112 protein-coding genes and 1 pseudogene (2 of these 113 running past the window's edge) are annotated in these 114,192 nt (G+C 67.1%); 63 read left to right on the forward strand and 50 right to left on the reverse strand.

The window, feature by feature from the left end; genetic code table 11:
• The 10 genes and pseudogenes from EV650_RS41450 to EV650_RS00315 form a co-directional block, all read right to left on the reverse strand.
• A pseudogene (locus EV650_RS41450) lies at positions 1–362 on the reverse strand (DUF6879 family protein) (it extends 180 nt beyond the left edge of the window).
• A 57-nt stretch (positions 363–419) separates the two neighbouring features.
• Entirely contained in the window at positions 420–833 is a 414-nt protein-coding gene (locus EV650_RS00265; RefSeq protein ID WP_134114109.1) for an immunity protein YezG family protein, read from the reverse strand.
• Position 834: 1 nt separating this feature from the next.
• Positions 835–1,683 (reverse strand): DNA/RNA non-specific endonuclease, encoded by an 849-nt coding sequence (locus EV650_RS00270; protein ID WP_134114111.1) that lies wholly within the window; start codon positions 1,681–1,683, stop codon positions 835–837.
• A 12-nt stretch (positions 1,684–1,695) separates the two neighbouring features.
• On the reverse strand, positions 1,696–1,956 hold the full coding sequence (locus EV650_RS00275; RefSeq protein WP_134114113.1) for a hypothetical protein: 261 nt from the start codon (positions 1,954–1,956) through the stop codon (positions 1,696–1,698).
• Positions 1,957–2,168: 212 nt separating this feature from the next.
• The gene (locus tag EV650_RS00280) at positions 2,169–2,501 is read right to left on the reverse strand and encodes a hypothetical protein (RefSeq protein ID WP_134114115.1); all 333 of its coding nucleotides are present in this window, start codon (positions 2,499–2,501) and stop codon (positions 2,169–2,171) included.
• A 33-nt stretch (positions 2,502–2,534) separates the two neighbouring features.
• Positions 2,535–3,377 (reverse strand): helix-turn-helix domain-containing protein, encoded by an 843-nt coding sequence (locus EV650_RS00285; protein WP_134114117.1) that lies wholly within the window; start codon positions 3,375–3,377, stop codon positions 2,535–2,537.
• Positions 3,374–3,877 (reverse strand): DUF6879 family protein, encoded by a 504-nt coding sequence (locus EV650_RS00290; RefSeq protein WP_134114119.1) that lies wholly within the window; start codon positions 3,875–3,877, stop codon positions 3,374–3,376. Before EV650_RS00290 ends, EV650_RS00285 begins: the two co-directional genes overlap by 4 nt.
• 842 nt (positions 3,878–4,719) lie before the next feature.
• Complete coding sequence (locus EV650_RS00305) at positions 4,720–7,824, reverse strand: DEAD/DEAH box helicase (protein WP_134114123.1); 3,105 nt, start codon at positions 7,822–7,824, stop codon at positions 4,720–4,722.
• 158 nt (positions 7,825–7,982) lie between these two features.
• A complete protein-coding gene (locus tag EV650_RS00310; protein ID WP_166677964.1) occupies positions 7,983–9,410 on the reverse strand; it encodes a DNA sulfur modification protein DndB in 1,428 nt (475 codons plus the stop codon).
• A gap of 328 nt (positions 9,411–9,738) precedes the next feature.
• Positions 9,739–10,785 (reverse strand): PDDEXK family nuclease, encoded by a 1,047-nt coding sequence (locus tag EV650_RS00315; RefSeq protein WP_134114127.1) that lies wholly within the window; start codon positions 10,783–10,785, stop codon positions 9,739–9,741.
• Positions 10,786–11,263: 478 nt separating this feature from the next.
• On the opposite strand from EV650_RS00315, the gene EV650_RS00320 reads away from it, so the two are divergent.
• On the forward strand, positions 11,264–11,575 hold the full coding sequence (locus tag EV650_RS00320) for a hypothetical protein (protein ID WP_238173944.1): 312 nt from the start codon (positions 11,264–11,266) through the stop codon (positions 11,573–11,575).
• Positions 11,576–11,863: 288 nt separating this feature from the next.
• On the opposite strand, the gene EV650_RS00325 is transcribed toward EV650_RS00320, so the two are convergent.
• Positions 11,864–12,217, reverse strand: a complete 354-nt coding sequence (locus tag EV650_RS00325; protein WP_134114129.1) for a hypothetical protein — start codon at positions 12,215–12,217, stop codon at positions 11,864–11,866.
• Positions 12,218–12,290: 73 nt separating this feature from the next.
• Positions 12,291–12,689, reverse strand: a complete 399-nt coding sequence (locus tag EV650_RS00330) for a type II toxin-antitoxin system Phd/YefM family antitoxin (protein WP_134114131.1) — start codon at positions 12,687–12,689, stop codon at positions 12,291–12,293.
• A gap of 154 nt (positions 12,690–12,843) precedes the next feature.
• Between EV650_RS00330 and EV650_RS00335 the strand changes: the two genes are divergently transcribed.
• Positions 12,844–13,380: a class IV adenylate cyclase gene (locus tag EV650_RS00335; RefSeq protein WP_134114133.1), complete on the forward strand. Its 537-nt coding sequence runs from the start codon at positions 12,844–12,846 to the stop codon at positions 13,378–13,380.
• Between the two features lie 392 nt (positions 13,381–13,772).
• Positions 13,773–13,973 (forward strand): hypothetical protein, encoded by a 201-nt coding sequence (locus EV650_RS00340; protein ID WP_134114135.1) that lies wholly within the window; start codon positions 13,773–13,775, stop codon positions 13,971–13,973.
• A gap of 71 nt (positions 13,974–14,044) precedes the next feature.
• On the opposite strand, the gene EV650_RS00345 is transcribed toward EV650_RS00340, so the two are convergent.
• Positions 14,045–14,401, reverse strand: a complete 357-nt coding sequence (locus EV650_RS00345) for a hypothetical protein (RefSeq protein WP_134114137.1) — start codon at positions 14,399–14,401, stop codon at positions 14,045–14,047.
• 43 nt (positions 14,402–14,444) lie between these two features.
• Positions 14,445–14,660, reverse strand: coding sequence for a hypothetical protein (locus EV650_RS00350; RefSeq protein ID WP_134114139.1), 216 nt, complete (start codon positions 14,658–14,660; stop codon positions 14,445–14,447).
• Between the two features lie 231 nt (positions 14,661–14,891).
• On the opposite strand from EV650_RS00350, the gene EV650_RS00355 reads away from it, so the two are divergent.
• From EV650_RS00355 to EV650_RS00360, 3 genes are all read left to right on the forward strand, one after another.
• Positions 14,892–15,128 (forward strand): effector-associated constant component EACC1, encoded by a 237-nt coding sequence (locus EV650_RS00355; protein WP_134114141.1) that lies wholly within the window; start codon positions 14,892–14,894, stop codon positions 15,126–15,128.
• 466 nt (positions 15,129–15,594) lie between these two features.
• Positions 15,595–15,957 (forward strand): effector-associated constant component EACC1, encoded by a 363-nt coding sequence (locus EV650_RS40180; protein WP_166677965.1) that lies wholly within the window; start codon positions 15,595–15,597, stop codon positions 15,955–15,957.
• Positions 15,958–15,959: 2 nt separating this feature from the next.
• A complete protein-coding gene (locus EV650_RS00360; protein WP_166677966.1) occupies positions 15,960–18,695 on the forward strand; it encodes a caspase, EACC1-associated type in 2,736 nt (911 codons plus the stop codon).
• A 32-nt stretch (positions 18,696–18,727) separates the two neighbouring features.
• On the opposite strand, the gene EV650_RS00365 is transcribed toward EV650_RS00360, so the two are convergent.
• Entirely contained in the window at positions 18,728–19,858 is a 1,131-nt protein-coding gene (locus EV650_RS00365) for an epoxide hydrolase family protein (RefSeq protein WP_134114145.1), read from the reverse strand.
• A 55-nt stretch (positions 19,859–19,913) separates the two neighbouring features.
• Here EV650_RS00365 and EV650_RS00370 point away from each other — a divergent pair, with 55 nt between their 5' ends.
• Positions 19,914–20,909 carry a helix-turn-helix transcriptional regulator gene (locus tag EV650_RS00370; RefSeq protein WP_134114147.1) on the forward strand — a complete coding sequence of 332 codons (996 nt, stop codon included), beginning with the start codon at positions 19,914–19,916 and terminating at the stop codon, positions 20,907–20,909.
• 73 nt (positions 20,910–20,982) lie between these two features.
• On the opposite strand, the gene EV650_RS00375 is transcribed toward EV650_RS00370, so the two are convergent.
• Together EV650_RS00375 and EV650_RS00380 are read right to left on the reverse strand one after the other, a co-directional pair.
• Positions 20,983–21,645: a response regulator transcription factor gene (locus tag EV650_RS00375; protein ID WP_134114149.1), complete on the reverse strand. Its 663-nt coding sequence runs from the start codon at positions 21,643–21,645 to the stop codon at positions 20,983–20,985.
• Positions 21,642–23,717: a histidine kinase gene (locus tag EV650_RS00380; RefSeq protein WP_134114151.1), complete on the reverse strand. Its 2,076-nt coding sequence runs from the start codon at positions 23,715–23,717 to the stop codon at positions 21,642–21,644. The genes EV650_RS00375 and EV650_RS00380 overlap by 4 nt, the downstream gene beginning before the upstream one ends.
• 160 nt (positions 23,718–23,877) lie before the next feature.
• Here EV650_RS00380 and EV650_RS00385 point away from each other — a divergent pair, with 160 nt between their 5' ends.
• Both EV650_RS00385 and EV650_RS00390 read left to right on the forward strand, forming a co-directional pair.
• Positions 23,878–24,222 carry a hypothetical protein gene (locus EV650_RS00385; protein ID WP_134114153.1) on the forward strand — a complete coding sequence of 115 codons (345 nt, stop codon included), beginning with the start codon at positions 23,878–23,880 and terminating at the stop codon, positions 24,220–24,222.
• Complete coding sequence (locus EV650_RS00390) at positions 24,219–24,905, forward strand: hypothetical protein (protein WP_134114155.1); 687 nt, start codon at positions 24,219–24,221, stop codon at positions 24,903–24,905. The genes EV650_RS00385 and EV650_RS00390 overlap by 4 nt, the downstream gene beginning before the upstream one ends.
• 41 nt (positions 24,906–24,946) lie before the next feature.
• Here EV650_RS00390 and EV650_RS00395 read toward each other — a convergent pair whose 3' ends face one another.
• Entirely contained in the window at positions 24,947–25,861 is a 915-nt protein-coding gene (locus EV650_RS00395) for a DMT family transporter (RefSeq protein WP_134114157.1), read from the reverse strand.
• A gap of 78 nt (positions 25,862–25,939) precedes the next feature.
• Between EV650_RS00395 and EV650_RS00400 the strand changes: the two genes are divergently transcribed.
• Together EV650_RS00400 and EV650_RS00405 are read left to right on the forward strand one after the other, a co-directional pair.
• Entirely contained in the window at positions 25,940–26,860 is a 921-nt protein-coding gene (locus EV650_RS00400) for a LysR family transcriptional regulator (protein WP_134114159.1), read from the forward strand.
• Between the two features lies 1 nt (position 26,861).
• Positions 26,862–27,779, forward strand: a complete 918-nt coding sequence (locus tag EV650_RS00405) for a D-2-hydroxyacid dehydrogenase (protein WP_166677967.1) — start codon at positions 26,862–26,864, stop codon at positions 27,777–27,779.
• Here the strand turns inward: EV650_RS00405 and EV650_RS00410 are convergent.
• Positions 27,776–28,327, reverse strand: a complete 552-nt coding sequence (locus tag EV650_RS00410) for a dihydrofolate reductase family protein (protein WP_134114161.1) — start codon at positions 28,325–28,327, stop codon at positions 27,776–27,778. The two genes, EV650_RS00405 and EV650_RS00410, sit on opposite strands and share 4 nt — an antisense overlap.
• A gap of 271 nt (positions 28,328–28,598) precedes the next feature.
• Between EV650_RS00410 and EV650_RS00415 the strand changes: the two genes are divergently transcribed.
• A complete protein-coding gene (locus EV650_RS00415) occupies positions 28,599–29,963 on the forward strand; it encodes an FAD-binding oxidoreductase (RefSeq protein ID WP_134114163.1) in 1,365 nt (454 codons plus the stop codon).
• A 50-nt stretch (positions 29,964–30,013) separates the two neighbouring features.
• Here EV650_RS00415 and EV650_RS00420 read toward each other — a convergent pair whose 3' ends face one another.
• From EV650_RS00420 to EV650_RS00435, 4 genes are all read right to left on the reverse strand, one after another.
• Complete coding sequence (locus tag EV650_RS00420; protein ID WP_134114165.1) at positions 30,014–30,436, reverse strand: hypothetical protein; 423 nt, start codon at positions 30,434–30,436, stop codon at positions 30,014–30,016.
• Complete coding sequence (locus EV650_RS00425; protein ID WP_134114167.1) at positions 30,433–31,002, reverse strand: hypothetical protein; 570 nt, start codon at positions 31,000–31,002, stop codon at positions 30,433–30,435. Before EV650_RS00425 ends, EV650_RS00420 begins: the two co-directional genes overlap by 4 nt.
• Before the next feature lie 204 nt (positions 31,003–31,206).
• The gene (locus EV650_RS00430; protein WP_134114168.1) at positions 31,207–31,746 is read right to left on the reverse strand and encodes a dihydrofolate reductase family protein; all 540 of its coding nucleotides are present in this window, start codon (positions 31,744–31,746) and stop codon (positions 31,207–31,209) included.
• A gap of 11 nt (positions 31,747–31,757) precedes the next feature.
• Positions 31,758–32,321, reverse strand: coding sequence for an NADPH-dependent FMN reductase (locus EV650_RS00435; protein ID WP_134114170.1), 564 nt, complete (start codon positions 32,319–32,321; stop codon positions 31,758–31,760).
• A gap of 82 nt (positions 32,322–32,403) precedes the next feature.
• Here EV650_RS00435 and EV650_RS00440 point away from each other — a divergent pair, with 82 nt between their 5' ends.
• Together EV650_RS00440 and EV650_RS00445 are read left to right on the forward strand one after the other, a co-directional pair.
• Positions 32,404–35,403: an ATP-binding protein gene (locus tag EV650_RS00440; protein ID WP_134114172.1), complete on the forward strand. Its 3,000-nt coding sequence runs from the start codon at positions 32,404–32,406 to the stop codon at positions 35,401–35,403.
• 76 nt (positions 35,404–35,479) lie between these two features.
• Positions 35,480–36,994 carry an LLM class flavin-dependent oxidoreductase gene (locus tag EV650_RS00445; RefSeq protein ID WP_134114174.1) on the forward strand — a complete coding sequence of 505 codons (1,515 nt, stop codon included), beginning with the start codon at positions 35,480–35,482 and terminating at the stop codon, positions 36,992–36,994.
• Between the two features lie 3 nt (positions 36,995–36,997).
• Here the strand turns inward: EV650_RS00445 and EV650_RS00450 are convergent, their stop codons facing one another.
• A complete protein-coding gene (locus tag EV650_RS00450; protein WP_134114176.1) occupies positions 36,998–37,624 on the reverse strand; it encodes a DUF6308 family protein in 627 nt (208 codons plus the stop codon).
• A gap of 330 nt (positions 37,625–37,954) precedes the next feature.
• Here EV650_RS00450 and EV650_RS00455 point away from each other — a divergent pair, with 330 nt between their 5' ends.
• A complete protein-coding gene (locus EV650_RS00455) occupies positions 37,955–38,596 on the forward strand; it encodes a LysE family transporter (protein ID WP_238173945.1) in 642 nt (213 codons plus the stop codon).
• A gap of 18 nt (positions 38,597–38,614) precedes the next feature.
• Positions 38,615–39,403, forward strand: coding sequence for an alpha/beta fold hydrolase (locus tag EV650_RS00460; RefSeq protein WP_166677968.1), 789 nt, complete (start codon positions 38,615–38,617; stop codon positions 39,401–39,403).
• Here EV650_RS00460 and EV650_RS00465 read toward each other — a convergent pair.
• Both EV650_RS00465 and EV650_RS00470 read right to left on the reverse strand, forming a co-directional pair.
• Positions 39,400–42,906 carry a UvrD-helicase domain-containing protein gene (locus tag EV650_RS00465; RefSeq protein ID WP_134114180.1) on the reverse strand — a complete coding sequence of 1,169 codons (3,507 nt, stop codon included), beginning with the start codon at positions 42,904–42,906 and terminating at the stop codon, positions 39,400–39,402. The two genes, EV650_RS00460 and EV650_RS00465, sit on opposite strands and share 4 nt — an antisense overlap.
• Positions 42,899–46,006, reverse strand: a complete 3,108-nt coding sequence (locus tag EV650_RS00470; protein ID WP_134114182.1) for a PD-(D/E)XK nuclease family protein — start codon at positions 46,004–46,006, stop codon at positions 42,899–42,901. Before EV650_RS00470 ends, EV650_RS00465 begins: the two co-directional genes overlap by 8 nt.
• A 121-nt stretch (positions 46,007–46,127) precedes the next feature.
• Here EV650_RS00470 and EV650_RS00475 point away from each other — a divergent pair, with 121 nt between their 5' ends.
• The 10 genes from EV650_RS00475 (at position 46,128) to EV650_RS40185 (ending at position 53,372) form a co-directional block, all read left to right on the forward strand.
• Positions 46,128–46,325: a hypothetical protein gene (locus tag EV650_RS00475; RefSeq protein ID WP_134114184.1), complete on the forward strand. Its 198-nt coding sequence runs from the start codon at positions 46,128–46,130 to the stop codon at positions 46,323–46,325.
• A 7-nt stretch (positions 46,326–46,332) separates the two neighbouring features.
• Positions 46,333–46,728 carry a VOC family protein gene (locus EV650_RS00480; RefSeq protein WP_134114186.1) on the forward strand — a complete coding sequence of 132 codons (396 nt, stop codon included), beginning with the start codon at positions 46,333–46,335 and terminating at the stop codon, positions 46,726–46,728.
• Positions 46,729–46,832: 104 nt separating this feature from the next.
• Positions 46,833–49,604, forward strand: coding sequence for an FtsK/SpoIIIE domain-containing protein (locus EV650_RS00485; RefSeq protein WP_238173946.1), 2,772 nt, complete (start codon positions 46,833–46,835; stop codon positions 49,602–49,604).
• Positions 49,601–50,278: an AAA family ATPase gene (locus EV650_RS00490; protein ID WP_134114188.1), complete on the forward strand. Its 678-nt coding sequence runs from the start codon at positions 49,601–49,603 to the stop codon at positions 50,276–50,278. Before EV650_RS00485 ends, EV650_RS00490 begins: the two co-directional genes overlap by 4 nt.
• Before the next feature lie 17 nt (positions 50,279–50,295).
• Entirely contained in the window at positions 50,296–50,556 is a 261-nt protein-coding gene (locus tag EV650_RS00495) for a hypothetical protein (protein ID WP_134114190.1), read from the forward strand.
• A 5-nt stretch (positions 50,557–50,561) separates the two neighbouring features.
• The gene (locus EV650_RS00500; RefSeq protein WP_134114192.1) at positions 50,562–51,815 is read left to right on the forward strand and encodes a hypothetical protein; all 1,254 of its coding nucleotides are present in this window, start codon (positions 50,562–50,564) and stop codon (positions 51,813–51,815) included.
• Positions 51,815–52,291: a hypothetical protein gene (locus tag EV650_RS00505; RefSeq protein WP_134114194.1), complete on the forward strand. Its 477-nt coding sequence runs from the start codon at positions 51,815–51,817 to the stop codon at positions 52,289–52,291. Before EV650_RS00500 ends, EV650_RS00505 begins: the two co-directional genes overlap by 1 nt.
• 236 nt (positions 52,292–52,527) lie before the next feature.
• Entirely contained in the window at positions 52,528–52,773 is a 246-nt protein-coding gene (locus tag EV650_RS00510) for a hypothetical protein (protein ID WP_134114196.1), read from the forward strand.
• Positions 52,770–53,165, forward strand: coding sequence for a hypothetical protein (locus tag EV650_RS00515; protein ID WP_238173947.1), 396 nt, complete (start codon positions 52,770–52,772; stop codon positions 53,163–53,165). Before EV650_RS00510 ends, EV650_RS00515 begins: the two co-directional genes overlap by 4 nt.
• 45 nt (positions 53,166–53,210) lie before the next feature.
• The gene (locus EV650_RS40185) at positions 53,211–53,372 is read left to right on the forward strand and encodes a hypothetical protein (RefSeq protein ID WP_166677969.1); all 162 of its coding nucleotides are present in this window, start codon (positions 53,211–53,213) and stop codon (positions 53,370–53,372) included.
• A gap of 9 nt (positions 53,373–53,381) precedes the next feature.
• Here EV650_RS40185 and EV650_RS00520 read toward each other — a convergent pair whose 3' ends face one another.
• Positions 53,382–53,693 (reverse strand): hypothetical protein, encoded by a 312-nt coding sequence (locus EV650_RS00520; RefSeq protein ID WP_134114198.1) that lies wholly within the window; start codon positions 53,691–53,693, stop codon positions 53,382–53,384.
• A gap of 185 nt (positions 53,694–53,878) precedes the next feature.
• On the opposite strand from EV650_RS00520, the gene EV650_RS00525 reads away from it, so the two are divergent.
• Positions 53,879–54,868 carry a Rossmann-fold NAD(P)-binding domain-containing protein gene (locus tag EV650_RS00525; protein ID WP_134114200.1) on the forward strand — a complete coding sequence of 330 codons (990 nt, stop codon included), beginning with the start codon at positions 53,879–53,881 and terminating at the stop codon, positions 54,866–54,868.
• A 38-nt stretch (positions 54,869–54,906) separates the two neighbouring features.
• Positions 54,907–55,398, forward strand: coding sequence for a metallophosphoesterase family protein (locus EV650_RS00530; protein ID WP_134114202.1), 492 nt, complete (start codon positions 54,907–54,909; stop codon positions 55,396–55,398).
• 102 nt (positions 55,399–55,500) lie between these two features.
• On the opposite strand, the gene EV650_RS40190 is transcribed toward EV650_RS00530, so the two are convergent.
• Positions 55,501–55,656 carry a hypothetical protein gene (locus tag EV650_RS40190; RefSeq protein ID WP_166677970.1) on the reverse strand — a complete coding sequence of 52 codons (156 nt, stop codon included), beginning with the start codon at positions 55,654–55,656 and terminating at the stop codon, positions 55,501–55,503.
• Between the two features lie 18 nt (positions 55,657–55,674).
• On the opposite strand from EV650_RS40190, the gene EV650_RS00535 reads away from it, so the two are divergent.
• Together EV650_RS00535 and EV650_RS00540 are read left to right on the forward strand one after the other, a co-directional pair.
• Positions 55,675–56,307, forward strand: a complete 633-nt coding sequence (locus EV650_RS00535) for a hypothetical protein (RefSeq protein WP_134114204.1) — start codon at positions 55,675–55,677, stop codon at positions 56,305–56,307.
• Positions 56,308–56,376: 69 nt separating this feature from the next.
• Positions 56,377–57,606, forward strand: coding sequence for an exonuclease domain-containing protein (locus EV650_RS00540; protein WP_134114206.1), 1,230 nt, complete (start codon positions 56,377–56,379; stop codon positions 57,604–57,606).
• A gap of 69 nt (positions 57,607–57,675) precedes the next feature.
• On the opposite strand, the gene EV650_RS00545 is transcribed toward EV650_RS00540, so the two are convergent.
• The 4 genes from EV650_RS00545 to EV650_RS00560 form a co-directional block, all read right to left on the reverse strand.
• The gene (locus EV650_RS00545) at positions 57,676–58,194 is read right to left on the reverse strand and encodes an orotate phosphoribosyltransferase (RefSeq protein WP_134114208.1); all 519 of its coding nucleotides are present in this window, start codon (positions 58,192–58,194) and stop codon (positions 57,676–57,678) included.
• A 361-nt stretch (positions 58,195–58,555) separates the two neighbouring features.
• Complete coding sequence (locus EV650_RS00550; protein ID WP_134114210.1) at positions 58,556–58,810, reverse strand: hypothetical protein; 255 nt, start codon at positions 58,808–58,810, stop codon at positions 58,556–58,558.
• A gap of 98 nt (positions 58,811–58,908) precedes the next feature.
• Positions 58,909–59,397 (reverse strand): FBP domain-containing protein, encoded by a 489-nt coding sequence (locus tag EV650_RS00555; protein WP_134114212.1) that lies wholly within the window; start codon positions 59,395–59,397, stop codon positions 58,909–58,911.
• 87 nt (positions 59,398–59,484) lie between these two features.
• Positions 59,485–59,874 carry a hypothetical protein gene (locus EV650_RS00560; protein WP_134114214.1) on the reverse strand — a complete coding sequence of 130 codons (390 nt, stop codon included), beginning with the start codon at positions 59,872–59,874 and terminating at the stop codon, positions 59,485–59,487.
• Positions 59,875–60,032: 158 nt separating this feature from the next.
• Here EV650_RS00560 and EV650_RS00565 point away from each other — a divergent pair, with 158 nt between their 5' ends.
• Entirely contained in the window at positions 60,033–60,584 is a 552-nt protein-coding gene (locus EV650_RS00565; protein WP_134114216.1) for a YceI family protein, read from the forward strand.
• Between the two features lie 60 nt (positions 60,585–60,644).
• Here EV650_RS00565 and EV650_RS00570 read toward each other — a convergent pair whose 3' ends face one another.
• A complete protein-coding gene (locus EV650_RS00570) occupies positions 60,645–61,148 on the reverse strand; it encodes a hypothetical protein (RefSeq protein ID WP_134114218.1) in 504 nt (167 codons plus the stop codon).
• A 99-nt stretch (positions 61,149–61,247) separates the two neighbouring features.
• On the reverse strand, positions 61,248–61,781 hold the full coding sequence (locus EV650_RS00575; protein WP_134114220.1) for a hypothetical protein: 534 nt from the start codon (positions 61,779–61,781) through the stop codon (positions 61,248–61,250).
• A 240-nt stretch (positions 61,782–62,021) separates the two neighbouring features.
• Between EV650_RS00575 and EV650_RS00580 the strand changes: the two genes are divergently transcribed.
• The 4 genes from EV650_RS00580 to EV650_RS00595 are packed head-to-tail and all read left to right on the forward strand — an operon-like array spanning position 62,022 to position 64,814.
• Entirely contained in the window at positions 62,022–62,612 is a 591-nt protein-coding gene (locus tag EV650_RS00580; protein ID WP_134114222.1) for a hypothetical protein, read from the forward strand.
• 13 nt (positions 62,613–62,625) lie between these two features.
• A complete protein-coding gene (locus tag EV650_RS00585; protein ID WP_134114224.1) occupies positions 62,626–63,813 on the forward strand; it encodes a sensor histidine kinase in 1,188 nt (395 codons plus the stop codon).
• Positions 63,788–64,453: a response regulator gene (locus EV650_RS00590; RefSeq protein ID WP_134114226.1), complete on the forward strand. Its 666-nt coding sequence runs from the start codon at positions 63,788–63,790 to the stop codon at positions 64,451–64,453. The genes EV650_RS00585 and EV650_RS00590 overlap by 26 nt, the downstream gene beginning before the upstream one ends.
• Positions 64,454–64,457: 4 nt before the next feature.
• The gene (locus EV650_RS00595; RefSeq protein ID WP_134114228.1) at positions 64,458–64,814 is read left to right on the forward strand and encodes an MmcQ/YjbR family DNA-binding protein; all 357 of its coding nucleotides are present in this window, start codon (positions 64,458–64,460) and stop codon (positions 64,812–64,814) included.
• Here EV650_RS00595 and EV650_RS00600 read toward each other — a convergent pair.
• Positions 64,811–65,473, reverse strand: coding sequence for a maleylpyruvate isomerase family mycothiol-dependent enzyme (locus EV650_RS00600; RefSeq protein ID WP_166677971.1), 663 nt, complete (start codon positions 65,471–65,473; stop codon positions 64,811–64,813). The genes EV650_RS00595 and EV650_RS00600 overlap by 4 nt on opposite strands.
• 28 nt (positions 65,474–65,501) lie before the next feature.
• On the opposite strand from EV650_RS00600, the gene EV650_RS00605 reads away from it, so the two are divergent.
• Together EV650_RS00605 and pgm are read left to right on the forward strand one after the other, a co-directional pair.
• Entirely contained in the window at positions 65,502–66,977 is a 1,476-nt protein-coding gene (locus EV650_RS00605; RefSeq protein ID WP_134114232.1) for a fused MFS/spermidine synthase, read from the forward strand.
• 23 nt (positions 66,978–67,000) lie between these two features.
• A complete protein-coding gene (gene pgm / locus EV650_RS00610) occupies positions 67,001–68,623 on the forward strand; it encodes a phosphoglucomutase (alpha-D-glucose-1,6-bisphosphate-dependent) (RefSeq protein ID WP_134114234.1) in 1,623 nt (540 codons plus the stop codon).
• Here pgm and EV650_RS00615 read toward each other — a convergent pair.
• Positions 68,620–68,994, reverse strand: a complete 375-nt coding sequence (locus EV650_RS00615) for a DUF3037 domain-containing protein (RefSeq protein WP_238173948.1) — start codon at positions 68,992–68,994, stop codon at positions 68,620–68,622. The genes pgm and EV650_RS00615 overlap by 4 nt on opposite strands.
• The gene (locus EV650_RS00620; protein WP_134114238.1) at positions 68,994–69,731 is read right to left on the reverse strand and encodes a HipA family kinase; all 738 of its coding nucleotides are present in this window, start codon (positions 69,729–69,731) and stop codon (positions 68,994–68,996) included. The genes EV650_RS00615 and EV650_RS00620 overlap by 1 nt, the downstream gene beginning before the upstream one ends.
• A gap of 34 nt (positions 69,732–69,765) precedes the next feature.
• Between EV650_RS00620 and EV650_RS00625 the strand changes: the two genes are divergently transcribed.
• Positions 69,766–70,848, forward strand: coding sequence for a carboxylate-amine ligase (locus EV650_RS00625; RefSeq protein WP_134114240.1), 1,083 nt, complete (start codon positions 69,766–69,768; stop codon positions 70,846–70,848).
• Here the strand turns inward: EV650_RS00625 and EV650_RS00630 are convergent.
• The 4 genes from EV650_RS00630 to EV650_RS00645 all read right to left on the reverse strand — a co-directional run bounded on the left by EV650_RS00630 (position 70,805) and on the right by EV650_RS00645 (position 77,450).
• Positions 70,805–72,580 (reverse strand): glycerophosphodiester phosphodiesterase family protein, encoded by a 1,776-nt coding sequence (locus tag EV650_RS00630; protein ID WP_134114242.1) that lies wholly within the window; start codon positions 72,578–72,580, stop codon positions 70,805–70,807. The genes EV650_RS00625 and EV650_RS00630 overlap by 44 nt on opposite strands.
• A 368-nt stretch (positions 72,581–72,948) precedes the next feature.
• Complete coding sequence (locus tag EV650_RS00635) at positions 72,949–75,606, reverse strand: ABC transporter permease (protein WP_134114244.1); 2,658 nt, start codon at positions 75,604–75,606, stop codon at positions 72,949–72,951.
• A complete protein-coding gene (locus tag EV650_RS00640; RefSeq protein ID WP_134114246.1) occupies positions 75,603–76,352 on the reverse strand; it encodes an ABC transporter ATP-binding protein in 750 nt (249 codons plus the stop codon). The genes EV650_RS00635 and EV650_RS00640 overlap by 4 nt, the downstream gene beginning before the upstream one ends.
• 123 nt (positions 76,353–76,475) lie before the next feature.
• A complete protein-coding gene (locus tag EV650_RS00645; RefSeq protein WP_202874277.1) occupies positions 76,476–77,450 on the reverse strand; it encodes a helix-turn-helix domain-containing protein in 975 nt (324 codons plus the stop codon).
• A gap of 117 nt (positions 77,451–77,567) precedes the next feature.
• Between EV650_RS00645 and EV650_RS00650 the strand changes: the two genes are divergently transcribed.
• A complete protein-coding gene (locus tag EV650_RS00650) occupies positions 77,568–80,885 on the forward strand; it encodes a S8 family serine peptidase (RefSeq protein WP_166677972.1) in 3,318 nt (1,105 codons plus the stop codon).
• A gap of 186 nt (positions 80,886–81,071) precedes the next feature.
• Here the strand turns inward: EV650_RS00650 and EV650_RS00655 are convergent, their stop codons facing one another.
• A complete protein-coding gene (locus EV650_RS00655) occupies positions 81,072–81,677 on the reverse strand; it encodes a hypothetical protein (protein WP_134114252.1) in 606 nt (201 codons plus the stop codon).
• 79 nt (positions 81,678–81,756) lie between these two features.
• Here EV650_RS00655 and EV650_RS00660 point away from each other — a divergent pair, with 79 nt between their 5' ends.
• From EV650_RS00660 to EV650_RS00750, 19 genes are all read left to right on the forward strand, one after another.
• Positions 81,757–82,551: a GNAT family N-acetyltransferase gene (locus EV650_RS00660; protein WP_134114254.1), complete on the forward strand. Its 795-nt coding sequence runs from the start codon at positions 81,757–81,759 to the stop codon at positions 82,549–82,551.
• Between the two features lie 28 nt (positions 82,552–82,579).
• Positions 82,580–83,638: an alpha/beta fold hydrolase gene (locus tag EV650_RS00665; RefSeq protein ID WP_134114256.1), complete on the forward strand. Its 1,059-nt coding sequence runs from the start codon at positions 82,580–82,582 to the stop codon at positions 83,636–83,638.
• 139 nt (positions 83,639–83,777) lie between these two features.
• Positions 83,778–84,653, forward strand: coding sequence for an alpha/beta fold hydrolase (locus EV650_RS00670; protein ID WP_134114258.1), 876 nt, complete (start codon positions 83,778–83,780; stop codon positions 84,651–84,653).
• Positions 84,654–84,690: 37 nt separating this feature from the next.
• Positions 84,691–85,092, forward strand: a complete 402-nt coding sequence (locus EV650_RS00675; RefSeq protein ID WP_238173949.1) for a hypothetical protein — start codon at positions 84,691–84,693, stop codon at positions 85,090–85,092.
• An 82-nt stretch (positions 85,093–85,174) separates the two neighbouring features.
• Complete coding sequence (locus EV650_RS00680) at positions 85,175–86,284, forward strand: GNAT family N-acetyltransferase (RefSeq protein ID WP_134114260.1); 1,110 nt, start codon at positions 85,175–85,177, stop codon at positions 86,282–86,284.
• Positions 86,256–87,206: a potassium channel family protein gene (locus EV650_RS00685; protein WP_134119806.1), complete on the forward strand. Its 951-nt coding sequence runs from the start codon at positions 86,256–86,258 to the stop codon at positions 87,204–87,206. Before EV650_RS00680 ends, EV650_RS00685 begins: the two co-directional genes overlap by 29 nt.
• A gap of 102 nt (positions 87,207–87,308) precedes the next feature.
• Positions 87,309–88,310: a LacI family DNA-binding transcriptional regulator gene (locus EV650_RS00690; RefSeq protein ID WP_134114262.1), complete on the forward strand. Its 1,002-nt coding sequence runs from the start codon at positions 87,309–87,311 to the stop codon at positions 88,308–88,310.
• Positions 88,307–89,224, forward strand: coding sequence for a carbohydrate ABC transporter permease (locus EV650_RS00695; protein ID WP_134114264.1), 918 nt, complete (start codon positions 88,307–88,309; stop codon positions 89,222–89,224). Before EV650_RS00690 ends, EV650_RS00695 begins: the two co-directional genes overlap by 4 nt.
• Positions 89,221–90,054 carry a carbohydrate ABC transporter permease gene (locus EV650_RS00700; protein WP_134114266.1) on the forward strand — a complete coding sequence of 278 codons (834 nt, stop codon included), beginning with the start codon at positions 89,221–89,223 and terminating at the stop codon, positions 90,052–90,054. Before EV650_RS00695 ends, EV650_RS00700 begins: the two co-directional genes overlap by 4 nt.
• Positions 90,055–90,063: 9 nt before the next feature.
• A complete protein-coding gene (locus tag EV650_RS00705; protein WP_134114268.1) occupies positions 90,064–91,344 on the forward strand; it encodes an ABC transporter substrate-binding protein in 1,281 nt (426 codons plus the stop codon).
• A complete protein-coding gene (locus tag EV650_RS00710) occupies positions 91,344–92,495 on the forward strand; it encodes an ADP-ribosylglycohydrolase family protein (protein WP_134114270.1) in 1,152 nt (383 codons plus the stop codon). The genes EV650_RS00705 and EV650_RS00710 overlap by 1 nt, the downstream gene beginning before the upstream one ends.
• Positions 92,492–93,790 (forward strand): ADP-ribosylglycohydrolase family protein, encoded by a 1,299-nt coding sequence (locus EV650_RS00715; RefSeq protein ID WP_134114272.1) that lies wholly within the window; start codon positions 92,492–92,494, stop codon positions 93,788–93,790. Before EV650_RS00710 ends, EV650_RS00715 begins: the two co-directional genes overlap by 4 nt.
• Positions 93,780–94,679, forward strand: a complete 900-nt coding sequence (locus EV650_RS00720) for a ribokinase (protein ID WP_134114274.1) — start codon at positions 93,780–93,782, stop codon at positions 94,677–94,679. The genes EV650_RS00715 and EV650_RS00720 overlap by 11 nt, the downstream gene beginning before the upstream one ends.
• Positions 94,676–96,664, forward strand: coding sequence for an SUMF1/EgtB/PvdO family nonheme iron enzyme (locus EV650_RS00725; RefSeq protein WP_134114276.1), 1,989 nt, complete (start codon positions 94,676–94,678; stop codon positions 96,662–96,664). Before EV650_RS00720 ends, EV650_RS00725 begins: the two co-directional genes overlap by 4 nt.
• Entirely contained in the window at positions 96,661–97,848 is a 1,188-nt protein-coding gene (locus tag EV650_RS00730; RefSeq protein ID WP_134114278.1) for a CaiB/BaiF CoA transferase family protein, read from the forward strand. Before EV650_RS00725 ends, EV650_RS00730 begins: the two co-directional genes overlap by 4 nt.
• Positions 97,849–97,857: 9 nt before the next feature.
• Positions 97,858–98,685, forward strand: a complete 828-nt coding sequence (locus tag EV650_RS00735) for an HpcH/HpaI aldolase/citrate lyase family protein (RefSeq protein WP_134114280.1) — start codon at positions 97,858–97,860, stop codon at positions 98,683–98,685.
• A gap of 9 nt (positions 98,686–98,694) precedes the next feature.
• Complete coding sequence (locus EV650_RS00740) at positions 98,695–100,287, forward strand: phytoene desaturase family protein (RefSeq protein WP_134114282.1); 1,593 nt, start codon at positions 98,695–98,697, stop codon at positions 100,285–100,287.
• A 246-nt stretch (positions 100,288–100,533) separates the two neighbouring features.
• Positions 100,534–100,941, forward strand: a complete 408-nt coding sequence (locus EV650_RS00745; RefSeq protein WP_134114284.1) for a TIGR03668 family PPOX class F420-dependent oxidoreductase — start codon at positions 100,534–100,536, stop codon at positions 100,939–100,941.
• 120 nt (positions 100,942–101,061) lie between these two features.
• Complete coding sequence (locus EV650_RS00750) at positions 101,062–102,294, forward strand: RNA polymerase sigma factor (protein WP_134114286.1); 1,233 nt, start codon at positions 101,062–101,064, stop codon at positions 102,292–102,294.
• Here EV650_RS00750 and EV650_RS00755 read toward each other — a convergent pair.
• The 4 genes from EV650_RS00755 to EV650_RS00770 are packed head-to-tail and all read right to left on the reverse strand — an operon-like array spanning position 102,284 to position 106,378.
• On the reverse strand, positions 102,284–103,348 hold the full coding sequence (locus EV650_RS00755) for a class I SAM-dependent methyltransferase (RefSeq protein WP_134114288.1): 1,065 nt from the start codon (positions 103,346–103,348) through the stop codon (positions 102,284–102,286). The two genes, EV650_RS00750 and EV650_RS00755, sit on opposite strands and share 11 nt — an antisense overlap.
• A 19-nt stretch (positions 103,349–103,367) precedes the next feature.
• Entirely contained in the window at positions 103,368–104,333 is a 966-nt protein-coding gene (locus EV650_RS00760) for a Gfo/Idh/MocA family protein (RefSeq protein ID WP_134114290.1), read from the reverse strand.
• On the reverse strand, positions 104,330–105,337 hold the full coding sequence (locus EV650_RS00765) for an alcohol dehydrogenase catalytic domain-containing protein (RefSeq protein WP_134114292.1): 1,008 nt from the start codon (positions 105,335–105,337) through the stop codon (positions 104,330–104,332). The genes EV650_RS00760 and EV650_RS00765 overlap by 4 nt, the downstream gene beginning before the upstream one ends.
• A 57-nt stretch (positions 105,338–105,394) precedes the next feature.
• Positions 105,395–106,378 (reverse strand): LacI family DNA-binding transcriptional regulator, encoded by a 984-nt coding sequence (locus tag EV650_RS00770; protein WP_134114294.1) that lies wholly within the window; start codon positions 106,376–106,378, stop codon positions 105,395–105,397.
• An 82-nt stretch (positions 106,379–106,460) separates the two neighbouring features.
• Between EV650_RS00770 and EV650_RS00775 the strand changes: the two genes are divergently transcribed.
• Both EV650_RS00775 and EV650_RS00780 read left to right on the forward strand, forming a co-directional pair.
• Positions 106,461–107,765, forward strand: a complete 1,305-nt coding sequence (locus tag EV650_RS00775; RefSeq protein ID WP_134114296.1) for an acyl-CoA dehydrogenase family protein — start codon at positions 106,461–106,463, stop codon at positions 107,763–107,765.
• Positions 107,765–108,967 carry an acyl-CoA dehydrogenase family protein gene (locus tag EV650_RS00780; protein ID WP_134114298.1) on the forward strand — a complete coding sequence of 401 codons (1,203 nt, stop codon included), beginning with the start codon at positions 107,765–107,767 and terminating at the stop codon, positions 108,965–108,967. The genes EV650_RS00775 and EV650_RS00780 overlap by 1 nt, the downstream gene beginning before the upstream one ends.
• Positions 108,968–109,104: 137 nt before the next feature.
• On the opposite strand, the gene EV650_RS00785 is transcribed toward EV650_RS00780, so the two are convergent.
• Entirely contained in the window at positions 109,105–109,485 is a 381-nt protein-coding gene (locus EV650_RS00785) for a hypothetical protein (protein WP_134114300.1), read from the reverse strand.
• Positions 109,486–109,534: 49 nt separating this feature from the next.
• On the opposite strand from EV650_RS00785, the gene EV650_RS00790 reads away from it, so the two are divergent.
• Positions 109,535–110,035 (forward strand): MarR family winged helix-turn-helix transcriptional regulator, encoded by a 501-nt coding sequence (locus EV650_RS00790; RefSeq protein WP_134114302.1) that lies wholly within the window; start codon positions 109,535–109,537, stop codon positions 110,033–110,035.
• Here the strand turns inward: EV650_RS00790 and EV650_RS00795 are convergent.
• The 3 genes from EV650_RS00795 to EV650_RS00805 are packed head-to-tail and all read right to left on the reverse strand — an operon-like array spanning position 110,032 to position 111,874.
• Positions 110,032–110,481, reverse strand: a complete 450-nt coding sequence (locus tag EV650_RS00795; RefSeq protein WP_134114304.1) for a DUF1931 family protein — start codon at positions 110,479–110,481, stop codon at positions 110,032–110,034. The genes EV650_RS00790 and EV650_RS00795 overlap by 4 nt on opposite strands.
• Complete coding sequence (locus EV650_RS00800) at positions 110,478–111,437, reverse strand: PrsW family intramembrane metalloprotease (protein WP_202874284.1); 960 nt, start codon at positions 111,435–111,437, stop codon at positions 110,478–110,480. The genes EV650_RS00795 and EV650_RS00800 overlap by 4 nt, the downstream gene beginning before the upstream one ends.
• 5 nt (positions 111,438–111,442) lie before the next feature.
• Positions 111,443–111,874, reverse strand: coding sequence for a hypothetical protein (locus EV650_RS00805; RefSeq protein ID WP_238173950.1), 432 nt, complete (start codon positions 111,872–111,874; stop codon positions 111,443–111,445).
• Positions 111,875–112,160: 286 nt separating this feature from the next.
• On the opposite strand from EV650_RS00805, the gene EV650_RS00810 reads away from it, so the two are divergent.
• Together EV650_RS00810 and EV650_RS00815 are read left to right on the forward strand one after the other, a co-directional pair.
• Entirely contained in the window at positions 112,161–112,826 is a 666-nt protein-coding gene (locus EV650_RS00810) for a response regulator (RefSeq protein ID WP_166677973.1), read from the forward strand.
• Positions 112,823–114,192, forward strand: partial view of a DUF7125 family protein gene (locus EV650_RS00815; RefSeq protein ID WP_134114310.1) — the 5' portion only. It continues 58 nt past the right edge of the window; the window shows 1,370 of its 1,428 coding nt (coding positions 1–1,370); the start codon lies at positions 112,823–112,825; its stop codon lies off the right edge, out of view. The genes EV650_RS00810 and EV650_RS00815 overlap by 4 nt, the downstream gene beginning before the upstream one ends.

Below are 114,192 nucleotides of genomic sequence, written 5' to 3' on the forward strand. Positions count from 1 at the left end.
CACGAAGTGCCCATCGCCGCCGAAGAGGCAGAACTGCAGGACGCTGTCATCAAAGACCCAGACGTCGTTACCAGGCAGCGCGATGTCCGATACCCGTTGTCGGGGGACCATCGGATCAGCCCACCGGCCGCGACAGTGGCCCTCGATGTCACAGCATGCTCAAAGGTGATGCACTCCGAGACAGGTTCGCTGACGATCCGGGCCCGCTTGATCTCGCTCCCGCGCTGAACCGCGGCGCGAGCAGTCGCGGCCCAGCCGGCGTACTCCCCACAGCCCGATCGAGATCGCCTGCCTGCCACGCGACGTACCTGGGGGTCGTCGGTCATGTACTGATCGCGGAACTCCAGCTTGAGAGCGGTCATGTTGCACTTGGCAAGCAACTCATCGAACGACTCCGACACGACACGCCTGCCCGACGATCAAGGGCTCTCGCGTGCGGGGTGCCAGGCAGGAAGCGCTTCGGCGTCGCGCGGAAACAGCCGCTGGTCTTCGATCAGGAGCCGACGATCTGCGTCACCGTCAAACGGCGCGTTGTCGTAGTCAAAGTCGGCGCCAAGCTGCCCAGACCTGTCGAGCGTCAACCGCGCGTTGTACCAGGTCCCCTTCCCCGCCTCATACATCGCCTCCCGAAGCCCGGCCGCAGTGTCCTCGCCGTCGTCATCAAGCTCGCACTCCCGATCGATACTGCCATCCTCACGCGTCGCCGTCACGATCGTCCGGGTCATCCCGCCCGCCGCGGAAATGTTCAGCTCGAGCTCACGCCAGCCCCGCGGCCCTGAACGCGCTAGCGACTGGCCGACGGCCTTGAGCTGCTCCTGTGCTTCACCAATCATGTCAGCTCTTCCCTCGCTCCGGTTTGTTGTCGATAGCAACGCGCACGACACCACCAGCATGCTTGTACCGAACTCGAATCGTATCCGGTCGTGTGCTGTCGTCGGAGTACTTGAAACCGACCGTAACGTCGATCGACTCGCCTTGCTCAATGAGGCGACGCCAGTGATTCTCCAACGTCTTGTACTGGCTGAGATTGACGCCCGATCCACGCATTGGCAGCAGATTCAAAGTCCCTATCGGCCCTCGGAAGATGCGGGCGAAGATGTGCCCAGCATGGTCGCCGGGGAGCTTGCCAACCAGCTTTCGCTGCGCAGCCGAGTCTCGTGGATGCCCCAGATCGATCAGGTCAAGCACCGCCCTCGCGCTGATTACTCGTCCGGCGTCGTCGGTGTCGTACTCGAACTTCCCATCAACGCGGATAGTCGCATCAGGAGGCGGCGCGCTGAGTTGTGGGACGTCGTCAGGATCGGTCGTGGACAGTTCGATGACCTGACGATCGGTTGCTGAGCCGGTGTCAGGTTCGCCCGAGTCGAGCTCAATGCGCACCTGCTGCCGTTCAGTTGGTGCGGCTCGCCCGGCGACCCGCACTCCAGTGACCATCTCCTCGGCCCAGGCGCGTGCCCGCTGCGGCGCCAGGCTTGCGTGGTGCGCAGCTTCTTCACACCGCCTGGCTGCTTCATCAAGCTGTACGGCAGCCATCCTCGCGGCTGGATTGCTGGACATGGAGCCAACCAGCGCGGCGTTCTCTCGACACACCTGTGCCGTCCGCTGAAGATACGCAACCACTCTCGGCACTTCATCGAGTACGTCGACCAGACTCTGCGCAACCCGCTGCAGTTCGGAGGGCATCGGTGGATGGCATCAGATCTGGTTTGCGTAGCTGCGGCATCCCGCTTCGGCGATCTGTAGTGCTTGCACCGCCTGCTCGACCGATTTGCCTGCGGCATCCAGCACTGCAGCGATGTCCCGATCAGCGCCGGTCGCCGACCCCGAGATCAAGGCGTGAACATGTTGGCTCGCCTGCTCGAACCGTTGTTTGAACCCGGCAAGGCTCCCCGCGCCCTGACGGGACTGGTCGGCCAAGCCGTGCAACTGAAACTTGAGTTGTTCGATCTGCGACATAGCGGCCTCACTTGGGCTCGAGCATCGGGTTGCAGTTGGAACGGCTGGCGCAGTGCGGGTCTCGTCACCACACCGCGCCAGCCGGCAGTGGTCCCTGCCCGAGCCGCCATTGGATGCAGGGTCGGGGCGCAGTTCGGACAGGGACGTTTTTGGGTGGCCCCGCTACCTGAGTGCGGAAGGGCACCGTGCGACAGGCGAGATCTGCTGATTAGTCAAGGCGATGGCCGCGTGACCACGACGCGGGCGCCAGTAGTGCGCTCGAAGGCGTCTTTGACATCCGTCGAAGGGTCCAGCGCTTGGAAATGCAGCAAGCTAGGCACCAGCACCGTCGCGCTTCCTTGGTGCTCGTTGACAGCCTGGATCAGGCCTGTGAAAGCCGTAAGCGTCCTCACCGATTCCTCGAGGTAGACGGCGCCCAGTGAGTAACCGTTTCCCTCGGCAAATCGCTTCATGCACGCCTCGGCCTCGGCTAGTTCGTCTTCCGCCGTCAGGAGATGCTTCAGCACGAACCCGAGTAGAAGCGGGTCAGCCGATTTCGTCTGCATGTCCTCAGCGTCACCCGAGGTTGGTGCGCCGGACTAGGTGCTTTCCCGTGTCCGAAAGAACCCATCACGGATGTGACTCAAGAGCTCGCGCATCTCGTCCCCCTGGAGAGCCACACGAGCAAATCGGTCGTGCGTCGAGAGGTACAGCGAGACGTCTCTCGGGTCGCGGGTCGTGAGCTCCGAATGGAAGGTCTCGACGATCACGAGTCGATCGTCGTGCGCGCTGAAGCATGTCATCGGGAAGTCCGGCATCTGTCGATCCAGCGGCAGGACATCGATCTGGACGTTCGGAAGACGAGACAGGGACAAGAGTCGGTCAATCTGAACGGCCATGATCGATGGAGCACAGATCCGCCACCGAAGTACGTGTTCGCAGATGACGAAGTGGAAGGAGCGGTGAAGCTCGTAGAGCACAGATTGCCGATCCATCCGAGCCGCGATCGTCTTCGCTCTTGTTTCCTCCGGCAGCGTCGGTGGCAATGCAAACACGGCTGATGCATATTCAGCCGTTTGGAGAAGACCCGGGATCAACTGACCCTGGAAGAGACGAAGCGTCGTCGTCTGTGCCTCGACGGCTTGGATAGCTTGCTGATGCTTCCACTGACCCATCCGGCGGAGCTCCCGCCAGGCCGTCTCCTCGGTCGCCGCCAACCGCGCAGCGCTGACGAACTCCGCCTTGGCGTCTTCGGACACCTGCAGCGCGGTCAGGATCAAATCGACGTCCTGGGCCGACGGAAGAACCCTGCCATTCTCGATCTTGGATAGCTTCCCCGCAGACATGGCCGCCCTGCGCGCAATGGCGTCTCCGGTCTGACCGGAGACGACCCGCAGTGCACGCAGGGCTTTCCCAAGGTCCTTCTGCCGATCGCTGTTCAATCGGGCCGGTACTCCTCCAGCGGCGCAGCGTTCGCCTGTGCGATTTCTCGATACCGCCGGTACTCAGGCAGTCGGTCCGCGGGCAACAGCTCCGCTCCCTCGAACTTGCCATCGGGCGTGTAGAACATCCGGTAGATCTCTGAGTCGTCGAACAGCCAGAAATCGTGGTCGGGGAGTCCTGACACATCCTTATGCGATAGGTCGATGATCCCGATGCTCTCGCCGGCCGCGACGTTGCCAGGGTAGGCCGCTAGCTCGTAGCGAAGGTAGTCGGTGAGCGGGGAGCGCAGGACGTGAACTCTGGAGATCGACTTACCTCGACCCGTGATCGCTCGCACCCATGGGTTGTCCGACCATTCCGGCGGCATCGGCTCACCCGCGAGGAATCTCTCGAACTCCTCCTTCTCCTCCTCGACGTCGTACGCCGCCAGGGTCTCGAAGCGGAACGCGTCGCGTTCGAACGACTCGAAAAGGCGGCCGAATTCGTCACCCTTGAGCACGAAAGTACGTCTCCAAGACCGCAGCTGGTACGACGACGGCAGACTCACCCGCCGGCAGGTCGAGCTGGGCGAGTCGCTCTGGATCTGACTCAACATAGCCCTGAACCACGTAGTGAGCACCGTCCTCCGTTGCCCACAACGTCGGACAGGTTCCGTTCTTGCACGCTGGATCACCTGACAGCTTCCGCAGCATGGTCTGCCTCCTCGTCCGCATTGTTCGTTCGATGCTCCCCGGCGTCGCCCAGGCAGGTCAAGGACCGCCACTTTCCAAGACGGGAAAGGTCACTCGCGGCCGACCTGCAAGACAACTGTCCGCGCGTGCTGCTAGAGATGCGACGCGGGCAGTCGCGCTGATGACACCACCGACCGAGACACAGCAGGGACCGTCGCGTTCGCCTACGAGATGGGCGTCCTCAAGCGGATGCGCAGGGCCGACTGGTGGCATGTCGGCGTACGCGATCCGGAATCCGTTGCCGAGCACAGCCTCAGGGTGCGCAGCTCGCGGCTCTGATCGCCAGCGAGGAAGGCGGCGACCCGCCGCCTACCTCGGTTTGCGGCACGACTCTCAAGAGACACGCATCGGCGACCTTCCACACAGCGCGCCAACGACGCCGACCGCTCGAATGCCTCATGCAAGCAGTCGAGTACGGCAAAGCCGGCTACAAGCGTGTCGATGGCTGGATCGAATCCTCCCCGAGCCCGACTCCAGACCCCCTTCGCCCACCGCCTAGCCGAGGCAGCCCTCCACACCTCCCCACTCACCTGGCGCAACCGCTTACGGAGCTCGTCAGGCGTGAATCATTGCCGCTTCGCGATTCGTTCATGCCATGGGGGACCTGGTGTCAAGCTACAACTGAAGCGGCTTGGAAGACCTCTGTGGGCATTGGGTGGGTTAGTTGCCACGTGATGGCTATGGGGCGGTCGCCGGTGTGGGTGGTGTAGGTGGCTGGGCCTAGGAAGAGGTAAGGGGCGGTGCCTAGGTCGGTGAGTTTGTGTTGGCGGGCGAAGATGAGGATGTTGGTGTCTAGCTCGCGGTGATTGAGGTAGCGCTGGCCCGTGGGTGAACTCACGGAGGTGCTGCTCTGGGATTCCCAGTGGAAGAGCGTTGGGCTGATCGCGTAGTCCCGGTACATCGTCGTGGGGGAGTAGTCCGCTTCGGACTTCGTCAGGGTGACAAGGAAGGCGTCGACGTTGCGTTCCTGGGAGTACATGACGCCGGATTGGAACGTGCTCGGGCGACGCTGCAGATTGGCGTAGTCGAGCGCGGCGAGGAGCTCTTCGCGTTGGTATTGGGCATGCACGCGGAGGGGGAGGTCGCTGAGTCGGCCGGTGAGTCGGATCCCGCGGTGACGAGCGTGGTCCATCGCGAAGTCAGCGACCTCGAGCAATTCATCCCGCAGGGCGCGCTCTTGGCGGAGCGCATCGAAGCCGTCGGAGTAGGACGCGAAGCCGCCGCCATTTGGCCACAGCGAGAAGAAGAGCATGCGGGCGTATGCACGTTGTGTCGGCGCCAGTTCGTCGTACGACGGCCGGTCGTCCTGGACCAGACGGCGATACGTTTGAGCCCGCTCGTGGTCGTCCACGTGCGCAAGAGCGCGTACACGTCGTAGAAGACCTGATTCATGGACTGAGCCCGCGCGAGTATGCAGTCCGGCCTCGCGGCGGAGAGCAGTCCAGCTATGGCCGGTCCGCAGTACGTCGCTGAGCTCGGCTCCTGATTCGTGAAGGAAGGTTGGCAGACTCTGCTCGCCGTGTGCCTTCAGTTCCTTGACCATGTCCTGCCAACGTCCAGTGACCTGGCCACGGAGATTGGACAGGATCACTTCCTGCGCCACCTTGTCCAGAACGATCTGGCACCCAGCCGGCAAGAGCGGAAAACCCTGCTCGACCTGTCGTTCCAAGCCTCTGCGGGTGTTGCCGGTGAGAGCGCGGAAACGCAGGTCGAAACGGAACTCTTTGCGTTGGTGTCCGACAAAGTCGAGGGCTGTGAGGACTGGCTTCCCGTCAGCCTGGCGCAGGCCACGGCCGAGTTGCTGGAGAAAGACGGTTGGACTCTCAGTAGGACGAAGGAAGAGCACGGTGTTGACCTCAGGGAGGTCGAGTCCTTCATTGAAGAGGTCGGCGGCAAACAGGGCGTTGACACGGCGGTCTTTCAGATCGCGCAAGGCCTGATCCCGCTCGGATGTTGGGGTCGTGCCCGAGACAGCCCGTGCAGGGATACCTGCGGTGTTGAAGACCTCGGCCATGTACTCGGCGTGGGCGACCGAGACGCAGAAGCCGAGCGCTCTCATTTCGTGTACGTCGGAGAGTTTGTCCCGCACCTCGCGCAGGACGATGGCTGCGCGATCCTTGTTGCCGGTGTACAGCTCCTCGAGTTGCCGCTCGTCGTACCGGCCGCGCTTCCACTGGAGATCGGCGAGTTGGGTGCCGTCTGCGATCCCGAAGTAGTGGAACGGGCACAGGAGGTCGGCCGAGAGAGCGTCCCAGAGACGAAGTTCGACTGCTGTTCTGCCGCCGAAGAAGCTCAGCAGGTCAAAGCCGTCGGTGCGTTCTGGCGTCGCCGTCAGGCCAAGCAGTTCGTGAGGCTCAAGGTGGTTGAGCAGCCGGCGATACGTGGGCGCTGCGGCGTGGTGGAACTCGTCGACAACGACGATCTCGAAGGCGTTCGCTGGCATCGTCGTCACGTCGTATGCGGTGAGGGCTTGCACAGAGGCGAACACGTGCCGCCAGCGTTCGGGGCGCGCGCCTGAGTGATACTCCTCCCCGAAAGTGGCGTCTGCCAGGACCTCGCGGTAAGTGCGCAACGACTGCTGCAAGATCTCTCGGCGATGGGCCACGAAGAGGAGTGATGGCGCCGGCTCACCGCGCCCAAGGGCAGCATCGCGGAGGCGTCGATAATCCAGTGCTGCAATGACGGTCTTGCCGGTGCCAGTCGCCGCCACTACGAGGTTGCGATGCCTGTTATGGACGTCGCGTTCGACCTCGATCTCCTCAAGCATCTCGGCCTGATAGGGCCGCGGACGTACTTCGAGACCTGCGAGGGAAATCGTGACCCGATCCGATGAGGTGCGCCCGCCGGCTTCCGCCAGGGCATCGTCGAGGCGGTCACGGTCGCGCTCTGGATCGTAGGACTCGAAGGTCGAGTTGTTCCAATAGGTGTCGAACGTCGCACCGAACTTGTTCAGCAGACCCGGCGTGGCGATCCGCGAGAGGCGGACGTTCCACTCGACACCATCGAGCAGAGCAGCGCGCGAGAGATTTGAGGATCCGACGTACGCCGTGTCAAAGCCGGTGTTTCGTCGGAACAGCCAGGCTTTGGCATGGAGACGGGTTCGGAGTACGTCGTACTGGATCTTCACTTCCGCACCGAAGTCGTTGACTAGTCGGTCAAGCGCCTTCCGATCGGTTGCGCCGAGATATGTGGTGGTGATGACGCGGAACGGGGCATTGCGAAGTCGGAGGCGGCGCAGTTCTGGCTCGAGCAGGCGGAGGCCATACCACTTCACGAACGCGCAGATCAGGTCGACTTCATCGGAGGTGTCGATCTCGGCGCGCAGTTCCGGTCCAAGTGACGGCTCACCGACGGCGTTGGTGAGTAGGGCCGCGTCGGATAACGGAGTACTCGGACGGGACTCGCCGTAGCTGTTGACGCCTGGCCGAGCGGGCAAGCTCAGGGCGTGTAGCTGACGAGGTTTCCCATCTGGCAGTGCGTCAGCGTGCTCTGCCATTCGCTGCAGGAGGTCGTTGACTAGAGCAACTCGCTTCCCCTCATCGCGAGTACTTGCGAGCACACGTCGTACGGCATCTCCTACATGCCTGGCGAGGACGTCCGCCTGATCGGCCTCGTCTACATCGTGGAGCACGGCAACTTGCCCGTCAGTCTGACCGATCGTTATCGCCTCGAGCAGGCCGTTCGTGATCAGTGCGTCGTAGATCCCAGACTTCATCCGGCTATCACCCCTCGCAGAGGAGCTTGCCAGACGGCACCGACAGCCATGCAGTTTGAGATCCACGCAGCGTGTCCTGCGCATTCGGGTGGATCTCTACGACGAATCAGCCAGCCTCCCCCGTCGACCGCGACGAGGGAGGCTCAGTGCTGTCTCAGTTAGGCGATCTTTTTGGGTCGGCCCGGGCCCGGCTTAGCGCTAATAAGGCCAATCGCCACGGCCGCGGCGCGCTCCGCAAGCGGCTTCAGTGCAGCATCCTCTGACGCGAGGTGTCGGAGCACCTTGTCGATCGCCGGCTCGTAGTTGGAACGAGTAGCACCTCCGGTGCCGGCACGCCACGAGCCAGCCTTGGTATCAAACGAGGTAGCGGCGAGAGTGCCCTCGAAGAACTCGTGGACCTCGATGTCTTCGCCCGCGTCATTCCTGGCCTCGCGAAGCGCCGCCCTGTCCCATGGAAGCTTGGCCAGGCCGTCGACCACGGCGCGAGGATTCAGCCCCTGCGCACGTCCAGCAGCGATGACGTTCGCGATGACGTGAAGGCCCGCCGCAGATGAGTGCACGTACTTCCTCTTGAACTCGGCCACCGTCAGGGTGCCAGTGCTCAGTTGCTTCCAGCCCGGGATTCGCCTGTAAGCGTAGTCCAGCGACGAGATGATGTCCTTGCCGATCGAGTCAATTGCAGCATCTTCAGTCATCCCACCTCCTTTTGCCTTGGCATCAACGATCGATTTGAGGAGGTTCTCACGCTGCTCGGGTGTCCGATCGCGAACGCCAACTCCGGCCATTGAGGCAGCGGCTGATCGAACCGCGGCCGCCGGGTAGAGGTCCTCGAACTTCCGCCCCTTTTTCTCGGCCAGCCGTCGGGATGCCGTCGTCGACAGGTAGGACACCCGGTCGGAGAGAAGCTTGGAATTACGCGTGACGTACAGCCCTAGTCGGTTCTGCACGGTACTGCGGTCCATAACCGCAATCAGGTTCGGTGAGATGGGTTTGGTTGAGCCCATCCGCACGAAGATCGTGCCGAGCACGTCGGCGTCGTCCTCAAGAAGGATCGTCATCTCAATAGAGGTCTTTTCCAAGAATTCGCGAATCTCTGCGTCGTGGCCCTCAGTAGCATCTTTGACCTGCGGCCAGAGATGCGTCGCCATCATGATGCGGTGTTGGCCATCCTCAATAATCGGATTGGGTGCGTCTTCGTAGACGGTGAGGACGACGAGTGACACGTGCTCGGATACCGACCTGACGTCCTCGATGTGACAATGTTTCTCGTCGAGCGCAACAGTGAGCGTCCCGAGGTACGGTCGATCCGTACTCTTCACGCCCTCGATGATCTTCTTCCAGTGAGACTCGGTAACATCGCGATTGCCCGCCAGGTTCGTGTTGTCGATGTCGTAGTCGTGACGGTTTAGCAGCCGATTGAAAGTGAATCGCTCGGCGATCTCTGCGAAGGTCACCGGGAATGTGATCTTCTTCATCACGCCGGCGTACGTAAGGAATCCCAGCTTCTTGAACTTGATTCCGGATGGGATGTCCATCTCGCGCAGCTCGGAGACGTCGAGCTGCGAATCGCCATCGATTTCGGACATGAGATAATCCCCCCAATGTGGTGCGAACGGTACATTCGCATGTGAACCGGCCGGTGCTCCCCCACGAGTTCTACCTTGCCGGTGATGTCCTCGGACGGTAGCACCAATATTCGCTAGAAAATAGGCCTGGCCGATTTTCCCTGGCTGGCTGGCGCAGCGGCGGGCCATGGACTGCTTCGGCACGCGCTCGCGCCAGCCACGAGGCGGTCGCCATGAGACATCCGCGCAATCTCGGCGTCCGGTGCCGGGCGGAGTGCCGAAGATGGGTCTTGTGGCCTATCATCCGTACGCCGATCGACGTTCGATCGATCGGTTGGGGTATGGCCCGTCAGGCCAGGTTTCCGCGGTCGTTGATTGAGGCAACAGTATTGGTGATCAACGCGATCAGCTCGTCTTGTTGGCCTACGACTGACGACGGGCTGAAGGTGGCGGCGACCATGGGCTTCGCCTTGGCTCGAGTTGCCGCCGGCCGCAGGCTGAGTGCTGCCTCGGCGTACCGCTCGATCTGGTCCTTGACGGAAGGTCTTGTTGCGAGGCTGCCTGAGTCGTAGCCGAGTGTGAGGTCGGAGAGCCCGGACCAGTTGTTACCGTCGGATGGAAAGATCCATGCGATTGACAACGGCTCGGCTCGGTCTTGTGTAGCGATCCGGATCGAGGCACCGCGGATACCCCAACTAAACGTCAGGCCGCTCACGCGGCAGGCATCGAAGAACCGTTGGAGGGCCTGGCGGTAGTTGGCGTCGGCGATCGTGTCGAGGAATTGCGACTCGTCGGTCCGAGCAGCTGGATCTGACTTCTGGGACTCGGGTCGAGCGATCATCTGGCCGGCGTACGCGCTGAGAACCTGTCCGTCGGTCTCGACGGGCGTTGACTGGTACCTGATCATCTCGACGAGATAGAACTTGCCTCGCTTCATGGACTGGTTCAGGTAGCGGACCGTGTTCGCCATCGACTGGGTGAACCGTTGTGCCACGGCGACGAAGTGGAAGTCGCCAGTAGTGAGCACCTCACCGAGGCGGATCTGGAACTGATCGATCTCCGACTCCTGCATGTCGGGCCAGATCGCATGCCTGGCATGAGCCAGTGAACGTGCGTCGCGCATCAGGCGATCAGTGCAGTACTGGCTGGTCAGATAGCGCCGTACGACCGTGTTGTCGAACTCGTCGAGTGATTGCCCCCACAGGTCGCTGCCGTAGTCGACGAGTTGGGCAAGCACGTGGCGGAAGTCGGGGTTCTGAGGACCGGTCTTGAACTCCACGAGGAGCAGATCACCGCTCCGAGCCAGACCTACGAGGTCGATCCGACCGGACGCGAGGCCGACCTCTTGCCCGATGACCAACAACGGGCCGTCGAGGTCCATGTCTTCGATCGGCAACAGGCCAGGCGACCGGCGAAAGCGGTCATGGAGGTGCTGTTCGTCCGGTGCTACAACCTCCTCGAGAACGACCTCAGACCCGTCTTCTCGAACTACGACGAACTTCCGGCCCATTGTTCCTTCCCCCCGCTGGATCCTGGTCAGACGCTACCGCTTCGCCGTGCGCAGCGGCAGTTGTCGCCACCTAGGCAGCCGCGGGGTTGAGACGTTTGCTGGAGCTCTCGACTAGGGAGATTGTTGCTTCGCCGTTGAGCGGGTCGTCCAGGCGATGGTTGGGGTTGACAGGGCTGCGTGCAGGGGCTAGGTCGGTGGCTGCGGCGACGGGCGGGCAGTTCGAAGGATCGGACGTGCCCGAGATGGTCAACGCCGTCTGAGATCTGCAATCGGTGGTCCGGAGCCACCGGCGGGTGAAGGGCGTTGACCGGTTCATGGTCCACTGAACTGGTTGCAGGCTGAAGGTGCCGTGAAGGGAGTGCGGATGATTGCGCGGATCTGGCGGACTGGGATTGATGAGAGTCGGGCCGACGAGTACGAGGCGTTTGCGGCGGAGCGGTCGTTGCCGATGTTTCGGAGGCAGGCGGGGGTGCGGGGCGTGTTCTTCGTTCGGACCGCGGATGGGCGGGCGGCGATCACTTTGTGGCAGGACCTGGCGGCTGCCGAGGAGTTGATGACTTCGAAGGACTACTTGGACACCGTCGAGGCCATCAAGGCGGCTGGCTTTCTTCGCTCACCTCAGTCGGTGGAGTTCCTGCCGGTCGAGCAGGCCTGGCTTGCACCTGACTTGATCTGAACAATCGGTCACAGCTGACGACCAGGTGGTGCGGTACGGGTTCATACCGGCTGGCTTCTGCGCGGCCGGCGCGGATGTCTGCTGAGAGCGCCTGGCGGATCGGGGCGTTGACTTGGCGGCACGGCGGTCCGCCGTCTTTGGTTTCGAACTCGCGGCAGATGGGGCGGTGGGAGGAACCGAGTTCGTGGTCGCGAGTCCGGAGTAGCTGCGAGCTTGATCTCGGCGCAATCGGGGAGGTTATGGGCGGCCAAGCCGAGGCGCTTGCCGGAGAAGTCTTCCTCTTGGCCGTCATCGGGGTGGCGCGGGCGGCTCGGCGTCGGTGTCGAGGTTCCATCCGAACTCTGCGGCGAGTTCGTCGGCGGAGACGTAGTCCTCAGCGTGGTTCGTCGCGAGACGCCGCTCAGTGACGTCGCGAATCTTCGCGGCCTGCTCGGCGTCTTCGGCGAGCTCCTCGAGTTGCTCCCAGCGGTCGAAGGGGACGACCACGCCTTCTGGTTGGCCGTCGTCGCCGAAGATCAGCGGCTTGGCCTGGCCTGCGCGGAACCGTTGCAACATCTTAGGAAGGTTGTACGCCGCAGTCGCAGTATCGATCACGGTGGCCCGGTCGCCGGTCGGGCGATCCCGCGGTGTCGCCGTCGACATCTGACCTCCTTCGCTGACTGTCGTTCCAGCCTAGATGAGTCAGGCGCCGGCGAGTCGTATCGATCCGCGGAGCTCAGCCGCGGGGCTCAAGTTTTGAATTCGGAGTCGTCGACGGCTTGTCCAGATCCCAACCGAACTCGGCTGCCACTTCCTCGATCGGAATTGATGATCCGCCGGCGTTCCTGAGGCGGTGGCGGACGACGGAGTAGGCGGAGTCGAAACCTTCCTCATCGGTGGCGGTCTCGATGAGCGCGCGCCAGACCTCGAAGGGGATGACCACGCCTTCGGGCTCGCCGGCGTCACCGAAGATCAGCGGTTCGGCCGCGCCAGAACGGAACATGCCGAGGAGCTTCGAGAGGTTCGTCGATGCTGCGGAGGTCGACAGCACCCAGACGGTGGTGCCGTCAGACAACAGGCACTGCGTTTCGTCGGGTTCCATGCGTGGTCCTTCAGGTTGGTCCAGCATCGTCATCAGGATAGAAGTTCAGCGCTGGTGGAAGGCGGAGTTATCCACAGGCTTGGCGCGAGGGGCCGAGATCGTGGCGACCTGTGCGCGGAGATTCTCGCGTTGCGGGAGACTGAGCTCTCGAAACTGGCGGCGAAGTACGGTGCCGAGGGACGGCGAGATGCCGATCGAGTTCGAGGCCAAGGTGCTGGACGTCGAGGCGGATGAAATGGCGGACAAGATCCTCTCGCTCGGTGGGCGTCGTGTTGGGTCCGGCTTGATGAGGCGGTATGTCTACGACATCGAGGCCGGGGACGAGTCGCGGTGGATTCGGCTGCGCGATACCGGGACTGTTGTGACGTTGACGGTGAAGGAGATCGCGCACGACGGGATCGACGGTACGACGGAGACCGAGGTGGTAGTCGGGGACTTCGAGACCACCAACGAGTTGCTGCGACGCATCGGGCTCGAGCCGAAGTCCTATCAGGAGAACCGGCGGATCAGTTTCGAGCTTGCAGGCGCTCAGTTGGAGCTTGACCAGTGGCCGCTGATTCCGCCGTACCTCGAGATCGAGGGGCGTTCTCGGGAACATGTCGTTGATGTTGGTCGCATGTTGGGTGCGTCCGAAGACGAACTCACTGGTGAGAACACGACCAAGGTGTACGCCCGCTATGGGATCGATCTGAGCGCGATCGGTGAGCTCCGATTCGCGGAGTGACCTGGCTCTACGCGCAGCGATCGTTGGGCGGTTGATTACCGCTCTCTGCCGGGCGGGATGCCGCGGCGTGCGGTGGTTGAAGGTGGCTGGGCGGATCGTTGGGCGGTGACAGCACCGCTGGCAGGGGACACGTCGGAGGCCACGGCGAGGGCTTTGCGGAGGTCGGGTGGGAGTGGGAGGCGGGGTGGGCCAGTCGGTTCGGCGGCGCCCCGTCGGAAGGTGGGACGGTGGTTGGGCAGGTGGGCAAGCTCGGGAACGGGCCGCCCGATCTCGCGGCCGAGGCGGGCGCCGGCGATGTGGAACGGCAGATCTGAACCACGTGGCGCGAAGCAAACGGCCTCCCGGTAGGGCGCACCGCCGTCGTCGGCTTCGAACTCGCGATAGATCAAGCGATGCGATGGGCCGAGGTCGTGACCGTGACGCGCCTCTGGGACGACCGGCACCTTGAGTTCGGCGCAGTCGCGGAGGTCGTGGTGACCTGGCGAGTAGCCGAGCCGCTTGCCGTCGTACTCGTCTTCACGTCCCTCGGCCAACGCTTGGAGGCCGAGCTTCAGGGCACGGAACTCTCGACCGCGAAGGCTGCCCGATTGTGAGGCGGCGGCGTGTTCCAGCATGGCGAGCTCCCGTCGAAGCCTCGGCCTGACGAGGAGTCGGAACCTCGCGGTCATCTTTTCGGTGGCAGGTCGGAATCGTCGATCGGCTCGTTGAGATCCCAGCCGATCTCGGCCGCGACATCTTCGAGCGGGACAGACGGCCCGTCGTCGGCGAGGGATTCACGTGCGATGTCGTAGACGTGATCGAACTCTTGGGTTTCGGCTGAGAGTACGGCGAGGCGTTGCCAGAGGTCCCAGGATATGAAGACGCCCTCGGGCTGGCCGGCGTCGCCGACGATGAAGGGGCCGGCTTCGCCGGAGCGGAAGCGTTCGAGCATCTGCGGAAGATGCTCTGCTGCGGCAGAAGGACCGATCACCCAGATCCGTTCGCCACTGGCGAGGATGTGCGGTGTTTCTTCGGAGTTCATGGTCGTCCTTCCGGTGTCCAGGGCTCCTCATCAGGATAGGAGTTCAGTGTTGGTGGGGATCGGAGTTATCCACAGGGGCTGCGGTGGAGGTCAGGGATTGCCAGAGTTTGTAGGGGATTACTACGGCTTCGGGGGTCGTGGCGGTGCCGAAGATCAGGGGGTCTTGGTAGCCGAGGTGGAAGCGGTGGAGCATTTGGGGGAGGAGTTCGGCGGCGGTGGAGGTGTTGATGATCCAGACGGGGTCTTCGTGAGGGTCCATCGCGGAGTCCTTTCGGGGTGCGGTTTTTCAGAGTAGGTGTGACGGGGTGGGTGGTGGGGGAGTTATCCACAGGGGGCCTGGGGCAACGATGGGAGTGGCGGATGGGTGAGGGGCGTTGGGTTGAGGTTCGGGTGGTTGGGGAGCCCGGGATGGATGAGGCGCGGTTTGTGAAGGCTGTTCGGCAGCTGCGGAAGGAGTTGGCTGGGGGAGGGGCTGCCTACGCAGGACGTGGTGGTGGAGGCCGATGGGCTGGCGCAGGATGACGGGTCGATTGCGATCGCGGTGGCGTTGGTTGGTGCTGGTGGGGCGGTGCCGACGTTGGTCGCCGTACTGCGGGACTGGATTCAGCGGCGGAAGAGTCCGGGGAAGATCGTGGTGACGCTGGGGGAGGACTCGATCGAGATGGAGCGGCCTACGTTCGACGAGCGGGCGGAGCTGCTTGCAAAGTTTCTCGACAGGCATCCGTAGTCAGACGTTTGAATAGGATTTCAGCCGTTGTCCGGTGCAGGGGGTGGGCGTAGCGTCGGCGTTCGAGGGGCGGGGATGGGGATCTCCGAGGGGGAAGACGATGAGGTATTCGTGGGGGCGCCGGTCCGCGGGCCGGTGCAGGATTCGGGAACGCGGGGCGCACCGGACAGTTCACGGCGTCGATCGATGGCGGTACGGCGCTCGGCTGCACCGGACCTGGTGGCAGCAACACGACCGCGCCTGAGGCGGACCCGGAAAGGAAGCTCTGCCCCGACGTCCCTCCAGACGGGCGGAGCCCAAAGGAACCCGGGGTGCGCAAGCACCCCGGGCTCCCTCACGTGCAAGACGAGCGGGTACGACGACAGCGACATCGGGCCGCCCGTCGTACCGGAGGCGGGTGGCTACAGACCGTTGCGGGATGGAGCGTGGACCGGGATCATGGAGCGCGATCCTGGGAGGGGTGGGCGTGGGGGTTTGGGTGGACGTCGTACTGCTGGAGGACGATCCGGAGATCGCGGATCGGGGGATCAGGCAGCTGCGGCGAGAACTGCGCGCGTACGAGTTGGAGATGCGCGCCGTCGAAGTGACCGATCCTGAAGGCAGCAAGGGCGACGCGACCGCGTTCAACGCCGTCGCGATCGCGCTGGGTGGGGCCGGCGGGACGGTGCCGTACCTGATTTCGGTCCTGCGGGATTGGATCGGCCGACGGTCGACGAGTCAGCGGGTGCAGCTGACGATCGGTGCGGATTCGATCGAGGTCGACGCGGCGTCGGCCGAGGAGCAACAGCAATTGATCGAGGCGTTTCTGCGCAAGCACGAAGCGAGCTGAGGGTGGGTCGTCGGCGGGCCTTGCTGGTGGCCACGTACGAATATGAGGACACCGGGCTACGCCAGCTGATCAGCCCGGCGCAGGACGCGGAGGCCCTGGCCGAGGTGCTCGAGGATCCGGCCATCGCCGGGTTCGAGGTGCAGGTGCTGATCAACGAGCCGACGAGTCGGGTCGGGGAGGCGATCGACGAGTTCTACGCGTCCGCCGAGCGTGACGATCTGACCCTGTTGTACTTCAGCGGTCATGGGCTGAAGGACGACAACGGCCGGCTGTACCTGGCGATGAAGAACACCCGGCGCGAGCGGTTGCGGTTCACCGCACTCCCGACCCACATGGTCAACGAGGCGGTGGAGGAGAGTTCGGCGCGGCAGAAGATCCTGATGCTGGATTGTTGCTACGGCGGCGCGTACGCCGTTCAGCAGTTCGCGAAGGCTGACTCGGCGGTGCACACCAAGACCGAGCTCGGCGGTCGCGGCCGGATCGTGCTGACGGCAACGGACTCGACGCAGTACGCGTTCGAAGGCAGCACGATTCACGGCGAGGTAGCGCAGTCGGTGTTCACCCGGCACGTTGTTGAGGGTTTGCGCAGCGGTACCGCGGACCTTGACGGGGACGGCGACATCACGGCCGACGAGCTCTACAGATACGTGTACGACGCGGTGGTCGCCGAGCAGCCGAGTCAGCGGCCGAAGCAGTTCGCCGACGTCGAGGGCCGTACCGTCATCGCCTCCAACGTCCAATGGACCCTGCCGACCCGAATCACCGCCAGCCTGGACAGTCCATTGCAGCCCCTTCGAGAGTCCGGCCTCCAAGAACTCGGACAGTTGCTCCAGGCAAGCAACGAGAAGGTCCGGCAGACCGCGAGGGCCAAACTGGAAGAGCTGACGAACGACGACAGCAGGACGATCTCCGCCACCGCACAGGCGTACCTCGACACCCCGCTGCCACCACCACGCCCGCAGCCAGTGACGTCGCCGACGGGACGGCGTCCTGTCACGCCGACGGTACGGCGGCCTGTCGGTCCGACGTTCGGCGCCGCGGCGAAGGCGTCGGTGAGACGCTGGCGCGATCGCGTGCACCTTCCGGCGATGGACTGGCCAACCTTCCTCTTGATGTTGCCGGCCGCCGGTCTCGCGATCACGGCCGCGACCCTCGACACCACGTGGTACTCGATCGCCCTCGCTGCCGTTCTGACCTGCGCCGTACTGGCACTGCTGAGACTCCGTGATGCCAGCACAGCGTTCGTAGCCGGCCTCTCGGCGCCGGGAGTCGTGAGCGCCGTCATCCTGACCAGTGGGCTGACGAGTCTGGTCGCCATGCCTTTCCACAGCCTCCCTGCAGCACTGATTGCGGCGGCCCACGTGCTGTGGCTGGGGGCAGGATTCGCCGCGTGGATCAGGTGGCGTCCTGCTAGACCGCACCCTCAGTTGCGGCTCGTGTTGCTGGGCGCGGTCGCAGCAGCCCTCGTCCTCGTCATCATCGTTCAGGCGTACCGCTCCCCGGCACATCTTCTGTACCCGGCCATCCTCGCCATCCTCGGCGCCGAGCTCGCGATCGCCGGTCCGCTGCTGGACCTCGGCAGACCATTCGTCGCAGGCTGGGTGCTTGGCGGGTTCGCGGTCTGGATCGCTCTCTTCCATCGGTTCGCCGAATTCAGCGAACCTTGGCAGGCGGTCGTCGGGCTGTTCGTGGTGTGGATGCTGCTCGGAGTCGCCGTCGTCAGACCGGTGAGCATCGGCTTCCCCACCCACCGTTGGTTGATGGCGGCAACCTTGCTGGCTCCCGCCGTAATGGGTGGTGTCGCGGCTGCCGTCCTGCCACCCGCTGCCCGGGCGCCGACCGCGATCGGTTTGGCCGTCAGCCCGGACAGCCAGTTCCTCTATGCGGCCGACATCGGCAACAACCGGGTCGTGAAGATCAATACGACGACTCGCGAACAGGTCGGCGACGCACTCCGGGTCGGTGACCATCCCAGCCGGCTCGTGCTGTCGCCCGACGGTACGACGCTGTACGTCGCGAACTCCGGTTCGGACTCGATCTCGGTCATCACGGCCGGCGACTGGGAGGTGATCGGCGCACCGATCGCGGTCGCGGACGAGCCGACCGAACTGTCGCTGAACAGTGCCACCCACCGCCTCTATGTCCTCAGCAAGAAGAGCGAGACGATCACGGTGGTGAACACGCAGACGAGGCAAACGGTCGGCGGTCCAATGGCCAGCGGGCCGAGCCCTACGGACCTCGCGATCGACTCGAAGGGCGAGCGGCTCTACGTGGCCGGCAGGGACTCGGACGAGGTCACGGTTATCGATGCGAAGACTCGTCAGCAGGCGCGGAGTCCGATCAAGGTGGGCGACGAACCACGTGACCTGGCACCCGGCCCGGACGGATCGCTGTATGTCATCGGGGTCAAGACGTTTGCCGTCATCAACACGAACGTCGAGACGACAAGGCCGACGCCGAAGGATCTGCCGGATGAATCAGAGGCCGCGGCGGTCAGCTCCGACGGCAAGAAGGTCTACATCCTCGGGTCTTCGGGGACGGCTGACACTGTGCGGATCATCGACGCGGGCAGTCGCCAGGTCGTCGCGTCGTTGACCGACGATCTGGGAGTGGCGGTCGAACTGGTTGTCAGCGGCGACGATCAGCGGATCTACCTCAGCAACTTCTTCCAGGACGGGATTCTGGTGCTCGATACCGTTGGGCCGAAGGTGATCGGCAAGATCGAGCTGAAGAGCTGAGCCGGCTCGCAGGTGCGAGCCGGCTCGTTGTCCTACAGGTTGCGGAAGAACTTGCGGAGGTCTTCGGTCACGTCGCCGGGGCGTTCCAGGGAGGCGAAGTGGCCGCCGTCCTTGAACATCGACCAGTGGACGATGTTGGTGTTGTCGCGTTCGGCCAGCGGGCGGATGGTCTTGAAGTCGTCCGCGAAGACCGCGACGCCGGTGGGGGCGTGGTTGACTTGCGGTTCGGCGTCGGCGTGGGCCTCTTCGTAGTGGTAGCGGCCGGCGGCGGCTGAGGTGTTGGTGAACCAGTAGAGCGAGACCTCGGTGAGGATCTGCTCGGGCGTGACCAGGCTGGTCCCGTTGCCGAAGTTGTTGAAGAGTTCGTTCCAGGCGAGCTGTCCGGCCGGCGAGTCGGAGATGCCGACGGCAACGGTCTGCGGACGGGTGGAGTTGATCGCGTTGTACCCGCCGACGTCCTGGAACCACTTCAGGTGCTCCAGCGCCGCGTAGTCCTCCGGCGTGAACTTCTCGAACTCGGTCGGGTCGCCCGACGGGAACGAGAACAGCTGCAGCACGTGCAGACCGAGGAAGCCGTCAGGATTCAGTACGCCGAGCTCCCGGGAGATCATCGCGCCGCCGTCGGACCCGTGCGCGCCGTACGACTCGTACCCGAGCCGCCGCATCAACGTGTCGTAGGTCCGCGCCACCCGGGCCATCGTCCAGCCTCGGTCGACCAGCGGCGTACTGAAGGCGAAGCCCGGCATCGACGGTACGACGACCGAGAAGGCGTCCGAGGAAGATCCGCCGTACGCCGCGGGGTCGGTCAGCGGGCCGATCATGTCGAGGAAGTCGACGAACGAACCGGGGTAGGTGTGCAGCAGGAGCAGCGGCGTCGCACCCTCGACCGCGGACGGGACGTGGATGAAGTGGACGTTCTGGCCGTCGATCTCGGTGAGGTAGTGCGGGAACTGGTTCATCCGCGCCTCCTGCTCGCGCCAGTCGAACTTGTTCTGCCACTGGTCGACCATGTCGCGGAGGTAGTGGTTCGGGGTGCCGAGGTCCCAGTCGTCGCCGGGAGCGGCCTCGGGCAGCCGGGTCCGCGCGAGGCGGGCCTGCAGATCGTCCAGGTCGGCCTGGTCGATGTTGACGGTGAAGGACTGGATGCTCTCGTTTGTGCTCATGGGTTTACCGTAGAATCCGTATAGGAACATTAGATTCCTAATTGGGAGATTGATTTTGCTCGAGACTTCGCAGCGCCTCCTCAGCCTGCTCGCTCTGCTGCAGACCCGCCCGGCCTGGACCGGCACCGAGTTGGCCGAGCGGCTCGACGTGACGACGCGGACGATCCGCAACGACGTCGATCGGCTCCGCGAACTCGGGTACCCGGTCGATGCGACCCGCGGTCCGGCCGGCAATTACCAGCTCGGCGTCGGCGCGAAGCTTCCGCCGCTACTGCTCGACGACGAGGAGGCGGTCGCCGTCGCAGTCGGTCTGCGGACGGGCGGCAGCGTGACCGGGATGGTGGAGAGCAGTGCGCGGGCGCTGGCGAAACTCGAGCAGGTCCTCCCGCATCGACTCCGGCGTCAGGTGAACGCGATCCACAAGGCGATGGAGACCGGCCCGGAGAACACCGGCTCGAACGTCGAGGCGCCCGAGATCGATCCCGGCGTACTGTCGACGATCGCGGCGTGCATCCGCGACGAGCACTACCTCCGGTTCGAGTACGTCGTACCTGAAGGTGTCTCGCTGCGTAGTGCAGGGTCGGGGGTCGCGCACGAGCTGCCGATCTTGGTCGAGCCTTATCGGCTAGTGAGCTGGCATGGGTACTGGCACCTCGTCGCGCGGGACGAGCAGGCGGTCTGGCGGACGTACCGGGTCGACTGGATGTCGTTGCGGATGGCAACAGGTCGCCGGTTTCAACCGAGCCCGTTGCCCGACGAGGAGTACACCGACTTCGTACTGCGGGATGTCGCGTCGACCGGCTGGAAGGTGCACGCCCGGATCACCGTCCACGCCCCCGCCCAGGAGGTCCTGTCCCGCATCCACGCCGCCGTCGGCATCGTCGAGTCCGTCGACGACCACACCAGCATCCTCGTCACCGGCGCTGATTCCCTCGAGATCATCGCCGTTTATATCGGCATGCTCGGCCTCGACTTCCACCTCGACGGCCCACCAGAGCTACTGGACCACCTGCGGACCGTCGGCACCCGCTACCTGAACGCGATCGGGTGACGCGTACCGAAGGACGGGTAGTAGTGGGCGAATTGGGCCTATTCAGGCCTCGGGAGGCGGGATATCGCGACTACTACCCGTTCTTCGGTACGCGGTCGGTGCCGAGGCCGGCGTTGCGGGCTTGGATTATGGCGGTGGCTCGGTCGGCGATGCCTAGTTTGGTGAAGATGGTGGAGACGTTGTTGGCGACGGTTTTGGAGGCGAGGTCGAGGCGGTCGCCGATGGCGGGGTTGGACAGGCCGGCGGCGATCAGGTCGAGGATCTGGCGTTCGCGGGTGGTGAGTTCGGGGAACGGTTCGGCGGCGGCTGGTGGGGCGGAGAAGAAGGTGAGCATGCGGCGGGCTACGCCGGGGCCGAAGATGGCTTCGCCGGCGGCGACGGCGCGGATGGCTCGGGCGATCTCTTCTTGTTCGGCGCCTTTGACCAGGTAGCCGCGGGCGCCGGCGCGCATGGCGGCGAAGACCGAGTCGTCGTCCTCGAACATGGTGAGGACGAGTACGGCGGTGTCCGGTGCCGAGCGGGCCAGTTCGCGGGTGGCGGCGAAGCCGTCGAGGTCGGGCATCTGGAGGTCGAGTACGGCGACGTCAGGGCGGGAGGTGATGACCTCGCGGACCGCTTCCCGGCCGTTCGAGGCGACGCCTACTACCTCGATGCCGGGGAGTGAGGACAGGAGTGCGGCCAGGCCGGCTCGGACGACGGGATGGTCGTCGGCCAGGACTACGCGGATGTCCGTCATCGTTGCGCCAAGGGGAAGCGGGCGCGGACGAGGCCGCCCGAGGGTGTGGGGCCGGCTTCGAAGTTGCCGCCTAGTTCGGCGGCGCGTTCGCGCATGGCTTGGAGGCCGACGCCGGGGTGCCAGGTGCCGTTCGGTGGGCCGTCGTCGCTGACTTCGATCTCCAGGTCGCCGTCGCAGCGCAACGCCAGTACGGCGGTGGTTGCGCGGGAGTGCCGTACGACGTTCGTGAGGGCCTCGGTCGCGATGCGGTAGGCGGCGACCTCGAGTGCAGCTGGCAAGGTGGGCAAGCCGTTGGCGGCGACCGAGACCTGGATGGTGGCGCCGTCGGCGCGGAACGACAGTTGGTCGGCGCGTTGCCGCAAGGCCCCGATCAGGCCGAGTTCGTCGAGCGCCGGCGGGCGCAGGTCGTCCACCAGACGCCGTACGTCGGAGATCGCCGCGCGAGTGTCGGCACGCAACCGAGTCAGCAGCTCAACCGCCCGGGAGGCATCCGCCGAGAGCCCCGCCGAGGCGTCGGCGCCGGGAGCCCGCGATCCGTTGGCGGTGGGAGCCGGCGTGCCGTCGGCACTCACGGCCGGCGTGAGGGCTCGGGCTGCGTCGTTGGTGATGAGGTTGGCGACGGCGTCTGCGGAGAAGGCGACGCCCGTCAGTGTCGGGCCGAGGCCGTCGTGCAGATCGCGTCGCAATCGCCGGCGTTCCTCCTCTCGCGCAGAGACCAGCTTCTCCCGCGACGACTGCAGTTCGGCCGACAACCGCGTCGCGTGCACCGCAACGGCCAGCGGTACGGCGACCAGCCCGAGCACACTGCGGTCGGCCGACGACAACGTGGACTCGCCCGACCGCACCCCGACGTCGAGCGTCCCGACAACCTCCCCGCCGTACGAAAGCTCCAGCGGTACGACGGACATCGGCGGCGTACCGTCCATCGCGATCACCTGCCCGTCGACCATCAACGCGGCGTACGGCAGCCGTAGCGCGGATCGGATCGCGGCGATGACCCCGGGCAGACCGGCGGACAGCTGCTCGCCGACCCGAGACGCAACCCGGGCCGGGTCATGGCGGTCGCCGTACAGCGCCCGATCGACCAGCTTCTGCAGTCGGGGGAGGACCGGCGCGATGATCAGCGCGACGAAGACCGTGACCGCGGCGGACCGGCCGACCTGGGACGCGATGAACGAGTCGAGCAACGTCACCAGCGCCACGTAGATGCCGATAGCAACCAACGACAGCAAGGCCCAGGTCAAAGCTCGGGAGATCACGAGCCGGATGTCGAGCAATTGGTACCGGACGATCGCGACCGCCACCGCGATCGGAACCAGCGGAATCGCCAGTAATACAAGGATCGGCGTACCCGCGACGAACGCCCACGGCGTGACGAACAGGACCACGATGACGGATGCCAGCAGCAACCACAGGAGTTGCCGGCGGCCCGCTTCGTCGGCGCGGCGGTAGCGCATCGTGAGGCAGACGATGGCGAGCAGGATCGCGACGAGGTTGCGGAGCTCAGTCACTGTCCAGAGCGGCCCGAGGGCGTCGTACGACGCGATGGCGAGGTAGCCACCGGGGAGGCCGGGCGTGATCGAGTCGCCGCTGCCGACCATCTCGATGACGAAGAGTGGTGAGGTGACGATGATGCCGATCGCCGCCCAGCGCCAGCGGGGCGACAGCAGGTGACCGTTCGGGAAGAGCAGTAAGGCCAACGGAAGGAACAGGCCGATCGACCACGGCCAGGCGGCGACAGCGATGGTCATGAAGACGCGCTGGGCGGCGATCGAGGCGCCGTGGTCGGCGAGGAACTGGGCCATCGCGCCGGCCAGCGGCGTGGTCGCGTGGCCGATCCCGTCGGCGAGGAAGAGCCAGCCGATCGGGTTGGCCGGCCGGTGCCAGGCGATGACCGCGCCGCAGAGACCGAACGTGAGTCCCATCAGACCGTTGGTCACCATGAAGGAGTCGACCAGCTCGTGCCAGCCCCACCCGATCGCGAGGGTGTAGCCGAGTGCGACCACGACCTCGGCGACCACGAACGCGGCCAGTACGCCGGCCAGGCCCCGACGGCTCGCTGTGGTGGTCATATCCGCAGTGTGCGCCCTAAGTGTTCCCGGCGTCTCGGGATCGGAGTCCCGGTCTGGGCGGGGAACTGCCTGAGCACCAGGGACCCGGACCCCAGGCACCGGTGCCACCTGGCGAGCGACGGTTGAGCAGTCGGAAACGCTCAACAAGGGGGTAAGGGAAATGAAGAGGTTCGGGTTGGTTGTGCTCGGGCTGCTCGCGGTGGCAGATCTGTTCACGCCGCTCATGACGGATGGGGACCACCCGCCGATGAGTATCGCGATCGGTAGCTCGGCGCTGGGACTACTGAGCCTGGTGCTGGTGGGCCTCGCCTGGCGGGGGAAGCGGTGGCCGTTGATCCCGCTGCTCACGCTGCGGATCGCGTCGGCGCTGCTGTCGGTGCCAGCGTTCTTCGTGTCCGACGTACCCGCGGCCGCCGTCATCGCGGCCGGTGTCAGCGTCGTTGCGACGATCATCGGTGCGGTGGCAGTACTTCTGCCGTCGCGTGAGCTGGCAGGTGCGCGATGACTCAGACGATGACGAGTACGACGCGCCGCGACATCCGACCCGTCTGGCGATGGACGGCGGCGCTGATCCTGCCGATCGGCCCGGCGGCGATCGCGTTGCTTCGGTACTTTCTGCCGTACAACACGACGGACGACGTGCCGACAATCGTCAACAAGATTGTCGACAATCTGGATCGTAGTTCGATGGTCATCTGGCTGGCCTACATCGGCTTCCTCACGCTGGTGCCCGGTGCGTACTTCGTCGGCCGGCTGACCCGTCGTGGTGCGCCGTGGCTGACCGCGATCGCGCTGCTCATCCTGATTCCGGGGTACTTGTCGTTGCCCTGGGCCTCGGCGAGCGACCTGTTCACCTGGCAGGCCGGTACGGCGGGACTCGACCCGGCGACGATCGCGAAGGCGGTCGACGTCACGCACGGCTCGATGAACCTGTCCGGGTTCGTGTTCGTGCTCGGTCATGTCCTCGGCACGATCCTGCTCGGCTTCGCGATGTGGCGTTCACACGTCGGGCCGCGCTGGGCCGCGATCGCGGTCGGCATCTCGCAGCCGATCCACTTCGTGGCCGCGATCATCATCAGCAGCCACACGCTCGACCTGATCGGCTGGGGTCTGCAGGCAGCCGGGTTCGCCGCGGTGGGGTGGGCGATCCTCCGGATGCGTGACGACGAGTGGCAGCCGTTGGGGTGACCGAAGGCGGCATGAGCAATCTCGACAGGATGTGTCCGCAACTAGCACGCGGGCGTACGCTCACGGGTCCGGCCCGGCGCGTTCAGCGGACGTATACGTCCTGTCGAGCTGCTCGGCCATTGCACGATCAGTACGGCGGACAGGACCAGTGCACCGCCGATCCACTGGGTCGGGGTGAGCTGTTCGCCGAACACGATGGCCGCTGAGGCCACCGTCACCACCGGCTCGAAGATCGACAGGATCGACGCGACCGACGGACCGACGCGGGCCATGCCGGCGAAGAAGAACAGGATCGCGGCGACCGTGCTGATCAACGCCACCGCGGCTAGCCACAGCCAGCCGATCGGCGCGAAGTTCAGGTCGGTGCCGCGGAAGAGCCCAAGCACGAGAAAGGTGCCGAAGGCCCCTATACAGACCAGCGCCGTCAACGCCAGCGGCGGTACGTCGGTAGTCAGCGAATCGCCCACCAGGATGTACCCGGTGTAGACGATTGGTGCACCCAACGCCAGCAGCAAGCCCAGCCAGTCGAACCGGCCGGCCAGAGCTCCGCTGAGGACCAACCCGATCCCCAGCAGCGCGATCGCCAACGCCCACACCCGCCGCCGCGATGCCCGCTCCCGGCGCAGCGCGATCGCTGTCACCATCACCAGGATCGGATACAGGTACAGGATCAGCGCGACCAGCGACGCATCGATTCGGGCCAGTGCGGAGAAGTACAGGCCGGACTGGGCGGCGTAGCCGAACACACCCATGCCGAGCCCGGTCAGCACGGCCCGCCTCGGCAGGTTACGCAGCGCACCGCGGGCCAGGGCGATTGTCAACAATAGGCCGCCCGACAATCCGAAGCGGACGAGCAACAACGCGTCGACGGACACACCCGCGTCGTACGCGAGCTTGCCGAACACGGCCATCACTCCGAAGGCCGCGGCGGACAGAAGGCAGAAGAGGCGTCCCACGTCATCGATGGTCGGACCAGTAGACCGTTCACGTCCATCACGGCTTCACGGATAGCATCGTGAAGCTAAGCTGAACGAATGATGGATCTGCATCGCCTGCGATTGCTGCGCGAGGTCCATGGCCGCGGCACCGTCCACGGCGCGGCCCGCGCCCTCGGTTACTCGCCCAGCGCCATCTCCCAACAGCTGGCCGTCCTGGAGCGCGAAGCCGGTACGCCGCTACTCGAGCGGATCGGCCGCAATGTCCGGCTGACCGCTGCCGGCGAGGTCCTCGTGCGGCACGCGACCACGCTGCTGGACGGAGTCGAAGCAGCCGAGGCCGAGCTGGCCGCGGTCGCCGCGGGACGAGTCGCCGGCGTGGTCCGGATCGGAGCGTTCCAGTCCGCCTTCATCCGCGTCGTCGCGCCGGCCATTCGCAGCCTCGCAGCCGCACACCCCGACATCCGCGTCGAGGCCGCCGAACTCGAGGTCGAACAGGCCGCGCCGGCGCTCCGGTTGCAACAGCTGGACGTGATGGTCGGCGATGAGTACGACGGCCAACCGCGGGCCGTCCACACTGACCTCCGTCGCGAACGTCTGCTCCGCGAGCACATCCGCGTCGTACTCCCGGAAGACCATCCCGCGGCCGCGGCCGAGCGGGTCCCGGTCGCCAACCTCGCCGACCTCGCCTGGGCAGCCTGCCAACCGGGCACCGGACATCGCGAGATGCACGTCCGCGTCTGCCGCGAGCTCGGCGGCTTCGAACCCGATCTCCGCTACAGCTCCGACGACTTCCTGATCCTGCTCGAACTCGTCCGTACGACGGGCGCCGGCGCACTCCTGCCAGACCTCGTCCTCGGCCAGGGCGCACCCGGTGTCGCCGTACGACTGCCGGCCGAAGGAGACGTCGGACGGGTGGTCTTCCTGCTGACCCGGCGTACCAGAACCCCTGCAGTAGCAGCGGTTGCGGACGCATTGAAGACAGCTGCCAACCGAGCCGTGCCAGACCTATGGGAGTGAAATGTTGATTGTTGTCATTGGCAAGGAGTCTCCGGCGTACGTCGAGGCGGCGGACGGCAGCGAGTTGCGGTTCGTGGACTCGCTGGACGACGCGGCCGACGTGTTCGGCGAGATGGACGCGGTGATCGGCCATCTGCGGCCGGAAGTGCTGGCGAAGGCGCCGAAGTTGCGCTGGGTGCACAGTCCGTCGGCCGGTGTGGATGCCGACCTCAGCCCCGAGATGCTGGCCTCGTCGGTGGTCCTCACGTCGAGCGCGGGGAACGGCGGGATCTCGCTGGCCGAGCACTCGATCCTGCTGATGCTCATGCTGAGTCGCGACGTACCGCGGTGGATGCGGGCGCAGGCCGAGCACCGCTGGGACCACTACCGGCACGGCGAACTCGCCGGGCGCACCGTCGGCATCTACGGCCTGGGCAACTCCGGAATCGATCTCGCTCTGAAGGCCAAGGCGTTCCACATGCGCACCCTCGGCGTACGGCGGCGTCCCGACCAGCCGTCACCGAACGTCGACGAGCTGTGCGATCTCGACCAGCTGCTGGCGGAGTCGGACTTCGTCGTGGTCACGACACCGCGGACGCCGTCGACGGCCGGCGTCTTCGACCGGAACGCGTTCGCGCGGATGAAGTCGTCGGCGTACTTCATCTGCATCTCGCGCGGCGGGATCGCGGACGACGACGCGCTGCTGGAGGCGTTGCAGTCCGGGCAGATCGCGGGCGCCGGTCTGGACGCGCACGGCGTGGAGCCGTTGCCGCCGGAGAGTCCGTTCTGGTCATTGCCGAACGTCGTCGTCACGCCCCACAACGGAGCCACCAGCGACGGCACTCTTCGCCGTTCGGGCGAGATCGTGTCCGAGAACATCCGCCGGTTCGTGGCCGGTGAACCTTTGCACAACGTCGTCGACAAGTCTGCTGGTTACTAGGCCAGGTCGTGGCGCAGTAGGACGGTGCGGCCGTCGAAGGAGCGGGTGTCCGCGAGGCGGAGCTTGCGGCGGTCGGTGGGTTGGTAGACGGGCTTGCCGCCGCCGAGGATCACGGGGTGGACGATCACGTGGTACTCGTCGAGCAGCCCGAGCTCGGTCAGCGCACCGGCCACGCTGGCGCTCCCGGTGAGCAGGATGTCCTTGCCCGGCGCCTCCTTGATCGCCCGGATGTCCTCGGCGTTCCGGACGATCCGGGTGTCCCAGTCGGCGCTCTCCAGCGTCGTCGACAGCACGACCTTGGGGGTACGCCGCCATACCGGAGCGAACTGGATCGCGTGCTCGTCCGGGTCCATCGACTCAGCGTTCGGCCAGTACGACGACATCATGTTCCAGACTGTCCGTCCGTACAGGAAGAGGTCGGCGCGCTCAGTCAGGCTCATCGAGTAGTCGCCGAGCTCCGGACCGAGCTCGGCCCAGTCGAACTCGCCGTTCGGGCCCTCGATGAAGCCGTCGAGCGACTGGTGCACGTAGTACATGATCTTCCGCATGATGTCCTCCGAGTGATGGTTTACCTCCTGGTCGGAGCCGATCGGCCGGCTTTGACAAGGGGATTGACAAGGGGATTGACGAAACCGGTCCGGCTTGCGAAGGTCGGGGGTGAACGGGCGGGGTCTGGGGGAGGGCCGGCAGCCCGTCGGGGGTTCAAGCGCTTTCTGGGGTGAAGTTATCGCGCTGCGCTCGACGGCGACGACCGGTCTGCACACGGTGTGCGTGAATACGCGCGCCGATCTGGGACAGGCGACAGTTCGGGGAGCGGACATGAGCACGATCGACGACCTGCGGGAACGCACCAGGGGACAGGTCATCACGGCAGGTGACGAGGGGTACGACGCGGCGCGCCGCGTCAACAACGCGATGCACGACAAGCGGCCGCAGGTGATCGTCCGCTGCGAGAACGCCGGCGACGTGATGGCTGCCGTCGAGTACGCGCGAACGCAGCAGCTCGAGCTGGCGGTCCGCGGCGGCGGCCACAGCGTGCCCGGGTTCGGGACGGTCGACGACGGTGTCGTCATCGACCTGGGCGCGATGAGCAACGTCCGGGTCGATCCGGTGAACCGGACCGCGCGAGCCGGCGGCGGTGCGACCTGGGGCGACTTCAACGCGGCCACGCACGCGTTCGGGCTGGCCACCACCGGCGGGATCATCTCGACCACAGGTGTCGGCGGGCTGACGCTCGGCGGCGGGATCGGGTACCTGGCCCGCGGACTCGGGCTGTCCTGCGACAACCTGATCTCGGCCGACGTGGTGACCGCGGACGGGAAGTTCCTGATCGCGAGCGAGAAGGAGAACGACGACCTGTTCTGGGCGCTGCGCGGCGGTGGCGGCAACTTCGGCGTCGTGACCGCGCTCGAGTTCCGACTGGCTCCGGTGTCGACGATCTACGGCGGCCCGATGTTCTTCGAGCTGTCCGACGCGACCGCAGTACTCACGGGATTCCGGGAGCTGATCAAGGATGCGCCGGAGCAGCTCGGCGGGTTCCCGGCGTTCCAGATCGCGCCGCCGCTGCCGTTCATCCCGGAGAACCGGCACGGCGAGCCGTTCGTCGCGATCGTCGGTTGCTGGGCCGGGGACCCCGATGACGGCGAGACGCAGATCTCGAAGTTCCGCGAGTTCGCGCCGGTGATGGCCGAGATGGTCGGACCGATGCCGTACCCGGCACTGAACGGTGCTTTCGACGCACTGGTCCCGCCCGGGCTGCAGCACTACTGGAAGGCGAACTTCGTCACCGAGCTGACCGACGAGGCGATCCAGGCGCACCTGCGGCACGCGCCCGGCCTTCCGTCGGTGAACTCGACCGTCCACATCTACCCGATCAACGGCGCCTGCCACCGGGTCACACCGGACGGGACCGCCTTCGCCTATCGCGATGCGAACTTCGCCACCGTGATCGCCGGCATGTGGCCGGATCCGGCGCAGAACGAGGCCAACATCGAGTGGGTGCGTTCGTACTACGACGACGTCGCACCGCACTCCGAGGTCGGCGGGTACATCAACTTCATGGCCGGCGACGACCAGGGCCGGATCCGCGAGAACTACCGGCAGAACTACGACCGGCTGGCCGAGGTCAAGCGCAAGTACGACCCGGGCAACCTGTTCCACCTGAACCAGAACATCGCGCCGTAGACAGACAGTTGCGGCCGGTACTTCGGTACCGGCCGCAACTGGGGGTGCTACTACAGAGTCAGCAGGCGCTGGAAGAAGGCGCGGTAGCGCTGGAGGGCCGAGCGGAGGTCCTCGGTCGAGGGCTCGCCGGCCGACCACTGCTTCTCCAAACCGTCGTGCTGACGGTCGAAGCTGTCGGACAGTTCCTGCAGCAGGTCGTCGACCAGCTTGTCCGCCTCGGTCACCGCGTTGCGCGGGTCGTCCACGAAGCCCTGCTGGATGACCTCCCAGCGAGCCTTGTAGTCGACCGATGACTCCTCGGCGACCAGGGGCTCATTCGCCATGTCGACGTTCGGCGCGGCACCGTCCGGCGTACGGGTGTCCGGCGTACGGGCGGTGTCGTAGCCGCCAGGCTCGGCATCCATGCGCTCCGTGTCGTCCAGCACGCGGTCGTTGTCCAAGGCGTCGAACCGGCGGTCGTCAGGGGTGGTCATGCTTGCTCCTTCGTGGTGTTCGGACGGAGGTCGTGCTCGCTGTCGTCCAGCAAGGCGTCGACCAGGTGGCGGTACGAGCTGACCGCCTGGCGGAGATCCTCGGTGTCGGCTTCGCCGCGGGCATCGGCGACGGCGACCCGGTGTGCTTCGCGGTAGTGCGCGGCGACATCCGGGTGCTCGACCGAGATGTCGTTCGCCCGCTGGTCGAAGTCGTCGACCGGGTAGCCGGCCTCGCGCATCATCCGCAGTACCAGGCGATCGGCGTCCGCGACGGCGCCGGCCGGACGGTCGACGAAGCTCTGCTGCACCTTGGCCCATTCGGCGCGGTACGCCGACGCCGACTCGGGGCTCAACGGGGTGATCTCGAGCTGCGACACCCGGCGTTCCCGGCCGCGCAGTTCGCGTTCAGCGCTACGCCGGTCGCCTGACTCCTCGACGGTGCGTTCGTACTCCGGGCCGAACCGCTGCTGCAGTTCGCCGGAACGTCTGCGCTGGTAGGTGAACAGCAGTGCGGCCGCCGCCAGAATCACGACGACGATGACCACGATGGTCAGGACGGTACCCATCAGACCTCCAGTCCAGTTGCATGGATTGCATGAAAACTGCATGGCAGGACCTGCGATCTGGTGGCACCAGTCGCCAGGACCTCGAACAGACGGTCCCCAGCGCCGCCCACACCCCCGTAGCTCGTCCGGTACCCACGTCTTTCGCAGACAAGCGTCCGGCCCGCACACCTGTGTCGAGGTGCGCGGGCCGGGCGGAGCGGTGGCTCAGGCTTTCGGGGCGAGCTTGTGGACGACGATGCCGGACTTGAACGTCGTCGTACCGAGCAGTTCGAGGTGGGTGAGGTCGATGCCGTCGCCGCGGAACATGTTCGCGCCGTCCGCGACCACCGGGAAGATCCAGAAGTGGTACTCGTCGACGAGTTTGTTCTCCAGCAGCGTCTTCGAGAACGACCCGGTGCCGTACTTGATCAGGTTGCCGCCGTCGCTCTCCTTGAGCCGGCGGACGGCGTCGGCCGCGTCGCCCTCGAGCGGCTGGGCGTTCCACTTCCACTCGGTCACCGTGCGGGTGGCGACGTACTTCGGCATGGCGTTGAAGTGGTCGGTGAACGGGTCCCCGCCGCGCTGCATCCAAGCGTCCGCGAAGCCCTCGTAGGTGACGCGGCCGAGCACCTGTGCGTCCACGCCTTCCATCAGGCCCTGTGAGTAGGCCGCGTGCTCGTCGTCCCAGTACGGCGGGCTCCAGCGCTGCGGCTCCTCGATCACGCCGTTCAGGGTGATGAAGGTGGATTCGATCAGCTTCCTCATGGGTCTTCCTTTCAGGGTTGGTACGGGCGCCGGTTGCGGGCGTCCCGGAGTGCTTCGGCCCACCAGGCGAGCTGGTCGAGCATGAGTTTGGCTGCCGCTTCGTAGCCGGCCGACGACCTGGGCCAGCCGCCGTCGGCGGTGAACTGCTCCCAGTAGCAGGGCATTGCGACAGTGTTGTGAATGGTGACGGCCTGGAGCTCGGTGAAGACCTGGCGCAGTTGAGCCGTGGCGTGGCAGCCGCCGCTTTCCCGGCCGTAGCTGACGATCGCGACCGGCTTGGCGTGCCACTCCTCGTAGTACCAGTCCAGTGCGGTCTTCAACGACGCCGGGAAGCTGCAGTTGATCTCCGGAGTGACGACAGCGAACGCATCCGCTGTCGCCAGCCGGTCAGCCAGTACGACGACCTGCGCCGGCGTCTCGTCGTCGGTGTCGGGCAACGTCGCCGGCAGGTCCGCGGTGGCCAGATCGACCAGGTCGATCTCGAACTGCTTGGCGGCCTGCTGTGCGAGCCAGTGCGCCACGGTCGGTCCGAACCGGCCACGCCGGGTGCTGCCGATGATCACTGCCAGTCGCATCGCCGTACTCCTTCCGTCTGAACCAGACTCTGCCTGAGTGGGTTTACGGTTTCTTTCCGGTTGGCCGGAATAGGGTGCCGTCATGCGCTTCGGGGTGCTGGGACCTGTGACGGCCTGGACAGACGCGGGGACACCTGTGGTCATCCAGGGGCTGAAGGTGCGTGCACTGCTGGCTGACCTGCTGGTGCACGAAGGACGTCCGGTACCGGCGGACCGGCTGATTGACGACCTGTGGGGTTCGAATCTGCCCGGGAACCCGGCCGGGACGCTGTCGGCGAAGGTGTCCCAGCTGCGGCGTGCATTCGAGGACGCGGAGCCGGGCAGCCGATCGCTGGTGAAGTCCGGCCCGGCCGGCTATTCCGTCTCCGTTTCCAGCGCAACGTATGACGCACTGCAGTTCGGCGAGCTGCTGGCGTCCGGCTCGGTCGACGAGGCGCTGGCGCTGTGGCGTGGCTCGGCGTACGCCGACTTTACCGACGAGGCGTTTGTCGAGACCGCCGTCGTACGACTGTCCGAGCAGAGGCTGGCTGCGCTCGAGCAGGCTGACCTGCCGGTCAGTGAGCTCGGCGTACTCGTCAGCGAACACCCGTTGCGAGAGGGCTTGCGAGCCGCGCACATGAGGGCTCTTTACCGGGCAGGGCGGCAGAGTGAAGCTCTGGAGAGCTACGAACAGCTGCGGCAGCTGCTGCTGGACGATCTCGGTCTGGACCCTGGTCCTGAGCTGGTTGCACTGCAGCAGTCGATTCTGACTCAAGACTTGCCGCACGCGCGCAACAACCTGCCAGCGCAGCTGAGCGGGCTGATCGGGCGGTCCGATGCACTGACTGACGTCAGCTCCAGTCTGAGCACCTCGCGGTTGGTGACGCTCACTGGGCCGGGCGGTGTCGGCAAGACTCGCCTCGCGCTGGCTGCGGCGACTGACGCGGCGGACCGGTTCGCCGACGGCGCCGTACTGGTCGAACTCGCAGCAGTGACACCCGATGCGTTGTCGGTCGCGGACTCGCTTACCGACGCAGTACAGATCGCGTTGGACCTCCGCGACACCGGAGGCTCGCCTGTGATCGATCGGCTGGCCGCAGTGATGGGGTCTCGGCTGCTGGTCCTGGATAACTGCGAGCAGGTGATCGAAGACGTTGCTGCGTTGACGGATCGCCTGTTGGCTGCCGCACCAGGGCTCCGCGTGCTGGCAACGAGCCGCGAGCCGCTGGGGTTGGCCGGTGAGGTGGTCTGGACTGTTCCGCCGCTGGACGTGCCTTCGCCGTCTTCTGGTGTGGAAGCAGCCTCGACGTGTAGTGCGGTGCAGCTGTTCGTGACTCGTGCCGCTGCAGCGTCACGTGGCTTCGCACTGACCGACGAGACCCTGACTGACGTCGCCGTGCTGTGCCGGCGGCTGGACGGGATCCCGTTGGCGCTGGAGCTTGCTGCGACCCGGGTACGTGCCTTGGGGGTACGTGGGCTCGTTGCGCGACTGGACGACCGATTCCGGTTGCTGGCGGCCGGACATCGAGGTGCTGCACCACGGCAGCAGACTCTGCACGCGATGATCGACTGGAGCTGGGAGCTGCTCGCTCCGGATGAGCAGTCCGTCCTGCGGCGGCTCGCCGTACATGCAGATGGATGTACGGCGGAGGCTGCGGCTGCTGTGTGCGGTGAGGACGACGTACTCGACGTCCTGGTCCGTCTGGTCGACCGGTCGCTCGTCGTACCTGTGGATGGGACTCGCTTCCGTTTGCTCGAGTCGGTGGCGGCGTACTGCATGGAGAAGCTGCGTGCGGCCGATGAGCTGGAGGCGGTCCGGCAGCGGCATTTGGCGTACTACGTGTCGTTGGCTGAGTCGGCGGAGCTCTACGGGGACGAGCAGGGCCGATGGTTGCAGTTGCTGGACGACGACGCTGCCAATCTGCGGACGGCGTTGGATCGGGCGGTCAGCACCGGGCAGTCCGACTTGGCTGCGCGGCTGGTGGATGCGCTGGCTTGGTACTGGTTCCTGCGTGGTCGACACATGGAGGCGATGCGGGCTCTGGACGCTGTGCCGCTGGGTGCGTGGCGGGTCGGGTACATGTACCTGCTGGGGGACAGCAGGGCGGCTGCTGAGCGAGAACGGTGGGTTGACTCGGCTGACGCCCGGGGGCTGTGGTGGATCGCGTACACCGCGTCGGATGCGGGCGACCTGCCGATGTGTCTGGAGCTGTTGGAGCGTGCGCTCAAGAGCTTCGACGGCGATCAGTGGGGTGTGGCCGCGGTGCTCCTGGCGCGGGCGAAGCATGCGCATGTGCGGGCCGACCTGCCCGCGTTGTTCGCGGACGCTTCCGAGAGTGCGCGGATCTTCCGGTCGCTCGGTGACCGCTGGGGTGCGTTGCAGGCGACGAGTTGGCTCGGTGCGCACGCCGAGCTGGTCGGCGACTTCGACGAGTCGATGCGGTTGCATCTCGAAGGCGCGCAGCTGGCCGAGGAGCTGGGACTGTGGCCCGAGGTAGCGAGCGCGCTCGGCATGGTCGGGTGGACCTCGATCCGGCAGGGTCGGTACGACGTGGCTCAGGTCAACGCCGATCGCGCGTACCGGCTGGCGACCGAGCAAGGGCAGCGGGCGAACCAGGCTCTCGCTGAGTTGGTGCTGGGCTTCGCGGCCCGGCGTACCGGAGCTCTGGACGAGGCCGCCGTACGGCTGCAGACCATGATCGACCGAGCCCGGCAGCAGAGTGAACCGGTGCTGTACCTGTCGATAGTGCTGGAGGAGCTCGGCTACGTCAGGGAACTGCAGGGGCGTCTGACGGAGGCTTTGGAGCTTCATCGGGAGGCCTTCGAAGTCTCTGTGGAGTTCGAGTCGCTGCGTGGGATGTGCTGGGCGCTGGAGGGGATCGCGGGGTGCCATCCGGACAAGACGCTGGCAGCGACGCTCCTCGGGTGTGCCGCGGCGACTCGCGCGACCGAGAACTATCTGATGGCAGCGACGGAGACTTTGGACCTTGATCGGGCCTCGGCTGCGGCTTTGGCCTCACTCGGAGCCGACGCGTATGAGATTGCCCGCCGGCGGGGAGCTTCGCTGGCTCCGGAGCAGGCCTTCCAACTGCTCCGCGACTAGATGTTCTGTAGTTGAGATTATTCGAGCATCGAAGTAGTTTTGTGGCGAGCAGACCTCCGACAGGTGAAGGTGAACCATGGACTACGGCCACGAGCTGGTCTTCGGCACGTTCCTGACCCCCGCGGTCGACAACCCGGACCGCGTGATCGCGCTGGCCCAGCTGACCGAGCAGGTCGGCCTCGACCTGGTGAGCTTCCAGGACCACCCGTACCAGCCACGGCTGATGGACGCCTGGACCCTGCTGTCGGTCGTCGCTGCCCAGACCCAGCGGGTGAAGGTGACCACGAACGTAGCCAACCTCCCGCTGCGCCACCCTGTCGTCCTTGCCCGCAGCGTCGCGACGCTCGACCTGATCACCGGCGGACGGGTCGAGCTCGGTCTTGGCGCCGGCGGGTTCCTGGACGCGGTCGCGGCGAACGGCGGGCCGCGGCTGACGACCGGGCAGAGCATCGCTGCGCTGGAAGAGGCGATCGCGATCATGCGCGAGGTCTGGACGCCTTCCGGCGGCGGCATCCGGCTGGCCGGGAAGCACTACACAGTCGAAGGAGCGAAGCGCGGTCCGGTGCCGGCCCACGACGTGTCGATCTGGCTGGGCGCGTACAAGCCGCGGATGCTCGCCCTGACCGGGCGGCTTGCGGACGGCTGGCTGCCTTCGAGTGGGTACGCCGGTCCGGACCAGCTGGCCGCGATGAACAAGCTCATCGACGAGGCAGCTGTTGAGGCCGGGCGGGATCCCTCGGCGGTACGGCGGTTGTACAACGTGTCGGGCCGGTTCGACGGGGGTGGTGGGTTCCTCGAAGGGCCTGAGGAGCTGTGGATCGATCAGCTCGCCGAGCTGACCTTGGGCGAGGGGATGAGCACGTACATCCTTGCCTCGGACAACCCTGACGACATTCGTCGGTTTGCTGAGGTGGCTGCGGGGGTTCGTGAGGCGGTGGAGACGGCTCGGTCAGGTGCTGCTGTGGTTGCTTCTTCTTCTCCGGTGCCTGCGGGCGGGTTCAGCGTCGTACCGACACCACCTCCGGTTGTGCGGCGGAGCGACGTACAGCTGCTGGATGAGTCGGCGCGGCCGACCGGTCCGGTGCAGGATCCGTCTCGGACCTACACGCCGTACCAGCTGTCGTCCGGGCAGCACCTGATCGACGTACACGACCATCTGCGCGCGGAGCTCGAGCAGATCCGCGACCTGGTCGAGCAGGTCGCCGCTGGAACGCTGGGCGTTGGCGCGGCGCGGTCACACATCAACACGATGACCATGCGGCAGAACAACTGGACACTCGGCACATACTGCGAGTCCTACTGCCGCCTGGTCACGACGCACCACTCGCTCGAGGACGCTTCACTCTTCCCGCACATCCGCCGGGCCGACCCGGCGCTCGTCCCGGTCGTCGACCGGTTGCAGGAGGAGCACCAGATCATCCACGACGTACTCGAGGGCGTCGACAAGGCGCTCGTCGCATTGGTTGACGGGTCAGGCACGATCGACGGACTGCGTGCGGCGGTCGACCTGCTGGACGACACGCTGCTGTCGCATCTCTCCTACGAGGAACGCGAACTCGTCGAGCCGCTGGCCCGGCTCGGAATCCTGTAGCTACTACTTCGCTTCACCCAGCAGCGAGGCGAGGATGTCGAGCAGGCGGAGCGTCGGCACCTCGCCGAGCAGGCGGGCCGCACTCGTCGCCGGCTCCGCGATCAGGCGGACCTGCAGCAGCTTGAAGTCACGGACGTTGGCCGGGTTGACCAGGTCTTCGCGTACGGCGGACAGGAACTCGGACCCGGCCGACGCCGTGCCGTAGGTCATCCGGATGAAGCTGTCGGTCACCGGGTAGAGGTAGGGCCGCTTCAGGTGCAGCAGCTTGGACTTCTTCGCGTGCCCGAACCCGCGGTGACCGGTGAACTTGTCGTCCAGCGCCATCGCCGCCTCGAACAGCTCGGTCCCCGGCGCAGCGTCCTCCAGCCGGGCGTCCACCGGGATCGCGGCGAACTCCTTCTCGGCCTCGACCTCCAGCAGCCACGGAATGTCGAGCACCCGGAGATCGGCGCCGATCACCATCGTCCGGCCCAGGTCCTCGAACGTGACCTGGTTCGGGTCGGAGCCACCGACGGTGGTCATACCCGGCAGCCCGTCGTAGTACTGCAGCACGGCGCCGTTGGTCTCGGCGTACAGCCGCAACTGCGCGATCGCCTCGTCGACGACGATCTTGCGGGTACCGATGTTCATGAGCCACACCCTCACACTTTTGGTGGCAGACCCGCCAGCAGGCGGACCATCATTCGAACGTTCCTCACACACTGTTTCCGCAGATCGTAGCGACTCCACGGCCCCCCCGCGCGCCAAGATCACTACCCGTTATCCACAACCTGTAACGATCCCTCGAAGTCCGCAAACTCTCCGTGACAGTCCCACAACTGAGCGGAGGCGACCGTGCGGCAATTCGGTTGAGGGGACGAGCTCGGGTGCTCATCATGTGGCTATGACTACGACTCTTCGACTGTTGCTGATGGAACCTGTGGCCTTGGTGGCTCGGGTTCAGCAGCAGGGTGGTCGTGGGTGGGGGTCGATGCTCGGTCAGTCGTGATCGGGGTGGTGGTCGCCGGGCTGTTGGCCGGGTATGGCGTTGCTGTGCCGGTCGGGCCTGTGGGGACCTATCTGGTTGCGTTGACTGCGCGGAGTTCGTTGCGGATCGGGGCGTTTGCGGCGCTCGGGGTTGCGTCTGCCGACGGGGTTTATGCGGCGGTGGCTGCCGGGGCGGGTACGGCGTTGGCGCCGTTGCTCGAGCCTGTGGTGGGACCGTTGAGGTGGGCTTCGGTTGTGGTGCTGATCGGGCTTGCGGTGATGGGTGCGGTTAAGGCGGTACGGCGGTATCGCGAGCGGCGGCTGACGGCCATCGAGCAGGAGACGCCGGTCGGTGCGTGGACGGCGTACTTGGGGATGCTCGGGATGACGTTGCTCAACCCGTGGACGGTGATCTACTTCGCCGCGCTGGTGCTTGGTGGAGCCGGGGTCGCTGGTATTGGTGAGCGCGTCGTCTTCGTGGTTGCGGCGTTCGTGGCTTCGGCGAGTTGGCAACTGTTGCTGGCCGGCGGAGGCGCGTTGCTGGGTCGGCTGCTGACCGGTCAGGTTGGGAGGTTGGTGACTGCGTTGGCGTCGACCGTGCTGATCGTTGTACTGGCGGTTAGGTTGGTCGCGTAGCTGGCAGGATGGGCTGCTGTGACGGGATCTGAGCTGGTGGTCCAGCGCGGGGACACGAGTATCGCTGTCATCGATCGCGGCGGCGACGGGCCGCCGGTGGTCCTGCTGCATGGACTCGCGGGCAGTTCACGGGAGTTGCTGCCGACGGCGGACGCGCTCGCCGACCGGTTCCGGGTGCTGCTGATCGACCAGCGCGGTCACGGCCGCAGTACCCGCCGACCGGCAGACCTGTCCCGCATGGCGTTCGTCAACGATGTGGTCGCCGTCATCGAACACGTTGGAGAACGGGTCAGACTGGTTGGCCAGTCGATGGGTGCGCACACGGCATTCCTCACTGCTGCGGCGCGCCCTGACCTGGTCGATCGGCTGGTGATGCTGGAAGGTCACGTCGCCGGCGATGACGGGCCCGAGGGGGCAGAGAAGATCGGTCAGTACTTCGCGTCGTGGCCGGTGCCGTTCGCCGACGAAGCGGCGGCACGCTCGTTCCTCGGCGACCGCCCATTGACGGATGCCTGGGTCAACGATCTCGAAGCGGTGCCCGACGGGTTACGGCCGCGATTCGACGCGGACATCATGCAGGCGACGATCGCGGCGGTTCAGGAAGATCGCTGGACCGAGTGGGAGAACCTCACCGTCCCTACGCTGGCTGTGTTCGCCGAGAACGGCATGTTTACGGCCGAGCAGAAGGACGAACTCATCCGGCGCCGGCCCGGCACCCGGCGTGCCGACATCCCGGCGGCGAGCCACGATGCCCATCTCGACGCTTTCGACCGCTGGATCGACGTCCTGCAGGACGGCCTCCGCTAGAGGCCGCGGTCGACTGCTCCGCTCGGGTTGAGGAACAGCAGGATGGGTGGGCCGGTGTTGGGCAGGATCGCCGAGTACGCCAGGAGCTGTGGCGCGTAGTAGGCGACTCGGCTGTCCAGGGCTGCCGCGGGGATGGCGTCCGTCTTGTAGTCGACGATCGTGAGGCGGCCGTCGTCCTCGCGGTAGATGAGGTCGACGAAACCTTCGAGTACGGTGCCGTCGGGCTGGACGGTGCCGACGTACGACTCGCGCCAGTACTCGCGGGCGGCGGCTCGTTTCACCACGTCGGAGGCCAGGGCCGAACGGACCAGGGCGGTGACGACATCGGCGTACTCGAGCACGCCCTCGGCGAGGCACTGGGTGGAGACAGCTGCTTCGAGGCCGGAGCCGGTGGAGAGGTCGACGACCTGGAGTACGGCGTGAACGGCGCGGCCGATCGCGGTGCCGTAGCGTCCCTTGGACCACGGTGGCAGTTCTAGGTCGCGGGCGGCCTTGGCGGTGCCGGGGTCGATGTCGGCGAGGGCGACCTCCGGGCCGGTGCCTTCGAGGCCGGAGGCGCTCTGGGCTGAGCGGGCTCGGCTCGCGGCCTGGGCGGCGGAGGCTCGGGACTCCCATTCCGTCCGGGAGATCGGCGGGGTGACGTCGGGGCTACCGGAGGGCTCGCGGTCGGGGACCGCTGGCCCGGCGAAGAGGGTGGCGTGCGGTGCCTCGACGCCGCCGGCGGATGCGAGGAGCTCGGCGTTGCTGGAGTGGCGGCGGTTGCCGGAGCGGTGTAGCGAGACGACGAGATGGTCGCGAGCGCGGGTCGCGGCAACGTACAGCAGGCGGCGGCGTTCGTAGTCGTCCATCTGTTCGTCGACCGGTTGCACGAGGTCGAAGTCCTCGGTCTGGACAGAGGATTTGAGCTTCACGGCGTACCCGCCGTCCGGTGGCCAGAGGACCTGTACGCCGCGCTGGCGGTTCGGGGCCGCGCTCATGCCGGAGAGGATGACGATCGGGAACTCAAGACCCTTCGCGGCATGGATCGTCATCACCCGGACCGCGTCGGCATCGGTCTCGGGGAGAACGGCCTCGGCGACTCGTGACGTCTCTTCGCCTTGATGGGCGGCCCAGGCGAGGTACGAGCGGAGGCCGCCGTGCTCGACCTCGGACCAAGCGCGGGCCTGGTCGACGACGAACCGGATCCGGCGCCACGCGTCGCGGGCGCGCGGGCCGATCGCTGCGACTTCGAGCATGCGGCGGTCGGCGACGATCTTCGCCAGGACCTCGCTGGGGGTCAGCCAGCGGGCGGCGTAGTACGTGCGGCGGAGCCACTCCATCGCGTCGCCGACCGGGTGGGTCAGGAGCTGGTCGGGGACTGGCGCGGTCAGGGTGAACGAGCCGCCGGAGCGTTTCCAGGTGTAGAGGTCGTCGTCGCCGCAGCCGAAGAGCGGTGAGCGGAGGGTGGTGACGAGGGCGAGTTGGTCGCTCGGGTCGCCGAGGGCGCGGGCACAGGCGAGCAGGTCCCGGACCTCGGCGGTCTGGTAGACGAGGGAGCTGGCTTCGGCGCGGTACGGGATGTCGGCGCGGTCGAGCGCGTGCTCCAGGAAGGGGAGCGACGTACGGGCTGGAACGAGTACGGCGATGTCGCCGGCTTCCGCGGGGCGCCAGGATTGGGCGCGGTCGTCGTACACCAACCAGCCGTCGCGGAGGGCCTGCTCGATGATGGCGGCTACGTCGGTGGCTTCGCGTTCGCGGAGGACGGAGGCTTGAGCGCGCGGGAGGTCGTTGTGCGGCTCGGCGCCGAGGATGCTGACGGCCGGGCCGGCGGATGGGTCGTCGGGGACGTCGTCGGTTGACGGCCCGTCCCATGGTTCGTTGAGTGGTACGTCGCTGGTCGACGAGTCGTCGCGTCGGCGGAACGGCAGGACGGTCGCGAGATCGGTGAGCGGCTCGTCGGCGGCGGCATCGGAGGAGACTTGGAGGCTGCCGTCCTCGGCGTCGTCGAACAGGCTCGGTTCGTCGAAGATCGAGAGCTGGTCGCCTTTGACGGAGGCCGGGTCTGAGGCGGGGTCGGGTGAGGGGGCTTTGGGAGCGGCAGGCGCAGGTGTCGCGCCGGGTGTGGGGCTGGTGCGGTGGGGAGACAGCGCCTGGTACGACGGCTGGGCGGCTTCCTGGGGCTGGATCAGAGTCGCGAACACGGTGTTGATCCAGCGCAGGATCGGCGGCACCGTGCGGAAGTTGGTCGTGAGCGCGACGGTTTCGCCGAGGAGGTCCTGAGCGGTGAGGTACGTCGCGATGTTGGCGCGGCGGAAGCGGTAGATGGACTGCTTCGGGTCGCCGACGACGAACAGCCGCCCGTCGGGGACCTCGACATCGCGCCAGTCCTCCGCCTCGGCCTCGGCGCCGCCGGCGATGCGGACCGCGAGCTCGATCTGGATCGGGTCGGTGTCCTGAAACTCGTCGAGCAGCAGGCGTTCGAAGCGTTCCTGCAGATCGGCGCGGACCTCGGCGTCGCGGCGGAGGAGGTCGCGGGCGAGGACCAGGAGGTCGTGGAACTCCAGCCGGCCTTCGGCGCGGCGGAGCTGGGCCGACTCCAGCACGCGCTCGGCGATCCAGTGGGAAAGGTGCCGAAGGCAAGCATCGAGGAGGAGCTCGACCAGGGAACCGGCGACGTCGACGACCTCGGTGCAGTCGGCGCGGACCTTGGTGATGTCGGGCCAGTTCTCTTTGCGACCGATTCGGCCGATCTTGAGGCCGCGGAGCGTTTGCAGGATCGCTAGCTGGGTCTCCTGGTCGGAGGCGGCGTCGAGCATCAGGCCCAGCTCGCGGATCTGCAGGAGCTTGGGGAGCAGACGGTCCTCGGGGTCGAGGCAGGAGTCGGCGACGCCGCCGATCTGCGCAGCTGCGGCGATCAAGCCGGTGAGGTCGGGCATCGCGACCAGTTCGGGTGGGTCGACGAGGACGCGTTCGGCGATCAGGTCCCAGTCGTTGCCGAACAGGCGGGCGAGCGAGCGGAGGTGTTTCAGCTCGACCCCGACCGCCATCGCCAGGAGCAGCGGCTCGGCGATGGAGTCGTCGTCGAGGAGTTGCTGCTGCAGCTCGGCCCAGCGTTCTTCGAAGGCGACGGAGGAGCCGACCTCGTCGAGTACGTCGATGAGCGGAGGAAGGCCGGCTTCGATCGGGTGGGCAAGGAGGATCTGCTGGGCGAACGCGTGCAGCGTGCCGATCGAGGACGAGTCCAGGTCGTCCAGCGCTCCGTCTGCGAGGTGGCCGGAGTCGCCCTTGCGGGCCTTCTCGAACTCGACTCGCAAGCGATCGCGCAGCTCGGCGCCGGCCTTCTCGGTGAAGGTGACGGCTGCGATCGTCGCGAGCGGTACGCCGTCACGCAGGACCAGCGTGGTCACCCGGTCGACCAGCGCGTGGGTCTTGCCGGACCCGGCGCCCGCCTCGACGAAGAGGGTGGTGTCGGTGTCGGTCCGGATCCGCTCCCGCGCCGCACCATCAAGCAGTTGCTCAGTCATCCCCACCCTCCTTCGAAGACTCACCCGAGGCCGGGTCGGTTGGGGGTAGGGCGGTTGGGTCTATGAGGCGGACTAGGCGATCGAGAACCGGGTCGTGGCGTTTGCGGTCCCATCTGGCGCGGACCTCGCTGTGGCCGAGGCCGTCGGGGTTGCAGTACGGGCATTGGACCCAGAGGAAGTCCGGGACCTCCGGGGCCTTCGGTGGGAAGTGGCCGGCCGCGATCGACGACACGATCACGTCGAGCGTGTCGACGTACCGGGCCTCGACCTCCGGGGTGAGTGGGACCGGGATCCGTTTGCCGCCGCGGCGGACGAACCAGTACGACGCCTCGACCGGGGTGGACTGCTCGCCCAGCCGGGCCCGCGCCGCGTACGCGTACACCGGCAGCTGCAACTTCGTCCCACCCGCGACCGGGTCCGACTCGATGCCCTCGTACCGCGAGAAGCCGCCCGTCTTCACGTCCGTCACGTAGATCGTCCCGTCCGAACCGACGTCGACCTTGTCCGCCGATCCCCGCAACAGCACGCGTCCGGACGGCACCGGGATCTCCACCGGAGGCTCGCCGTTGAACCCGAACCGCAGCTCGCTGGCGACAACCTTCGCGGACCGTTCATCACGCCACCGATCGTCATCGGTCAGCAGCACCATCAGATCGCCCAGGATCCGCAACCGCTCCCGCTGCCACAGCCGCGGATGACCGGTCAGCCCTTCGGCCTCGAACTGCTCGGCGTGTTCAGCCCCGATCGCGAGCAACAGCTGCCGTTGCTCGGCGGTCCACGGCTCGCCGTACGCCGGGAGCGAGCCGGCCAGCCGGGTCACAAAGGCATCCAAGCTGTTGTGGATCAGATTCCCGATCTGGACCGGCGAGATCACCAGCAGATCCTCGGGCGCCTCCAACGGCTCCACCTGAAGCAGCCGCTCGACGAAGTACGCGTGCGGGCAGGTCGCGTACGACTCCAGCGAGGTCGGCGACGCGATCCGGTCCTGAACCGCGAACTCAGGCAGACCAGGCACACCCGACAAATCCCCGTCGAACCGCGTGAACGCATTCGAACCGCGTCCACGCAACAGCTCCCGAGCCCGCACCAGTACGCCGTCGTTGACCCACAACCGAGCCGCCGCGGCTCGCGTCTGCCACTCCTGCTCCGTCGCCGGCATCGTTGCCGTCGTCAACGATCCGGCGTACGAAGCTGACGTCTGCAACACCGATTCATGCCGGTCCCACTGGGTCGCCGGCAGCGCGTGATCCCCGGTCAGCTCCCGCAACGACCCGAGCAACCAGCGCGTCGGCAGCCGCCGTGACGACCGCCGCAGATCGCCGCGCGGGAACGACGCCACCACCCGCGCACCCGACGCGAACGCGACCAGCAGATGCCGCTGCTTCTCGTCCAACCGATCCCGGAACGACGCCAACTCCGGCGCGGCCGCCTCTCGGACCCGATGGGGGAGGAGCGCGTCCTCGTGCACCCGCCCCGGATACAGATCCTCGGACAGACCAACGACGTACACGATGTCGGCCGACAACCCGACACTCGCCGACAACGGCGCCACCAACACGCCCGTCCCGAACGTACCGACCCGAGGCAACGACTGCTGCAACTCCAGATCCAGTACGTCGCGCAGCACGGCCAGACTCGCCGGCGTACCAAGCTCGTCCAACGTCGACAGACCGGTCAGCGAACCCTCGACCGCGGCCGCGGCGTACTGCTCCTCGATCGGCAACGACGAGTAGTCCCCTAGCAAATCTTTGAACAACTGCAGCACGCCGCCTGCCAACGACGCCCAGGTCTCCAGCACCTCAAGCTCACTCAACCGACGCCGCAACGTCGACGCAAACGCATGCAACCGCTCAGCCGTCGACGCGTTGTACTGCGCACGTCGCACCGCGGCCGGCCGTGGATCCTCGGCTGCCTCTTCCTGATCAGCTGTCCGTCGCTCGGACTCGGCGTACCGCGCGAGCCGCGTGTCCCAGTCGTCGCCACGCACCACCCCGGCCACGCGCGACATCCGCTCCCACTGTGGCACCGGAATCCGCTCGCCGGTGAAGTCTCGCGTCGGCGCGTTCGCCAGCGCGCGGAAGACATCAGCACGGGGCAGATCCTGATCGACCAGCCCGAGCACCTCGAGCAGAGTCCGCGCGATCGCGCGCTCGTGCACCGGTCGCGTCCCCGGCCCGTTGACCTCGATCTTCGCGGCGCCGAGATGCTCGTGCAGCAGACGCGCGTACGGCGAGGCGGCGGAGTACAGCACCGCGATCCGGTGCGCGGGAGTGTGCTCCAATGCGGACACGACGTCGCGGACCACGCATCGCACCTCGTCGTCGGCGTCGGATGCGTTGAGAATCTCGGTCGCGACCGGATAGTTCTTCGAGATCGACGACGGCAGGTCGATCCCGATCCGTTCGAGCGACCGCCGTACCGCTCGGTCGGCCCGGCGTACGTCGGTCAGTCCGACGATCACCGTGAGATCCGCCGCGGCATCGCCGAGCGCTCCGACGAAGGCGGCCTCGGATTGCGTCAGCTCCTGCGGGAGGTAGAGAACGAGCGCGCCGAGCTCACGCACGACCTCGGGTGACTCCGCCAGGCGGGACGCAGCGGCGCGGAGGAGGTCGGTCTGGTCGTACCATTCCGAGGCCAGCTCGGACGTCACGTAGCGGTGCAGGCGGACCAGGTCCGGCCCGAGCGCGGACGCGTCCGCGACCCGGTCCAGGGCGGGGTCAGTGAGGTCGCGGAGCTCGCGATGGGCAGATGCAAGCGCTTGGATCGTGGACGGGTGCTCGGCGACCTCGTGAAACACGCCGGGCGCCTTGGCAAGCGCCGTACGCCAGGTCGCGGCCACGATCGGACGGGTAGCAGGCCGGCGCGGAGACAAACCGCCGGCAGCTATTTGCTCCGCTAGCCGCTCGAGGGTCGCCAGATACAAGCCCGCAATCCCGGTCGTCGCCAGCTGTCGACGGGCGATGACGCCGGACAGGTTGTTGGGGAGCAGGAGCGTGACAGGGGTCATCGGATCGTCGGCCTTGAGCCGCGCGACGACGGCTTGCAGGCGCTCCAGAGCCGCGGCGCCGTACGCCGTGCTCTCGATCCGAGTCGTACTCACGACAATCCCCGATCTCTCGACTGTCATCGCAGACGGTAAACCCTGCCACGGACAGAAAGGTGAAGGGGCGCGAAACGCCAAGGTTTCTGCGGGGTCGGCGGCGCCCTCTCACAATGAAGGAATGAGCACGGAGACGAGGTTCGCGCGGGTGTTGTTCGTGCTCGTCTTCGCGCCTGCGGGCGGGCTGTTCGGCAAGGCCGTCGCCGAGGGCGCGCAGGCCCGGCCGTGGTGGCCGTGGCTGGTCGCCGCGCTGGCGTGGCTGCTGGTTTCCGGCGTGATCTCCATGGCGGTGTCGAACCATGCCGACGAGCACAGATAATGGTGCGATGGTCGCCGCTGTGCATCACGTCGAGATCTGGGTCCCGGACCTGTCCCGGGCCGTCGCAAGCTGGGGCTGGGTCCTCAACCGGCTGGGCTGGAAGGACGGTGACGGCTGGCCCGGCGGCATGACCTGGACCGCCCCTGACGGCAGCTATGTCGTGGTCGAGCAGAGCCCGGCGATGTCTGCCACCGAGCACGACCGGATGCGGCCCGGGATGAATCACCTGGCGCTGAACGCGGCCAGCCGGGCCGAGGTCGACACCGTCGTCGCCGAGGCCGCCGCGAACGGCTGGACGCTGATGTTCGCCGACCGCCATCCGTACGCCGGTGGACCGCAGCATTACGCCGCATTCCTGCACAACACCGACGGCTACGAGCTGGAAATCGTCGCACCGGGTTAGCAGGTGAGACTACTGATGCCTGGAGTGACGGATGGGACTTCGGGTGTGACACAGTTACTCCAGGCAATCAGTACGGTCGCGGGGCAAGTGGAAGGGCGGTGCTCGTGACGGAGAAGCCTGACGGGGTAGCTATGCCCGGATCGGCTTCGCGCTCCGCGCGGACGACAGAATCAGCACCGGAGCTCCTGGAAGCGCGGATCCGCGGTCTGCAGCATGCACTGGGGCAACTCCTGGAGAACGCCCAGCGGCTGACACAAGGCGAGCACCAGCGCGCTGTTCGGCTGCACCGTCAGCTGCGGGAGCAGACGGCCGTCGCGCGGCGCGAGTCGCGGGCGTTGGTTGACGCGAAGACCGCGGAGGCGTTGTCCGAGGCCGAGCCGAAGGCGCGCCTGCTCGCGGATCGGCTCGCACCCGGCCTGGCAGCGATTCCGCCGAACGACGCACGCTGGCGTTCACGCCAACTGATCGGTGCCGGCATCCCGTCGTACGTGCGCGTTGGTGAGCTGGACGCCGGTACGCCGGTTGTTGCGCCACTGCTTCGTACGAACGGCTGGAGGGTCACCGCGGACCGCAACGAGTCCGCCCGCCGCCTCCTGCAGAGCATCGCGTTGCGACTGATCGCGGCCGCCGAACCGTTCCGGCTCCGGATCGACGCGTTCGACCCGAAACTGACCGGGATGATGGGGTTGCTCGGCCATCTCACCACGAAGTACCCGCAATTGGTGCCCAGGGCAACGCATACCGCGGAGCAGTTGCACGCCGTACTGTCCGGGCTGGTGGATGTGTCCTCGCTGCGGGCGAGCCGGCAAGCGCAGCTCGGGCACGAACGGTTCGAGGAGCTGCTCAAGGAGACCGGTCAGGTCACCGATCCATACCGGCTGGTGATTCTGTTCGACTACCCGTCCGGGATCGACACGCTCGCCCAGCGCGACCTGCTCCGGCTGGCCGCGACCGCCGGCAAACGTGGGATCTGCTTCCTGGTCCACTACGACACGTCGACCGCGGCCGAGCTGGACGTCGACTCGAAACAGTTGCTCGATCTCCTCAATCCCGTTGTCATCAGCAATGACCGGGTCGAGGTCGCGCAGCTGCCGCCGGCCAAGCTGGACCCGCCGTTCGACGCGACCATTGCCGCAGGCATCTGTGACGTGATCGCCGAGCAGGCCGAGATCGCCGTACTCCCGACCATCGACTTCGAACGCACGCTGCCGGACCGCTCCACCTGGTGGCAGCCGGTCAAGGACGAGATCGGCGCGGTGATCGGGTACGACGACCGGACGCCGGCGCTGGTGCGGTTGCGCAGCGGCAACCCGGCTCTGCCGCACGTCCTCGTCGGCGGTGCGGTCGGTCAGGGCAAGTCCAACCTGCTGCTGGTGCTGATCCACGGTCTCGCCGCGCGCTATGCACCGGCGGACCTGGAGATGTATCTGCTCGACTTCAAGCACGGTGTCGAGTTCTCGGCGCTCGGTCCGGGTCCGGAGCGGCCGCATTGGCTCCCGCAGGTGCGGGTGCTCGGTGTGCACAGCGATCGCGCGTTCGGTCTCGCCGTACTGCGTCATCTGTCGGACGAGCTCGCGCGGCGCAGCGAGATCTTCAAGTCGCACGGGAACGTCGCCGACATCGCGGAGCTTGCCCCAGGCCCCGATCGGCCGCCGCGGATCCTCGTCGTACTCGATGAGTTCCAGGTGCTGCTCGAGGACGACGACGAGCTGGCTGACGAAGCGGCCAAGTTGCTGGAGCGGTTGGTCCGGCTGGGGCGTGCGTACGGCGTTCACGTCGTCCTCGCGACGCAGACGATCGAGGGCGTGAAGCGGCTGTCGACTCGACGAGACTCGATCTTCGGGCAGGTGCCGTACCGGATCGCGCTGAAGACGACGCCGGCCGATTCGCAGGCGATTCTGCGGAGTGGGAACACGGCTGCGGCCGAGCTGCAGTTCCGCGGCGAGGCGGTGCTGAACGCGAACTTCGGGTCGCCGGACGACAACCAGCATGTGCTGGTGAGCTTTGCGGACAAGGGTGTGCTGGACTCGCTGCGGCGTGAGCTGTGGTCGCGTGCTGGCGAGGATGCGCGGCCGCCGCGAGTGTTCCATCTGGCCGAACCTGCGCGGCTGACGGAGACCGCCGTGGCGGTCAAGCCCGAGTTCGGGCGACCGTGGACCGGGTTGCCGATTGCGGTGACGGAGGAGCCGGTCGCTATTGAGGTACGGCCCGAGCCGGGCGCCGGCGTACTCGTGCTGGGGGATGGGCCGACCGATGCGTTGGGTGTGCTGACCGGGTTGGCGGTCTCGACTGCGGCCGCGGCGGTGGATCCACCTCGGTTCGTGTTCGTCGATGGGACGAACTCGTCGCCTGCTGTTGCTGAGGGCAAGGATGCGTTGGTGCACGTGCTGCGGCAGCTCGGTTGTGAGGTCGAGACCGTGGACAAACACGACGAGATCGCGCCACGGTTGTTTTCGTTGCGCGAGGCAATGCGGAACGGGGAAGCCGGCGGGACGTATCTGCTCGGGTTCGGATTCCACGGCGTGCCGCGGATGCAGGTGCATGCCGAGGGGTACTTCGAGAGTCCGGCGAACGCGTTGCAGGACATCGTGCGCGACGGGCCGGCGCAGGGTCTTCTCACGTTCGGGTGGTGGAACCGGATGCATGTTTGCACCGAGCAGCTCGGGTACGGGCGGGCGAACGTGGCGACTCATCTCTTCCTACGGCACCCACAGGACGGCGTACGCGCGGTGGCCGGTCCGCTGGTGCGGTGGGCTTCGGAGCCGCATCGTGCGCTGCTGTGGGACGGGCTGCATCCTGAGGCGCAGGTCGTCGTACCGTTCGCCGCGTTGCGATCGGACGAGGTGGATCGCGCGGTGGAGTTGGTGCGGCGATGAAGACCTTGGAGCAGGAGTGGTCCGAGTACGTGCGCGCGTTGCGGACGGTCGCGATGGCCCGGGCGGACGCACAGCAGGCGCAGGATCGGTTGACGGCGCACAAGTCGAAGGCCGAGGCGACCGCGGCGGCGGAGGCCGATGCGATGGCCGAGCGCGGGCAGAAGCTGCAGACGCGGCTGAATGCGCTGGCAGAGAAGGCCGCAGCCAGTTTGCAGCGGGCCGGTCTGCCGGCGGACGGGAAGCGAGCGAACCACGCTCTGCCCGAGATCCGCGCGCTGAACGACATCGAGACCGTTGCTGAGCGCATCACCAAACAGTTGGCCGAGACGGTCAACCAGTTGGAGGAGGTGCGGGCGGCGGCCCAGGCGCTCCAGGAGCAGCGCAGGCGGCGTACCATCAGCGCGGTCTTGGCGCTGGTCGGGTTCGTGCTGGTGTGGGTGGTCAGCAGGTCGTTCCTTACCGGGGTCGAAGCCGCGGCGATCGCCGCTGTCACGATGCTGGCTGCGTCACGGGTGCTCGGGTTGCCGCGGCTGCCCGGCGCGCGCTGGTGGGGCTGGAGCGGTGCGGTCGTCGTCTTCGTCCTGCTGGCGGCCGGTCTGCCGTGGTGGCTCGGGATCCTGGTACCGGTCGTCGTGGCGGGTACGGCGATCGTGCTGCCGAAGAAGCGCAACTAGTTTGGGAGTGGGTTGAGGTGTCCGACGTACTGCGGCTCAAGGAACAGCTGCACCAGGTCTCGATGGAGGCCAAGCAGGCAGCGGGTGGCCTGGCCGGGTTCAAGCTCCGCTTCACCCAGCACAGCCAGCTGGTGGAGAGCTTGATCGCGGGCACCGCCACCGGCATCGACCGCGACATCACCGAGATCCTCGAGGCCGCCGGCAAGGCGGTCGAACAGGCCGCCGAGGCCCTCGAGATCGCGTCCGCCGGCTGCAAGAACTACGCCGACCAGATCTGACTCTCTTGCCCTCCGAGCTGCAGCGTGTCGCCCGCGGCCTGGTTGACTGCTTCGACGAAATCCCTCGGGTCGTCGAGCAGCTCCAGCGCACCGCCGTACGGTGCCGGGAGAACGCAGAGCTCGCCCTGATCGCATCCCGCGGTCAAGCGACGGTCGCCGCCCAACAGCTCGACGCCGCGGCCCGAGCCTGCGAAGCCGCCGCCCACTACCTCTCGATGGCACCCCCGAAAGCCCGCGGCTGGGCCGAAGGTCTCGTCGGTACGGCGGGACCGTCGACGAACCGCCCGTCCTCGGACTCGGCGAACCGCAACAAGGCCACCGGCGGCTCCAGCGACCTCGACTCGCTCGGCCGAACGCGGCGTCTCACCTTCGACTATGAGGACCTCGAAGTTGCCGAAGACAACGAACCCCCACTGATCACCGTCGCCCGCAAAGCCTTCGAAAAGTACCGCAAAGCCCACGAGAAGGACGACGACGACCAACGCGACGACGAGCCCCTGGAGGTGGAAATCACCATCACCGAAACGGGCGAGCTCGAGCTCGAGATCGAAGAACGCAACGAAAAGGAAGACCAAAAACGCAACGCCCACCTCCTCGAAGACTTCGAGATCGAGGTAGACCTAACCGAACAAATCAAAACCCTCCTCAAAGCCATGTCCGCCACCGATCCCAACCAATGGCAACACGCCACCCTCACCATCACCCCCCACCGCCTCGAAGCCACCTTCGACCACCCCGAAGCCCCCCGCCCCGAGCCCCTGATCGTCGACATCAACCTCCCCGACCTCCCCACCCCCGACTTCGACCCGGCTTTGGATCTCCGCCCGATCGGCCGTGACTTCGCCCCTGGGGTGCACGACCCCAGGGATCGTTTCCTGCCGAAGGAACGCGAGATCGCGGACTTCCTCGAACTGGAAGGCTGGCGCATCGACGCTCGCCCGGAGAACCATACGGTTCAGAAGGAGAAGAACCCGGACGCAACCCTGCGGAGAAGTGGAACCGCAGAGGGAGTGATCGTCGAGTTCAAGACGCTGAATCGGGCTTCGCTCTCGGCAGTGAAGCGCAACATCAACCAAGCCTGCGACCAGGCCGGCGCCGGCGGAGAGGTCTTCATCGACGGCCGGAAGGTCGATCTCGACGAGGCGATGGCGCTGCGGGGGTTCCGGATGGCCTGCGGTCAGCCCGGCAAGTCCGTCGACGCGGTGATTCATGTCATTCTCGGTGACGGACGAATGGTCACCTTCAGGAAGGAGCGGTGATGTCGACGAGTGACAACGTGTTCGTGGCTGCGGGTGACTCTGTTGCGGAGGTCGCCGACTGGCTGGCCGAAGTACTGGGGCTGGACACCGTCGCGGATGCTGACCTGAAGGACGACGAACGCCTGTTCCGACGGTCGGCGCGGACGGGTTCGGGTGCGGTCGGCATCTTGGTTCGTCCGAACGGCTTTGTTGTGGTCGATCCGGAACCGGACGAGGTCCAGGCGATTGACCGGTACCCGATCGACGTCGGAGTTCGGCTCGTCGGTACGAAGGACGAGGAGTGGCAACTGCGCGAGACTACGGCGATCTTCGACGATCTCGTCACCGCCCGCCCCGACGTACCCGCGCTGTTTGTCCACAACCTCGACACGCTGGTCTCTGCCCACCTTCCCGGCGCCGGCACGCACACCTTCGCCCCACCGATCACCCCCGACGCCGAAGACATCGACACCTGGCGCCCCTGGGTCGTCGGCTAATGGTGGGACATCGGGTGGTGTCTGTGAACAGGCAATAGCTTGTTCACAGACACCAAGGCCTGTTCCGGGTTTCACGCGCTGTGAGAAAGTTCTCGGGATTCGCGTCATGAGGGGCTGGGACGGCCGTCACTACCTGTGAACCCATCCCCACAGGGAAGTGGACGTGATTGACGTGAAGGGTTTTGTTGCGAGGTCGCTGATGGGAACCGGCTCGACTTGGGGTCGGGTGTGTTGAGATGGCCGACGGTGGTGATCCTCACCCGGGTGCGGTCCGGGTGGAGCGTCGTCGGGTGCGGGTCTGGTTCGGGGACCACGTGGTCGCCGACTACCGGGCCGAGGCGGAGTTGGCCGAGCGGTACGCGGCGGCCATGTCGCGCAGGTTCGCCGGGTTGCGGGTGACGAGTGACCCGGTGCCGGATCAGGATCCCGGTCCGGACCGGAAGCTGCCGGGGGAGCGGCTCTGGGAGGTCGCGCCGAAATGAGTTCTCGTCGTTTCCGGTTGATCCGTCATCATGATGTCTCCGGTGTCAGCGGCACCGGGCCTGTCGCCGAGGGCGTGCAGTTCACCGACGGGGCCGTCGCGCTGCGCTGGTACGGCGACTATCCGACCACGACCGTGTGGGACGGCATCGAGTCCGTCATCGCCATCCACGGTCACGGCGGGGCCACCGAGGTCGAGTGGCTCGACCCGGAACCGGGTCCCGATCCCGACCTCAAGCTGCCGCCCCGCGAGTCCCTCCGACCCAGGCCGTGGCCGGACCTGCACTCCACGCCCGAGCCACAGGACCCCGACCCGCTGCACTCCGACCGCGACCTCGGTTCGCACGGCAACGCGCCGCCGTCCAACTGGTCGTCGTACCGGGTCTTCCGCTGAACGCTGACCCGCTCTGAACCCCTGAACCCGTCCGGATCCGGCGCCGTGGACCCGGACCGACCCGGCGCGGCCGGTGCCGACCACCTCGCGGCACGGGCCGTCGCCCTGGGTACGACGTACGCCTCGACGACAAGGGGTACGCCGTACCCGGCCGCGGTACCGGCCCAGGCGGACTCGCGATACGCCTGGGCCGGACCAGGTCGGTAGTACTGCGAATCAGCGGTACTGCATCTCCGCCAGCTGGTCGAGGTTGTAGAACGTGCTCGGCCCGTCGCAGAGCTCCATCATCTTGGTGGCGAACTCGGTGGTGTCGGCCCGCTTGGAGTTCTCCATCGCCTCTTCGTACGAGGCGAACTCGACGATCGAGAAGTAGCGTCCGGGCTCGTCCCGGTCGGCACAGCTCAACCCGCGCACTGGCGACGGGCCGTCCCCGCCGGCCTCGCGCTTTGCCTGGTAGTCCTCCAGCAGCGCCTTGATCTCGTCCGGTTTCGACGTCCGGTACTCGATGATCTGAACGAAGCCAGCCATTTCTCCCCCTGTGTGAAGGACACTCACCCCTGGGTGCCTCTGCTTCGACAGTGCGCCTGTAACGCCTGGCTGGCAAGGGGTGACGTCTTACGGTGACCTGACGCGGGCGCCGGATCACGCGCCGTCGTTCTGCCGTCGGCAGAGGTGTCTGGGTTTTGTCGGTCGGGCCTGATTGGCTTACCTGCATGGAGATTCTCGTACTTGGTGGGACAGCCTGGCTCGGTCGTGAGATCGCCACGGAGGCGCTGGCGCGCGGACATTCGGTCACCTGCGTGGCACGCGGCGAGAGCGGCGTTGTCGCGGACGGCGCGACGCTGATCGCGACGGATCGCAGCCGCCCCGATGCGTACGACGCGGTGCCGCAGCGGGAGTGGGACGCGGTGTTCGAGGTGTCGTGGCAGCCCGGGTTCGTGCGGGGCGCGCTGGCCGCCTTCGGTGCCCGGGCCAAGCACTGGACCTACATCTCGTCGGGGAACGCCTACGAGAAGTACGACACGCCCGGCGCCGACGAGACCGCGGTACTGCGGAAGCCGACCGAGCTGGACGTGGTCGATCGAGAGTTGTACGGGGAGGCCAAGGTCGCATGCGAGCTCGCCTCGCGGGAGGTGATGGAGGATCGGCTGGTGATCGCGCGGGCCGGCCTGATCGGTGGTCCGGGGGATCCGAGCGATCGGTCGGCGGCCTGGGTCGCGCGGGCGGCGCGGGCGCCGGAGGAGCCGATGCTGGTGCCGGACACGCCCGACCTGGCGACGTCCGTGGTCGACGTCCGGGATCTCGCGAGCTGGTTGCTGGACTGCGCGACGGAGGGCCGGACGGGGACGTTCGATGCTTACGGTCCGGTGGTGCCGTTCGGTGAGTGGATCGAGTTGGTGCGGGAGGTCGGCGGTCACACCGGGCCGGTGGTGCTCGCACCGCAGGAGTGGTTGGAGGAGCAGAAGGTCGAGCAGTACATGGGGCCGGATTCGCTGACGATGTGGATCACCGAGCCGGGATACGAGGGCTGGTCGTCGCGGAGTGGTGCGGCGGCCGCTGCAGCCGGGTTGAAGCATCGGCCGCGGCGGGAGTTCCTGGTGGATGCGCTCGCCTGGGAGCGGGAGCTCGGCCTCGATCGGGAGCGACGGGCGGGGCTGAGCCCGGCCAAGGAGAAGGAGTTGATCGAGTCACTGGAGGCCTAGACGGAGTTGGAGCCATATCGGCGCATATTCTGGGGCGCATGCGCCTGGTGCTGATCTCGGACACTCACCTGCCGATGCGGGCGAAGAAGCTGCCTGAGCCGGTATGGGAGGCGATCGAGCGTGCCGACGTAGTCATCCACGCTGGGGATTGGGTGAACGTCGGATTGCTGGACGAGTTGGAGTCTCGTGCGGCCCAGCTGATCGGGTGCTGGGGCAACAACGACGGTCCGGAGTTGCGGGCGCGGCTGCCTGAGGTCGCGCGCGTGGAACTCGACGGGCTGTCGATTGCGGTCGTGCATGAGACCGGTTCGGCCAAGGGGCGTGAGCTGCGCTGCGAGGCGGCGTACCCGGGCGTGGATGTGCTCGTGTTCGGGCACAGTCACATCCCGTGGGACACGACGAGCCCGCGCGGGTTGCGGCTGCTGAATCCTGGGTCGCCGACGGACCGCAGGCGGCAGCCGTACTGCACCTACCAGACCGCGACCATCGTCGCCGGACGGCTGGAAGAAGTTGCCCTGCACAACCTGTGAGACTGGTTGTGCGATGCAACGATCGCGGCCGGGCAGGCGGGATCAACGCCGTACCACCGAGTTACGGCGTACCTGCCTACCCGGCCGATCGTTGGCCGGGGATCAGGCGTTTGCTGCTTCCTTGACCCGGGTCTTGAGACGATCGCGGACCTCTTCCGGCGTGTACGCACGGCGCTTCCGCTCGCCCCGTGCAACCACCACGCCCGTTGCGGCCACGCCGACGAGCCCAGCAAGTCCTACAACCTTCCATACCTTCATGGCGACTAACCTAGCGATGTGAACAGCCGGATTTCACTGGATGACGCTACGGAACTGACACGAACAGGTGACATTTGGCTGTTTCGAGGTGACAGCGCGGCGGATCGCGCGATCCGGCTGACCACGAACAGCCCGGTCAACCACGTCGGGATGGCGATCGTCGTCGAGGACCTGCCGCCGTTGATGTGGCACGCGGAGCTGGGCCGTTCGCTGCCGGACGTGTGGACCGGGACGCATCATCGCGGGGTGCAGCTGCACGAGCTGCGGGACGCGGTGCTGGTCTGGGGGCGCAAGTACGGGCAGCGTGCGTGGCTGCGGCAGCTCGATCACCCCGTCACGCGGGCGATGGAGGACGCCGTACTGAAGACGGTGGCGAGGCTTGACGGTACGCCGTTCCCGTCGACGGCTCGGCTTGCGTCGAGGTGGGTGCGTGGCCGGGTGCCGGCGATCCGGAAGGGCGCGCGGGAGCTCGAGCTGGAGTCGGCGTACTGCGCCGAGGTGGTCGCGGTGACGTACGAGGCGATGGGGCTGCTGCACGGGCGGCCGCTGAATTGGTACGACCCGGGGCGGTTCTGGAGTGGGGACGAGCTTGAGCTGGCGCACGGTGCGCGGCTGGGCGAAGAGATCGCGGTCGACCTGCCGGATTCCTGACGGACGGAAACTGTCGGCGGCGTGTGATTGGGTTGTTCCAGTCGGTCATCGAGCCGGAGGAGGCCCGGGATGTATGCCGTCATCGACACCGAGACGACCGGTCTGCTGCCGACGCATCGGCATCGGGTTATCGAGATTGCGGTCGTGCTGCTGGACGCCAGTGGACAGGTCGAGCACGAGTGGGTGACGTTGCTGAATCCCCAGCGAGACCTGGGGCCGCAGCACATTCACGGGATTCTGACCGCGGACGTGCTGGCCGCACCGGAGTTCGGTGACATCGCGCGGCAGTTGGGGCAGTTGCTGGCCGGGCGGATGGTTGTCGGGCACAACGTCGAGTTCGATCTCGGGTTCCTGCGGGCGGAGTTCGCTCGGCTCGGTGTCGCCGTACCGTTGATCACCGAGCGGTCGATGTGCACGATGGCGCTGGCCGGATATCTGTATCCGGGGGCGAGGCGGACGCTGGGTGCTTGTTGTGCGGCGGCGGGGATTTCGATCGAGGGCTGGCACTCGGCGATGGCCGACACGCGGGCGACGGCTGAGCTGTTTTCCCAGTATTTGAAGGCTTTTCCGTCACCCCCGCCGTGGCAGTGGGCTTACGAGGAGGTACGGCGATTGCAGTGGCCGGCGTTGCCGGGGACGGATGTCGCGCCGACTGTGGGACCGGTTCATGCCGGTGGGCGGCATGGCTGGATGAGTCGGCTTGTCGACCAACTGCCGCGTGTTCCGGAGCCGCCGCAGGCCGACTCGTATCTGGTGTTGCTAGACACGATCCTTGCCAACCGGGAGCTCACGGCGACGGACGCGGATCAGTTGGTGCAGGTGGCAACGGATTTGGGTCTGACTCGTCCGCAGGTCGACAACCTGCACCGGTGGTACGTCTCCGCACTCGCGACGGCGTCGTGGGGAGACGGGGCGATCACGCCGGATCAGCGGAACGATGTCGACCGGGTTGCGGTGATGCTCGGGCGGCGCGCGACCGATGTGGACGAGGCGCTGGTGCGGACGAGCGGCGGACGGTACGTCGTACCTGATCGTCCGGGGGCACACGGGTTTCCGCCGGGGAGCACGTTGGTCTTCACGGGGGACATGGTCGAGCCGCGCGAGGTTTGGTGGGACCGGGCTGTGGAGGCCGGGTTCGTGCCGCAGGAGGCAGTCCGCCCGGAGACCACGTTCTTGGTCGCCGCGGACGTCGACAGCTTGTCGGTGAAGGCGCGCGCAGCCCGCGAGTTCAACGTCCCGATCATCTCAGCAGAAGACTTCCGCCGCCTCCTCCCCACAACCGAACGCAAGGCCGGCTGAGTCCTACGGGCGTGGCGGAGTGAGGTGCGACCGCGGCTCGACAAGCAGCTGGACGCCGGGTGAGGTGGGTTAGGGGGTTGGTTGGAGGTGGGCTGGGGTTAGTAGGGCGTGGAGGGTTAGGCCTGCTTCGGCGAGGGGGGTGGTGGGGTTGCGGTTGATGACGCAGAGGGCGTCGGTGATGGTGGCGCCTAGAGTGCGGAGGTCGTTGGTCGAGAGGACGATTTGGCCGCCGGTGGTGACTACGTCTTCGACGATCGTGAGGCGGCGGCCTTCGATGTCGGCGCCTTCGGCCAGGCGGCGGGTGCCGTAGGACTTTGCCTCTTTGCGGACGAACGCGCATGGCAGGCCGGTGTGGCGGCCGAGTGCGGTTACGACCGGGATACCGCCCATCTCCAGGCCGGCCAGGACCTCGGTACCTTCCGGGATCAGCGGGACCATCGCCGCGGTCACCTCGTCCAACAGGACCGGGTCGGCCTCGAACCGGTACTTGTCGAAGTACTCCGTCGTCGTCTGCCCCGACCGCAGTACGAACTCACCAGTCAGATGAGCCGTCGCGTAAATCCGCCGCCCCAGTTCCTCAAGCTCCACACGCGCACCCTATCCATCCGCCCACCCCACCGATCCGCCAGCCACGAACCTGCCGGGCCGCCAGCCACGAATCCGCCCGCCCCCGTTCCCGACCCAGTTCCGCGCAATCGCATTTCGCTGGCTGGCCAGCCAACTTCGTGGGTTGGCCAGCCAAATCAGGGGTTCTCCACCCTCAACCACGGTGGAGAACCCCTCATTTGGTTGGCTCACCCAGCAAATTGGTAGGCCAACCCAGCAAATGGCGGCGTCCGCGCAGGGCGGGGTTGCCCGGGACTCGCCGTTCTGGCTGCGGCCTGTCGGGGCAGCGCCGCCCGGGACGGATCGGGCCTGAGCGCGGCCGTGAGGGGCGGGGGCTGGTGGGTCAGGCTTCGTCGGGGAGGGTCTCTATTTCGAAGCGGAGTTGTTTGCCGGAGCGGATGCGTTCGATGGCGGCGAGGCAGGCGGGTTCGCTCATCTGGACGCCGATCTCGCCGAGTTTGTGGCGGAGCACCCGGGCCGCGTCCTCGGGGGAACGCGCGCTGGACTCGTTGATCGCCTCGATGGTGGTCGCGGTGAGCTGCTCGCGGATGTCCGGGTGTGTCTGGTGGATCTCGTGCGTGATGCGGAACTCGGTCATCGCGACTCGCTCTCCTTAGTCCTCTGCGGGCCGGTTGTTGCAATCCCAGCGTAGTGTCACCAGGCCTTCCCGGCGCCGCAGACTCGGCCAAAGAATGGTTAAGCCAGGACGCGTTGGACGAAACTCTCCAGGCGGGTCGCGAGCCGGTCGGCGCGGACCTCCGGGGTGGCGGTCTCGCCCTGGGGTACGTCGAGCTCGCGGAGGCCGCGGATGTACAGCGAGCAGGCGAGATCGGCGCAGATGTACATCCCGACCGTGTTCCCCTCACGGCCGGCCGAGCCGGCCCGGCGGGCCGCGAACAGCGCGACGTCGCTGACGTGGTGCGCGGTGTTGCACAGGTCGCACAGTCCGGCGAACCGGCGCGCCTTCCCCGACGCCTGGGTGCTGACCGCGATCCCGGTCACTCCGGCGTCCCGTCGTACCACCAGGTAGCCGCGGTTCGGCGCCTTGGCGTCGCGCCAGCCGAGGAAGTCCAGCGACTCCCACGGCAGCTCGGTGAACCGCGACGGCAGCGCCATCGCCTTGGCCTGACTCTTGGTCGAATTGACCAACGAGCGCCTGATCTCGTCGGCGCTGAGCGGTTCCACGACGGTCCTCCATCCGTTTCGACCACCCATGAGACCTGCTGCCGTCGCGGGCGCGCAACCGATTAACTCCGTTGCTTCAGGCAACGGTTAGCTGTCGGCGTACGCCGTGGTGCGGGTCGTGTCGTGGTTGCGGAGGTCGACGCCGAAGTCGACCGAGGCCTTCAGGCGGAGCAGCAGCGAGACGACCTCGGCGCAGTCAGCGGGTTCGTCGGAGCTGAGCGTGAGGTCGGTGCCGCCCGCCTCCCCGGCGGTGAGCGTGAACGTCAGCGTCCGGCCGAAGTACCCCAGTTGGTAGCGCTCGCCCGGGACGGCCTGCTCGATACTGCACTTGGCGGCCCGTCCGTCCGCAAGTACGAACGAGATCACGCCGTCCGACTCCGGTGCTGAACCGGCCCAGAACCGTTCCCGGCCGAGCGACGTACTCACCGCCCGGTAGACATCGCTCGGTCCCGACGCGCAGAACACCCTCCACTCCACCAAACCCACTCCTTGCCGGTCCAGATCAGAACGCCGTCCATTCTCCGGCCGAACCGGGGTCCAGAAGATGAACACGCCGAGTGTGGGGTGGACTTCTGAGGGTCAAAGGTGAAATCTGTACTGTGAAAAGTTCAACTAGTCCTCTGGAGGAATCCGCGATGGCCAACGAGTACGCCGAACTGTCCGGCGACTACACACTCGACGCGGCACACACCCGGATCGGGTTCAGCGCCCGGCACGCGATGGTGACCAAGGTGCGGGGGGCGTTCGACGAGTTCGAGGGCTCGTTCCACATCGACGGCGAGAACCCGGCGAACTCGTCCGGCAAGGTGACGATCCAGGCGAAGAGCATCAACACCCGCAACAGCCAGCGCGACGACCACCTGCGCAGCAACGACTTCCTCGCGATGGACGAGAACCCGGAGATCACTTTCGTGTCGACCGCGGTCAAGCCGGCCGGCGACTCGGAGTTCGTGGTGTCGGGCGACCTGACGATCCGCGGCGTGACGAAGCCGGTTGACGTTACGTTCGAGTACACCGGTTCGGCGACCGACCCGTTCGGCAACCACCGGGTGGGCCTGGAGGGCTCGGTCGTGATCAACCGCAAGGACTTCCGCGTCAGCTGGAACGCGGCGCTCGAGGGCGGCGGCGTCCTGGTCAGCGAGAAGGTCACGCTGGAGCTCGAGGTCTCAGCCATCAAGAACGCCTGAGCAAGAACACCTGCGGACATGCGTTGGGGACCTCGGACATCCGGGGTCCCCAACGCATGTTCAGGCGTGGCGGGTGGTTTGGTGGAGGAGGGTTTCGACGGCTTGGCGGAGGTCGGGGTCGTGTTGCGGGCCGGACCAGACGATGACGCAGCCCTTGTCGCCGAGCTTGGTGCTGATCAGGTCGCGGGCGGGCGCCGGGTCGCCTTGGTTGAGGAGTACGACGAGACGCCGGCCGTCGCGCTGGAGGCGATCCAGCAGTGGTGGGAGGGTGGAGCCGCGGAACAGGCCGGGGTCGCTCTTGACCTTGGTCTCGATCATCACGCCGCGGCCGCGGACCACCAGCAGGAAGTCGGCGCGGTCGCGGGTGAACTCGCGGTCGTGGTAGATCCGCGCCTTCGGCCACAGGCGTTGCAGCGCCGCGTCGACCTCGACGTCGTACTGCACGGCGAGCCGGCTGACCCGGGAGCTGGTACTTCGCGGCCGGAAGGATTCCGGCGTACGACGACCACCCTGGCGACGACCGAACAACGGCCGCAACCAACGTCTAATCTGCGTGTCGATCATCGGCGGACCCCTCGACCTAGCCGGCACTCAGGTCGAAGTGTTCCCGGCCTGGTTCAGAGGAATCCGGGGAGCGCGCAATCGTGATCCCACTGGCACAAATCAGCAGGTGGTGGGAGTGGTGGTGCCGCCGTCGACGATCCAGGTGGACTGCTGGGGGAGGACGCGCATCTGGTCGAGCCAGCGGGTCGGGGTGGTGTTCGGGAGGACTGCGTGGCCGCGGGCGTTCACGGTGCGGGCGGCGGAGGTGTCGTAGCAAGCGCTGACGATGACGCCGTCCGAGGCGAGGGTGCGCTTGGCCCAAAGGACCTTGGTAGTACCGGTGTTGTGCAGCTTCCGGGTCCGGAAGTACTTCGCCTGGGCGCTGATCGACTGGAGCATCTTCGGCGTCATCACCGGCTCGAGCTGCTTGGTCTTGCTGCCGCCGCTGCGCATCATCACGTCGAGCGCGATCCGGTACGCGTAGTACGCGTTCACCACCGGGTCGTCGGAACCGACCGCTTCGTCGGTGAGGCCGGGCCGGGCCACCTTGTGGGCGGCAGGCGCCGCGGCCGCGACGCCGGTGTCGTTCCCGCAGCCGGGAAGTAGCAAAACCGGGATCAGCGTGGCGGTCACCGCCAGGTTCCGCATGCGCATGTGTCCGAGACCTCCTCGTGGACGCGGCCTCGCCGCTCGTGCCGTCGGGCAGCCCGGCGAGCCGTGACTGTCGTCCAGCACTGACCGTGTAACGTCACAACACGCATCGTGGTCACTGTGACCTGGATCACAGTCGACCCCCTACCGGGGTACTGGCCCCGGGTTCGCTCCCTGGCTGGATGTGCCGGCCGGGTCCGATTCCTAGTCTCGATCTCAGGACTTGAGACCTGAGGAGACGCGATGACGGACACGCTCACCCGGCACCGGGCGGACGGCAAGGTGCGGGACGACGGCAAGGTACGTCGGCTGTGGAGATCGGTGGCGTACGACGCGCTGCTGGTGCCGGCCGGTCTGCAGACGATGGCGGACGCGGTGCTCGGCGAGCCGGAAACGGCCGGGCGACGCTGGCAACGGCTGGCCGCCTACCGACTCGGCAAGCGAGACACCGCCCCGGTAGGAGTAGCCGGCGTTGGGCGGGTGTTTGGGTATGGGTTGATCACCACGGTGCTCGGGCTGGCGAGCTGGTTTGTGATGTTGCTGGTGTTGATGTCCGTCGTACGCGGACCGTTCTGGGGCTTCGTCGACCACGGCGCGGTCGAGCCCGGTACGTGGGGTGGACCGACCCGGGCCGGAGCGTGGACCGCGCACGGGCTCATCGCCGTACCGTGCGTCATCGCCTTCCTGTTCGCCCTGCGCGGGATCGCCGCGCTGCAAAGTCTGCTGGTGCGACCGCTCTACGGACCGCCGTCGCGCAAGTGGGTGCTTCCGGCAACTATCGTGCTGGTCGTCGGCAGTCTGACGTTCTTCTGGTCCTGGCTTCAGCAGCTGTGAGTAGGGTCCAACCGTGAACAGGTGGCCGCGCGGGCGGTGGGCATGGGTTGCGGCGCTCGGGGTCGCGACGCTGCTCGTCCTGACGGTCATGGACCTCGCGCAGCACTACGACGTACCGCTCGGGGCTGTGCTGGCGCTCGCGATTGCGCGGGCACTGGCCCTGAGCCTGGCGTGGCTGCGGCCTCGAGTGGCCATGGTGGTCTCACTGATCACCACTGCCGTCACGGCTGCGGTCACGACACCAGTCAGCTCGAGTGAACCGTGGCCGTGGGGTACGACGGCAGCTTTCGGGCATGCGTTCGTCATCGCGATCGCAGGTGCCCGCGGACTCGGCCGGCGGGAACAGGTCGGCTGGTGGGTCGTCACACAAGCACTCGGCATAGTCGCCACCGCACTGGCCCCGGACCGCGGCAGCTGGCGCGGTCTGATCACCATGGCAGTGCTGTCGGCAGTAGCTGTCGTGGTGGGCGACCTGATCCACTCACGCCGCGAGACGAGCAGACGACTGGTCGAGCAGGAAACGATCAGCAAGGTCGAGCGCGCCGAGCGGGAGCGCCTGCAGGAGCGGGCCCGGATCGCTCGCGAGCTGCACGACGTCGTGGCGCACCACCTGTCCGTGGTGGTGGTACGGGCGGACAGCGCGCCGCACCGGCTGACCGACGTACCGGACAACGTCCGTGAGGAGTTCACCGAGATCGCCGAGGCGGCGCGTGTCTCGCTGACGGAGATGCGTCGGGTACTGCGCCTGTTGCGGGAGCCGGTCGAGCAGCCGCAGCTGGGACCGCAACCAGGGTTGGAGCACCTGGCTGACCTGGTCGAGAGCACTCGCCGGGCCGGTGCTGATGTGCGACTAGTAGGTGACGTGCCAACCGGCTTTGACGAGACAGTTGAGCTGACGGCGTACCGGATCGTGCAGGAAGGGCTTAGCAATGCGGTGCGACACGCGCCGCACGCAGCAGTGGAGGTGTCGATCAAGCAGAGCGGCGACGAGCTGGAGGTCACCGTGCACAACACGCCGCCACCTGGTACCCCCACGCCGGCGCCGGGTAGCGGTCATGGGCTGACTGGGATGCGTGAACGCATCCACCTCGTCGAGGGGACCCTCAGCACAGCGCCGACCCCCGAAGGCGGTTATCTGGTCCAGGCGGTCATACCGGTAGGAAAGGAGGCGGCGAGTGGCGATCACAGTCATGGTGGTTGACGACCAGGAGATGGTGCGGGCCGGGTTCAGTGCGCTGCTGGACGCGCAGCCGGACCTCCAGGTGGTCGGGCAGGCCGGCGACGGCGCCCAGGCGGTCGACCTGGCCGCGACCCTGAAGCCGGACGTGATCCTCATGGACGTACGCATGCCAGTCCTAGACGGTCTCGCCGCGACCCGTCGCATCCTCGCCAACTCCACTCCTGGCGAGCCGCCCCGCGTCGTCATGCTGACAACGTTCGACCTCGACGACTACGTGTACGCCGCACTCCGTGCCGGTGCAAGTGGCTTCCTGTTGAAGCACTCCACGCCAGACGAGCTGGCCGCGGCCGTGCGAGTCGTCGCCGCCGGTGACGCGCTGCTGGCCCCGTCCGTCACCCGTCGACTGGTCGAGGACTTCGCCCGCGCACAGCCCGTCGTACCGATCACTCCGGTCCACCTGACGCCCCGGGAGACCGACGTACTGCGGCTGGTCGCCCGTGGACTCTCCAACCGCCAGATCGCGGACGAACTCGTGCTGGCCGAGCAGACCGTGAAGACGCACGTCAGCAACATCCTGACCAAGCTGGACCTGCGTGACCGTGCGCAGGCAGTGGTCTACGCCTACGAGGCGGGCGTAGTGGTCCCCGGTCCGCGACACTAGGTCGATGGACGTCCTGGAGCGTGTACGCCGACTGTGCCTCGCGATGCCCGAGGCGACCGAGCGGCCGAGTCATGGTGAGCCGACCTGGTTCGTGCGGGACAAGAAGGTGTTCGTGATGTACGCCGACCATCACCACGACGACCGGCTCGGGGTGTGGGTGGCGGCGCCACCCGGTGTGCAGGAGTCGCTGGTCGCCGAGGACCCCGAGCACTTCTACCGGCCGCCGTACGTCGGTCACCGTGGCTGGCTCGGGGTGTACCTGGACGTCGAGGTGGACTGGGAACACTTCGAGGACCTGGTCGAGAGCGCGTTCCGCCAGATCGCCCCGAAGACACTGATCGCCCGTCTGGACGAGGTCTAGTCGTTCAGCGGCACCGAGGTCTGCGGGAGCAGCGCGAGGTGGGTGCTCCAGGTGGCGGCGTGCCCGTCCCACTCCCAGTCCAGCATCTGCGCGGTACTGCGACGTCCGAACACGGCCCGGAACAGTTCGTAGGAGCTGGTGCGGGCGACTGCGGTAGGACCTTCGGAGCCGGCCGAGTACGTGCCGTCCGGCGTGATGACGGTCAATGGGCCTGGTTCGTCGAGCATCCAGTCCAGTGTGGCCAGCCAGAGCTCGGTGGGCGGCCGTCCGCTGCCGATGGCGCCGTGCAGGTCGGCTTCGTGGACGGCCGCGTCGACGTACGGGTTGCAGACCAGTGGGTGCGAGGTGGTGCCGCCGACGATGAGCTTCTCCAGCTGCGGTCCGACGGTCGCCCACTCGTCCAGTACGTCCGAGATCGGTAGGTTGCGCCGGATCGCGACCTGTACCGCGGTCCACGGCGGCCTGGGTGCGCCGGTGACGTTGCCGACCACGAAGTCGGCGGCCACGCCGGTCAGGTGTGAGACCAGGCTGTGCACGCTCCACTGTGGGCAGGCGGGCACCTGGCGATCCAGGTCGTCCGGGCTGAGATCGCGGACCGCGGCTGCGATCCGTTCGCGTCCAGCGTGGTACAGTTCGGCACTTCTCGATGCGTCCGTCACGCCTCCATTGCACAGATAGGGTGACGCGGTGGGCAAGGGTGAAGCGGGGCCGGTCGGTCAGAAGTTGGCGATTGCGCTGGCGTTCGGGAGTTCGGCCGCCGTGATGGTGCTGGAACTCGTGTCGCTCCGGCTGGTCGCGCCGTACATCGGGCTGACGCTGGAGACGAACACAGCGGTCATCGGAGTCGCACTGGCGGCGATCGCGACCGGCGCGGCGTTGGGTGGCCGGTTTGCGGACGTGGTGCCGCCACAGCGGACGCTGGGTCCGCTGCTCCTGTTCGGTGGTGCACTGGTGATGCTGATCCTCCCGGTGGTGCGCTGGACCGGTCAGGCGCTCGCCAGAGATGCGAGCGACCTGGTGTTCCTCGTGCTCGCCGTGACCCTGTTCGCGCCTGCCTCACTGCTCGCGGCGGTCACACCGATGGTGACCAAGCTGCGGCTGGCGACGCTGGAGCAGACCGGCACTGTCGTCGGGCGGCTGTCCGCGTACGCCACGGTCGGCGGCATTGTCGGCACAGTGCTCACCGGCTTCGTGTTCGTGGCCACCGTCCCGATCAGCACGATCGTTCTGACGCTGGGCGCAGTACTGGTGGTCGTCGGTGCCGCGCTGACGTTGCTGCTGCGTGGTGTGCAGGCCGCGGTGAAGCCGGTCGCTCTGGCGCTGATAGGTGCCACGCTGACCGTTGTCGCACCACGTCCGTGTGAGGTCGAGACGGCGTACCACTGTGCTCGCGTCGGTGCGGACCCCGACCGTGAGAGCGGACGGACGCTCTACCTCGACGAAACCAGGAACTCGTACGTCGACCTCAAGGACCCGACCTATCTGCAGTTCGAGTACATCAAGAGCTTCGCGGCCGCGATCAACGGCAGCTGGCCGGAGGGGCGGCGGCTGGACGCGCTGCACATCGGTGGTGGCGGTCTGACCATGCCGCGGTACCTCACCGCGACCAGGCCAGGCACCAAGAACCAGGTGTACGAGATCGACCGGGCCGTGGTCGAGCTCGACAAGCGGGAGCTCGGCGTACGGACCGGTCCGGACCTGGCCGTGACGGTGAAGGACGGTCGGCTCGGCGTACGGTCCGAGGCGACGGACAGCCGGGACCTGATCATCATGGACGCGTTCAGCGGGCTGGCCGTGCCATGGCACCTCACCACGCGTGAGCTGATCACCGATGTACGGCGGGTGTTGCGGCCGGACGGGGTCTATCTGATCAACGTCATCGACAACGGCAAGGCACTGTTCGCGAAGGCCGAGATCAAGACCGTGCAGGCCGTGTTCCCGTACGTCGCGGTGATCGCCCGGAAGGACGAGCTGGCGGGGCAGAGCGGCGGGAACTTCGTCGTGGTCGCGTCCGACCGGCCGATCGCCGTACCCGCCATTGCCGGTCGACTCGAGCCGAACATGGAGCTCAGCGACCAGCCGGCCGGATTCGTCGGGGACGCGCCGGTGCTGACCGACGACTACGCACCTGTCGACCAGCTCCTCACCACGTACAGCAGCTGAGTTTCTTGTGGTTGCATGTGGTCATGCACCCACGCGCAGGCCAGCCCGCTCAGCCCGAGGACCTCGTCGACGTCGACGCCATGCTTGCGGCGTACGGCGACATCACCCCGGACGTGGACAACCCCGCCCAGAAGGTCGTCTTCGGTACGTCGGGACACCGCGGCTCGAGTCTGGACGGTGCCTTCAACGAGGCGCACATCCTGGCCATCACCCAGGCCGTCTGTGAGTACCGCGCCGGTCAGGGCACGACGGGACCACTGCTGGTCGGCCGGGACAGCCACGGCCTGTCGGAACCGGCCTGGCGCACAGTCCTCGAGGTGCTCGCCGGCAACGACGTACAGACGCTCGTGGACAGTGCTGACCGGCTCACGCCGACCCCTGCGGTGTCGCACGCGATCCTGCGGCTCAACCGCGGCGCCGGTGCGGACGCCGACGGCATCGTCATCACGCCGTCGCACAACCCGCCGCGTGACGGTGGCATCAAGTACAACCCGCCGCACGGCGGTCCGGCCGACTCCGACGCGACCAGCTGGATCGCCGACCGCGCCAACCAGCTGATCGCCGGCGACAACCGCGAGGTACGACGCAAGCCGTTTGCGCAGGCCCGTCAGTCCGCGGGGGACTACGACTTCGTCGGCCACTACGTCGACGACCTGCCGTCGGTGCTCAACCTGGCCGCGATCCGCGACGCCGGCCTGAAGATCGGCGCCGACCCACTCGGCGGCGCCAGCGTGGACTACTGGGCTGCGATCGCCGAACGGCACAACCTCGACCTGACCGTGGTGAACCCACGGGTCGACCCGGCCTGGTCGTTCATGACGCTGGACCACGACGGCAAGATCCGGATGGACTGCTCCTCGCCGTACGCGATGGCCTCGCTGGTCGCGCAGCGGGACAAGTACGACGTGGCGACCGGGAACGACGCGGACGCCGACCGGCACGGCATCGTCACCCCGGACGCCGGGTTGATGAATCCGAACCACTACCTGGCCGTCGCGATCTCGTACCTGTTCAGCAACCGCCAGTGGGGTCCGGACGTCGCCGTCGGCAAGACGCTGGTGTCGTCGTCGCTGATCGACCGCGTGGTCGCGGACCTGGGTCGCCGGCTGTGGGAGGTGCCAGTCGGCTTCAAGTGGTTCGTGCCTGGGCTGGTGGATGGTTCGGTCGGCTTCGGTGGCGAGGAATCGGCCGGAGCGAGCTTCCTGCGCTTCGACGGCACGGTGTGGACGACGGACAAGGACGGCATCCTGCTGGCGCTGCTGGCGAGTGAGATCACCGCAGTGACGGGGGAGACGCCGTCGCTGGCGCACGCCAAGCTGGTGGAGCGGTTCGGCGCATCGGCGTACTCACGGGTGGACGCGCCCGCCACCCGCGAGCAGAAGGCCAAACTGGCGGCCCTGTCGTCGGACGCGGTCACCGCGACCGAGCTGGCCGGTGAGCCGATCGTGGACCGGCTGACGAAGGCTCCGGGTAACGACGCCCCGATCGGTGGGCTGAAGGTCACCACGGAGTCGGCGTGGTTCGCGGCCCGCCCGTCCGGAACCGAGGACCTCTACAAGATCTACGGCGAGTCGTTCAAGGGCGCTGAGCACCTGGACCAGGTCTTCGAACAGGCCCGCGAGGTCGTGTCCGAAGCGCTCTCTTAACGCACAAACGAGTCCAGCAACCGTTCCAGATCCGCAGCGGGGTCCTCAGTGATCCCGCTGTGGATCGGTCCGGGATGTACGACGGTACTGCGAGGCGCAGCGAGCCACCGGAACCGCTCGCTGATCGTCGTGCCGGCTGCAGGCCCTCCAGCCGGCTCACCCGCACAAATCGCCCGGATCTGATCCAGCGACGCACACACGACATCTACGTCCACCGCTGGGTCCAGGGCTCGCAGGCGTTCGGGCTGAACATCCCACCCGGCGCCGAGGTAGTCCAGACCGCGGCAGTAGAGCACTGCACCCACGTTGATGAACTCGCCCCGCTGGATGCGTGGTGCAGCCCGCAGGATCACGTAGTCGAAAGGTGCCATCATCGAGCACCTCCCGGCAGCCAGGCGGACCGGTTCTCCAGCCGAGCCAACAGGTGGCCGAGGTACCGCTCCCGGTCGCCCGCTTCGATCCACTCGTCCGGCACGAGCCCGATCACTTCCGTCAGCAACTCCGGGGTGATCGCAGCGGCCAGCTCAGAGTCGACCTTAGAGACCTGGGGTGCCGCGACGGAGAAGACATGGTCGGAAGCGTCGTACGGCAGCGAGGCGAACCTCTCCGCGGACATCCAGGAGTGGTGGAAGTACAGCGCGGCGCCGTGGTCAATCAGCCAAAGGTTCTTGTGCCAGACCAGCAGGTTCGTGTTCCGCCAGGACCGGTCGACGTTGGCGACGAACGCGTCCAGCCAGAGGATCCGGGCCATCCCGTCGTCACCGGGGTTGCCGGCCGAGCCGTCGTACCCGAAGGAGCCGGGCAGGAAGTCGACGGCCAGGTTCAGGCCGGCGCTGCGGATCAGCAGCTCCTGGATCTCGAAGTCCGGCTCGGACTTGCCGATCGCCGGGTCGAGCTCGATCAGCTTCAGCTCCGGCACCCGCAGCCCGAGCCGGCGGAACAGCTCCCCGACGATCACCTCGGCGACCAGCGCCTTGGGTCCCTGCCCGGCGCCGTGGAACTTGATCACGTAGGTGCCGAGATCGTTGCCCTCGACAACACCAGGCAACGACCCGCCCTCACGCAACGGCAACACGTACCGGGTCGCGGTAACCACAGGCAGACTCACGCCGCAGAGCTTAGGCCATGGGTACCTGGCCAGGGTGAGGGTTCCGTCGTTCGGAGTAGAAGAAGAGCTGCTGCTGGTGTCCGCCACCGGCGATCCACTGCCGCGCAGCAAGGCGGTCGTGGTGGACCTGCCAGGGGTGGAGCTGGAGCTGACGCGCGCCATGGTCGAGATCAACTCCCCGGTCTGCCAGACAGCCGACGAGTTGCGTGCGCACTTGGTAGCCATGCGTGCCGGTCTCGCCGAGGCTGCGGCCGAGGAGGGCGCACGACTGCTGGCGATCGCCGTGCCACCGCAGGGCGAGGCGGCCCAGGCCATCACCAACAAGCCTCGCTACACGGAGCTGGCCGCGCGGTGGGGGTTGCTGGCGCGCGAGCAGGGTGTCTGCGGATGCCACGTCCATATCGACGTTCCGGACAGGCAGGCGGCCATTCGGGTCAGCAACCACCTGCGGCCCTGGCTGCCGGTCCTCCTGGCCCTCACCGCGAACTCACCGATCTACCTGAACCAGGACACCGGCTTCGCGAGCTGGCGGTGGCTGATGACTACCAGGTGGCCGTGCGCCGGTCCGCCGCCGTACCTGGAGTCGCCGGAGCACTTCGACGCGCTGGTGGCGATGCAGTTGGCGGCAGGCACGCTCATCGACGAGCGGATGGTCTACTGGGACATTCGGCCGTCCTCGCACCTGCCGACGGTGGAGGTGCGGGTCAGCGACGTACCGCTGACCGTCGACGAGACCGTGCTCCTGGCCACCCTGATCCGGGCGCTGGTGATGACCGCATTGGAAGACGGCGGCCAGGGACCGAAGATCGAGCCCGAGGTACTGCGGACCGCGTATTGGCTCGCTGCCCGCGACGGACTCACCGCGAACGGTCTGGACGTCCGCACTGCCGAACCACTGCTGATCGCCGAGCTCTTGCAAAGACTGCGACAACACGCCGAACCAGCACTGCAGGAGCTCGACGCACTGGATCTGGTCGACGACGGACTCCAGCGTGCTCTCACAGACGGCAACGGTGCCGTCAAGCAGCGCAAGGTGTTCCGTGAGGGCGGCGACTTCACCGCCCTCACGGAAGTCAGCGCAGGAAGTCCTCGAGGCCGTGCAGGTCGTCGGTGTTGATGTAGTCGACGTTTGCTGCGAGCAGTTCGCGCCAGAGGGCCTCGCGGGCTTCACCTGGGGTGTCGGGGGTCTCCCAGAAGCGGACCTTGTAGCCGGCGTGGTGCGCGTTGACCACGATGTCGTGCAGCTTGGTCTTCTCGGCCTCCGGCATCGGGCCGAGACCGCGCCAGGTGAACACGTTGGACCAGTTGTCACTGACCAGCGGCATCAGCGACGCCGGCATCCCGGACTCCAGGTCGCCCAGCCGGCCGTCGTACCCGGCATAGCGGAGCTTCTGCGCCTTCATGTCGTCCAGCGGGCGGTTGCCGCTGATCACGGAGGTGACAGCGCCCTGGAGCACCCGCCCGTTGACGAAGATCGTGCTGATACCGCGGTACTTCGCCAGCGCCTTGTCCACCGCGGCGTACGTCGATGGTCCGTCGCTCTTGATGTCGATCAGCAGCTGGAAGCCCCGACCGTGCTGGTACACCTGCCCGTGGTTCTCGCGGACCCGGTCCGCCAGAGGCTTCAGGTAGAGGCTCTCCAGGTTGCGACCGGGCTTGGCGTCCGACAGGTCGTGGGCCACCCGCAGCTCGCCGTCGACCAGCCACACGTCGGCCTCGACGCTGTTGAACCCGCGGTCCAGCGCATCCTGCAACGGCCGCCGGTGGTCGTAGTCGTTGTGCGCGTGCGCCGACGGCAGCGCCCGGATGGCAGGAGCGTCGTACGCCTTCGGCAGGCGGAGTCCGTTCTGCCGTACGGCGTCACGCAACCGGTCCGGGTAGTCGCTGATGAGGCCGTCGACACCCTGGTCGATGAACCACTGAATGGTCGCCGGGTCGTCCACCGTCCACGGAATCACCTTCAGACCGGCCTTGTGCGCCGACTTCACCGTGGCTGCGGTGAAGTACGGCCGGAACGCCGGGTCGGTGATCTTGCCGCCCTGCGGGAAGCCGTCCACCGGAGAGATCGCCGAGGCGCCGAACGACTTGACCGCCTTGATCGGGTCGCCGCCGAAGTCGTCGATGTCGATGCCGCCCAGCCACGGCGACTTGCCCGGCTTGCCGACCTGCAGGAAGTCGTAGTTGTCCAGCGCGACCAGCGGCAGCTCCGGCATCACCTGGTGCATCCGGATCAGCGAACCCCAGTCGAAGCTCTGGATCGTCACCTGGCGGGCGATGTTGGCCCTGCGGATCTCGCTGGCGACCACCTGGACGAACTGCTCACGCGGCGCGGTCTCGGTCGGCGCACCGGCCTCGACCTTGGTCTCGACGTTCAGCTTCACGCCGTACGCGTGGTAGCGGTGCACGAGCCCGAAGATGTCGCGCAGCTCGGGCATCCGGGCGCCCGGGTCGGGCTGCTGCTCGGGGAAGCCGGCCTGCGGCAGCGAACCGCAGTCGAGCTGCTTGACCTGGTTCAGCGTCAGCGTGTTGATGAACTTGCCGACGTACGGGTACTCCGGGTCGGCCGCGCTGTACGGCGCGGTGTCGCGGCACTTCTTGCCGTCGACCTTCCGGTCGTGGGTGACGACGGCGTACCCGTCCTGGGTGATCTGGACGTCGAGCTCCAGCGTGCTGACGCCGAGCTCGAGACCGTGGGAGAACGACGCGATCGTGCTCTCCACGGTGAGCCCGAGGCCGCCGCGGTGGGCCTGGATGTCGAAGTCGCCGCGATGGGCAGCGGCCGGGGCGGCCGGAAGCAGCAGTCCGGCGATCAGCGCGCACGGAAGCAGCGCACGGGGAAGGCGGCGCATGAGGGGTCCCTTCCGGAGGGGTATGGGCGGACAAGCCTGAGGCTGTATCCCAGAGGAGTACCCAGATCCTCGGGAAGGTAGCCGCCAAGTGACCAGACGGCTACGGAGCGGAGGTGATCATCCGCGCCGACTCCGACTCCACATGCACCGAGCCATTCACGGCCGCCCCACAACGCCACCCACTACCCCAACTTTGAGAAGCCACCAACCACAATTCCGCGGCGGAACTGGTTGGTGGCTTCTCAAAGTTGGGTGTAGACCGAGGCGGAGTGGGGGCTAGGGGTGTACTGCGCGTTGGCCGGGGATGACGTCGTCAACGTTGCTTGACGAGGCACTAGCACCGCCGAGGTCTCCTCGACTGCGTGGAACTACTCGTACTGGAGCGCTTCGAGCGGATCGAGCTTGGCCGCGCGCCGGGCCGGCCAGATTGCGGCGAAGATCCCGACCACCACCGAGACGACGGCGAAGATCACCAGCTGGGCGACCGGGATGGTGAACGAGATCTCGTCCAGTCGCGCCGCCAGTAGCGAGGCGAGCAGCAGGCCGAGCGCGATCCCGATCACCGCACCGATGAGCGCGGTGATCACGCTCTCCTGCCGGATCATCTTCTTCACCTGACCGCGAGTCAGGCCGATCGCGCGCAGCATGCCGAGCTCGCGGGTCCGCTCGAAGACTGTCAGCACCAGGGTGTTGACGATGCCGAACAGGCTGACCAGCACCGACAACGCGAGCAGGACATACAGCACGTTCAGAATGCTCTTGATGCTGTCGGTCTGCGCCTTCTTGAACTCGTCCCGGGTCAGCGCTTTGGCGTTCGGGAACGTGCTCAGGGCATCGTTCAGGGTCGCGGTGTTCGCGGCCGTGACACCGCCGCTCATGTTCACGAAGGTGTAGATGTTCAGCGGCTGCGAGGTGGTCGCGTCGAACGTGGCCGTCGAGATCGTCACGTTCCCGAACGGAGAGCCGCCGGCCGGCGGGCGGAACACGCCCTTCACCTGGAGTTGCAGGGTCTTCCCGGTGGCAGTCTGCATCGGGAACCGCGACCCGAGGACGAGCGCGTGAGTGTCGGCGTATGAGGCGTCGACGATCGCGCCGTCGGTACCGAGTTCGCCGAGTGACGCCTGCGATCCGGAGCGCCAGTCGAAGGTGAGCAGCTCTGGAGCCTGCGGGTCGACGGCGGTGATCGTGATCGTCTTGCCGAACGCCTTCGCCTGGCCGCCGCGCACGCTGGTGACCTTCTGCACTCCTGGCACCTTGGCGACCTCCGCGGCGACCGGTGGCGGCAGCGGACTGAAGTTGTTCTGCGCGGTGATCGCGTAGTCGGCGCTGAAGATTCCGTCGACGGCTTGCTCGAACGGCCTGATCAGACCCGCACCCAATGTGGCGACCAGCGTGACCAGGGCTAGCCCGATCATCAGCGCCGCCGCGGTCGATGCGGTCCGGTGTGGATCCCGTCGGCTGTTCTGTCCGCCGATCGCCACCGCAGGGCCGTCCGGCAGTACGCCAGGGAACTCGGTACGCCGGCCGAAGAGACGACGTACCAGCCACAACGGAACCAGGACGAACGGCCAGATCAAAGCGGTCAGTACGACGACCGACCAGCGTGCGATCGGATCGGCCACCGTTGCCAGCGGGCGGACGAGACGCGAGGAGAACAAGGCGATACCGATGAACAGCAGCAACACCCCGGCGCCGAGCAACGTCAGCAGAGTCTTGGTCGACAGTCCGTCGGCGAACAGCCCGACCAGCACGAGCGCGATTCCACCCGCGGCGAGCAAGGCGGCGCCCACCGGCCGATAGCGATTCAACCGTCCAGGCGCGAGCGTCGCGCCCTCGCGGACCGCTGCGATCGGCGGCACCCGGGTCGCCCGCCACGCAGGTCGCAGACTCGCCAGAACGGTCACCACCACGCCGACGATCAGCGCGACCACGATCGTCCGGGTCCGGAACACCAGACCGTTGTTCGGCAGCGTGAAGCCGACCGCGTCGAAGAGCTTGAACAGCCCGGTCGCGATCGCGAGCCCGAGGAACAAGCCGGCCACGGCGGCGACGAATCCGGTGACCAAGGCCTCCAGCACCACCGTGGAGAGGATCTGCCGGCGCGAGGCGCCGAGCGTTCGCAGGGTCGCGAACTCGCGGGTGCGCTGGGCGATCGTGATCGACAGCGAGTTGGCGATGACGAACGAGCCGACGAACAGCGCGATGCCGCCGAACACCAGCAGGAACGTCTGCAGGAAGCTCAGGAAACTCGACGTACCGGCCGCGTCCTCCTTGGCCTGTTCGTCGGCGGTCCGGACCTGCGTTGCCGTGGGCAAGATCTGCCGGACGGCATCGAGCATCTGCTGCTCACTGGTCCCGGACTTGGTCGCGATCAGGATCTGGTCGAGCTTGCCGGTCTTGTCGAACAACCGCTGCGCCGTACCGAGGTCGAACCCGGCCAGCGTGGCGCCGCCGATCGACGACACCGCGCCGAACTCGACCAGGCCGGAGATCTTCATCTTCTCGGCCGCGCCGCGGGCCTGGACACCGATCGTGTCGCCGGTCGTGAATCCCTTCTCCTTGGCGGTTTTCGTGTCGATCACGACCTGGTCGCCAGCCGGCCACGCCCCAGAGACGAGGGTGAGCGAGTTGAACTGCGGCAACGTCGGATCGACGCTGAACCCGAGGTTCGGGGCGCCGCCGAAGACGATCGACTTGCCGTCCTTCCCGATCAGCTGCGCCTCACCGCTCACCGCGCCGCCGGCCGCACCGACCTGGGGCAGCCCGCGGACCTTCGCGAGCAGACCCGCGTCGAACGGCGGCGCCGGCACCGTCCCGTCCTCGGACGCGTCGATGGCGTTCTTGCCGGTGATCGCGGCGTCGGTGTTCTTGTAGTTCTGGGTGAAGATCGAGTCGAACGCGGACGTGATCGAGTCGGTCAGCACGTAGGTCCCGGAGATCAGCGCGACCCCGAGGACGACACCGATCGCGGTTAGCGCCGTCCGCAACTTGCGGGCCAGCAGGCCCTGGAGCGCGAACTTGATCACTGCAGATCCAGCGTATCGATGATCTGCAGGATCTCGTGCTGGTTGGACCGGCCGGTCTCCTTCACGATCTCTCCGTCGGCCAGGTAGAGCACCCGGTCTGCCATCGCGGCGGCCTTGGCGTCGTGCGTCACCATCACCGTGGTCTGGCCGTACTCGTCGACAGACGACCGCATCAGCTTGAGGATCTCGCCGCTGGTCCGTGAGTCGAGGTTGCCGGTCGGCTCGTCGGCGAACACCACCGTCGGCCGCGACACCAGGGCCCGTGCGATCGCGACCCGCTGTTGCTGGCCTCCGGACAGCTCGGACGGCCGGTGCTCGAGGCGATCGGCCAGACCGACCCGGTCGACCAGGTTGTCGAAGAACTCCGGATCGGGCTTCGTGCCGGCGATCGTCAGCGGCAGCAGGATGTTGTCGCGGGCGGTCAGCATCGGCAGCAGGTTGAAGAACTGGAAGATGAACCCGATGTGCTGACGGCGGAGCTTGGTCAGCGCGTCGTCACCGAGGGTCGTGATCTCGATACCGTCGATCTTGACCGAGCCGGATGTCGGCCGGTCCAGCCCGGCCAGGATGTGCATCAGCGTGGACTTGCCCGAGCCGGACGGCCCCATCACCGCCGTGAGTTGCCCGGGCTCGATCCGTACGCCGACACCGCGCAGCGCATGTACCGCGGTATCGCCTTCGCCGTAGACGCGCACGAGGTCCTTCGCGTCCACAACCTCGACGACTTGAGTAACTGTCCCCTCCATTGCCGATCGCCCTCCCTGGCTGATCAGCGGCCAACCCCCAGTAGACCGGTCGACAAACTGCTTCCGAGTCTGCTCCCGTTCGAGCTCGATCGATACAGGGTTTTCCCCCGGATCACCCCTGACTCAGATCCAGCCTCGGCGGGCGGCGTGGAAGCCGAGCTGCAGACGGGTGTCGGCCGAGACCAGGTCCATGAGCGCTCGCACTCGTCGCTGGACGGTTCGCATCGACAGGTTGAGCTGGTTCGCCACTGCATGGTCGGTGAGGCCGGCCAGCAGTAGGCCGAGGATGCGGGCGTCCAGATCGGGCAGTCCGTCGGTCTGGCCTTCGACCATGCCGTTCGAGCCCAGTACGAGCGGGAGCCCATCATGCCATACCCGGTCGAACAGAGCGAGCAGCGCGTCGAGCATGCCGCTGCTGTGCACGATGAGCGCACCGATGCTGCCCCCCGACCCGGAGAGCAGCGGCACCAAGGCAATCCGCCGGTCCACGATCAGTAGCCGCATCGGCAGCTCTTGTACGACGCGAACCTCTTCGCCGGCGTTCAGCGAGTCAGAAGCCGCAGCGAAGAACCCGGGCCGGTCGAATGCGCTCCGCTCGATCAGCACGCGGTACCGCACTCCACGGGTGACCGCGGCGTCCTCTTCTTTGTTGTCCTCTGGTGGTACGACGGCGATCTCAGCCTTGACGAACCCGAGCACCTCCTCCCGCGCTGACATCTGCAGCTGCGCGAACCGCTGCCCGACCGCATTGGCGCCGCGGACCACGTCCACCACGTCGCTCACCGATCGCTCGGTATCCGTACCCCGGTAGACCTCCGAGAGCGACTCGATCTCACGCTGCGCCCTACGCAACTCCTCCTCGCGCTGAACCGCCAGCGCAGCCAACGCGACCGACGGCGGCGAGGCGACGTACCGGTCGGAGCTGCCGCTGGACCGCGCGGCCAGACCGAGCGTCTCCAACGCGGTCAGGGAACGCGCGGCCTCGATCGGGTGGCAGTTGAGCCGGCTGGCGAGCTCGGCAGCGTCGTACGACGGCACCTCGACGAGGGCGCGGTACGCGAGTTCTTCGGAGTCATCCAGTCCGAGCACGTCGAGCACGATGCCTCCCGGAGGGCGGTGGAGTGGGAGTCGAAGCCTGGCGGGTAAACGAATTGTCGCAATCTTGCCACCGCATGCCCATCCTTCGCTGGCGGTTTTGCGATGAAACTCATCCCCATGCGCAAAGCCTTGATAGGCGTGGCCCTCTCCGCCCTTCTCGCCCTAGCAGTCACACCCGCGGCCGCCGCACCGCCCGAACCCTCCCTGCCGGTCCAGGTCGACGGATCCAAGTCCGTCACGCTGATCACCGGTGACAAGGTGCAGATCACCCCAGCCGGCTCCGGCCGCAGCAACGTGCGCTTCTTCCCAACAGACGCGGCCCACAGCGGCTACGAGACGCGGACAGTCGGCAAGGACCTGTACGTCGTACCCGACAGCGCGGCCCGGCTCGTCAACAGCGGCAAGGTGGACCAGGCGCTGTTCAACGTGAGCGGTCTGATCCGGCAGGGGTACGACGACTCGTCCACCAGCCAGATCCCCGTCATCGCGACGTATAAGCCGACCGCCCGCGCAGCCCAACAGGCTGTGCCGTCCGGCTCCACCCGGACCCGGACCCTGCCCTCGGCGGATGCCGCGGCCTTCAAGACCGACAAGACCCGGGCTCACGACACCTGGCAGGTCCTGTCGACTGGCCGGGACGTGCAGAAGCTCTGGCTGGACATGAAGGTGCACAAGACCCTCGACCAGAGCGTGCCGTACGTCGGCGCCCCGCAAGCCTGGGCCGCCGGGTACGACGGAACCGGTACGACGGTCGCCGTCCTGGACTCCGGCGTCGACGCGGAGCACCCGGACCTGGTCGGCGCGGTCGAGGAGCAGCAGAACTTCACCGACAGCCCCGACGTCGCCGACCACGACGGTCATGGCACGCACACGTCGTCCACTGTCGCGGGACGTGGTGTCGCCTCGAACGGCCGCAACAAGGGCGTCGCCCCAGGCGCCCAACTGCTGTCCGGCAAGGTCCTGAACGACTCCGGCAGCGGTGACCTGTCATGGATCATCGCGGGCATGGAATGGGCCGTTGCCGAAGGCGCCGATGTGATCAGCATGAGCATCGGTACGTCGGAACCCGTCGACTGCACCGACCCGATGGCGGCCGCGGTCGACCGGATCAGCGCCGAGTCCGGCGTACTGTTCGTCGTTGCCGCAGGCAACCTTGGCGGACCGGCCGAGGCGATCACCAGCCCGGGCTGCGCCGCGTCCGCACTGACCGTGGCCGCGACCGACCTGACCCAGACCACCGCCGACTTCTCCAGCCGTGGTCCGGTCCTCGCCAACCACGCGGTCAAGCCCGACATCGCGGCGCCCGGCGTGGACATCACTGCCGCCCGGGCCGGCGGTCGCGGCGATTCGGCGTACATCGACATGAGCGGTACGTCGATGGCGACGCCGCATGTCGCCGGTGCGGCGGCGATCCTCAAGCAGGAGCACCCGAGCTGGACCGGGCAACAACTCAAGTCGGTCCTGCAGAACTCGGTGCGCGCCGAGAGCAAGGTCGGCATCTACGAGCAGGGCGCCGGTGAACTCGACGTCGCCAACGCGATCACGCAGAAGGTCTCCGGTCCGGGCACCACAGATCTCGGCACCTTCGCCTGGCCGCACACGCAGGATCAGAAGGTCACGAAGCAGCTGACCTATCACAACGACGGGACCGAGCCCGTCACGCTGACGTTCACCGCGGATGCCCGCGGCAACAATGGGAAGCCGTTGCCGTCATCCCTGATCAGCTTCGGCCAATCGCTGACCATCCCGGCCGGTGGCACTGCGGACCTGCCGGTCACCGTCGACCCGTCCGCGGCGATCGACCCCGGGTTGTACGGCGCGATCAGCACCCGAGTGGTTGCCAAGAGCAACACCGGGCAGACGGTCGTGACGCCGCTCGGCTTCTACCTCGAGCCGCAGTACGTCGACGTGACCTTCAAGCTGATCGACCGGGACGGGAAGCCGGCCGCGTCGATCAGCTCGCTGGACGTGTTCGACCTCGACAGCATCGCCGCGCAGCGAGTCGGCTTCGACGGCACCGACCAGACCCTCCACCTGCGGGCCGCCACGTACTCGCTCGCCGCGACGATCGCCCACGACGGCACCGACGGTTTGGTCGACTCCTACGCGTTCCTCGGTGATCCGGAGATCACGCTCTCCAAGAACACCACGATCACCTACGACGCCCGGAAGGCCGCCGAGGCGACCGTGACGACCGAGCGGCCGACGCAGCGCAAGGGCGGCAGCCTGACCTACGGCCGGATTGTTGACAACTGGATCCTCTCCTCGAGCCGGAGTTACGGGACCGGGGTGAAGTCGATCTACCTCGGTACGACGCCGAAGGTCCGCCGGGGGACGTTCGAAGTGGTCGAGGGCTGGCAGTACGGATCGCCGGCCGGTGCGAAGTCGCCGTACCTCTACAGCCTGGCGTTCACGCACGCGCAGCAGGTGAAGGGCAAGCCGGTGCACCGGGTCCGGGACCGCGACCTCGCGACGATCGACGCGACCTACTACACGCCAGGGAAGGATTACACCTACTCCGAGTACGTCGACGTGTGGCGGCCGTGGAGCATCAACCTGATCCCCACCGGCGACCGCGGATCCGTCGCGGCACCGACCCGGGTGCAGCACCTGGTCACTGCCGACAAGAACACCAAGGTGTCGCAGATGGTCGGGCATGCGGACACGATGGCGTGGCCGTTCGCGACCTTGATGACGTCGACTGCGACGGCGTACAAGGCTGGAAGTCGGCACAGCGAGAGCTGGTACAAGGCCGGGTTGCGGCCGGGGTTGGTGACCGATCAGACCACGGGGCAGAAGTTCGCGCCGGCGGCCCGCGAGGGGAACACGATCTGGAGCAACTTCGCCAGCTGGGCGGACACGCAGCCGGGTCACTTCTCGTCGCAAGGCTTCCTCGACCTCGGCGGCACGGAACTGCTCGCCGACGGGGTCTCGCTGGGGGAGTACGGGTACTACGGCCAGGGTGTGTGGGACGTGCCGGCCGCGGCGACGAATCTGGAGCTGAAGTACAACCTGATCCGGTGGCAGCGAGGCGACTACCAGTGGGAGTCACCGTCGACTGTCGAGACGCGGTGGAAGTGGCGCAGTTCGTCGGCGGACGCGGGTAAGCCGCTGCCGCTGCTGTTCCCCGACTACGACCTGCCGGTCGACCTCCACGACCGCGCGCCGCGAGTGCCGGCATTCCCCATCACGATCACGGCCGAGTCCGGTCAGTGGTACACCGCCGGCCGGTTCACCTCAGCCCGGGTCTCGGCGTCGTACGACGACGGTAAGACCTGGACCACCGTCCCGACGCTGAACCTCGGAACCAAGGCGATCGCGCTGGTCAACAACCTGAAGGCGACAACCTTCGTCACCCTCAAGGTCGACCTGACCGACTCCCACGGCAAGTCCGTCACGCAGACGCTGACGCACTTCTACGGGGTGGGAAGTTGAGGGTGCCGGACCGGGAAGCGCCTCACGGCGCGTGGCCGCTCGTAGCGGCTTAATTTGGGACCCGGGGCTTGCACCGGCCCGACACCTCGATCAGTGTAGCGGGTGCTCAAACCCCTTGTCCTGTTGAGATCTCGGGCCGCGAGACGCCATAACACACGCCATAACATCAGAACGCGCCGGACGCAACTACCAGAGGTGTCCGGCGCGTTCGGCCCGGGCCGCGGTCTGCAGCTGGTCGGCGGTCTCGACCAGTTTCGAGGCGGACAGCACCCGGTCGTGACCGTCGTCGGCCAGGTGCGCCCGTCCGGTCGCGACGATCCGCGCGAACGCGGCCGCCCGGTCCAGAGTCGTCGCGAAATCGCCGGTCGCGACACCCCGCAGTACGGCGTCCACCATGTCCCGCACCTCGGTCGGGCCGGGTGGCTCGGCGACGCCCGCGACGACGGCGTGCACCTCGGCGTACTTGCGGCCGGTGGCGAATTCGCGGGAGACCTCCTCCGCGGACGAATGCACCCAGGAACGCAGCACGTACAGCCGCCAGAGCGCCCCGGGCAACGAGTCGGCGGGCGAGTCGGACCACAGCTCGGCCAGCTCGTCCAGGCCGTATTCGTCGGCGAGCTTGACCACCCGCGCGTGGACCTCGGTGTCGCCGGACTCACGTACGCCGCGGACCAGCAGCTCGGCGGTCCGGTGCGCGGCCTCGGTGACGGTCGCCGGGTCGGCGGCACCGGGCAACGACTCGAACAACTTGTTGCCGGGCATGATCGGCCGGCGCGGATCGGGGGTGGCCACGGCCTCAATGGTGCCTGATGCACCCCACCCGCGCATGCCGACCGGCAAAACCCGTTGCGGGGGCTGATGTACTGGGCGCGTGATTCCCTTGGACACCTCACCGCAGGCGCTGGCCTTGCGGGCCGCGTACGACGAGCAGATCCGGTCCCGTCCGGGTAGTGCGAACGGCGGCACGATCGAGCACGTCGGAGCATTGATCCGCAAGGTCGGATTCGAGGGCGACGGCTTCCTGCAGTACCTCGGCGGCGTCGACGGCGCCGAGCTGGACCGGCTGATCGCCGACCAGGTCGAGTACTTCACGAAGCTCGGAGCGAAGGTCGAGTGGAAGTACTACTCGCACGACCTGCCGGCGGACCTGCCCGAGCGGCTGGCCAAGACCGGATTCGTGCCCGACGAGGAGGAGTGCCTCCTCATCGGCGACGTCGAGGAGCTGCCCACCGACGTCGTACTCCCCGAAGGCATCCGGTTGCGCGAGGTCACGTCGCGCGCGGATCTGGAGCGGATGCAGGCGATGGAGGAAGAGGTGTGGGGATACTCGCACTCCTGGCTGCCCGATGCGTTGACCGCGGCGCTCGCGGATGAGGACCCGGCCGCAGTGGTCGTGGCGGAGACCGACGAGGGCAAGGTCGTGTGCGCGTCCTGGATCCGGTTCCACACCGGGACGGACTTCGCCTCGTTGTGGGGCGGGTCGACGCTGGCTGAGTGGCGCGGGCGCGGCATCTACCGGGCGCAGGTGGCCTACCGGCGAAACCTCGCCGTCGAGCGCGGCTACCGCTACCTCCAGGTCGACGCGTCCCCGGACAGCCGCGGCATCCTGGCCCGCCTCGGGCTGCGGCCGGTCTCGGTCACCGTTCCGTACATCTGGAAGCCCTGACCGTCACAGCAGGTCGTACGATCGATTGGTGAGGCAGAAGGTCGGCTACTGCACGGCGCCGGATGCGGTGAAACTGGCGTACGCCGTGCACGGCTCCGGCCCGCCGATCGTCCGGGTGGCGACCTGGATGACGAACCTGGAGTTCGACTGGGACAGCCCGGTGTGGCGGCACTGGCTCGACGCGCTCGGGGACGGTCACACCCTGATCCGGTACGACGAACGCGGCTGCGGGCTCTCGGATCGCGACGTCGACGACATCTCGTTCGATGCCTGGGTGGCCGACCTCGAGGCAGTGGTCGACGCGGCTGGTGTCGACCGGTTCGCGCTGCTCGGCGTTTCGACCGGTGTCGCGGTCGCGGTCGAGTACGCGGCCCGTCATCCCGAACGGCTCACCCACCTCGTCCTGTACGGCGGTTACGCCCGCGGCCGGGAACTCCGGGGTGCGAGCGAGCGCCGGCTGCAGGACGCGCTAATCGCCGCGATCTCGGCCGGCTGGACCAATCCCGATCCCACCTTCCGCCATCTGTTCAGCATGCTGTTCCTCCCGGCCGGCACAGCCGAACAAATGGGCTGGTACGACGACCTGCAACGGAAAAGCACCTCGGCCGCGACCGCGGTCCGGATCTACAACGCACGCGGTCGCATCAACGTGGTTGACACCGCGGCGCAGGTGCGGACGAGAACGCTGGTCGTCCATCCGGCCGATGACCGCGTCGTACCGATCGGTGAGGGCCGGCTGCTCGCCACCCTGCTTCCCGACGCGCGACTGGTCGAGCTGGACTCGGCGAACCACATCATGCTGTCGGACGACCCTGCGTGGCCGAGGTTCGTCTCAGAGCTTCGCGATTTCCTGGGGACGAAACCGGTCACCGCTCGGCCGGGCGTCGAGGAGCTCAGCCGGCGCGAGTTGGAAGTCCTCGAACTCGTCGCGGCGGGCCTGACCAACGAGGCGATCGCAGAGCGGCTGAGCCTCAGCATCCGCACGGTGGAGCGGCATCTGACGAACACCTACGTCAAGCTGCGTGTCTCCGGCAAAGCCGGCCGTGCCGCCGCCGCAGCCAGGTTCTCCGAGGCCAACCAGCACTGATCCCCGACTGCGTGTTGACCGCCAGTCGGTCCTCGCGACATTGCGTGCTGGCGCCGATGCCGGGCACCCCTGCCGCTGCCTACCTTCACAGGTATCAGACCAGCGCCCGGGTTCCCGGGCAGTCCGAGGGAGGCATTCGATGAGTCACACAGTCACATCCGACCAGGCATCGGCGGTTCTGGCCGAGCCGACAGCGACGTACGACGTCCTTGGTGGTGGAGGCGTGCGGCTGCACGCCGCGGAGTGGGGCAATCGGCAGGGGCGTCCGATTCTCTTCATCCACGGATGGTCCGCCAGTCACCTCTGCTGGGCGCGTCAGCTGGAAGGCCGCCTCGCCGAGGACTTTCGGCTGGTGGCGTTCGACAACCGCGGCCACGGCATGTCCGAGAAGCCGTCGGACGCGGACAGCTATCGCGATCCGCGGTTGTGGGCCGACGACCTGGCCGCGGTCATCGATCAGCTCGGCCTCGACCGGCCGGTGCTGGTCGCCTGGTCGTACGGCGGGTTCATCGTCTCCGACTACGTCCGGGCGTACGGCGAGGAACGGATCGGCGCCGTCAACCTCGTCGGGGCCGCCGTCATGCTGAAGCCGCCGGCCTTCGACCACATCGGCCCCGGCTTCCTCGGGAACGCGCCGGACGCGAGCCGGCCGGACCTGGCCACGAACATCGCCGCGATCCGGCGCTTCCTCGACGTCTGCACCGCTGAGCCACTCGCCCCGGACGACTGGAGCGCCGCGCTGGCGTGGAACATGGTCGTTCCGCCCGCGGTCAGAGGAGCGCTGATCTCCCGCGAGATCGACAGTGACGACGTACTCGCCAGGCTGTCCCTGCCTGTGCTGGTGACGCACGGTCGGTCCGACACGATCGTGCTGCCCTCGATGTCCGAGCATGTCCTCGACGTCTGCAGGACCGCCAGGCCGTCCTGGTACGACGGCGTCGGCCACCTGCCGTTCGGTGAGGACCAGGTCCGCTTCGACCGTGAGCTCGCCGACCTCGCGGCGGCCGTCAATTGACCGGTGGTTTTGACCATCGGGTCAGTAGGCTCAAGTCATGGCGACTGCGGGGAAACCGAGCGGCAAGCTGGCCAAGAACCTGGTCAAGTACGGCGTGCGGTACGGGCCGCTGGTCGTCGAGGCGGTCCGGCACGGCCGTGAGCCGGCGCAGCAGGCGGTCCAGGCCGCGTGGGCCAAGCGGTCCGCGCGCCGGAAGGCGGTCGAGCATACTCTCACCGTGCGCGACGGCTCCTTGCTGAAGGTGATCAAGGACGGTCAGGCGATCTTCTTCGTGTTCTCCGGCGACGCGATCGTGACGACGTACCCACCGGTGCCGCAGAGCGCGTATCCCGAGCTGCTGCGGCACGCGGACCTGGACAAGCGGGAGCCGGCCGTGGTCCTGGCCGCGCGCAAGCCGAAAATCGCCCCGCATCTGCCGAAGGTCCGGCGGAAACGTTGACGCACGCGTAACATTCCGGACCCGACTGGGCAACAGGGCGGACGCACAGTGGAACCACGTTTCCACGAGGGAGGGCGTCCGCATGCTCTGGAAGATCAGGACTGAACTCGCCGACCGGCCCGGTGCTCTGGCCGAACTCGCTGCACGGTGTGGTGCGGACGACATCAACATCCTCAGCCTCGAGGTGTTCACCGCCGAATCCGGTGCCGTCGACGAACTGGTGGTCTCCGCCGGTGTCGGCTGGACCGCCGACTCCCTGACCGCGCTCGCCGCCGAGGCCGGTTGCATCGGTACGACGGTCCGCCCGTGCCAGGCCGACGTACTGAGCGATGCTCCGACCCGCTACCTGCGCGCCGTACTGCGGATGATCGACGACCCGATGTCCGTTGACGAAGAGCTGGGGAACCTGCAGGGCTTCGACGAGTACACGCCGGCCGAGTGGGCCCGGGCCGACGTGCTCGTCGAGATCGCTGGCCGGCTGGCCGAGCGCGAAGACGCCCAGGAGGGTCCGCGGCCCGGTAGCGGCGTACCTGTGCTGCGTACGGCGACAGTTGACGACGCCGATGCCGTCGTCGCGATGCACGAGCGGTGCTCGTACGAGAGCCGGACCCGTCGGTACCACGTGCCGATCCCGAAGCTGACGGCCCGGACCGCGCGCCACCTGTCCGCGCCGGCCGGCGGGGTGTCGGTCGTCGCATGCGTCGACGGCGCCGTGATCGGGATGGCGACGGCGGCGCCGTGGGAGGAGTTGGGGACCACGACGATGGAGGTCGCCGTACTCGTGGAGGACGGCTGGCAAGGACAAGGTCTCGGGCTCCGCTTGCTTCGTCAGGTGGTGGGGGAGGCGCGGGCACTCGGCGCCGACCGCGTGGTCTGCATGGTGCAGCCGGAGAACCACTCGATGCTGCGAACCCTCGAGCGGCTGCGGATGCGGTCCCGGGTGGTCCGGGACGGCGACAGCCTGATGGTCAGCGTCGCGCTGTCCGACCAGAGCCTGTCGCATGCGGTGGATCGGCCGTCGGTGCAATATCGTCATACGCGTGCCACCCCTTCCCACCGGCCGCAACCCACACGGTCTGCTGGTCAACCTGCCCGCGAGCACGCGCTCGCCGCTCTTTCAGCTCTTGAACCGATTGCTGATCGCGCTGGGGCTGCTGACCGTGATGGTGCTGATCGTGGTGGTCGACCGTGACGGCTACAAGGACAGCTACGACGGCAAAGTAGGGCTGATCGACAGCATCTACTACGCAACCGTCACGCTCACCACGACCGGGTACGGCGACATCACACCGGTGACGCCCACTGCCCGGCTGGTGAACGCCTTCATCGTGACTCCGCTGCGGATCGCGTTCCTGGTGGTTCTGGTCGGTACGACACTGGAAGTACTGGCCAACGAGGGTCGCCGGATCATGCGCGACACGCGCTGGAGGAAACGGATGAAGGACCACACCATCGTCGTCGGCTACGGCACCAAGGGCCGGTCGGCCGTGCAGACACTGCTCAGCAACGGGGTGAAGCGGGACACCATCGTGGTGATCGACCCGCGGGCCCAGGCGATCGGTGACGCGGGCAACGACCAGATGGCCGCGTTCCACGGCGACGCGACCAACCGGACGGTACTGCGCCGTGCTGAGGTGATGACCGCCCGCGAGGTGATCGTCACCACCGACCGCGACGACTCGGCGGTGCTGGTCACGCTGGCGGTCCGGCAGCTGAACCCGAACGCGCACATCGTGGTCGCGGTCCGCGAAGAGGACAACGTGCCGCTGCTCCGGCAGAGCGGCGCGGATGCGGTCGTCACCTCCTCCGAAGCAGTCGGTCGGCTGCTCGGCCTGACCTCAGTCAGCCCGAACCTCGGCGAGGTGATGGAAGACCTGCTGACGTACGGCGAAGGTCTCGAGGTGGCCGAACGCCCCGTCCTCGGCCGCGAGGTCGGCAAGCCCCCCTCCGCAGTACCCGACCGCGTCGTCTCGGTCGTCCGCGACGGCAAGGTCCACCGGTACTACGACTCCAACGTCTCGGTCCTGGCCGCCGGCGACAAGCTCATCGTCGTCCGCCCCGCCAAGGAAACCCCCTGGGCCGAACGCCCCGGCGCGGACGAGACCGAGGAATAAGTCACAGCTTGATCTACCGGCGGTCCTGAGGTTGACCGCCGGGCAGTGGCGTCCTAATGTCGGGCTTGTAAACGATTACAAGAACGATTACAGGAGGCCGGCGTGAGTCGTCCGACGATCGCTGGGGTGGCCCGGGCAGCGGGGGTCTCGGTGGCGTCGGTGTCGCGCGTGCTGAACGGGCTGCCGGCCACCGAAGAGATGGCTGAGCGGGTGCAACGGGCGGTCGCGGACCTCGGGTACGTGCCGGATTCGCGGGCTCGGTCGCTCAAGGTCGGGCGGACGTTCCAGCTGACGCTGGCCGTCGCGGACGTCGGTAACCCGGTGTACGTGACGATGATGCGCGCGGTCGAAGAGGTCGTGTCCGCGGCCGGTTACCGGTTGGTGGTCACGACGACCGGGCCGGAGATCGTGGACGAGGTCGCGCTGGTCCGGGGGATGGCTCGCGGGTACGCCGACGGCCTGCTGATCAGCCCGATCCGCGTCGACGAGGACCTGGTCAAGTCGATCCGCGAGTGCGAGGTGCCGGTCGTTGTCGCCGGTAACGTACCGGCCAAGGCCGGCGTCGATACGGTACGGGCGAATTCGCCGAAAGGCATGCTGCTCGCCGTCAATCACCTGGTCGCGAAGGGCCGCCGGCGAATCGCCTTCCTGAACGGCCCCGCCGACACCGTTCCGGGAACCGCCCGGGCCAAAGGCTTCGCAGACGCCCTGAAAGCTCACAAGCTGCAACCAATCGCCGTGGCCGAGGCGACCGACTTCACCTTTACTGCGGGGCGGGCCGCGGCGCCCGCGTTGCTGGGCGTGAAAGTCTCGGCCGGTCTCCCGGACGCGGTGATCTGCGCGAACGACCTGCTCGCCGTGGGCTTGATGCACGAGCTGGCTGCTGCTGGGCTCGAGGTACCAGCGGATGTTGCTGTGGTCGGGATGGACGACAGTGAGTTGGCTGAGCAGTGTTTTCCGACCTTGACGAGTGTGAATCTCGGATCGGCAGAGCGGGGGCGACGAGCGGCTGAGTTGCTGTTGGCAAGGATCGAGGACAACGACCGGACTCCGCGACGCATCGTCGTACAGCCGTCGTTGAGCATCAGGAGGTCGACCCCGTGACGGCCACTCTGACTGCTCCGACGCAGGTGAAGAAGCCGGGTCGGCCGAAGCAGAATCGGGAAGCGATCTTCCTCTTCCTGCCGGCGTTGCTGCCGGTGCTCGTGCTCAGCGTCTACCCGCTGATCCGCGGCATCGCGCTCGGCTTCACCAACGCACGCGCCGGTCTGCACGTCGACACGAACTTCGTCGGCTTCGACAACTTCAGCAAGCTCCTGCACAACGGGCTGTTCTGGGACTCGTTCCGGATCGGCGTGATCTGGACGCTGTCGGTCACAATCCTCCAGTTCGTCGCCGCACTCGGCCTGGCCCTGCTGCTGAACACGGACATCAAGTTTCGCGGCGTCGCCCGTACCATCGCGTTGATCCCGTGGGCGATGCCGCCCGTGGTCGTCGCGATCATGTGGCGACTGCTGCTGCACCCGACCAACGGCCCGGTCAACGAGATCCTGCAGAACCTGCACCTCACTGACCACCCGATCAACTTCCTCGGCAACTTCAGTACGGCGCTGCCGGCCGTGATCGTGGTCGGTATCTGGGTCGGCATGCCGATGACGACCGTCACTCTGCTGGCCGGTCTGCAAGGCATCGACCGCACTCTGTACGAAGCGGCCGCGGTCGACGGCGCGAGTGCCTGGAGCCAGTTCTGGAACATCACGCTCCCGCAGCTGCGGACCGTGATCGTGGCGATCACCAGTCTGGACATGATCTGGAACTTCAACTCGTTCGGCCTGGTCTACGTACTGACCGCGGGCGGCCCGGGTGGCAAGACGATGCTGCCGATGCTGTTCGCCTACAACGAGGCCTTCCGGTACGGGAACTTCGGCATGGCCGCCGCGATGGGCGATGTGATGGTCGTGATCATCATCGTGTTCCTCGCGTTCTACCTACGGAACCGGCTGAGGACGGAAGCATGAGAACCCGCTCCGGCACCCGCGTCCTGCAGTACGTCGCTGTCCTCTGCTACCTGATCTTCCTCGGCTTCCCGCTGCTCTGGCTGATCTCCAGCTCGCTCAAGTCGCCGCAGGAGTTCGCGAGCATCACGCCGACCCTGTTGCCGAAGCATTTCGACCTGTCCAACTACACCGACGCGCTGAACGAGCAGGGCCTGATCCGGGGCCTCGGCAACAGTCTGCAGATCTCGATCTACACCACGATCCTGGTGCTGATCGTCGCGCTGCCGGTGTCGTACGCGCTGGCCCGGTTCCGCAGCCGGCTGCGTCCGCTGACGAACGGCTGGATCCTGGTCAGCCAGGTGTTCCCGGTGATCCTGATCGTGATCCCGCTGTTCATGATCCTGCGCCCGCTGCACCTGACGAACACGATCCCCGGTGTGGTGATCGTCTACATGGTCTGGTCGCTGCCGTTCGCGCTCTGGATGCTGCAGGGGTACGTCGCTGCCGTGCCGCGCGAACTCGAAGAGGCAGCGTCCGTCGACGGCGCGAGCCGGCTGCGGACGATCGTGTCGATCGTGATGCCGCTGCTCCGGCCGGGCCTGATCGCAACCGCGATGTTCACCTTCATCTCGTCCTGGAACGAGTTCTTCTTCGCCCTGGTCCTCTTGCAGGATCCACAACTCAAAACGCTTCCATTGGTGCTCGCCCGATTCGTCGGCGCCGAGGGCCAGGTCCAATTCGGTCCGCTCGCCGCAGCCTCAGTACTGGCGACGGTCCCCAGTCTCGTGTTCTTCGCCTTCCTGCAGCGCCGGTTGACCTCCGGCCTGTTGAGCGGCGCAGTCAAGGGTTAAGGAGAAGCAATGAAGAAGGTCATGACCGCGCTGTTCGCGGCGGGCGCACTGGTGGCGCTCGCGGCGTGCGGGGGCAACAGCAGCAACGACAACAGTTCGGGCTCCTCGACCGAGAAGGTGACGCTGAAGTTCCAGAGCCTCGCCTTCCAGAAGACGACCGTTGCCGCGACCAAGAAGATCGTCGCGGACTGGAACGCCGCCAACCCGAACATCCAGGTCGAGTACGTCCAGGGCAGCTGGGACTCCGTACACGACCAGCTCGTCACCCAGTTCCAGGGCGGGACCGCGCCGGACATCATCCACGACGAGTCCGCCGACATCACCGGCTTCATCAACCAGGGCTACCTCGCGGATCTCTCGCCGTACCTGAGCCAGGGGACCAAGGACGCCGTCTCGCAGGGCGTCTGGGACACGGTCTCGAACGACGGCAAGGTGTACGCCGCGCCGACCCTGATGCAGTCGTACGTCGTACTGGCGAACACGGCGACGCTCAAGCAGGCCGGGATCACCGCGACCGGTGACTCGCTCAGCTGGGACGACCTGGCCGCCGACGCCAAGAAGCTGACGGCGAACGGCAAGTACGGACTCGGCTGGGGTCTGAAGAGCCCGACCGCGACCGTGCTCAACCTCGGTATGAACTTCGACGCCAAGTTCTTCGACGGCACCGGCACCGACGCGAAGGCAGTGATCGGTGACCCGGAGCTCGAGGTGCCGAAGCGGATCCATGCGATGGCCTACGACGACAAGTCGATCGACCCGACCTCGCTGACCCAGAGCGCGACCGACGTACTGCCCGGGTTCTACGCCGGCAAGTACGGAATGATTGTGGTCGGCAACTATGCCGCCCAGCAGATCCTGCAGGAGGCGCCGAAGGGTTTCCAGTGGGAGGTGCTGCCGCCGCTGAAGGGCACCAGCACCAAGCAGGCCGCGAACCCGCAGACGTTGTCGGTGCCGGCCGAGGGCAAGCACATCGAGCAGTCGGCGAAGTTCATCGACTACTTCATGCAGGCCGACAACCTGGCCGCGGTCGGTCAGGGTGACTGGCTGATCCCGACCACGCAGGCGGCCCGGGACGCGATCCTGAAGGCGACCGGCGGCAAGAACGGCTGGCCGGAGACGCTTGCCAGCGGCACCGAGTTGACCAAGGCGCCGTTCCAGAGCGTGGAGAACTACCCGAAGTGGAAGGACCAGATCGCGACGCCGGCGTTCCAGGAGTTCCTGGCGAACAAGACCGACCTCGCAGCGCTGGGCAAGAAACTGAGCGATGGATGGAGTCAGGTCAACCAGTGATGCCGGAAAAAAGCGGCACTGTGCTCGAACAGAAGGCAGCAGGTGTCCTCGTCGGCTCCGCGGTCGGTGACGCGATCGGTGGAGCCGTCGAGGGCTGGACCCCGGAGGCGATCCGGGAGCGGCACGGCGGCTGGGTGACCGGCATCGTCGGCCCGTGGTACGACGACTGGCGGACGGCTCGTCCGATCGCGCCGTACCACAAGGGCGACGGGCACATCACCGACGACACCTTGATGACGCACGCGCTGGTCGAGGTGTACGACGAACGCCGTGCGCACCTGGACGCCTACGCGGTCGCCGAGTCGCTGGTGCCGAAGATGCTCAACGGGACCCGCTGGATCCCGGAGCTCGAGGCGGACGCGTTGCTGCTGCAGCGGGTGTTCCTGGCCGAGAAGTGGCTGGTCGCCCGGCTGCACTACGGGCACGTCGATCCACGCGAGGCCGGCGTCGGCAACATCGTCAACTGCGGTGCGGCGATGTACATGGCGCCGGTCGGGGTCGCCAACGCGGGCGACCCCGAGGGTGCGTACGCCGAGGCGCTCGACGTCGCCGGTGCGCACCAGTCGAGCTACGGACGGGAGGCGGCCGGCGTGTTCGCGGCCGCCGTCGCCGCCGCGATGATCCCGGGCGCGACCCCCGCCTCGGCGGTCGAGTCCGCGATCGGCCTGGCCAAGGACGGCACTCGGAGGGCCGTCGAGGCAGTGGCCGAAGCGGCCGACGGAATCACTGACTGGGAGCAGGCGATTCCCCTGCTGCGTAAGGCGATCGAGCCCTACGACACGGTCGGTCCCGACTACCGCAACCTGTCGATGGACGCCCGTCGTCCGAGCCGTACCAAGGCGATCGAGGAGCTTCCGGTCGCGCTCGGCTTCGTCCTCGTCTCCGAGGGAGATGTACGACGGGCAGTCCTGGGCGGCACGAACTACGGCCGTGACGCGGACTCGATCGCGTCGATGGCCGGCGCGATCACGGGTGCTCTGAGCGGACGGGACGGCGTACCGGAAGACTGGGCGACCGAGATCGCCGAGGCGAGCAAGACGGACCTGGAGCAGCCAGGCCGGGTGATGGCTTCCGTGGCGGTCGAGCTGCGGGATGCCGACGCGCGTCGATGGGCGCGCCGCAACGATGTGCTGGAGACTCTGACTCGATGAGATTGTCATGGGTGCAGCCGGAGGACCTCCTCCCGCACCAACTGGTCCAGGCCCGATCCGAGGGAGTGGACGTCACCGACGTCCAGGCCCGCTGGCTGGCCGCCGGCGGTACGACGGACGCTCCGGTGTCCGGTGCGACCGACGAGCCCGCCGCCCCGGCGTTGCGTGCGCTCGCGCGGGAGCTGCTCGACGTACTGGATGCGCGGACGGCGCCGTGGCAGGCACCGGAGATTCCGGAGCTGCCGTCGCTCGGTGCACCCGTCGATCTCGAGCAGCGGACGTTGAACGGCTGGCTCGGTCGGGCCGCGGGGAACCTGCTCGGCAAGCCGGTGGAGAAGATTCCGCGGGAGGGCATCCGGGAGATCCTGGAGACCTCGGGTCAGTGGCCGTTGCGGCAGTACATCACCGCGGTCGGCGTATCGGCCGAGGTGGAGCAGCGCTGGCCGTGGAACCGGCGGTCGAAGGAGACCAGCCTGCGCGAGGTCATCAACGGGATGCCCGAGGACGACGACATCAACTTCGCCATCCTCGCCCTGCTGATGATGGAGCGGTTCGGGCCCGGGATGACCACCGAGGACGTGGCACAGAGCTGGCTGAACGACCTGCCGGCCGGGCGCGTGTTCACCGCCGAACGTGTTGCCTACCGCAACCTTCTGGAAGGTGTCGAGCCGGCCCGGGCGGCCGTGGTCGGCAACCCGTTCCGCGAGTGGATCGGTGCGCAGATCCGGACCGACGCCTACGGCTGGGCGCACCCCGGCGACCGTACTGCGGCCGCCCGGCTGGCCCTGGTCGACGCAAGGCTGAGCCACACCGGCGCCGGCGTCGACGGAGCCCTCTGGGTCGCGGCGATGTCCGCGGCGGCGCTCGTACTCGACGATCCGGCCGAGGCTGTCGTTGCCGGCCTCGACGTGATCGGGCCGCAGGGCGCGATCGCCCGCGCTGTCCGGTTCGGACTGACCCTCGCGGACGCCACGCTGGATGACGCGCTCGACGCTCTGCATGCGGAGTACGGCGACCTGCATTGGGTACATGCGGTGAACAACACCGCACTCACCGCGTGGGCGCTGACCGCTCCGGATTTCACCACGGCGATCGGTCGTGCGGTGATGGCCGGTTGGGACACGGACTCGGCCGGCGCGACCGTGGGTGCTGTGTTTGGTGCGACGCGTGGGGTTCCGGCAGAGTGGTCCACACCACTGGACAACCGGGTGACCACAAGTCTGCCCGGCATGAATCAGATCGCGATCGACGAGCTGGCGCGGAGGACTGTGGAGGTGGCCCGGGGTGGTTCCTGATGTTGTCGTGGTCGGAAGCGCCAATGTTGACCTGGTGCTGCCGGTCCAGCGGATTCCGCGCCCCGGCGAGACAGTCCTCGCGGGTGCGATGACTCGTGGTCCGGGCGGTAAGGGAGCCAACCAAGCAGTTGCTTCGGCCCGAGCCGGCGCCCGAACGGCGATGGTTGTCGCCCTCGGTGACGACGACGGCGGTGCGCTGCTGCGCGGCGCGCTCGGCGACTCCGGGGTCTACCTCTCGCTGGCGACAACGAGCGACGCCCCGACCGGTACGGCGATCATCACCGTCGAGCAGAGCGGCGAGAACTCGATCGTCGTCGCGCCCGGTGCGAACGGCGAGTTGACCCTGTCGGCGGCCTCGCTCACCGCGATCGGCGAAGCGAAAATCACGCTTTCCCAATTGGAGATCCCGTTCCCGACCGTCCAGGCGGCGGCCGCGGCTTCGGCGTACTTCATCCTCAATGCGGCGCCGGCGGCTGAGCTCTCGGACGACCTGCTCGCCGAGGTCGACCTCCTCGTGGTGAACGAGACCGAGGCCGAGGCGATCGTTGGTCCGGACCGGTCCGCGTTGCTGAAGAAGGTGCCGGCTGCGATCGTCACTCTCGGCGGCGACGGCGCGGTGATCCTGACCCAGGATGCCGACGAGATCGCGGTTCCCGGCGTACGCGTCGACGTCGTGGACACGACCGCAGCGGGCGACACTTTCTGTGGAGTGCTGGCCGCAGCTTTGGCTGCCGCGTCAGCTACCGGCCCGATCGCCGGAACCGACCTGACGAACGCGGTCCGACGCGCTAACGTTGCTGCTTCATTGAGTGTTGAGGTCGCGGGGGCGATTCCCTCGGTGCCGCACGGGGATGCAATCGACGCGCGTTATGCGGAGGTGTACCTGTGAATCCGCTCGAACCCCGGCCTATCGATCTACCGGCGACGGTCGATCTGGGGCTTGGGGCCGACCTGTCCTTCCTGGACGACGCCAAGATCCTCGGCGCCCCGGAAGACCCGTCCGACCTGCCGCGCTGGCGCGGCCGGCTGGCCGAGTGGAAGGTCGGCGCCTTCGAACGGGCCCGGTACGACGGCTCGCAGTACGACGTACCCGGCCGCGAGTGGACCCAGACGGCGTACTCGGTGGCGCTGGTCTGGCTCTGGGACGACTTGCTGTACGACGTGTCGACCGGCCGGTTCACGCCGGAGAAGTTCGTCCGGCACGGGGTCGACGAGTTCGGCGGGTACGACGCGATCGTGCTCTGGCACGCGTACCCGGTGATCGGGATCGACGACCGGAACCAGTTCGACTTCTACCGCGACGTACCGGGGCTGCGGCCGTTGATCGACGAGCTGCACCGGCTCGGCCTGAAGGTGTTCTTCGACTACAACCCGTGGGATGTCGGCACCCGGCGGGCGGCGCGATCCGACGCGGACGAGTTCGCCGCGATGGTGACCGACTACGCCGTCGACGGGGTCTTCCTGGACACGTTGAAGGAGGGCGATCCGGCCTTCACCCGTGCGTTGCGGAAGGCGAATCCGGCGATCGCGTTCGAGGGCGAGTCACGGTTGCCGATGGCAAGGATCGGGGACCACGCGCTGTCCTGGGCGCAGTGGTTCGCCGACACCTACGCGCCGGGTGTACTGCGCGCGCACCTGTTCGAGCGCCGGCACATGATGCACCACACCCGCCGGTGGAACCGTGACCACAGCGACGAGCTGCAGTCCGCCTGGGTGAACGGCGTCGGCATGCTGGTCTGGGAGTCGGTGTTCTCCGCCTGGGTCGGCTGGAACGCTCGCGACCGGGCGACGCTGCGCCGGATGATCGCCGCCCAGCGTGCGTTCGCGCCGGTGCTGATCGACGGCGACTGGATCCAGCTGACGCCGGAGATCCCGGAGAAGGCCCGCGACCACGGCGTCTACGGGTCGCGGTTCGACCTGGCCGACATCACCTTCTGGCCGCTGATCAACCGCGACGAGGAGGACTTCGACGGCATCGTGTTGCGCTCCGAGGACCAGGTCGGCGACTGGTACGACGTGACCTCGGGTGTGCCGATCACCTCGGACGACGACGGCGTACATCTGGTCGTGCCGGGGCGTGGCGTGGCCGGCATCATCAGGGTCGGCGCGACCGCCGGTTCTTCGTGCCGGGCGACGGCACGCCGGCTGGGCACGATGCCGCGGCCGCACGTGGCCGACTCAGCGTTTCCGATGCGTCCGGCCGAGCTGGTCACGGTGCCGGTGACTTCTGGGGACGCGTCGATCGGCTCGACGGTCGCCGTACCGGCTGGGAAGCAGACTTTGACGGTCCGGCATCGGCGGCGCGAGACCGGGCTGTACGACACCGCGCCGTACGTCGAGGAGTGGAAGCCGCTGCCGCCTCGGCTGCACGACATGCAGACGGTCGAGCGCGAGGTCGAGCTGCCCGGCATCTCGGTGGCTGTGCGTGAGGTGACCAACGCTGAGTACGCCGAGTTCCGCAAGGCGACCGGATATCGGCCAGTCGTCGCGAACCGGTTCCTGAAGCACTGGGTCGACGGCGCTCCCGTTCCCGGGACCGAGGACCACCCGGTGACGTACGTCGAGCTGGCGGACGCGCGGGCGTACGCCGCCTGGCGCGGCGGCCGACTGCCGACCGAGGACGAGTGGCAGCTCGCGGCCGCGGTCGACGGATTCGAACGCGCCGAGCCGCTGGTTTGGAACCTCACCGAGAGCGAGCACCGCGACGGCCGCAGCCGGTTCTGCATCCTCAAGGGCGGCTCGCACTACGTTGCGCAGGGTTCTGACTGGTACGCCGACGGTGGGCCGCAGGAGCCGGAGGTCAGCTTCAAGCTGGTGCTGACCGGAGGTGGTCTCGATCGCTCCGAGACCATCGGCTTCAGGTGCGCGGGATGAGGTCTGCTGCACTCGACGGCGTGAAGGTGCTGGAGGCGGCGACGCTGTTCGCGGGACCGCTGGCGGCGACCTTCCTCGGTGACTTCGGGGCCGACGTCACGAAGATCGAGCACCCGTCCCGACCTGATGCCGCGCGGACACACGGCGCCTCGAAGGACGGGGTCGGGCTGTGGTTCAAGACGCTCGGCCGGAACAAGCGGCTCGCCACGCTCGACCTGTCCCAGGGTCGCGATGTCTTTCTCGAACTGGTGCGTGCGAATGACGTCCTGGTCGAGAACTTCCGGCCGGGGACGTTGGAACGCTGGGGTCTTGGCCCAGACGTGCTCCTCGAGGCGAACCCGCGCTTGGTGATCGCGCGGGTGACGGCGTTCGGGCAGGTCGGACCGTGGTCCCGGCGGCCCGGGTTCGGGTCGCTGGCCGAGGCGATGAGCGGGTTTGCGGCGGTCACCGGTGAGCCGGACGGTCCGCCGACGTTGCCGCCGTTCGGGCTCGCTGATGGGATCACCGCGCTCGCTACGGCGTACGCCGTCCTGGTCGCGTTGCGCGAGCGGGATCGGTCCGGGGCCGGTCAGGTGATCGACATGGCGATCATCGAACCGATCCTGATGATGCTCGGCGGCGGCATCACGGCGTACCAGCAGACCGGGTACGTGCAGCCGCGGCTGGGGAACCGGTCGTCGAACAACGCGCCGCGGAACGTCTACCAGACTTTGGACGGTCGGTGGGTTGCCGTGTCCACCAGCTCCCAGAGCATTGCCGAGCGGGTAGTGACGTTGGTCGGCCGGGCAGATCTGGTCGCCGAGCCGTGGTTCGGGACCGGACGGGAGCGGGCCGAGCACGCCGACGAGCTCGACGAGGCGGTCGGGTCGTGGATCGCGGAACGGCCGCTGGACGAGGTGATGGCCGAGTTCGAGAAGGCCGAGGCCGCGGTCGGGCCGGTGCACGACATTCGCGGGATCATGACCGATCCGCAGTACGCCGCACTCGGGACAATCGTCAGCGTCGACGACGACGAGCTCGGCGGGCCGGTCCAGATGCAGAACGTGCTCTTCCGGCTGTCCGAGTCGCCGGGGTCGATCCGGTGGGCCGGCGGGCCGCATGGTGCGAACACCGACGAGGTGCTCGCGGAGATCGGCGTCACGCCGGATCAGCTCGCAGCGTTGCGGGCAGCCGGCGTGGTGTAGGGGGCTGATGTGCTGACGGGACTCTACGTTCCGGCCAACCGGCCGGACCGGTTCGCGAAAGCTGTTGCCGCGGGCCCCGATCTGGTGGTGTTCGACCTGGAGGACGCCGTACCGGTCGACGACAAGGCGGACGCGCGCGGCTGGGCGGTCGCCTGGATCGCGGCGAACGCGCATGGGCCGGTGGAGATCCGGATCAATGCGCTCGGGTCGCCGTGGATCGAGGACGACCTGGCCGCGATCTCGTCCGTCCCGAACGCGCGCATCCGGCTGCCGAAGGTGGAGAGCGCGGACGACGTACGGGCCGTGCTGGAGAAGGTGCCTTCGGCAAGGATCACCGCGCTGATCGAGTCGCCGCTGGGAGTGGAGCGGGCCTTCGAGATCGCCACTGCCGATCCGCGGGTGATCGCGGTCGCGCTCGGGGAGGCGGACCTGTCCAGTGCTTTGGGGGTGGACGACACGGCGGGACTGGCTTGGTCCCGCGGGCGGTTGGTGTCGGCGTCCAGGGCGGCCGGGCTGGGGGCGCCGATGATGTCGGTCTATCCGCGCGTCGACGATTTCGACGGGTTGCGGCGTACCTCGCTGGAAGGGCGTTTGCTCGGCTTCGTCGGTCGTACGGCGATCCATCCGCGGCAGCTCACCACGATCGTCGAGGCGTTCACACCGTCGGCGGTCCAGGTGGCCGAGGCGGAGGCGCTGCTCGAGGCGGTCGACAAGGCCGGCGTGTCCGAGGGCGGCGTGATCGTGCTGCCCGACGGCCGGATGGTCGACCCGGCGATGGTCGGGCGCGCCCGCGAGGTCACCGCCCTGATGCGCGAGATCTCATCCCGGTCAAGTTAGGCTCGACGCATGCTGCCGCGCAGTGTTGATGCCGTGGTGGTCGGCTCGGGGCCGAACGGGCTCGTGAGTGCGATCACGCTCGCCGACGCAGGCTGGGACGTACTGGTACTGGAGGCCGCCGACACGTTCGGCGGCGCGGTCCGGTCGACCGAGGAGCGCGGCTGGATCAGTGATCGTTTCAGTTCGAACTACCCGCTCGGGGTCGCGTCGCCGGTCATCCGGGCGCTGGAGCTGGAGAAGTTCGGCCTGAAGTGGGCGAACGCGCCGCTGCCGCTGGTGCATCTGCTCGACGAGGACGGTGCCGCGGCGGCGATCCATCCGGATCCCGAGGACACGGCGAAGTCGCTCGGCGCGGAGCACCCGGGTGATGGTGACGCGTGGCTGCGGCTGTACCAGCAGTACGTGTCGATCCGGGAGCCGTTGCTGAACGCGCTGCTCACGAGCTGGCCGCCGGTCGTGCCGGGGCTGAAACTGGCTCGCAAGCTGGGTTCGGCGGGGGAGTTGCTGCGGTTCGCGCGGTTCATGGCGATGCCGATGCACCGGATGGGACAGGAGCTTTTCACCGGGCGGCACGGTCCGGCGATCATCGCCGGGAACGCGCTGCACGCCGACGCCCCGTTGTCGGGCAGCGTCAGCGGGACGATGGGCTGGCTGCTCGCGATGATGGCCCAGGACGTCGGCTATCCGGTCGCGGCCGGCGGTTCGTCGGCGTTCTCCTCGGCCTTGGTACGGCGGGCCGAGCGAGCAGGCGCCTTGCTGGTCTCGGGTACACCGGTCACCGGCATAGAGGTCTCCGCCGGCCGAGTGACCGCCGTACGCACGGCATCCGGCGAGACTGTGTCGGTCGCGCGGGCCGTTGTCGCTGACACATCAGCACCGGTGCTGTACGGCGAGTTGTTGCCGGAGGCACTCATTCCGGCGGGGCTGCGGCGGGATCTGGACGAGCGGTTCGAGTGGGACTACCCGACGGTCAAGCTGAACTTCCGGCTGAGCGGGCCGATCCCTTGGACATCCGTGGAGGCGCGGTCGGCCGGCGTCGTACACCTGGGTGGGACTGCTGATGACCTCGTACATGTGTCCGCGGACCTTGATACCGGACGGGTGCCGGCTCAGCCGTTCTTGCTGATCGGACAGACCACGAAGTCGGATCCGTCGCGGTCGCCGGAAGGCACCGAGGCGGTCTGGGCGTACTCGCACCTGCCGCGCGGGATCGCGGACGACGGGTCGGCGGAGAAGCTGGCTGGCCGGATGGAGCGCGCGATCGAGCGATTCGCTCCGGGGTTCGGCAACCTGGTCATCGATCGCGACCTGCAACGTCCGTCGGCGCTGGAGTCGTCGAACGCGGCCCTCGGATTCGGAGCCGTCGGCGGCGGGACGATGCAGCTGCACCAGCAGCTGGTCTTCCGCCCGACCATCGGCCTGGGCAGCGCCCGCACCTTCGTCACCGGCCTGTACCTAGGCAGCTCCGCCATCCACCCCGGCGGCGGAGTCCACGGCGCCTGCGGCCACCTAGCCGCCCGAACCGCCCTCCGAGACGCCTCCCTCCTAGGCCCCGTCACCCGGACTCTCCCCACCGCCGCCCTACGCCACCTCCAACGCTGACCCACACCCCACCCGGCTCGCCCACCAGTCCGCCACCCGCACCGCCCGCCCGCCACCCGCACCGCGGCCACCGGCGCCCTCGCCTGTACGACCCCGGCCAATTTGGTTGGTCAACCCACCAGGTTGGGGGTTCCTGACCCGCGTTAAGGGTGGGGAACCCCCAATCTCGTGGGTGGACCAGGCAAATTCGTGGGTGGACCAGGCAAATGTGGGTGGGGTGGAGATGAGCGTGGTTAGGGTTGAGGGGTGCGACTGGATGAGGCGACGTGTCGGGGGCGGGTGGCGGCGGGGCGGGTGGGGCGGCTGGTTACGGTTGGGGCTGACTTGCGGCCGCACGTCGTACCGGTGACTTATGCGGTGCACGGGGATGAGTTGTTCATCGCGATCGACCAGAAGCCGAAGTCGACGACCGCGTTGAAGCGGCTACGGAACATCGAGGCTCATCCGCAGGTCGCGGTGCTGGTGGACGAGTACGACGAGGATTGGACGCATCTGTGGTGGGTCCGACTCGACGGGGTGGCGCGCGTGCTGGACGAGCATCCGGCTGCGGTTGAGCTGCTGGTGGCGAAGTACCCGCAGTACGACGCCGACCCGCCGCGTGGGCCGGTGATTGCGATCCGGGTTGACGGGTGGTCGGGCTGGTCGTTCAGCTGATGTGCAGCTCGACAGGAGGTGTCCGCTCGCCCCGGGTACGCCGAGGCTCAGCGGAGCGGCCGATCGGGCTTAGTGGACGTATACGTACTGTCGAGCTGCAGGCCGCGTAGGCTCGGCGGGGTGAATGTGGAGGGGCTGTTACGGGAGCTTGCGCCGCAGGTGTTGGGGTTTTTGGCTCGGCGGCATGGGCAGTTTGATTTGTGTGAGGACGCCGTACAGGAGGCGTTGCTGGCGGCGGCTCAGCAGTGGCCGGTGGATGGTGTGCCGGCGAATCCGCGGGGGTGGTTGATCACCGTTGCGACGCGGCGGTTGACCGACGCCTTCCGGAGTGAGAGCGCGCGGCGACGGCGTGAGGACAGTGTCGCGGCGATGGCCGGTCCGGAGGAGTTGGTTGCCCCGGGCGCGGATGTCGACGAGGCGCCGGATGCTGATGACACGTTGACGTTGCTGTTCCTGTGCTGTCATCCGGCGGTCACGCCGGCTTCGCAGGTCGCGCTGACGCTGCGGGCGGTCGGTGGTTTGACGACGGCGGAGATCGCCCGGGCGTTTATGGTGCCGGAGGCAACGATGGCGCCGCGGATCAGCCGGGCGAAGAAGAGCATCAAGGCCGCGGGCAGCCGGTTCGCGATGCCACCGGAACCCGAGCGGGCCGAACGACTGCGCGTCGTACTGCAAGTGCTGTACCTGATCTTCAACGAGGGCTACACGGCAAGCTCGGGGGAGTCCTTGCAGCGGGTCGAGCTGACCGCCGAGGCGATCCGGCTGGCGCGGATGCTGCGGTCCTCGTTGCCGGACGATGGTGAGACCGCGGGCCTGCTGGCGTTGATGTTGCTGACCGACTCCCGCCGCGCGGCGCGCACGACCGCGGACGGCGGCCTGATCCCGATCGACGAGCAGGACCGCACACGGTGGGACGGTGCGCAGATCACCGAAGGCGCGGAGCTGATCTTCCACACGCTGCAGCAAGGGACGGTCGGGCCGTACCAGTTGCAGGCTGCGATCGCCGCAGTCCATGCAGAGGCGCCGACCGCGGACGACACCGACTGGCCGCAGATCGTCTCGCTGTACCTGCTGCTGGAGAAGCTCGCCCCGAACCCGATGGTCACCCTCAACCGCGCGATCGCGCTCTCGCAGGTCGAGGGCCCGCAGGCAGGCCTCGACCTGCTCGCGACGCTCGAGGACGACAAGAACATCACCGAGACCCACCGGCTGGACGCCGTACGAGCGCACCTCTACGAGCGCGCCGGCGAGCTGACCAAAGCCCACGACCACTATCTGGCCGCAGCCCGCCGTACGACGAGCCTCCCCGAGCAGCGCTACCTACAGGCCAAGGCCGACGCGATCACGGGATGAGGCGGTAGAAGGCGAACATCGACGTACGGAACGCCAGTACCTGCGTCTGGCTGAACCCGGCCTCGGTGGCGTAGCGGCGGAGGGTGTCCGGGCGCATCAGCGCGCCGGTCGCGGCCGACTCCGGGTCGCCCATCGCTTCGGGCAGGCAGGACATCAGGCTCCAGCCGTAGTGGTAGCGCTCCAGCTCGGGGGCGGGGGCGATGAACTGGTCCTCGACGAGTTCGTCGACGATCAGCACCGAGCCGCCGTCCGCGAGCATGTCTCGTGCACTGCGCAGGGCGTCGACCGGGCGGGGGATGTCGTGCATGGCCTCGAGGATCGTGACCAGGTCGAACTGGCCGCTCCGGGACTGGTCGGATGCGTTCGCGACCGCGAAACTCACCCGATCGGCCAGCCCTGTTTCCCGGGCGTGACCGGTTGCCGCGGCGATGGCGTCCTCGTCGAGGTCCACGCCCTGGACGGTGATGTTCGGGTAGGACTGGGCCATCGCGATGGAGGACCAGCCGGTGCCGCAGGCGAAGTCGGCCACTCGAGCCGGAGGGTCGGCGCGGAGGCGCGCGTCGAGCTCGGGGATGGCGGGCAGCCACTCCTTGCCCAACAGGTTCAGGTACGTCGGCCGGTTGAACTCGGCTCGTCCCTCGGGCTCCCACGGCTGGTGTGGCGGGGCGTCGCCGGTGCGGAACGCCTCGACCAGATCCGGGAGCATCCGGGCCGCCCGGGCGAGCTCGACGCCCTGGTAGCCGTGGTAGTCGACGTTCTCCTCGTCGGCCAGCACCGGGACGTGTTCGGGCGGCAGCGTGTAGCGCCGTTCGGTCGGAGCCGCCGTGACGTCGTCGACGTCGACGAGACCGCTGGCGGCGTGGTGCTCGAGCCACTCGCGGATGTACCGCTCGTTGGTGCCGGTGCGTTCGGCCAACTCGACCGAGGTGGCCGCGCCCTTGTCGGCGAGCGCTCGGTACAGCCCCAGGCGCTCGCCGAGATAGATGGAGTAGATCTCGAGCGCGGCCCCGGCGTTCCGGAAGATCCGCTCGACAAGTGCGTTGGTCCGGTCCATGGAGTGGATCGTACTGACGTCAGGACGTGCTGACCCGGCGTCCGGTCTCATTCGACTGGATGGCGGCGTGGGCGAGTTCGAGGGCTCGGCGGCCGGCGCGGGCGTGGACGGGGGGCTGTTCGCCGGCGCGGAGCGCGGTCAGCAGGGCGTCGACGTGGCGGTCGAAGGTGCCGGCGAAGTTGCGGGACTCGTCGTCGAAGTACGTCGAGTGCCAGCGCTGCTCGACCGGATCGCCGGCCTTCGAGAACGTCAGCGCACGGACGGTGTCGTGGATGACCAGTCGGCCCTCGGTGCCGTTGATCTCGATGCGCTGGGTGTCGGGATAGGCGTACGACGAGTCGTAGCTGCCGAGCATCGTGCCGACCGCGCGGTTCTCGAACCCGAGGGCGAGCGCGACCGTGCTGAAGGCGCCGTACGTCTTGTCCGTCATCTGCGCGGCGACGCTCGCGATCGGTCCGACCAGATGTTCGAGCATGTCGAAGCCGTGGCACTGGGTCTCGATCAGGTTCGCGTGCGGTGAGTTGCCGCGGTTGGCCTCGCCACCGAATCGCCAGGTCGCGAAGACGAGCTCGCCGAGTTCACCGGCGTCGATCAGGGCCTTCGCGCGCTGCACAGGTTCGGCGTACCGATGGTTGAAGTTGATCGCGAAGAACTGATCGCCGGCCTCGGTGAGCAGGGAGTCGGCCTCGGTGAGGTCGAACACGAGCGGCTTCTCGACCAGCAGCGGTACGCCGGTACGCACGAGCTTCAGCGTGATGTCGTAGTGGTCCTCGTTCGGCAGGCAGACCGTGACGAGCTCGGGCTGCTCTTTGTCCAGCAGCTCGTCGAGATCGGTGTACGGCGTCGTGCCGTACTTCTCGGCCCGCGCCCGCGTGCGGTCCGGCGTACGACCGAAGATGCCGCAGAGCTCGGTGTCCTCGCGACGGGAGAAGATGCGGGCGTGGTGCTCGCCCCAGCCGCCGGCACCAACCACAGCGACCCTCATGCAGCGCCTTCCTGGGTGATGACGACCTTGCCGGTCTCGCCGGTCATGAACAGGCGGAACGCCTCGCCGATCTCGCTGACCGGGAAGCGGTGGCTGATCACCCGGGAGATGAGGTCCTGATGCTCCGCGAGCACGGCGAGGTTGCCGGGCATCTCGTCGTACCGGAAGTACTCGCTGCCGAGGATCGCGTGCTCGGGGGCGATGAGGTCGCTGGACACATCGATGGTGATGGACTCGCCGTGGCCGACGCAGATCAGGACACCGCGCTGGCTGATCAGGTCGAGCGCGGCGCGGCGGGCGGATTCCTTGCCGGAGGCATCGAATGCGAGGTCGGGGCTACCAGCGGCCTTGAGATCGTCGGCGAGCAGCGGGATCGCGCCGAAGGACTCGGCGAAATCGAGCCGCCAGCGGGAGAAGTCGGAGATGTAGACCGGGACGTCGGCGCCGAACTTGAGTTTGCTCATCACGGTCAGGCCGAGGCCGATCGGGCCGGCGCCGGCGATGTAGACGCTCTCGACGTCCTGCCGGACCAGGGCCGCGCGACCGAGGGCGTGGCTGCTGGTGCCCATCACGTCGAGCAGCATCGTGGCGTTGCCGATCTCGATGTCGTCGGTGATCGGGAAGAAGTTCGACTCGTGCACCAGCTCGTACGGGCCGTAGCCGCCGTCGTTGGTGAAGCCCATGTCGGCGCGCTTGGCCAGGCACTGGTTGGTCGCGTTCAACTTGCAGCTGCGGCACTCGCCGCAGAAGTCCATCAGGAAGACGGCCCCGCGGCTGCCGACGGGCGTGCTGGCGCCTTCGCCGGCCTGCAGCACGGTGCCGGCGGCTTCATGTCCGGGTACGACGTCCGAGCCGTCGTAGTACTGGCCTCGGTCGGTGCCGCAGAGGGCGTTGGCCTGGACGGCGAGGAGGAGCTGGCCGGGGCCGGGGTCCGGGTACTCGTGGTCCGCGAACTCGATGTTTCCGGCGCCGGTGAACCTGGGAGCGAGGGCGGTACGCGTCATGCTGGTGGAATTTACTACGTAGCAAATCCTGCGCACAAGGGGTTGTCGAGTGTGCGTTCAGCGGGCCGAGCTCTCCCGGACGCGGAGTTCGTAGCCGGCCATCCGGTGCTGCGGGACGTGATCCTCGTCGAGCTGCTCCTCGAGCAGATCGAGCGCGGTGCTCGCGATGTCGTCGAGCAGCGGGGCGATCGTGCTCAGACTCGGGGTCGACAAACTCGACTCGATGATGTCGTCGAAACCGATCACGGAGACATCGCCGGGTACGTCGACGTTGCCGCGCTGCAGCGCTCGGAGGGCGCCGAGCGCCGCGGAGTCGTTCATCGCGAAGATGCCGTCGGGTTGCAGGTCGGCGAAGGTCCGGGTGATCGCGTCCGCGGCCGCCGCGGTGGTCCACTCGCTCTCGACGATCAGCGCCGGGTCGACGTCGAGGCCGTGCTTCTTGAGCGCGGCCTGGTAGCCCTGACGGCGGAGTTGGTACGAGCGTCTCGGGCCGTTGTTCGCGCCGAGCAGGAGGATCCGTCGCCGACCGGTGTCGAGCAGATGGGTGACTGCGGCCTGCGCCGCCTCGCGGTTCTTGATGCCGACGTGGTCGATCGTGCTGCCGGGCTCGCGGTCGCCGACCAGAACCACCGGATGCTTGCCGCGCTGATCCGACCGGCTGAGGGCGACCGCGCTCATGATCACGCCGTCGGTGAGGACCTCGCCGCCGCCGCGGAGTAGCTCCAGTTCGAGGTCGTGGCGGCCGCCGGTGGTTTCGACGAGGACCGTCGTACCGCGGGCTCGGGCTGCTGCGATGACCGACTCGGCGAGGTCGGCGAAGTACCGCTCCTGGAAGGTCGGGACGGCGAGCGTGACGGTCCCGGTGCGGCCGGTGCGGAGCCGGCGGGCGGCCGTGTTCGGGCGGTAGCCGAGGGCGTCGAGGCTGGCCTGGACGCGGGCGCGGGTGGCGGGGGAGACGTGGACGTAGTCGTTCACCACGTTCGAGACGGTGCGCTGGGACACGCCTGCGTGGCGGGCCACGTCGGACATGCTGACCGCCACTACCGCTCCTTCGGGCCTGGTTTGCGTCAGGTTATCAAGGCTAGACGTGACCTGGGTTGTAACTTCGGTTTACAGTTGCGGCATGAGCCTTCAGGAGAGGACCCGCGGGCGCCGGGACGCGATCGGGGTCGGCGTTGCCCTGCTCAACAAGCTGGCGCGGTCGCGGACGATCGACCGGTTCGGGCTGCGGAAGCCGGCCGAGCGCGCGGTGTTCGAGGCGACCAAGACCGGATTCCGGACGGCCGGAGCACTCTCTCGGCGGTTCACAGCCGTCTCGAGGCCCGCGTCACCGTCCCGTCTTCCGGCGGCCCGCGGGACCGGGCGGTTCGATCTGACGCCGACCGAGGACCAGCAGATGATGGTCGACGTGGTCCGGTCGTTCGCGGCCGACGTACTGCGTCCTGCTGCTTCAGCCGCGGATTCGGCCTGTGCGACGGAGGCCAAGGTGTTGGAGTCGTCGGCGGACCTCGGGCTGAGCCTGATCGAGGTTCCGGAGGAGCTCGGCGGCATCGTGACCGAGCGGTCGGCGATGACCGGCGTACTGGTCGCGGAGGCGCTCGCCTACGGCGATATGGGCCAGGCGGTCGCGTGTCTGGCGCCCTCGGCGGTGAGTACGGCGATCTCGCTGTGGGGTGACGAGACGCAGCAGGCGACGTACCTGCCTTCCTTTACTGGCTCGACAGTGCCTGCCGCCGCGCTGGCGCTGGTCGAGCCGCGGGTGCTGTTCGATCCGTTTGACCTCCGGACCCGCTGGACCGGTGGATTGCTGAACGGCGTGAAGTCGCTGGTACCGCGCGGTGCCGAGGCGGAGCTGTTCGTGATCGGGGCGCAGACGGACGCCGGGCCGGCCTTGTTCGTGGTCGAGGCGGACCACCCGGGCGTGACGATCGAGGCCGAGCCGTCGATGGGGTTGCGGGCTGCCTCGCTGAGCCGGGTGATCCTGACCGACGTACCCGCGGTGCAGTTGGGGTCGCTCGAGGACTACGCCGAGTGCGTGCGGCTGTCCCGTCTGGGGTGGTGCGCGTTGGCGCTCGGTACGGCGCGGGCGGTGCTCGACTATGTGACGCCGTACGTGAACTCGCGTGAGGCGTTCGGCGAACCGATCAGTCACCGGCAGTCGGTGGCGTTCATGGTGGCGAACATCGGGATCGAGCTCGAGGGCATGAAGCTGGTCACGTACCGGGCCGGATCGCGTGCGTCGCAAGGGCTTTCGTTCGCGCGGGAGGCGGCGTTGGCGCGACGGTTGTGCACCGAGAAGGGCATGCAGATCGGGACGGACGGCGTACAACTGCTCGGCGGGCACGGGTTCGTGAAGGAACATCCGGTGGAGCGGTGGTACCGCGACCTGCGAGCCATCGGCGTGATGGAAGGTGCGGTGCTGGTCTGATGATCAACCTAGAAACCCCTCGCAAGTTCCGGGCCTTCGTCAACCAGGCGCACCAGGTCGCGGCGGAGATGCTGCGGCCGAACTCGCGCCGCTACGACCTGGCCGAGCACGAGTACCCGGTCGAGTTGGACATGCTGGCCGCGATGGTCGACGGGTTAGGTGCCTCAGGCACCGGTTCGGGCGCGGGCGCTTCCGGCGTACGGCGTACTGCGGCTGGGGAGGACGGTGTCGTCAACGGGTCGAACCTGTCGTCGGTGCTGTCGATCATGGAGATGTGCTGGGGTGACGTCGGACTGTTGCTGTCGATGCCGCGGCAGGGCCTCGGCAACTCGGCGATCGCATCGGTGGCATCGGACGAACAGTTGCGGCGGTTCGACGGAGTCTGGGCCGCGATGGCGATCACCGAACCGGACTGTGGATCGGACTCGGCGAACATCCGGACGACTGCCCGGCTCGACGGCAACGACTACGTGCTGGACGGCGAGAAGATCTTCGTCACCGCCGGCGGACGCTGCGACGCCGTGGTCGTGTGGGCGACGCTGGACAAGTCACTCGGCCGGGCCGCGATCAAGTCCTTCGTGGTCATGAAGGACACGCCAGGGATGACGGTCGAACGGCTCGAGCACAAGCTCGGCATCCGCGCGTCTGACACCGCGACCATCCGGTTCGAGAACTGCCGGGTCCCGCGCGAGAACCTGCTCGGCTCGGCCGACATCGACAAGGGTTTCGCTGGTGTCATGCAGACCTTTGACAACACTCGGCCACTGGTCGCCGCGATGGCGGTCGGCTGCGCCCGCGCGTCCCTCGAGCTCACCCGGGATCTGTTGGCCGTGGCCGGCGTACAGCTCGACTACGACCGACCCGTCCATCTGCAGCCCGCCGCGGCCGCGACGTACCTGTCGATGGAAGCCGACTGGGAGGCCGCCTACCTCCTCACCCTGCAGGCCGCCTGGATGGCCGACAACGGCCAGCCCAACTCCCTCCAAGCGTCCATGGCCAAAGCCAAAGCCGGCCGCACCGCCAACGACGTAACCCTCCGCTGCGTAGAACTAACCAGCTCTCTCGGCTACTCCGAACACCACCTCCTGGAAAAGTGGTCGAGAGACAGCAAAATCCTCGACATCTTCGAAGGCACCCAACAGATCCAACAACTAATCGTCGCCCGCCGCCTACTCGGAAAGACCTCCGCCGAACTGAAGTAGCCCGCGCACGGTCGTATGACGACGGCAGCATGTGCGTGTACATCTGCAGCGTGAACCCCGGATCGTGGTGACCGAGGTACTCGGAAAGCTCCTTGAGGTTGACCCCGTCCGCGAGCGTAATGCCGGCGAAGTAGTGGTCAGAAGATGTAGAAGGCGGTGACGACGGCCGGGAGGATGCCGAGGAGGAGCCACGGGGAGAGCGGTTTGCGGCGGTGGATCGCGAGGATGCCTGCGGCGGTGAGGATGCCGATCACGCCGGACATGAACCACAGGCCGACGCCGCGTCCGAAATCGGTGGCCGCGACTCCGATGCTGTAGACGGCCAACGTGACAGCGGGAACCGTACCGACGTGGAACACGACCGCGGACACAACCCAGCGCTGGACGGTCTCGATGTTCATCGGGCGCGGAGTGCGCCGACGTCGTGCCATCCGCCGCTCGGCGGGTCGCGGCCGTTCTGGAGCCGGCTCCTGTGGTTCGGTGTTCTGCGCCTGCTCCATCATCACTGTCGTGTCCAATCCTTAGTGTACTAACAATTAGTCTACATATGATTGGTACGCTGGTGGCATGGCAGCGACGAAGATCACGCCGGCCGACAACGTGCTGGCGCTCGAGCAGCAGGTTTGCTTCGCCCTGGCGGTGGCCGCGCGGACCGTCATCGCGCTGTACCGGCCGGTTCTCGAGCCGATGGGCCTGACGCATCCGCAGTACCTGGTCATGTTGGCACTGTGGGAGTTCGAGCCGGTTTCGGTGAAGGATCTGTCCGGAATGCTGCAGCTGGAGCCGGCGACGCTCTCGCCGTTGCTGAAGCGCCTCGAAGCCGCCGGCCTCCTGCGTCGCGACCGCTCGGCGGCAGACGAGCGCTCGCTGGCTGTCGTTCTGACCGACGAAGGCCGAGCACTTCGGGACCAGGCCCTGGAGGTGCCGCCGGCCATCGTCGAGCGCCTCGGCATGGACGTCGACGAACTCATGGACCTGCACGGCAGGCTGACCAGAGTCATCGCGGCGGCCACGGATGGTCGAAGCTCTGGCGGCCGCCGTGGACGAGCGGTCGACGGCCAGACCTAGAGCAGCAGCCGGAAGATGTGGAACGCCTGTTCCCAGTGCGCTGTCTGTGGATTCTTGACGTCGGGGTCGATGACCTTGATCGTCCGGGCGAGTGCGACGCTCAGCCCTCCTACCACCTCGGGCAGGCGGGATTCGGTGTCCTCGCCGACGGTCACGCCGAGCGGTGGCCACGTCGTCAGCTGGGCCAGGATCGGCTGAAGCTCGATCTCCTCGTCGAGCTCGCGGAACTCGTGCATGCTCTGCTGCAATCCCATGGTGATAGGCAGGTCGCGCAGTTGGAGGATGTCCCGGCCGTTCGCTTTCGCCGTGCCCTGGCCGATCATCAGGAGATCGTGGAGCTTGTCGCCGACGAAGTCGCTGTAGCGCTTGAGGTCATCTTTGTCGACGTCCAGACCCGCCGCGGCGCGGAAGAAGCGCTCGAACCTGTGTACAGCCATGACCGTCATGCCGTCTCCTCTTTGTGCAGTGCTGTCGCATGCGCCTTCTCGGGCGGTGTTCTTCGCCAGCTGACTCTGAGGGTGGCGAGGCCCACCAACGCCACCACGGCCAGGAGACCGATGGACAGCAGCGTGAACACGTGCACCTGCTCAGAGGTGGGCGTCGGCAGATACCCCATCGAGAGGAGCCGGTACTGCCACGACGTACCGGTGAGCACGAACGTGAGTGCGAGCGCGATGCTGTGGCTGGAGTCCCACAAGGCGTGCAGCACCGAGACCCACAGGTACATGAGCAGAACCGCCCGATTGAAGCGGAATCGCCCTGCGCGTGCCTCCCGGAACAACACTCCTCCGAGGACCGCCGTCCAGAGCCCATGCCCGAACGGCGCCAGCATGCTCCGCAGCAGCTCCGTCTCGACGAGAGCGGTCAACGACAGGCCTTTGACGGTCAGCAACGCGTTGAATGCGTATCCGGCCGATTCGAACGCCGCGAAACCGAAGCCGACCGCGGCACCCAGCACAAACCCGTCGCGCCCATGACGCTGTGCGAGGTGGCGGGTGACGAAGACGAGAGCGCCGAGTTTGGCGGCCTCCTCGATCAGGCCGACGCCGAGGAACAACCAAGGGGAGGGCTGCAGCAGATAGGTCTCCAACAAGGATGCTGCGAGCACACCCAACAGTCCACCGATCACAAAGGCTTTGACGATGAGCTCGGCGGTGACGTGGGTGTCCCGCCACCTTTCGAACGCCCAGGCGACGAAGGTCACGGGGACGAGGAAACTGCCGAGCAGGATCAGCGTCGGTACCAGGTTGGCGTTGCCTGTCAGCAGCGTGACGATGAGGCTGGTGAGCCACAGGACGAAGCCGGCCAGAAAGATCCGTACCCACTGAGTGTCTCGCCGGTGTGCCGATCCCGCGCCGTGGGGATTGTCAGGCAGTCGGACAAACGGAGTACCCGCGGACACCTGGTTCACCTCCCGCGCAACCGATCGCGGACGTCGTCCACGACGAAGGCGAGTCCGATTGCGAGGAGCCAGGCGTCCTTCGCGATCGGCACGCCCTGATCAGTCGGGCGCAGGCTGCCTTCCTGCCGCAGACCCGGGGTACGCAAGTACAGACCGAGGAGGGTGCCGGAGAACGCGGTCAGGGCCGCGCCGACGAGAGCGGCCGGCACCACTGGGACCAGGAGTGCGGTGCCGAGGGCAATCTCACCGGCCGACAAGGATCCCACGAACAAACCGGGATCGAGCCGTCGGAGGAAGGGATAGGCGCCGACCGCGAATCCGTGGGCCTGCTTGGCTGCCGCCTCGTCGGCGCGGAACTTGGCCAGACCGGAATTGAGGATGAAGGCGCCGGTGCTGACTCGCAATGGCACCTGCCAGGCCTTCAGTTGCAGATTCACGGTTCGCCTTTCCATTGCTCAGTGGCTCACTTCAGGCAGGCGTGCGGTTGCGAGTCTTGCCCACGGGTCTGGCGTCGTCATCCCGGAAGCTTGTAGTCCGTCGCCCTCGCTCCTTTCGTTGACCGGCGGATTGGTCTACGGGAGATGGGGTAACCTGGCAACGATGTCCTAGCTGTCCGTGCTAGCTATGAGACGCTCCAGATATGGGTGCAGCCACGAGGAGCCTGCCCGGCGGTTGTTCGCCGCGAGAACGCGTGTGGTACAGACCAGGAGATGCGTTCTTGCTATGCCTGATCAGGCGGTCTACAGCATCGGGGCCCTCGCGCGGATGCTCGGTATCCCGGCGGCGACGATTCGGACCTGGGAGGAACGGTACGGCGTCGTGGTGCCCGAGCGGAGTCCGGGCGGACACCGCCTGTACTCGCGGCTGCAGGTAGAGCAACTGCGCTTCGTCGGCGATCGGTTGTCGGACGGAATGTCGGTCGGCGACGCCTACCGGCTGCTGCAGGGCCGCTTGGCCAGCGGCGTACCGCTGGAGTCTGTGAAGATCCCCGACGGCAGCGGTTTGCTCATCCTGCTGGCCGAGCAGGATCCCTTCGCCGCCGACTTCTCCGACTACTTCCTGCGGACCGAAGGGTACGGCGTCACGGTCATCTCGACGGCCGAGCAGGCCGTGGCCGAAGCCGTACGGAGGACTCCGGATCTCGTCCTGATCGATCTGATGATCTCGGGCGCGCAGGGTCTGCGGCTCTGCGCCCAGTTGCGACGGCAGTTCGATGTTCCGGTGCTGGCGATCTCCACGCTCGATCTCCGCGACGAGGCGCTGGAAGCCGGCGCCGCCGCGTTTCTGAAGAAACCACTCGAGCCGCTGCGACTGGTGTCGGTGGTCCGGGACCTGCTGGGGCAGAGCGCCTATCTGCGCTCGAGCTCCGCTGTGGAATCCGGCCCATGAACGACCGGATGACGTCTGGATCGGATCCGCTCGATGTCGTTCTGGGCGGCGGACTGCCACGGAACGCGATCATCTTGGTGATGGGCGCACCTGGCGCCGGCAAGACGATCATCGCGCAGCAGTGGGTGTTCGCCAACGCGACCCCTGAGCGGCCGGCCTTGTACCTTTCCACCGTCTCCGAGCCACTGGAGAAGCTTCTCCGCTACGGTCAGACGCTGTCGTTCTTCGACCCGAAGGCGGTCGGGCGGAGTGTCTGGTACGAGGACCTCGGCGGAACTCTCCGTGACCAGGGCCTGCAGGGAGTTCTCGTCCGCGTGCGCGAGCTCGTCCGGGTCAGACGGCCGGCGATGATCGTGATCGACAGCTTCAAGGCGATGCATCCCTACGCCGGGCGGAGCGGTGGCTTTCGCCCGTTCCTGCACGATCTCGCCGGCATGCTGAGCGCCTTTCCGGCGACCTCGATGTGGGTGGGGGAGTACCAGGAGGACGAGATTCAGCGCTCTCCCGAGTTCGCTGTGGCCGATGCGATCATCGCGCTGAAAAGCGTCCATTCCGCTGAACGCAGCTCCCGGGCTCTCCAGGTACACAAGCTTCGGGGTGGCGGCTTCCTGGCCGGCACACATTCCTACCGCCTGTCGGAGGAAGGCATCACTGTCTATCCCCGGCTCGCCGACCCCGCGGATCCGAGAGACTACGAACTGCGCGGTGAGCGCGTTCCGTCCGGCATCCAGGCCCTCGACGACATGATGGAGGACGGCTACTGGTCGGGTTCGTCGACGCTGGTGGCGGGACCGACCGGTATCGGGAAGACGGTGATGGGACTGCACTTCGCCTTTTATGCGGTCAACCATGGCGAACGCGCGATCATCGCGACGATGCAGGAGCATCCGTCGCAGCTGGAGCGTACGGCGTCGCAGTTCGGCTGGTCCGTGAAGTCCGACAACCTGACACTCATGTACCGCAGCCCCGTCGACCTCAATGTCGACCAGTGGGTTTACGAGCTCCTGGACACGATGGAGACCACCGGAGCCCGCAGGGTGCTCCTGGACAGCCTCGCGGACCTGCAGGCCGCGGCACCGGATGAGACGCGTTTCAGGGAGTACCTCTACTCGCTGCTGCACAGATCCTCGCGGCATGGAATCAGCCTGATGATGACGTACGAGCTCCCGGAGCTGTTCGGGGCGTCCAGACTCTCGGACGTCGCGGCGTCGCACCTGTCCGACAACGTCGTACTGCTGCAGTACAGAGATGACGCCGGGGCGATGGCGCGCACGCTCACAGTGCTGAAGACACGGGCCACCGACCACGAGTCGAGGGTGCGGGAGTTCCGGATCGCCGCCGATGGGATCGCTCTCGTTCCCACGTC

It is taken from the genome of Kribbella kalugense, assembly GCF_004365875.1.
GTDB classification, from domain to species: domain Bacteria; phylum Actinomycetota; class Actinomycetes; order Propionibacteriales; family Kribbellaceae; genus Kribbella; species Kribbella kalugense.

Excerpts from the sequence above, each read along its gene's own strand:
- EV650_RS00640 (WP_134114246.1), bottom strand. The coding sequence starts at position 76,352 with ATGGAGGGGACAGTTACTCAAGTCGTCGAGGTTGTGGACGCGAAGGAC.
- EV650_RS00275 (WP_134114113.1), bottom strand. The coding sequence starts at position 1,956 with ATGTCGCAGATCGAACAACTCAAGTTTCAGTTGCACGGCTTGGCCGAC.
- EV650_RS00410 (WP_134114161.1), bottom strand. The coding sequence starts at position 28,327 with ATGCGGAAGATCATGTACTACGTGCACCAGTCGCTCGACGGCTTCATC.
- EV650_RS00510 (WP_134114196.1), top strand. The coding sequence starts at position 52,528 with ATGGCCGACGGTGGTGATCCTCACCCGGGTGCGGTCCGGGTGGAGCGT.
- EV650_RS00320 (WP_238173944.1), top strand. The coding sequence starts at position 11,264 with ATGATTGCGCGGATCTGGCGGACTGGGATTGATGAGAGTCGGGCCGAC.
- EV650_RS00680 (WP_134114260.1), top strand. The coding sequence starts at position 85,175 with ATGCTCTGGAAGATCAGGACTGAACTCGCCGACCGGCCCGGTGCTCTG.
- EV650_RS00375 (WP_134114149.1), bottom strand. The coding sequence starts at position 21,645 with ATGACGGACATCCGCGTAGTCCTGGCCGACGACCATCCCGTCGTCCGA.
- EV650_RS00435 (WP_134114170.1), bottom strand. The coding sequence starts at position 32,321 with ATGCGACTGGCAGTGATCATCGGCAGCACCCGGCGTGGCCGGTTCGGA.
- EV650_RS00445 (WP_134114174.1), top strand. The coding sequence starts at position 35,480 with ATGGACTACGGCCACGAGCTGGTCTTCGGCACGTTCCTGACCCCCGCG.
- EV650_RS00390 (WP_134114155.1), top strand. The coding sequence starts at position 24,219 with ATGACTCAGACGATGACGAGTACGACGCGCCGCGACATCCGACCCGTC.
- EV650_RS00450 (WP_134114176.1), bottom strand. The coding sequence starts at position 37,624 with ATGAACATCGGTACCCGCAAGATCGTCGTCGACGAGGCGATCGCGCAG.
- EV650_RS00505 (WP_134114194.1), top strand. The coding sequence starts at position 51,815 with ATGTCGACGAGTGACAACGTGTTCGTGGCTGCGGGTGACTCTGTTGCG.
- EV650_RS00465 (WP_134114180.1), bottom strand. The coding sequence starts at position 42,906 with ATGACTGAGCAACTGCTTGATGGTGCGGCGCGGGAGCGGATCCGGACC.
- EV650_RS00705 (WP_134114268.1), top strand. The coding sequence starts at position 90,064 with ATGAAGAAGGTCATGACCGCGCTGTTCGCGGCGGGCGCACTGGTGGCG.
- EV650_RS00480 (WP_134114186.1), top strand. The coding sequence starts at position 46,333 with ATGGTCGCCGCTGTGCATCACGTCGAGATCTGGGTCCCGGACCTGTCC.
- EV650_RS00310 (WP_166677964.1), bottom strand. The coding sequence starts at position 9,410 with ATGTCCGAAATCGATGGCGATTCGCAGCTCGACGTCTCCGAGCTGCGC.
- EV650_RS00350 (WP_134114139.1), bottom strand. The coding sequence starts at position 14,660 with ATGGACCCTCACGAAGACCCCGTCTGGATCATCAACACCTCCACCGCC.
- EV650_RS00530 (WP_134114202.1), top strand. The coding sequence starts at position 54,907 with ATGCGCCTGGTGCTGATCTCGGACACTCACCTGCCGATGCGGGCGAAG.
- EV650_RS00795 (WP_134114304.1), bottom strand. The coding sequence starts at position 110,481 with ATGACGGTCATGGCTGTACACAGGTTCGAGCGCTTCTTCCGCGCCGCG.
- EV650_RS00575 (WP_134114220.1), bottom strand. The coding sequence starts at position 61,781 with ATGCGCATGCGGAACCTGGCGGTGACCGCCACGCTGATCCCGGTTTTG.
- EV650_RS00565 (WP_134114216.1), top strand. The coding sequence starts at position 60,033 with ATGGCCAACGAGTACGCCGAACTGTCCGGCGACTACACACTCGACGCG.
- EV650_RS00430 (WP_134114168.1), bottom strand. The coding sequence starts at position 31,746 with ATGAGGAAGCTGATCGAATCCACCTTCATCACCCTGAACGGCGTGATC.
- EV650_RS00670 (WP_134114258.1), top strand. The coding sequence starts at position 83,778 with ATGAGTCACACAGTCACATCCGACCAGGCATCGGCGGTTCTGGCCGAG.
- EV650_RS00630 (WP_134114242.1), bottom strand. The coding sequence starts at position 72,580 with ATGCGCCGCCTTCCCCGTGCGCTGCTTCCGTGCGCGCTGATCGCCGGA.
- EV650_RS00490 (WP_134114188.1), top strand. The coding sequence starts at position 49,601 with ATGAAGACCTTGGAGCAGGAGTGGTCCGAGTACGTGCGCGCGTTGCGG.
- EV650_RS00550 (WP_134114210.1), bottom strand. The coding sequence starts at position 58,810 with ATGACCGAGTTCCGCATCACGCACGAGATCCACCAGACACACCCGGAC.
- EV650_RS00380 (WP_134114151.1), bottom strand. The coding sequence starts at position 23,717 with ATGACCACCACAGCGAGCCGTCGGGGCCTGGCCGGCGTACTGGCCGCG.
- EV650_RS00345 (WP_134114137.1), bottom strand. The coding sequence starts at position 14,401 with ATGAACTCCGAAGAAACACCGCACATCCTCGCCAGTGGCGAACGGATC.
- EV650_RS00325 (WP_134114129.1), bottom strand. The coding sequence starts at position 12,217 with ATGTCGACGGCGACACCGCGGGATCGCCCGACCGGCGACCGGGCCACC.
- EV650_RS00305 (WP_134114123.1), bottom strand. The coding sequence starts at position 7,824 with ATGAAGTCTGGGATCTACGACGCACTGATCACGAACGGCCTGCTCGAG.
- pgm (WP_134114234.1), top strand. The coding sequence starts at position 67,001 with ATGCACCCACGCGCAGGCCAGCCCGCTCAGCCCGAGGACCTCGTCGAC.
- EV650_RS00440 (WP_134114172.1), top strand. The coding sequence starts at position 32,404 with ATGCGCTTCGGGGTGCTGGGACCTGTGACGGCCTGGACAGACGCGGGG.
- EV650_RS00755 (WP_134114288.1), bottom strand. The coding sequence starts at position 103,348 with ATGGACCGGACCAACGCACTTGTCGAGCGGATCTTCCGGAACGCCGGG.
- EV650_RS00580 (WP_134114222.1), top strand. The coding sequence starts at position 62,022 with ATGACGGACACGCTCACCCGGCACCGGGCGGACGGCAAGGTGCGGGAC.
- EV650_RS00765 (WP_134114292.1), bottom strand. The coding sequence starts at position 105,337 with ATGACGCGTACCGCCCTCGCTCCCAGGTTCACCGGCGCCGGAAACATC.
- EV650_RS00710 (WP_134114270.1), top strand. The coding sequence starts at position 91,344 with ATGCCGGAAAAAAGCGGCACTGTGCTCGAACAGAAGGCAGCAGGTGTC.
- EV650_RS00475 (WP_134114184.1), top strand. The coding sequence starts at position 46,128 with ATGAGCACGGAGACGAGGTTCGCGCGGGTGTTGTTCGTGCTCGTCTTC.
- EV650_RS00570 (WP_134114218.1), bottom strand. The coding sequence starts at position 61,148 with ATGATCGACACGCAGATTAGACGTTGGTTGCGGCCGTTGTTCGGTCGT.
- EV650_RS00330 (WP_134114131.1), bottom strand. The coding sequence starts at position 12,689 with ATGACGATGCTGGACCAACCTGAAGGACCACGCATGGAACCCGACGAA.
- EV650_RS00760 (WP_134114290.1), bottom strand. The coding sequence starts at position 104,333 with ATGAGGGTCGCTGTGGTTGGTGCCGGCGGCTGGGGCGAGCACCACGCC.
- EV650_RS00810 (WP_166677973.1), top strand. The coding sequence starts at position 112,161 with ATGCCTGATCAGGCGGTCTACAGCATCGGGGCCCTCGCGCGGATGCTC.
- EV650_RS00700 (WP_134114266.1), top strand. The coding sequence starts at position 89,221 with ATGAGAACCCGCTCCGGCACCCGCGTCCTGCAGTACGTCGCTGTCCTC.
- EV650_RS00335 (WP_134114133.1), top strand. The coding sequence starts at position 12,844 with ATGCCGATCGAGTTCGAGGCCAAGGTGCTGGACGTCGAGGCGGATGAA.
- EV650_RS00400 (WP_134114159.1), top strand. The coding sequence starts at position 25,940 with ATGATGGATCTGCATCGCCTGCGATTGCTGCGCGAGGTCCATGGCCGC.
- EV650_RS00385 (WP_134114153.1), top strand. The coding sequence starts at position 23,878 with ATGAAGAGGTTCGGGTTGGTTGTGCTCGGGCTGCTCGCGGTGGCAGAT.
- EV650_RS00540 (WP_134114206.1), top strand. The coding sequence starts at position 56,377 with ATGTATGCCGTCATCGACACCGAGACGACCGGTCTGCTGCCGACGCAT.
- EV650_RS00780 (WP_134114298.1), top strand. The coding sequence starts at position 107,765 with ATGATCAACCTAGAAACCCCTCGCAAGTTCCGGGCCTTCGTCAACCAG.
- EV650_RS00650 (WP_166677972.1), top strand. The coding sequence starts at position 77,568 with ATGCGCAAAGCCTTGATAGGCGTGGCCCTCTCCGCCCTTCTCGCCCTA.
- EV650_RS00615 (WP_238173948.1), bottom strand. The coding sequence starts at position 68,994 with ATGGCACCTTTCGACTACGTGATCCTGCGGGCTGCACCACGCATCCAG.
- EV650_RS00730 (WP_134114278.1), top strand. The coding sequence starts at position 96,661 with ATGAGGTCTGCTGCACTCGACGGCGTGAAGGTGCTGGAGGCGGCGACG.
- EV650_RS00515 (WP_238173947.1), top strand. The coding sequence starts at position 52,770 with ATGAGTTCTCGTCGTTTCCGGTTGATCCGTCATCATGATGTCTCCGGT.
- EV650_RS00265 (WP_134114109.1), bottom strand. The coding sequence starts at position 833 with ATGATTGGTGAAGCACAGGAGCAGCTCAAGGCCGTCGGCCAGTCGCTA.
- EV650_RS00340 (WP_134114135.1), top strand. The coding sequence starts at position 13,773 with ATGCGATGGGCCGAGGTCGTGACCGTGACGCGCCTCTGGGACGACCGG.
- EV650_RS00520 (WP_134114198.1), bottom strand. The coding sequence starts at position 53,693 with ATGGCTGGCTTCGTTCAGATCATCGAGTACCGGACGTCGAAACCGGAC.
- EV650_RS00405 (WP_166677967.1), top strand. The coding sequence starts at position 26,862 with ATGTTGATTGTTGTCATTGGCAAGGAGTCTCCGGCGTACGTCGAGGCG.
- EV650_RS00790 (WP_134114302.1), top strand. The coding sequence starts at position 109,535 with ATGGCAGCGACGAAGATCACGCCGGCCGACAACGTGCTGGCGCTCGAG.
- EV650_RS00715 (WP_134114272.1), top strand. The coding sequence starts at position 92,492 with ATGAGATTGTCATGGGTGCAGCCGGAGGACCTCCTCCCGCACCAACTG.
- EV650_RS00280 (WP_134114115.1), bottom strand. The coding sequence starts at position 2,501 with ATGCAGACGAAATCGGCTGACCCGCTTCTACTCGGGTTCGTGCTGAAG.
- EV650_RS00595 (WP_134114228.1), top strand. The coding sequence starts at position 64,458 with ATGGACGTCCTGGAGCGTGTACGCCGACTGTGCCTCGCGATGCCCGAG.
- EV650_RS00775 (WP_134114296.1), top strand. The coding sequence starts at position 106,461 with ATGAGCCTTCAGGAGAGGACCCGCGGGCGCCGGGACGCGATCGGGGTC.
- EV650_RS00415 (WP_134114163.1), top strand. The coding sequence starts at position 28,599 with ATGAGCACGATCGACGACCTGCGGGAACGCACCAGGGGACAGGTCATC.
- EV650_RS00675 (WP_238173949.1), top strand. The coding sequence starts at position 84,691 with ATGGCGACTGCGGGGAAACCGAGCGGCAAGCTGGCCAAGAACCTGGTC.
- EV650_RS00740 (WP_134114282.1), top strand. The coding sequence starts at position 98,695 with ATGCTGCCGCGCAGTGTTGATGCCGTGGTGGTCGGCTCGGGGCCGAAC.
- EV650_RS00365 (WP_134114145.1), bottom strand. The coding sequence starts at position 19,858 with ATGAGCACAAACGAGAGCATCCAGTCCTTCACCGTCAACATCGACCAG.
- EV650_RS00270 (WP_134114111.1), bottom strand. The coding sequence starts at position 1,683 with ATGCCCTCCGAACTGCAGCGGGTTGCGCAGAGTCTGGTCGACGTACTC.
- EV650_RS00685 (WP_134119806.1), top strand. The coding sequence starts at position 86,256 with ATGGTGCTGATCGTGGTGGTCGACCGTGACGGCTACAAGGACAGCTAC.
- EV650_RS40190 (WP_166677970.1), bottom strand. The coding sequence starts at position 55,656 with ATGAAGGTATGGAAGGTTGTAGGACTTGCTGGGCTCGTCGGCGTGGCC.
- EV650_RS00425 (WP_134114167.1), bottom strand. The coding sequence starts at position 31,002 with ATGGGTACCGTCCTGACCATCGTGGTCATCGTCGTCGTGATTCTGGCG.
- EV650_RS00525 (WP_134114200.1), top strand. The coding sequence starts at position 53,879 with ATGGAGATTCTCGTACTTGGTGGGACAGCCTGGCTCGGTCGTGAGATC.
- EV650_RS00420 (WP_134114165.1), bottom strand. The coding sequence starts at position 30,436 with ATGACCACCCCTGACGACCGCCGGTTCGACGCCTTGGACAACGACCGC.